The sequence below is a fragment of the Segatella copri genome (assembly GCF_015074785.1).
GTDB lineage: Bacteria > Bacteroidota > Bacteroidia > Bacteroidales > Bacteroidaceae > Prevotella.
The window spans coordinates 3,618,186-3,733,528 of sequence record NZ_CP042464.1; the positions used below are offsets into that span (position 1 = coordinate 3,618,186).

Sequence of the window (115,343 nt, forward strand, 5' to 3'; positions counted from 1 at the left end):
CTGTTCCTGGGTAAGACAGGAATACTTCATAATCAGATTGAGGTCAACGCCATCAGCAAGCATATTTCTGGCAATATCAAGGGCTTTCTGGTTCATGCCTTTCTCCATACCTTCAGCTATACCTTCACGCTTAGCAGTGTCTACGGAATTCTTGATGTCGCGATATGCCATCTTGCTGGTCTCGTACTCCCTCATTTCCTGAGGAGTAAACTTGGCTATCTCGGCTTCCTCGAAGAGACGGTCGAAGCCGAAATCGGTCAGCAAGCTGATGTATCTTTCTTCTACCTGTTTCATACGCTTTATGTTTTTGCCTTGAAGATTATACAGTACTACATGCGAACGGTCGGTTTTAAAGAAAAAATAACGAATATCTGTTAATAAAAGTTTAAGCGTATCCTGTCTTGGAAAAATTATAGTATATTTGTAGCCGAAAAGACGGGTCGGCGTGACTCGTAGTGATCCATGAGATGACAGAATAAAACAGAAACTCAAAATTAGTAATTATTTAACGAGAAAAACAAGATGAAAAGAACCATTTTAACAGCAGTGTCGCTGCTAATCTTATTCGTATTGCCACCTCATCTTTCTGCCGGGCCACAATCCTGGCAACAGACGCAGAAAATAGCGGAAAGAATTGGCTGCTGGGCAAAGAATTCGGTGGCGCCTATGACGCCGGGCAACGTATTCCTGAAAATGGGGGATAAGGAAACGGTGGTGCCGCTAAAACTGACCAACTGGGGTGATACCGAGGTGACCAGCATCAGCTATACCTTTTATTATACAGATAAGCAGGTGAGCGAGGGACCTTTCGTGTTGAACTTCGACCAGCCGCTCAAGGATGGAGAAACGCGAGAGGTAAAAATTCCTATCAAACCGGGCCAGAAACTGGGAAAGGAAGAGTTGCTCTTCAATATCACACAGGTGAACGGACAGTATAACGAGGCTTCGGCGGGATATGCCTATCTTACCTGCTGCACGGTCAACAAGATGCCGCACAAGCGGGTACTGGTAGAAGATTATGCGGGAATGTGGTGCTGGCACTGTCCTATCGGACTGGTGGCTACCGATGCCATAGCGCGTATGTATCCCGACGATGTAGTGGCTGTTTCTGTTCATAAAACTGATGATATCAGCAAGGTTGTATCCCGTTGGGTATATGAAGGCTTGATAGACCGCTATGCCGTAACGGTTCCTGCCGTATGGGTGGCACGTGATAACAAGGCTGCCGGTTTTGACATTACCGATGCTTTCAAGATAGAAAAGAGCAAGGTTACCTACATGAACATGGAGGTGGACGCAGAATGGGATGAGAACGGTAATAATATACGTGTGAAAACCCAGGTAGAACCATGCATGTTGCCTGATCAGGGCGAAACGTTTGCCATAGGCTATGTGATGACTGCCAGCGGACTGAGCGATGACAAATGGCGACAGGAGTCGAATTATGCCGAGTATTCCAGCGACAGTTATAAGGATGCACCCGAAGAGATGAAGTTCTATGCCGATGCAGCCAACTATGTAGAGGGCTGGTCGCAGGTTAAGGGCATGGTGTATAACCATGTAGCGATAGAATCGCAGGGTATGGACAACGGACTGGAGGACTCGAAGATGACCGACTTCCGGGCAGACGAGGTGAAGACGCACTCCACCACTTTTGAGGGTGTAAACAAATACAGCGTGATCCGCGACCGCAGCAAGATAGAGATAGCAGCGGTGCTCTTCAACACCAAGACCGGGAAGATAGAAAATGCTGCCCGCTGCAGTGTGCGCAATCATGGCACTACCGGCATCCGTCCTAACCTTGTTCAGGAGCAGAAAAAACAGGAGGGCATCTACGACATGCAGGGACGCAAGGTGAACGGCAAGCCGACGCCGGGCATCTATATCGTGAACGGCAAGAAAACGGTAATCAGATAATTCTTTTTGACCTGAGATATGATGGATAAGAAATTTTACGCCATAGCCGTATCGGCGATATGTGCTATGAATGTCTCTGCCGGACCGGTAGACGTGAACAAGGCGCAGACAATGGCAAGAAAGTTTATCGGAAATCCTGTGAGTGTGGGTCCGTCGGTGGTGCAAAGCCGCGGAACCCGTACTTCAGAACCATCGCTCCACCTCTTCAACAACCAGGATGGTGAAGGCTTCGTCATCGTGGCGGGTGATGACCGGGTAGGCGGGGTACTGGGATATAGCGACAGGGGAAGACTGGATGCTGAAAATATGTCGGCTCCGATGAAAAAACTCCTGGAGCGATATGCACGGGTGGTGGAGCTGGTGAAGGTAGACAGCATCAGCGTGACGCCGGTTTATGCCAAACCGCCGAAGGCATCGGTAAAACCGCTCGTCAGTGCGGAGTGGAGCCAGGATTATCCTTATAACTACTATACCCCGCGCAGCAGCACCAGCGGCAAGCCTACCTATACGGGCTGTACCATCACGGCGATGGCACAGGTGCTCTATGCCCACCGCTGGCCTAAGATGAGACCCGAGGGGGTAAACCGGGGTAAGGGTGCCATGGCATACGATTATTATGACTGGGACAACATGCTCGATTCCTACAGCGGAGGAGGGTACAGCGAGGCACAGGGGCAGGCAGTGGGCGTGCTGATGCGCGACTTGGGAAAACTGGCTCATGCTACCTACGGTGTGAACGGAACCCTCTGTGATGAGGCAAAGTTATGGCATACCCTTGAACACGATTACAACTGCAATGTGCGCCAGCTGGAGAAGGACAGGCTGCCGGGCGGCGAATTTCTGCAGGCTATCTACCAGGAACTGTCTCTCGGCTGTCCGGTCTTCATGACGGGCGGCGACCATGCCTTTTTATATGATGGCTACGATGAGAACGGACTGGTGCATGTAAACTGGGGATGGGCTGGTCTGGACAATGGCTATTTCGACATCAATACGGCAGCGACGGCGGGCGGAGGTTTCGGCAGCGACGGCTGTTACTACGAAAATCAGATAGCACTCTTCGTGCATCCGAACGACGGAATGATAGAACCGCTGCAGCCTAAACCGGTGGTGCTGTCGGTGAACAATGACCAGGGACTGCAGTTCCAGGCGAGTGAAGGAATGACGGTGAAGTCGGTTATTCCGGCGCAGATCAAAGGTGTGGGAGCCCGCAATCTGTCTCAGAATGCCGGAGGCGCCTATACCGGACAGATAGGCATCGGACTCTTTACGCAGGACGGAAAGTGTATGCATGTCTTCGGACAGTCGGGTGTCTTGACTTGGGCTACCTATTATACCAGCTACAATTTCGAATATGACTGGTGGAGGATGGACCTGAATGAGATAGACGGTCTGGCAGACGGCACCTACACTCTGCGACCTTTGGGCCGCCGACTCCTGGATGCAGACAAGGGCGTTTGGGAAGACTGGAGGCAGATGGTGAATGGCAATTCCGTGCCGATGATTGTAAACCGTGGCGAGGTTACGCTGGTACAGGCAGACAACAAGCCTCACCTGTTGCTTGCGGGAAAGCCAGAGGTGCTGGAGCCAGCCTATCAGTACAGCAGCCAGTTGGCAGGCATTCTGCTGAATGTATCTAACCTGAGCCGCTATCAGGCTCGCGGCGAGTTACAGGTGGAACTGGAGGGCACGGGAAATCTGGCGGGTGAAACCTATCAGGTACCGAATGCCTATCTCGTCCACATGGTGGCGCAGCGCATGGATACTACCCAGTGGCTCGTGAGGTTCATGACATCCTATTCGGGCTCTACCGGCTCTCATGAGCTCAAGGCAGGCAAGTATCGCATGAAGCTCCGCTTCAACCACAATATCGAGACGAAGAATCCTGGCGTCTACGAGATTCCGGTGCCGGAAGATTTCCTGCTCGAGGTATATCCTAACAACTACGAAGGCAGGGTGACCGTTACATCAGTGAAACTCCTGGATGAAACGGGCAGTTATGTGCCTTCCCATTACTTCGACCTGGAGCAGAAGCCGCAGCTGGTGCTGGGTATGTCGGGCTATATGAAGTATCTGACGCAGGGCAGTCTGCAGACCCGCATGCGCTACCGTCTGGTTAATGTGGCTACGGGCGAGACTGCGTATACGAGCAGCATCAGCAGAGTGAGCATTCCGCGCAACAATGATACGGATCTTACGGGTTCTACCCGCCATACCGTGAATCTTTCTGAGTTGGCAGAGGGCACCTACGAGATACATGTAGATATAGAGCGTGACGGCATGTGGCTGGACCGCTGGAATGCCAATACGTTGCGCCGCCGCATTACGCTCTACCGCAAGGCGCCGACTACAGGCATCACGAAGCCGGCTCTATCGCAGGGTACGGGCAGTGCAGCCGCCTCTTCATCTTCTGATGCAGTATACGGATTGGATGGCCGCAAACTTACCAAAGTTACCCAGCCGGGCATCTATATCCGGAATGGAAAGAAGGTGGTAATGCGCAAATAATAATTGACAGAATAAACAGGTAATTGATTCAATAATTTTTAAAATTAGACAACATGAAAAGAAAGTTTTTGACGGCATTTTTGTCGATGGTATTGGCTATGATATCAGTATCTTGCCATAGCAGTGAGGAAAGAATAATCAGTTTTAATGATTTGCCGGTGCATGCACAGCAGTTTGTAAAGAAGTATTTTGCAGAGGTTGCCGTGAGCCATGCGGAGAAGGAAAAGGACAACGGCCGGTGGGAGTATGATGTATTGCTCAGCGACGGAACCCAACTGGAGTTTGATGCGAAAGGCGAGTGGACTTCGGTTAACTGCAAGTTCTCTGTGATGCCTGATGGTATCATTCCAGCCAACATTGCAGCAGATATAGCGAAGCGATATCCTAATCAGAAGCCTTACAAGATAGAGAAAGAGTTAGGAGGATATGAAATCGATATCCCTGGTTATGAACTCTATTACAATAAAGCCGGTGTCTTTATCCGTGTAGAAGCCGATTATCATTAATAACAGAAATCCCCCATCCAGCGAAGGCAGGATGGGGGAATTTATTTTGAAAATAAGACAACGCTACGATTATTTCTGTCTTGGCTTGATTTCGTATGCCGGATTGTTGCGGATATCCCAGCGGTCTAACTTTGCACCATTGGTGAGTATCAGTTTCTCCTTCTGGTAGGCTATGATGGTCTGCGAAGGAAGGAGGACGCGGTCATCGGCGGTGAAACAGCGCAACGGATTGGCAAAGTTTCTTGCCTGGAAATCGGTGAGACTGTATTCTGCCAACTGTATCTTGCCGTCCTTCAACATTGATACGAAGAACTTATCCTTGTCACCGGTCTTTGAAATGGAACGTAGCTTGAACTCCTGAGAACGGGAAACCTTGAGCGGGGCATAATCCTTTTGCTGGATGATGTCTTCTACTTTCCATGAATAGATGGTTCCCGTGCGAGGGATGAAGGCATAGAGCGAATCGCCAATCACCTCCATATCGTAGGATTCTCCCAGCGGCTCATCCTTGCTACCAATGAAATCGCCACCCGTACTGAGCTTGGCAAATACCTTATTGTTGTTTGCTGCCCCCAGGTTCAGCGCCTCGCGGTCGAAGACTCGGATGTTGGTATACTTTGAGTCGCGCACGAAAACAAGACGAGGGGTTGCGCAAACACAGCCCACCTTCGAAACCATGCTGGCTGGCCAGGAACCTGTGCCCAGGCGGCTGAGATATTTGCCCGTTTTCCTGTCGAAGATCTGTACCTCCTGATTTTCACCGGCAGCCACAAAGAGATGGTCGCCTTCTGCATAAACATCGCGTGCCAGCGTGCGGTCGCCGTTGCTCATGCTGCGCTTGAATTCCAACGTTTCGGCATCGAAGACATCGACACACTTGCCTGCAAAATTCGCCACATACAACTCTTCGCCATCGTGAAAGAGGTTGGCTGCATCCAGCGGTCTGCCACCTAAATCTTCGGCTGTGCGGGAAAGATGTCCGTCCAGATAGAAATGATCTGCCACCTTGATGGTATCTACCGGTTGCGGTACCACTCTGTCTTCCGTTATCTCACGTATTTCTGTCTTATCGCAGGAAGCTAAAGCCAGCATCATTCCTGCTCCTATCATGATCATATTTTTTCTCATATCGTTTCCTCCTTTATTTTGCATGATCTTTAATCGGGTTCTCTGTGAAATATTTCACCAGTCTGCTCTTTTTGTAAAAATCCTCTATGGTCTTCTGCAGTTTGGCATCATCCTTGAAGGTATCATTGATGCCACAGTCGCGATACTTAGCATTCTCCTCTTTGTGGAAGCCCAGCAGATTGCGGTCGGTATAAGGGAGATCGCCCTTATGGCTCAACCACATGTGCAGCTGCCAGATAAATTCCGGCCATCCTACGTTGACGCCTTCCGGTGTTTTGGCTGGATACGTCATATTGCTGTCGTGACTATAGTCCATGCAGTGCATGTGCTCGTGGGTAATTGCTTCCCATCCGCTGAACGAACCATAATGGCCATAGAAGTTCCAGTCGGTAACGGTCCAGATGTAGCCGCCGCCCAATCCACCGTATGCCGGACTAGACTGTCCGAGCACGAAGTTTTTCGGTGCCTTGAATCTTTCCATTTCGCTCTGGTATTTCTCGGCAGTGAACGTTACTTTATTGTTGTCGTAGAGATCGCCGCCCATCACCTTCTTGAAGTTTGCCATCACATGCTTATATTCCGGAGTGGTCATCATATAGGTATAGTTGGTGACAATCACCACCCATTCGCGGGCGTAGATAGGTCTCATTTCACGGAAATTGTGTGATTCTCCTACCTCTGGAGTCCACCCGTAGTTGGAGAAACTGCAGGTCCATCTGGCGTCAATCTTCTGGAGCATCTTGAAGTGTTCATCATCGCTCACGAGACGTGTCTTCATCCTGTTAAGGTCGAGATACGGGCAGGTGAAACTCACGAAGTTTCCGTTTTTCTTTTTCCAGATATTCCGTCTGCCAACGAATGATGGCTTGAAGGAGAAGCGGGAGAAGGCGGGAATGGATTTAATGAACGCTACCGGAATGTATTCATCCACTTCCGGGATATACATCTCGAGTGTTACGTTGGAGACTGGTTTTGCCGACCAACTGGTGATGACGAGCGATTCATCCTCAGTAGATTTCTTAACATTGATGAGGTTGTCAGTCTGGAAGGTGTAATCCGGTTTGTCTACGATTTCAGTTGATGGGTCAGATAGATTCAGGATGTGTTTAGCCCGTTCTGCCGGCAACTTTTCGAAAACCACCGTATCCTTTTTGAAATCTTCCTGGAACGGTTTTTCAATGTCGTTGTACACGATCTGGTCTTCATAATCGGTGGAGCAGGATGCCATCAGGGTCATCGCTGCCACGAGTGTGGTTCCAGCAGCCAGTGCCGGAATCTTTCGATGTTTTTTCTGCTTCATCATTTTGAGTTTTAACTGTTAAAATACTTACTATGAAAAATAGGATGCAAAGATAAGAATAAATATTGGTTTGTCCAAATAATCATGCTGTTATATTTTGGAAAAATTTCTTTTTTTTCAAAGAAAAGTTGTATATTTGCAGAAAACTTTCTGGATGATGGCAAAGTGTAGCTAATCTGATATTTCCAGAAGGTGGCGTAATTAACTCAATATCAAATAAAAGACCTGAAGAAATGAAAAAGAAAGAAGAAAGGAAAAAATGGAAGGGACTGAAAAACGGGTTCCTGTTGATGGGATTCATAGCCCTGCTGATAGCCAGTTCGCAAACTGTTCGTGCCGAGGAAATCAATTGGAAGAAGGCGGCGGAGATAGCTAAGAGATATGTCACTCTGCCGCAAGATACCGGTATGAAAGCAAAGGAGAAGGGCAGGAAAAATAAGACCGGTTCACCTTATTATATATATAATGATGCGCGGGGACAGGGATTCGTTATCGTATCTGGTGATGACCAGATGGGTGACGTGCTGGGATACAGCAAAGAAGGTAGTCTCGATACGCTCAATGCCAATCCCTGCGTAAAACTGCTGCTTTCGGGATACCGACAGACTTTCGAGGTGCTGAAAGAAGGAAAGGTGAAGGTGCAAAGCCATACACGCACAGGACTTTACTCTAAAACCGTAGCGCCGATGCTGAAAAGCAAATGGGGACAGTCGTATCCGTTTAATGCTAAAACGGGATATGATTACAGCGGCTGTGTGGCTACGGCTGTGGCTCAGATGATGTATTATCATCAGTGGCCGGCTCAGGGACAGGGAAAAAACGAATATGTGGTAACCTACTACCAGGCCAAGAAGAGTGCGGATTTCAGTCAGTCGCATTACGACTGGGCCCACATGTTGCCCGACTACCGCTATCCGGTTCAGGCTACTCCTGCAGAGATTGATGCCGTAGCCTTACTGATGAACGATGTGGGTGTGGCTTCTTTCATGCAATATACGCCCAGCGCAAGTGGAACCCAGGGAGTCTTCGCCTATCAGGCGCTGCAGAAGCATTTCGATTATTCGGCAGCCTACGTTACGAAAGCTGTAGAAGGACCGGGGAGGTTTGCAGAAATCCTGAGACAGGAACTGCTTAACGGATGTCCGGTTTATCTGGAAGGCAGACCAGCCGGTTCGGCTTCCGGTCATGCCTGGGTAACTGATGGTTTCGATGAAAACGGCCTCTTCCACATGAACTTCGGTTGGGAGGGACAGGGCGATGCCTATTATTCGCTCACCAATCTCAATGTTTCGCAGACCGGAAGTGAGTTCCAGGGCAAACCGCTTGCCTTTAATCGTGCCATTACCGCCATCTTAGCTCATCCCAACAACGGGAAATATCCCGAAATAGAGCGCGGACTGCTGGAAACTTCGCCGCAGCTGATGTTCAACGAGGGTGGTTCTCTCAGCCTGAAAGAGGCGTCGGGAAAGTTATTCGACCCTTCACAGCCTGTAACTGTCGAGATGAATTCCTTCGTCAACAGAGGCAAGCCTTTCAGGGGTGACATCGGTGTTGCCGTTTATGATGAAGCAGGGAATCTCAAGCAGGTGGTTTATTCTGATGATCATCAGCTGGGAGGCTTTACGGAAAGACTTTATGGCGGAGAGCAGAAGGGATGGATGGGAACTGATTATCTTATCAATCAGGCTCAGAAAATCAGTCTCAGTCTTGCCGGTCTTGAAAACGGCTATTACCGTATCATCGCTATATGTGCAGCACGGAAGGATGATGGTTCATGGGATGATTTCCTGCCGATGAAGAAGGCACCTGTTATCGGGGTGGAACTGAAAGACGGTGCCGGCCGCATCTCTGAAATCTGTTCGGAAGATGCCCGCTTCCAACTGATGGGGCAGCCAAGACTTGACGGCAAAGCTGAACAGGGCAGCAAGGTACGTGCCTTCTTCACTATCAAGAACCTCAATGGTGTGCCGCGCGACTGTTACCTGAGAGTGAAACTGCTGGATGAGAACCAGGAGGTTGTGCTGAGTACACGTGTGGACCAGCTGACCGAAATAGATGGTTTCAGCGAGACCGAAATCCCGATTCTCCTTTCGGTTCCTGCCCAGCTTGCTCCGGGATATTATCAGGTGAAACTGGAGATTACTTCGGATGAAGCCGAAACCCAGGATTGTCCGCTTAACGGTATCCACGATCAGGATGCAGCCTATATAGAGGTGGTAAAGGGAGAGGAGAAACCGCTGATGGCAAAAGCTGAAGTTTTTCTAACTGATGATTCGCACGGGAAGATAGAAACCGGAAGCGTCGATGTATCGAAGGTATCTCTCTTCAAGATGGGTGTTTCGCTGCGTACGACAGAAGACCGCAGTTACGAGGGGCATGTTTCCCTCATCTCTGAAGATGTAGATACAAAGGAAGAAATAGAGGTAAATGGACTCAGCGATGATGTAACCGTCTCATCAGCTTTCGACGTGCCGCTTTACAGCTACTGGCTGTGCAAGAATAATCTGCCTTGGACCGATGGTCATACCTATCTGTTCAGGGTGATGGGCGAAATAGGAGGAAAGAAAGTGGAACTGAAGAATCCGCAGGAACCTTCTTATTTTCTCAAGCGAAAGGGCGATATCCTTATCCTCTATCAGGATACAGCTACAGGAATAGAAAATGCTACCATCTCTGATACTGAAACCGAGATCTGTCGCGAGGGACATCAACTCTTGGTTTCGGGCAAGGACGTGAGAAAGATTAAACTGTATAATACGGGAGGAAACCTGCTCAGACAGGCATCTGCTACGGATGGAAAAACAGTCAGTCTCTCTTTACAGGGTATCAGACAAGGCGTTTATCTGTTGCGGGTAGAAACCGGTATGCAAAGCAAGACATATAAACTGTTGCTTTAAACGGATGTTCCTGTTTCGGAAACAGAACAGGTTATCCGATGTACGTATAAAAAGAAAGCTCAGGGCTATCTGCCCTGAGCTTTTTTCATTATCATGATTTCTGTATCATTTACTTCTGGCATTCCTTGCAAGGAGTCCAAGGCTTCAACTGCTTGAAGAAGTCGTTGCCCTTATCATCTACGAGGATGAATGCAGGGAAGTCCTCTACGGTAATCTTCCAGATAGCCTCCATACCGAGCTCTGGGTACTCTACGCACTCGATGCTCTTGATAGAACTCTTAGAGAGAACGGCAGCTACACCACCGATAGTACCGAGGTAGAAACCACCATGCTTCTTGCAAGCCTCTGTAACAACATCGCCACGGTTACCCTTGGCAATCATTACAAGGCTAGCGCCATGATCCTGGAACTCATCTACGTATGGATCCATACGGTTGGCTGTGGTAGGTCCCATAGAGCCACATGGATAACCCTCTGGAGTCTTGGCTGGTCCTGCATAGAGGATAGGGTGGTTCTTGAAGTACTCAGGCATCTCCTCGCCTGCATCCAGACGAGCCTTGAGCTTAGCGTGAGCGATGTCACGAGCCACGATGATGGTACCCTTCAAGTTAACACGGGTGCTTACTGGATACTTGCTCAACTCAGCACGTACTGCGTCGATACCCTTGTCGAGGTCAATCTCGATACCCTTGGTTCCCTCACCTGGGTTGCGGAGCTCCTCAGGAATCAACTCTGTTGGATTCTCATCCATCTTCTCCAACCAGATACCATCCTTGTTGATCTTAGCCTTGATGTTACGGTCGGCAGAGCAGCTTACACCCATACCGATAGGGCAGCTTGCACCATGACGTGGCAAACGGATCACGCGGATATCGTGAGCGAGATACTTACCGCCGAACTGTGCACCCAAGCCAATCTTGTGAGCCTCTTCGAGAAGCTTGTTCTCCAAGTCGATGTCACGGAAAGCACGACCCGTCTCATCACCTGTTGTAGGCAACTCGTCGTAGTACTTGATAGAAGCCAACTTCACGGTGAGGAGGTTCTTCTCAGCTGAAGTACCACCGATAACGAAGGCGATGTGGTAAGGAGGACATGCTGCTGTACCCAGACTCTTCATCTTCTCTACGAGGAATGGGAGCAATGTGCCCTCGTTCTGGATAGTAGCTTTGGTCATTGGGTAGAAGTAGGTCTTGTTGGCAGAGCCACCACCCTTAGCTACCATCACGAAGCGGTACTCGTCGCCCTCTGTAGCCTCGATATCAATCTGAGCAGGAAGGTTGCAACGGGTGTTCACCTCATCATACATGTTGAGAGGAGCGTTCTGAGAATAACGGAGGTTGTCCTGAGTAAAGGTGTTGTAAACACCCAGGCTCAGTGCCTCTTCGTCCTCGAAATCGGTCCATACGCGCTGACCCTTCTCACCGTGGATGATAGCAGTACCTGTATCCTGGCAGAATGGGAGGATGCCCTTCACGGCAGTCTCTGCATTGCGGAGGAACTGGAGTGCTACGTACTTGTCGTTCTCTGAAGCCTCTGGGTCGCTGAGAATCTTAGCTACCTGGAGGTTGTGCTCACGACGGAGCTTGAACTCTACGTCGTGGAAACCCTGCTGCGCCAGCAAAGTAAGAGCTTCCTTAGAAACCTTGAGGATAGTCTTACCCTCGAACTCTGCTGTGCTTACGCCTTCCTTAGAGATAAGGCGATACTCTGTCTTGTCCTCTCCAATCTGGAACATTGGAGCATACTTAAAATCTGGAGTTTTTGCCATAATGTTTTTTGTTATTTTAAACTGTTGAAATATTCAAGTCTAATTAATTCTCGTATTCTATTTCCTGGTCGAGGCTGTCGACGAAGTTGCGGAAAACCTCTTCCTCCACATCGCCCATGGCGAATTCTTTCTCAGCATCCTTCCGGATTTCTGCTATCCATGAGCGGCGTGCCTTGATATAATCTTCGTGTATGCGGTTGGCATCTTCGAGTGTGATGTCACTGATGCCGTAGTAATCGCAGATCATCTGGTAGGTCCATGCCCACTGGTAGTCGCGATAGTTGGCATTGATTTCTTCAAACCGGTCGAGCAACTGTTCTATATTCTCGATAGTTCCTTCCTTCACATCCCTAACGATGCCTTCTTCTTCAGAAACAGGGAGTAGGAGTCCCGAAAGATCATCCCAATCGCCCACGCCGACATGACTGGCTGGAGGGGTGATGGCTGGGTCGCGCTTCAGTACACGCTTCAATACGGCACCCATGTAGATGCGGAGGGCGATATCATAATATTTGATGCCCTTGTGGAGCGATGAAGCCGGTATGATATATTCGTGATAGAGATACTGCGAAACGTTATCGCCCGTTACCTCGCGCAGGTTTTCAAGAATCTTCTTACCCTTCAGAATCTCGCCAACAGAATAAGGCGAAAGCCAGTCGAAGTTGACGATGCTCTTGCGGTTCTCCATAGCACGGAGATCACGCTTAGGCCATTTCTTGATGTCGCGGTACAGACCTACGGTAGTGATGTTTCTGCCCGGGATGAGGAACATCTTGTCGCCATCGGCAATGAGATAGGCGAAAGGCAGGTTGCGGGTGTTAGGGTGGTGCATCAGCTTGCCGAAGCATACTGAGAAGGAACCCAGAGTGGCTGGCATCAGGAGATAAGCACCGCTGGCTGTCTTGGAACCGCGCTCCAGAATGCCCCAGTGCATAGGTCCCATCTTGTAGGCATGGTTGCTGAAGTTGGTGGCAGAACCGGCGTTATAGAAAGAGAACATGCCTCCGATAAGCAGACTGCTCTTATGATGAGAAGCGGTGAAAGGACCGCAGAATGCTGCACAAGCCTCGCCATTGCTCATATAGGAGTTGGCGAAGAATACGGAGGCTGAAGCGGTAAAGCCGTTAGACAACTGGCAGGCTTCGCCTACGAAGCAATCCTGTATCTTTACGCTGTTGATGACGCTGGCGCCTTCAGCGATGATGCTGTTTTCTGTAATAACGCCTGTGCCGATATATACGTTGCCATGAACAGAGCCCAATAGCGTACAGTCGCTCAGACGGGAAGCACCGTTCACTTCGCAGTAATCATTGATTACGCAGTTGGTAATCTCCTTGGTATTGATGATCTTCACATTATTGCCAATCTGGCCCCGATCCGGCATCTTGTTGTCGATGTCGGTCTTGATGAGTTGGCGGATTTTCTCCTTCATTTCCTTGTCAGGGAAATGTTTCACCATGAAGGCTGCCAGCTGGCTGTTCAGATCGCTGAAGAGGATTACGTTGCCTTCGCCCACCTCGTTGAGTACGCTCACAAGATTTCCTTCGCCGTAAGTAGCTCCCTCGGTGGTTTCCATGGTCGAGATGTTTGAGATGTAGCAATCATCGCCAATGGTATAGTTGTTGATGAAATTGCCTACGTTTTCTATCAGACAGTCGTCGCCTATGGTTACATTGCGCAAGGTGGCATTGTTGATGCCCGAATGCTTTACGAAGCCCTGGCTCACCTCCACGTTCTTGTTGAAGGATCCGATGTTTATTTCGCCATAGAGCATCACGCGGTGCATGAAGTTGGGCTTGAAATCTTCTGATACATTGACTGAGGTCCAGTCTTCGGCCCAGCAGTCGTTATGTTTAAGCACCTCGATTTCCTCGGTGGTTAAAGGTCTGTAATCATTCATAACTTACTTGTTATTGATATTTATGTTCTTACTCATAATCCTGGTACAGGAAGTCGTTGTATGGATACTTCTGTACGTGCAACTCTCTTACTTTCTTGTAGAGTATCTCGCGGAATTCGTCGATGTTCTCCTTGTTCTTTGCCGAGATGAAGAGGCAGTCCTCATTGAGTTTTGCCATCCATGTCTTCTTCAGGTCTTCCAGCGGGATGTTCTCTTTCTCCATCGGTGTGAGGTCGTCTTCCTCTTTTTCTACCCATGAGTAGTTGTCTATCTTGTTGAAGATAATCATCGATGGCTTATCGGCGCAATCCAGTTCCTTGAGCGTATTCTCTACTACCTGGATCTGCTCTTCGAAGTCGGGATGTGAGATATCTACTACGTGCAGAAGGAGGTCGGCCTCGCGTGTCTCGTCAAGGGTACTCTTGAAGGAGTCGACCAGGTCGGTTGGCAATTTGCGGATGAATCCTACGGTATCGGCAAGGAGGAACGGCAGGTTGTCTACCACCACCTTGCGTACGGTGGTGTCGAGGGTGGCAAAGAGTTTGTTCTCTGCAAACACCTCGCTCTTGCTGAGCAGATTCATGATGGTAGATTTACCTACGTTGGTATAGCCCACCAGTGCCACGCGCACCATTCTGCCTCTGTTTTTTCGCTGTGTAGTCTTCTGCTTGTCGATTTCTGCCAGTCGTTCTTTGAGGAGACTCATTCTGCCGAGGATGATACGGCGGTCCATCTCGAGCTGGGTCTCACCCGGTCCACGCAGACCAACAGATCCCTTACCGCCACCAGATCCTGAACCACCACCCTGTCGTTCCAGGTGAGTCCAGAGTCTTTGCAGACGAGGGAGCATATAGCGGTATTGCGCCAACTCTACCTGGGTTTTAGCCGCAGCGGTTTGCGCACGCATGGCGAAGATATCGAGGATGAGTGAGGTGCGGTCCAGAATCTTCACCTGCAGTTCCTGTTCGATGTTACGGATCTGTTTGGCAGAAAGCTCATCATCAAAGATGACCATACCTACTTCTCTATCTTCCTCTTCTTCGTTTTTGATATATTCTTTGATTTCTTCGAGTTTTCCCTTACCCACATAGGTGGTCTGGTTAGGAGAAACCACCTTCTGCGTGAATCGCTTTACGGTGACAGCCCCCGCAGTATCGGCAAGAAATTCCAACTCGTCGAGATATTCTTTTGTCTTGGCTTCGTCCTGTGTCTTGGTAATCAGACCCACGAGTACAGCGGTTTCCGCCTTGACTTCTGATATTACAAATTCTTTCATCTATTTTCTTTATATATATAATAATGTGAAAAGATAGTGCAAAGGTAGTGTAAAATACAGAGAAAACAAAATATAGCATCAATATTTTAACTTTTTTATTAATGTAGCAGAAAATAGTCAAAAGACACAAAATGCACAGCTGTATTTTAGCCACAACAGCTCACAAATGGTCTTTTTGGTGCGCAAAAATTGTAAACGTTTACGTGGTTTTTTGCATAAAAAATCGAGATTTATTTGATTTATATCAATATTTGTCTTAATTTTGCACCCAGAAAAAGAATTGATTTTCAAAAACGAACAAATCATAACTACATAAAAAACACAAACTGCTGAAACATTCAAAAACTTCAAAGGCCTCGACGTGATGTCGGGGCTTTTTGTTTTCTTCTCATTCAGAAACGATTTTTGTTGTACGCTACAGTAACAGAAGCTGGAACGTCGGCTATACTGCTGTTGCGTCATAGACAGATAATAATTTCAACCTAACAATAACATGAAAATGAAGCAAAAACTTTTGTATTGCTGGTATTTTGTTGCTCGGCGCGGTTTGTGCGCAAGCCAACAATTATGAAGTAACATCACCTGATGGCAGATTGGCGGTCAAGGTGGAGTGTGTTGATGGAAACAGTGTATAATAAATAAAAAAGGGTGGCAGATTTCTGAATCTGTCACCCTCTTTATTTTATGTTTCAATCCGTTTTTTCCGCGGATTGGTTATCTGCTGGAATTATTGGTTTTTGAAGACCAATCCATCTGCGTCTGTATGATCGATGGTAATTGGCTTCTCTCTGCTAACCTCTTCTGCAAGAATCTTCTTACTCAAGTCGTTCAAGACATAATCCTGGATAGCGCGCTTTACAGGACGGGCACCAAACTCAGGGTCGTATCCTACCTTTGCCAGATACTGGATAGCTGCAGGAGTCCAGCGAAGTTCAAAGCCCTGAGGCTCCAACATCTTCTTTACTCGCTTCATCTGAAGTTCTACAACCTCGACAATCTGCTCCTGGGTCAACGGCTTGAAGGTAATGATATCATCAATACGGTTCAGAAACTCAGGACGGAAGGTCTTGCGCAACATCTCACGGCTTGCGTTGGAAGTCATGATGATGATGGTGTTCTTGAAGTTGACTACACGACCCTTGTTGTCAGTCAGACGGCCATCGTCCAATACCTGCAACAGGGTATTGAATACATCGGGATGCGCCTTCTCAATCTCATCGAAGAGAACCACACTGTATGGTTTGCGGCGTACAGCCTCGGTCAACTGACCACCTTCATCGTATCCTACATACCCTGGAGGCGCACCGATCAGACGGGTTACGCTAAACTTTTCCTGATATTCACTCATATCAATTCGGGTCATCATCGACTCGTCATTGAACAGATACTCAGCCAGCGCCTTGGCAAGTTCCGTCTTACCTACACCGGTAGTACCGAGGAAGATGAAACTGGCGATAGGACGCTTAGGATCCTGCAAACCGGCACGGCTGCGGCGAACGGCATCACTTACAGCGGTGATAGCCTCGTCCTGTCCGATGACTCTCTTGTGGAGTTCTTCCTCCAGGTGGAGCAGTTTTTCACGCTCGCTCTGCATCATACGGCTTACTGGTATTCCGGTCCAGCGGCTTACAACCTCAGCGATATCATCAGCAGTAACTTCCTCTCTTACCATCGCTGCGCCACCCTGTGTACTCTTCAGCTGCTCCTGAATCTTCTTGATGTCATCCTCAAGCGCCTTAAGTTTAGAATAGCGGATTTCAGCTACGCGTTCGTAATTGCCTTCGCGCTCCATGCGTTCAGCCTCAAACTTCAGGTTTTCTATCTCCTGTTTATCCTGCTGAATCTTGTTGACGAGCGCTTTTTCGCCTTCCCATTTAGCACGGAAGTCATGCTCCTGATCCTTCAATTCTGCAATTTCCTTATCCAACTGCTGAATCTTAGGTTGGTCATTCTCGCGCTTGATGGCCTCACGCTCAATCTCCAACTGCTTCAAGTGGCGGGTAATCTCATCCAGTTCTTCTGGTACAGAGTCACGCTCCATTCTCAGTTTGGCTGCTGCCTCATCCATCAGGTCGATAGCCTTATCAGGGAGGAATCTGTCAGAGATGTATCTCTCTGATAACTTGACGGCTGCGATGCAGGCATCATCCTGAATACGTACCTTATGATGGTTCTCGTAGCGCTCCTTGATACCACGGAGGATACTGATGGCGTCTACCTCGTCAGGCTCATTGACCATGACGGTCTGGAAACGGCGTTCCAGCGCCTTATCCTTCTCGAAGTACTTCTGATACTCGTTGAGGGTAGTAGCACCGATGGCTCTCAGTTCACCACGAGCCAGGGCTGGCTTCAGAATGTTAGCTGCATCCATGGCACCCTCGCCACCGCCTGCACCTACCAGCGTGTGAATCTCATCGATGAAGAGGATAATCTGGCCGTTGGCGTTGGTTACCTCTTTAATGACGCTCTTCAGACGCTCCTCGAACTCACCCTTATATTTGGCACCGGCTACCAGCGCACCCATATCGAGAGAATAGAGCTGCTTGTTCTTCAGATTCTCCGGTACATCGCCACGTACGATACGCTCGGCAAGACCTTCTACGATGGCAGTCTTACCTGTACCAGGTTCACCTATCAGAATAGGGTTGTTCTTGGTTCTTCGTGACAGAATCTGGAGTACTCTTCTTATTTCCTCATCACGTCCGATAACTGGGTCCAGCTTGCCGCTTCTTGCCTGTTCTACAAGGTTTTTCGCATATTTCTCCAAGCTCTGATAGTTGTCATCAGCGCTTTGTGATTTTACGTTCTGTCCCTGTCTCAGTGCCTGAATGGCAGCGAGCATATCTTTGGCATTTGCACCAGCATCCTTCAGAATACGTGCAGCAGTAGAGTTGCCCTGAACGATAGCCAACAGGATAGGCTCTACGCTAACGAACTCGTCGCCCATTTTCTTGGCGGTATCTTCGGCATTCATCAGTATCTGGTTAGTCTCGTTGCTGAGGTACGGCTGACCGCCGCCCTGCACACGAGGCAGATGTTGCATCTCCTGACGCAAGAGCATGGCGATTTGCTGTCCGTTCATGCCCAACTTCTGGAAGATGTAGTTGGTCACATCGGTAGCCTTTTCAAGGATACCGCTAAGCAGATGCACCGGTTCGATGGTTTGCTGACCATTTCGCTGCGCAATGTTTACGGCTTCCTGTACCGCCTCCTGCGCCTTGATTGTAAATTTGTCGAATGTCATATTAATATCTCCTTTCTTATATTATATATTCTTATTTGCGTTATTTGGATGAGCGCCGGAAACTTCTCTTTGGAAACCTCCCGGTGCGTTCCTCCCATCCTTTAGCGAAACTTATGCCTATTCGTTGAAAATCAATGATTTACTGACAATCTGTCTTGTTTTTGGTAGGTAAAAGATAGAAATAAGAGATATTTCCGGACAGAATGACAGAAGAAGGTGGTTTGAGTACGGGCTAGGGGCTTTTGCCCTTTCTGGGCGTGTGGGGCTTACATGCCAAACTTGAGTTGCTTATTTCTTGATTTCTCTCAATTATCTTTTAAATATCCTTTAAATAATGCTATTTTATGGGGGGAAATGTTGTGTAATCAAAATAATCTTCGTACCTTTGCACCATCATAAATTATAATTTATAAGTTCAATGGCTGAAACAAAGAAAATCAAGACAGCGTTGGTGTCTGTCTTCCACAAGGATGGCTTGGACGAATTGCTCGCCAAGTTGAATGAAGAGGGTGTTAAGTTCCTGAGTACTGGTGGTACCCAGAAGTTTATCGAATCTTTGGGTTATGAATGCGAGAAAGTTGAGGATGTCACTACCTATCCATCTATCTTGGGTGGTCGCGTAAAGACTCTTCATCCTAAAATATTTGGAGGTATCTTGGCTCGCCGTGACAACGAGGGTGACCAGGAGCAGATGAAGGAATACGAAATCCCTTCTATCGATCTCGTCATCGTAGACTTGTATCCTTTCGAGCAGACTGTAGCTAGCGGTGCTAGCGATGCTGATATCATCGAGAAAATCGATATTGGCGGTATCTCTTTGATTCGTGCAGGTGCCAAAAACTTCAAGGACGTGGTTATCGTTCCTAGCAAGGCAGAATACGGCGTATTGCTCGATATCCTGAAGAAGAAGGGTGCTGAGACTGATATCGAAGACCGCAAGATGTTTGCAGAGCGTGCATTCGGTGTAAGCTCTCACTACGATACTGCAATCCATGCATGGTTTGCTAAGTAAACTCTCGGAAAAATAAAGTAGTTAAGGAGTTAAGAAGTGGAAGAAGTCAGGACAAGTGTCTGCGGGGGATTCCATCCCCGGTATATGACAGACTGTTGCCGTGGCTTCTATGCTCCTTTAACTCCTTAACTCCTTAAATAAAAAGAAAATTTTAAGCTTAAAATAATTTAGAAACGAAATGGGATTTTTTTCATTTATTCAGGAAATCGCAATGGACTTGGGTACAGCCAATACCATCATTATCAGTGATGATAAGATTGTAGTGGATGAACCTTCTGTTGTAGCCCTTGACCGCCGCACCGACAAGATGATTGCTGTGGGCGAGAAGGCTAAGATGATGTACGAGAAGACTCATGATAATATCCGTACTATCAGACCATTGCGTGATGGCGTGATTGCCGACTTTACTGCCTGTGAGCAGATGATGCGTGGATTGATTAAGATGGTTCATACGGGTAGCCGTCTCTTCTCTCCTTCACTCCGTATGGTTATCGGTGTACCTTCTGGTTCTACCGAGGTTGAGCTTCGTGCTGTGCGCGACTCTGCCGAGCATGCCGACGGACGTGATGTATATTTGATTTTTGAGCCAATGGCAGCCGCTATCGGTATCGGTATCGATGTTGAGGCTCCAGAGGGTAATATGATTGTTGATATAGGTGGTGGTTCTACCGAAATCGCTGTCATCTCATTGGGTGGTATCGTATCGAACAACTCAATCCGTACAGCAGGTGACGACCTTACTGCCGATATTCAGGAATATATGAGCCGTCAGCACAACGTGAAGGTTTCTGAGCGTATGGCTGAGCGTATCAAGATTCATGTGGGTTCAGCTCTGACCGATCTGGGTGATGAGGCTCCAGAAGATTTCATCGTACATGGTCCTAACCGTATTACAGCGTTGCCTATGGAGGTACCTGTATGCTACCAGGAGATTGCCCACTGTCTGGATAAGACCGTGGCAAAGATTGAGAACGCTGTGCTCTCAGCATTGGAGAACACACCTCCTGAGCTCTATGCCGATATCGTGAAGAATGGTATCTGGCTCTCTGGTGGTGGTGCTTTGCTCCGCGGTCTCGACAAGCGTTTGCAGGATAAGATCAATATCCCATTCCACATCGCAGAAGATCCATTGCACAGTGTTGCCAAGGGTGCTGGTATTGCGTTGAAGAATGTAGACCGTTTCTCATTCTTGATGAGATAATCAGAACTTATTCTAATAGTAAGAATAAAGTATGCGCAACCTTTTAGAGTTTTTAGCGAAATACAACCATTGGTTTGTCTTCCTGATTCTTGAGGTGGTGAGTATGGTGCTGTTGTTTCAGTATAACAGCTATCAGGGCAGTGCCTGGTTCTCCTCGGCTAATGCCGTAACGGGTAAGTTGTATGAATGGGATGCGAATGTAGAAACATTCTTCTCACTTACCAAGGTGAACCAGGAACTGACACAGCGCAATGCGTATCTCGAACAGGAGGTGCAGAAACTTTCCGACAGTCTCGTGAGCGTGACCAAGGATAGCAGCATCTACCATCGTGACCAGTTTGCATTGCTGAGAAACTATCGTCTGATTCCGGCTAAGGTAGTGGCGAATAGTGTCGATAAACCCGGCAACCTGATGACAATTGACAAGGGTAGCGCGGATGGCATCCACAAGGATATGGGTGTAATCAGCGGTACGGGTGTTGTGGGTATCGTGTATCTGGTGGCAGAACATTATGCTATCGTGATTCCGGTATTGAACACGAAGTCGAACATCAGTTGTATGATTCAGAATAGAGGCTATTTTGGCTATCTGCGCTGGAAGGGTGGTGTGTCTGACCTTGCCTATCTGGAAGAGGTGCCACGTCATGCTCACTTTAAATTGGGTGACTATGTGGTAACGAGTGGCTATTCTGCTGTCTTCCCTCCTGGAGTGAGAGTAGGCAGGATATTGCACGTGTTCAACTCCGCCGATGGACTGTCGTATCGCGTACAACTTCGCCTCTCTACCGATTTTGCCCGTCTGCGTGATGTATGTGTAATTGATGATGCCGCCATGAAAGAGCGGTTGGAGATTATGCGTGCCGCACAGGATAGCATCGAAACAAATGGAGACAATAATCAATAATGACGTATAGTAAGAGGATATAAAAAGCAATGAGTATAGATTTAGTGAAAAGACTAGCTACCTTTGTGGTGCTCGTGCTGGTACAGGGATTGGTGTTTAATCATATTCATCTATTCAATTGTGCCACCCCCTTGCTGTATATCATTATGGTACTGCATTTCCGCCGCAACCATCCTAAATGGGCGGTGTTATTGTGGTGCTTTATGATGGGGCTTTGTGTGGACGTATTTGCCAATACGCCAGGTGTTGCAGCAGCTTCGATGACTGCCGTAGGACTGCTACAACCTTATTTGTTTGAACTTTTCGTACCGCGCGACAGCGCCGACGATCTGGAACCGTCCATGCGTTCTATCGGCGTAGGTGCATATTGCTGGTACGTATTCTTCATCATTCTCGTTTATAATCTATTGTTCTTTACACTCGAAACATTCAATTTCTTTAATTGGGTTCACTGGTTGGAATGTATAGGCGGAAGTACGGTTATCACTTATATATTGGTGATGGCGACAGAAAGTTTCAGAAAGTAAGATTCCGGATAAGTGATGAGAGAGAAAAGAACACGATTTTTAGTTTGCTATATATAATAAGGTATGTTGGATTACAATCTTGAAAAACGTAGATTCGTTATCGGTGGAGTGGCCATAGCTATTGTGGTCATTTACATGATTCGTCTGTTTACGCTTCAGATTATGAGCGACGACTACAAGAAGAATGCCGACAGTAATGCCTTCTTGAAGCATATTGAGTTTCCCGCCCGTGGTGCCATTTACGACCGTAATGGTAAGCTGCTGGTGTATAATCAGCCGTCTTACGATCTGATGGTGGTCATGAACGAGGAGAGCGGCAGACTTGATACGATGGATTTCTGTAATTCGCTGGGTATCACGAAAGAGTTTTTTATCAAGCGAATGAACGATATCAAGGACCGCTCTAAAAACCCGGGCTATTCGCGCTATACCCAGCAGCTTTTTATGGGACAGCTGAGCGACCGGGATTTCAGTGTGTTCCAGGAGAAGATGTTCCGATTCCCCGGTTTCTATGTCCAGAAACGTACCGTCAGAGAATATACCTACCCTTATGCAGCCCATGTGCTGGGTGATGTGGGTGAGGTTTCGCAAAGCGATATTGAAGATGATGACTACTATCAGGCTGGTGACTATATCGGAAAACTGGGTATCGAGAAGTTTTATGAGAAGCAACTGCGTGGTGAGAAGGGTGTGAAGATCATGCTGAGAGATGCCCACGGAAGAATACAGGGTAGCTATCAGAATGGTAAACTCGACCAGAAACCTGTGGCTGGAAAGGACTTGACGCTGGGATTGGATGTCAAGTTGCAAGCCTTGGGCGAACGTCTGCTCCAGGGTAAAATCGGCAGTATCGTTGCCATCGATCCTAGAACGGGCGATGTGCTGGCTATGGTTTCTTCTCCTTCTTACGATCCAAGACGTCTGGTGGGTAGAAACCGTGGTAAGATGCACAAGTGGCTCTCGCGTAATCCTTGGAAACCGCTCCTGAACCGTAGTATTCAGGGTCAGTATCCTCCGGGTTCTACCTTTAAGACCACCCAGGCGCTGACTTATCTTACAGAAGGTATCATCACACCGGGAACAGCTTTCCCATGTAATCATGGTTTCTCTTATAGGGGGCTGCATGTAGGCTGTCATGGTCACCCGTCGCCTATTTCGCTGGTTGATGCCATCAGTACCTCTTGTAACGGTTACTTCTGTTGGGGTCTTTACTATATGATAGGTAACCGCAAGAAGTATGGCAGCGTACAGAATGCGATGACCGTATGGAAAAATTATATGGTGAGCATGGGATTCGGCTATAAGTTGGGCATCGACTTGCCTGGCGAGAAACGCGGTCTGATTCCGAATGCACAGTTCTATGATAAGGCTTACAATGGTTCATGGAACGGACTGACGGTAATCAGTATTTCTATCGGTCAGGGTGAGGTTAACCTCACGCCGTTGCAGATAGCCAACCTGGGTGCTACCATTGCCAACAGGGGATACTATTATGTGCCTCATGTAGTGAGAAAGGTGAAGGGCGAACCGCTTGATACGCTCTATACCCGACGCCATTATACCAAGGCTTCCCGACGGGCTTACGACTATGTGGTAGCCGGTATGAGAAGTTCGGCGCTGAAGGGAACCTGTAAGTTGCTCGGCCGCTACGATTTCGAAGCTTGCGGCAAGACGGGTACGGCACAGAACCGTGGCCATGACCACTCTGTATTCATGGGCTTTGCTCCGATGAACAACCCGAAGATTGCCATTGCCGTGTATGTAGAGAATGGTGGTTGGGGTGCTGACTATGGTGTGCCTATCGGTGGTCTGATGATGGAACAGTATCTCAAGGGTAAGTTATCTCCTGATTCTGAGCATAGGGCTGCAGAGATGCAGGCCCGTAGAATCGCCTACGGATTAAGCAGTAGATAGTTTTCAGTTAATAGTTTATAGTTGATAGTTTATAGATTATGATCGATAATAAACAACCTAGTGTGCTTGCTTCACTTGACTGGTGGACGATAGGTATTTATCTGGCACTCCTCATCTTCGGATGGGTGAGCGTCTGTGGAGCCAGCTATAACTATGGTGACAACGAGATATTCAGTCTGGGTGCCCGTTCGGGTATGCAGATTATATGGATTGGCACATCCATAGCACTGGGATTGGTAATCCTGCTGCTTGATGACCGGTTTTACGATACCTTCTCGTATGTCATCTATGGCGTCCTGATACTCTTGCTCTTTGCTACGATATTCAATCCGCATAGCATCAAGGGTTCCCACTCCTGGCTGGTGTTGGGACCGCTTCGACTGCAACCGGCTGAGTTTGGTAAGTTTGCTACGGCTCTGGCGGTAGCCAAGTTTATGTCAAGCTATGGTTTCAGTATGCAGAACCTGAAGCATTTCATGGCAGCCGTAGGCATTATCGTTCTGCCGATGCTCTGTATCGTAGGTCAGCGCGAAACGGGTTCTGCCTTGGTTTATCTTTCATTCTTCCTCATGCTTTACCGCGAAGGAATGCCGGGTGCCATTCTCTTTACCGGCGTGTCGATGGTGGCTTACTTCGTAGTGGGTGTGAAGTATGAGAACGTGATGATGTGGGATACCTATACTTCTGTGGGTAAGTTTGTTGTGCTTCTGCTGGTGCAGATTTTTACGGCTGGCATGGTGAACTCCTATACGGGCGATAGGAAACAGGCACTGATGATCCTTTCCTATTCGGTAGGCATTACGCTGCTCTTCGTGCTCTTTTCTACCTATGTCATTCCGTTCGACATTGTGTGGATCCAGCTCTTCCTGTGTGCCATGATGATTGGATTCCTGGTTTATCAGGGACTGAGAACCCGGTTCCGGAATTACTTCCTCATCTCAATCTTTTCGTTGGGAAGTATCGCTTTCTTCTATTCTGCCGATTATGTGCTGAATCATGTGATGGAACCTCATCAGAGAGTGCGTATCAACGTACTGCTGGGACTGGATGAAGATTTGGCAGGTGCGGGATATAACGTGCATCAGAGTGAGATTGCCATTGGTTCCGGCGGACTTCAGGGAAAAGGTTTCCTCAATGGAACGCAGACCAAACTGAAGTTCGTTCCTGAGCAGGATACAGACTTTATCTTCTGTACGGTAGGCGAGGAGGAAGGTTTCCTCGGTTCGGCAGGCGTGCTGCTGCTTTTCCTGGCTTTGATATTGCGGTTGATGCATCTGGCTGAGCGGCAACCTTATAAGTTCGGGCGTATCTACGGCTATTGTGTCCTGTCGGTATTCCTCTTCCACCTATTTATTAATGTGGGAATGGTGCTGGGGTTAACACCGGTTATCGGTATTCCGCTGCCGTTCTTCAGTTATGGTGGCAGTTCGTTATGGGGATTTACCATCCTTCTTTTCATCTTCTTGAGAATTGATGCGGGTAGGAACTTAGTGAGAAGTTAAAAAAAAGAGTGAACAGATTCATCAACAATCTGTTCACTCTTTTTTTATTGTATCTTTGAAATCTTGATGCCGATGTCACTCACACCGGGCAGGATTTCTCTTTTCATATCATGTCTGATGGCTACGTGTATGGAATCGCCCTGATGCATCTGATAGATGTTGATAGGGAAGTTATACTGATAGTAGCTGATACCCTGTCCTTTGCTCACGCCGTTTTTGTCAATCAGCTGGCAGTTGACCGTATCTGTCTTGCATTCGCCAGGTATCTTTCTGTTTCGGTGATAAACCGTCTGTTCTACGATGAGCGTAAGTCCCATGAACGGATAGGCACCTGTAATGCGAAGTCCTAAGCTTTGCCTGTAATGCCCTGCCTCGAGTAGAGGTGATACTTCGAATGATAGGGTGTCGTTCTTCTCCCATCCTGCAATCGGTGTATGGGCATACTCATCGTATACGGTCGAACCGCTGCAGGCAGAGAGAATGTGAACGATCGCTGTCAAAACGATGAAATAAACAGTCTTTTTCATCTTTTTCTAGCTCCTATTCTTTATTCTTGTGGGGCGTTATTGCCTTGTGGCTTGTTGCCACCTTGTGGGGCGTTATTGCCCTGTGGCTTGTTGCCATTCTGAGGAGCATTGTTGCCTTGTGGCTTGTTTCCACCCTGTGGTTTGTTGCCATTCTGCGGCTTGTTGCCCTTGTTAGGTCGTCTGTCGTTTCTTGGCTGGCGGTTGTCACCCTTAGGATGATTGCCCTGATTACGGTTGTCGCGGCGCTGGTTGTTTGGTTTGCCTTCATTCTTCTGAGGTTTGTTGTCGCCATTCTGCGCGCGGTTCTCGTTCTTCTGAGGCTTGTTGTCTCCCTCCTGCTGACGAGGTCCCTTATTCTTATTGTTCTTCTTCTTCTTTTTCTTAGCCTTGTCAAAGCGGCTCAAATCTGCTTCGGCAAGCAGGTCGGTTGGCTTGGCTGCAGGCTTAACCTTACCGTCTTCCATCAGGCTCAATGGCTTCTCGCCCTGACGGTTCATTTCGATGATAGCCTTGGCACGCTCGATGCTGATGGTTTCGAGGTTGGAAGCAAGGTTCTTGTCAGAAGAGTAGGTGATAAGACCAGCCAGGATATCCACCTTGAACTGATGGAAATCACCGTCGGCAGTCTGCAGTACGGCATCCTTAGGAGGCAACTTTCTGCTAGCCTCTACATAGCTGTCTACCTCGTAGTTGAGACAGCACTTCAGTTTGGCGCACATACCGGCAAGTTTCTGAGGATTCAGAGAAATGTCCTGATAGCGTGCTGCATTGGTGCTAACGCTGATGAAGTTCTTCATCCAGGTAGCGCAGCAGAGTTCTCTGCCGCAAGGACCCGTTCCACCGATGCGACCTGCTTCCTGTCGCGCACCGATCTGTTTCATCTCAATGCGCACATGGAAGGTATCGGCAAGAACCTTGATGAGCTGGCGGAAGTCCACACGTTCGTCAGCGATGTAATAGAAGATAGCCTTGTTGCCGTCTCCCTGATATTCTACATCACCTATTTTCATCTTCAGTCCGAGATCTTTGGCAATCTGGCGGCTCTGGATCATGGTGCCGTGTTCACGGCTCTTAGCCTCCTTGCATTTGTCAAGATCCACCTGCTTGGCGATACGGTAGATACGCTTGATGTCATCCTGCGACTTGAGGTTTGCCTTCTTAATCTGGAGTTTTACCAGTCTTCCGGTCAGCGTAACCACACCGATGTCGTGACCCGGGTTAGCCTCTACCGCCACTATATCGCCCTTCTTCAGGTCGAGGTTATTCACATTGTGGTAATATCCCTTACGGGTATTCTTGAACTGTACCTCCACGAGGTCAGTACTTTCAGCATTGCCGGGTACATCGGCAAGCCAGTCGTATGTGTTGAGCTGTCTGTCCTGTCTTCCTACGCCCTTAGCGCACAGACCACGGTCGCAGCCGTTCCACATCCTGAATTTCATATTTTTGTAATCCACGATCGTCTAATTTATAATGTCTAATTTATAATGTACAATGAATAATGACCGGCATCTGCCCCGTTATTCATTTGAATTCTTCACTCTTCACTTCCTTAAAAGGAGGACGATGATTTTGAGCGCCATATCGAAGAAAACGATTTTGGCATTGGCATTTTGCGAAATCATGCGCTTGCTGTCTTCGAAGAGGTTGGAGATGTCAATGATGTTTGCCTCGTTGATAAAGCGGGCAAAGTTCTTGGCAAAGTTCTCCTCATCCTGCGTCATGTAGCTCAGTTCCGGATTCCGGAAGTTGTACATGAAACTTTCTCTGAGCATGTGCATGAAGTAGTCGAGCATGCGTTTCTGCTTTTCTCTTCCAAAGGTTGCTATCACATCGGTCCACTTCTTGAGGTCACCTATCTTGCGCATGTAAGCCAGTCGCATCAGCATGATGAACATGTCGAGATGCTGCCGGTTTTCGTTTCCTGCATCCAGTTCTTCGAGTGCGAGGTTCCAGTTGCCGTTGGCGATACGGGCTATGCGGTGTGCCATGTCTGGCTCCAGCGCCCTCCGTTCTATCAGCGCTTTTTCCATCTCAGCGGTTTCTATCTTCTTGAAGTCGATACGCTGTGTACGGCTTCTGATGGTTTCGAGCAGCAGTTCCGGATTCTCGCTTACCAGCAGGAATAGCGTCTGGCGTGGCGGCTCCTCCAGCAGTTTCAGTATCTTGTTGGCACTTTGGATATTCATACGCTCCGGGAGCCATATCAGACTTATCTTATATCCGCCCTGACTCGACATCATCATCAGTTCGTGAGAGATGGCATCGGTTTCTTCGGCAGTGATGATAGCCTGTTTGTTATAGTCGGCATCCGTCTTGCCCATCTTCTGCATCCAGTCGCTGATCTGGATATAGGGACCTTTAGAAAGCAGCAGCTCTCTCCATTCCTTGATGAAGTCGAGGCTCACCGGTTTATGGTCACTGCCCATATTAGCGGTCTTGATGGTAGGAAAGGTGAAGTGGAGGTCCGGATGTTCCCATTTCCTGAGCATCGGTGAATCGCCCAGAAGATAGCTGGCAAAAGCCAGTGCCATCGCCAGTTTGCCGCAGCCCTGCGGACCGCAGAACATCAGCGCATGGGGCAAACGGTTCTCCTGAACCATCTCCATGAGACGGTTCCATACTTCTTGCTGACCTATAACTTCATTTCTTTGCATTTAAAACAGAATTTTTGCTATTTGCTTGACGCTGTCTACAGCCGATACGGTGAAGAAGTGAACATTGTTGTAACCATGTTCGAAGAGATCTTGCACCTGAGCGGTAGTCCACTCGATACCGAGCTGCTTGGCATCATCGTCAGTTTTACATTTCAATACCTCCTGTGCGAGTTCTTCAGGAATATCGCAGTGGAAGGTTTTCGGCACTACAGTGAGCTGGCTCAACTTGGCGAAAGGCTTGATGGCAGGAATGATAGGAATGGTTACGCCTATCTGCCGAGCCTTTTCAACGAAAGCATAGAACTTCTCGTTGTCGTAGAAGAGCTGGGTAACGGCATACGCTGCGCCCAACTGTTGTTTCTCCAGCAGATGCTGCATATCCATTTCGAGGTTTGGCGCCTCTTCATGCTTCTCCGGATAGCAGGCTACACCGCAGCAGAACTTGTCGCCCGGGTGCTTGATGGGAGTGCCGTCAAAGAAGAAACCGTCATTAAACTGATTCACCTGCTTCAGGAGGTCGGTGGCATGGGCATGACCGTTCTCGGTTGGTGTAAACTGCCGGTCTTCTTTCGCCTTGTCTCCTCGCAGAACGAGAATGTTGCTGATGCCCAGAAACTGGAGGTCGAGCAGTTCGTACTCGATGTCTTCTTTCGTAGCACCGCTGCAGATAATATGAGGGATGACAGGTATGTCGTACTTATTCTGTATAGCGCCTGCGATGGCTACGGTGCCCGGGCGGCGGCGCACACGCTGGCGAGTGAGGAGACCGTTTTCCAGTTCCTTGTATACATACTCGCTATGGTGCGTAGTGATGTTGATAAAGCGAGGACCAAACTCGCTCAGCGCATCGATGGTACGGAAGAGTGCAGCTGTTCCGTTACCTTTCAGCGGAGGTAAAACCTCGAACGAAAAGCCTCGCTTATCGCCCTGCTGATGTAGAAAATCTGCTATGTTCATATTACCTAAATTCTATGTTCCTTCTTATTTTGGTGCAAATTTACAAAAAAAATAGGGGAAAACCGCATGTTGAACGTAATATTTATAAAGAAAAAACGTATATTATGAGGTGGAGATTGATTTTTGGCATGAAAAAAGAAGATTTCCTGCCGGTAAATGCTACGCTATTCTACAGAAAATTGATTAAAATTTAAACCTAAAAAATAATGGAACAAAAACAAACAGGCTCTAGAGCCTATCTTATTTCAATTGTGATGGTAGCCGTTTTGGGCGGCTTGCTTTTCGGTTATGATACCGCGGTAATCTCGGGAGCCGAGAAGGGTTTGCAGGCATTCTTCATGGGTGCTGAGGATTTCACCTATACCGATTTCTGGCATGGATTCACTTCTTCCAGTGCCTTGATTGGTTGTATCATCGGTTCGGCGCTTTCGGGTGTGATGGCTTCTAACTGGGGCCGTAAGCGTTCGCTGATCTTTGCGGGTGTGATGTTCTTCATCTCTGCATGGGGATCTATGTGTCCTGAGTCTTTGGTGTTGCCAAAGGGCGAACCTAATCTTACGCTTCTCATCGTGTTCAACCTCTATCGTGTGATTGGCGGTATCGGTGTGGGTCTGGCATCTGCTGTATGTCCGATGTATATCGGTGAGATTGCGCCTAGTAACATCCGTGGTATGTTGGTCAGCTGGAACCAGTTTGCCATCATCTTCGGTCAGCTGGTAGTTTATTTCGTCAACTTCTTCATTCTTGGCGATCATATTGCTCCTGCTATCCAGAGTGTGGGCAATGGTATGAACCAGATTCTGAATGGTGGCGAGGCTGCCTGGGCTATCGAAACCGGATGGCGCTATATGTTTGGGTCTGAGATGATTCCTGCGGGCTTGTTTGCTCTGCTTATCTGCTTCGTACCTGAGACTCCCCGTTATCTTGCCATGGTTGGTCAGGATGCGAAGGCTGAGCGTATTCTGGCTCGCATCAATGGTGCTGAAGAGGCTAAGAAGATTTTGAACGACATCAAGAATACGGTTACTGAGAAGAAGGAAAAACTGCTTACTTACGGTGTGCTCTGTATCTTCGTAGGTGTGATGCTCTCTGTATTCCAGCAGGCTGTAGGTATCAATGCCGTGCTTTATTATGCTCCTCGCATCTATGAGGCTATGGGCTTTGACAATCCGATGGTATTGACCGTATTCAATGGTATCGTGAACCTCGGTTTCACCTGTGTGGCTATCTTTACGGTAGAGAAGTTGGGACGTAAGCCTTTGCTCATTACCGGTTCTCTGGGCATGGCATTGGGTGCCATCGGTGTAGCCATCACCTTCGGTAATCCTAATCTGCAGTTGTTGTGCATGGTATCCATCATGGTTTATTCAGCATCATTCATGTTCTCTTGGGGACCAATCTGCTGGGTACTTATCGCCGAGGTATTCCCTAATACGATTCGTGGTGCTGCCGTAGCGATTGCCGTAGCCTTCCAGTGGATTTTCAACTGGATTGTTTCTACCTCTTTCGTTCCGATGGCTAACAGCCTGGGCTATTGGTTCACCTATGGTCTGTATGGTGTTATCTGTATCCTCGCTGCCATCTTTGTATGGAAGCTCGTTCCTGAGACCAAGGGTAAGACGCTGGAGGATATGACCAAGCTTTGGAAGAAAAACTAAGTTCTTATTCTGTGAAATATCTAGACCGCCAGGCGTAGAAAGAAACGCCTGGCGGTCTTTCTTTATGCCCCCGGCTCGTCAGCTTAATCCATACCATGATATGACGGCGCGCTGTCGCCCCGTCGGTTGTGTCGGGAAAGTAGAGCAGACCCAGCTCGGTCTTGCTGTACATACGTTGGGGATAATTCATAAGCTTTATTTTTTTTATGATGCAAAAGTAATATTTATTTCAGACTTATGCAATTTTTTGAAGAGGAAAAATGCATTTTAATAGCTGATTTGTTGAAAAAAAAATCTTTTTCCTCCCGTATTACGTATAGTGTAAAAGATGTAAATGTATATATATAATATACTTGGTATAGTGTAGGGAAGAAAAAATAGCTCCTAACTATCTGATATTCAATATCTTCTATTTTTAGGATTCGCCCTGGTAGTCATTCGGGCATCTCTGAAGGCATATTTTTCGCCCTGATGGTACCTATTATTGGCTCTGGTAGTCATCAAAAAAGGTTAATTCGCCCTGATAGTCATTGCCCACCCAAATGAGGTGAAAAAATGATGTACTTCCGTTTACCAACTGAAGCGGTTGCGTCGGGTTAAGGATATGGCTGCACTGGGTTACGCAGACGGCTGGACAAGGTTAAGGATTCGACTGCATCGGGTTAAGGATTCGACAACGTAGGCTAACGGAGTCGTATCCGTCGATTTATCGAGACGTCTTGACTCGCTGACAGAACCATCTGGAGTAGCTGACTGAACCACTTGAATATTCTGCTGCATACTCCGATTTTATTTAACAAGTTAGGGCGCATCCAATCCGGATGCGCCCTTTTTCTTTGTATTCTCTAACTTTTTCCGAAACTTTTCCTAGAAAACTCTTGCAGATATGAAAATAAAACCGTAACTTTGCGCTATAGAATTTTAAAACAGATGGTTATGAAGTACTTAGATCCTAAGGCAGACCTTACGTTCAAGAAGATATTCGGCAATCATCCCGATCGATTGAAAACCCTTCTGAATACTCTTCAGTCACTCAATGAAGATGAACTGATACAACAGCAACAATATCTGCCGACAACAGAAGAACTGGAGATTTCCGGTTTTACGGATGCCGAACTCAGAGCCTATGACAAGTTTTGGGATTCGGTAAGTGTTGAAAGAACCCTTCTGGATGACAGATATCAGAAAGGAATGGAAGAAGGTATGGAAAAAGGCATGGAGAAAGGCATGGAGAAAGGTAGAGTTGAAGGCAAGCATGAGGCCAACACAGAAACAGCACAACGTTTGCTGGCAATGGGACTTTCTGCCGAACAGGTTGCCAAAGCTACCCAGCTACCTTTGGAAATCATTAAGAATCTGAGCAATTCATAAAAAATATAATAGCGGAGATGTAGATTACGAATATCTCCATATAATCAAGGGTCTATACGCCACCTGTTCATCGTGGTATATAGACCCTTGTCGTTTTTTATTCATTTTATCCATCGTATTGAATAAAATCAGTACTTTTTTATTCAATACGAATGATTTTCAGCCATTTTCTCCCGCCATTCGGTAGGAGTACAACCAAAAGCGTTCTTTGTATATATGCAACAAGGCGCAACCTTCTCACGAAGACTGCGCCTCTAATAGTTTTCTTTTTTTGTTTAATTTTTAAGAGAGTATTAACATATATATATTTGTAAGTGTAAGTTTCTTACTTGATATATAAGGATTACTGCTCCTTGTGCAACTTAGCTCTTAGATGGGCTTAGAGTTCCATCTCGAGCATAGCGTAGTAAGCCTGTAGATAACCACGGTAAACGTATGACTTGAGAGCATTTGCCTTAGTCTGACCATCTACGAGCACTCTGCCTGGTGTGATATATACACCGAGCTCCTTCTTGTTGTTGGTCTTCTTTGTGCCGATGTAAGCCAAGCTATAGTTGCTCAAGCCGCTATAGAACTGAATCTGCACCTTCTTGCCATCAGCATTGGTGTAAGTGATGTCTTGAGTAGCAGTGATAAACATCTGCTGAGCTGCATTGTAAGGCACCAACTTAATCTTTAAGTCCTGTGCAGGCAACTTCTCTACCTCAGCTTTCAGTGTGGCATCGCTGAAGTACTTTGCAAACTTGCTCACCTCTACCTGCCTAACAGTGAGCATACTGTCGCTAGGAGTTACATAGCAATAAGTGGTAACTGAATCCTTGTCAAACTTCTCTGCATCTGTAGTGCCTACGCTGCCAGGGAAGAGGATTCCACCATTGTGCATACCCTGAATCTGGCTGAAGAGAGCCTGAGACTCCTGAGGCGTTGGCCACTGGAAGCCATCGCTGTCGTCTGTATTACAAGAAGTGAATGCGAAAGCTGCAACGAAGGCAGCTACAATTGAGAATAATTTGATTTTTTTCATTTTGCTATTATGTTTTGATTCTTATTGTCTCATATTTCTCAGCCTAAATGTACCCCGATATGGTTGGTCGAGGCTCTTCAGTCCTTGTATAAAACAAGAAAAGGCGGGAAACTTGCATCACTTTTAGTTAATCTCTGTTAATGCTCTTCACTTGTCCATTTCATAGAGCACTTTTGCCAATGTATCGTAACCTTTGACTTTCAGTTCTTAGACGTTTGAGCTTTTACTGTATTAAGTCTAGGTTTGTCCTACATAGCGATGCAAAGTTAGTGTTTTATTTTGAAATGCGCAAGAAATTTATGATTTTCTTTCTCTTTTTCGCATAAAAATACTACTTTTGTGGAGATTTTAGGGATTATTCACCTAAAAGCGGAATGAATCGTGTAGACTCTGAATTTTACGGAAAATGAATTAATGATGAATATGATATGAAAAAGAAAGTAGGTACATTTAAGATTTGGCTGTTGGCGATTGCCGCAGTAGTGGCGTTTTCTGTCTTGCCGAAGGTTTCTTCGTTGGCAACAGAAGATCAGGCACTTGTTGTAAAGGAAAATAAGCAGGAGGCTGCTGATGCTGCGAGCGATGAATCGTCTGCAGAGAACAAGCAGGAAACTGCTGGAGAGGGTGCGAATCTGGAGGCGCAAGGGCTGGAGATTCCGGTATCTAAGGTAAAGGTATCTGAGACCATCAAGCATCGGTTGGCTTATACGGTATCTTATAATCATGATACGCGACAGCCGAATTGGGTAGCCTGGGTGCTGACGGGGGAGCATGCATCAGGTAAGTTGCCGCGCGGTAAGTTTGCTGATGATGAGAAGATGCCGGCACCCGTGGGTACTTTGGCGGATTATTATAACAGTGGATTGGACAGGGGACACATGTGTCCGGCTGGTGACAACAAATGGAGTCAGCAGGCGATGGATGAGTGTTTCCTGATGACCAATATGTGTCCGCAGAACCACAGTCTGAATGCGGGGGTATGGAACACGATAGAGCAGCAGTGCCGCAACTGGGCAAAGCAGTATGGCAAGGTTTATATTGTCTGCGGACCGATATTTCTGAATAAGGAGCATCGCAAGTTGGGCAAGAACAAGGTGGTAGTGCCTGATGCCTTCTTCAAGGTGGTTCTTCATACGGGCAAGAATCCGCAGGCCATCGGCTTTATCTGCCGTAACCAGTCGCAGAAAGGCAGAAAGAAGACGGAATTCGTAAATTCAGTAGATGAAGTGGAGCGTATCACCGGCTATGATTTCTTCCCTCAGCTTCCGGATGATGTTGAGAAAAGGGTAGAGGCTAAGGCTGAAATGTTTTAAAAAGGAATTTCTGCAGTATCCAGTAATAGGATATAACAAAAAAAGGCTTTCCGTAATGGAAAGCCTTTTTCTTGAAGATCTGTGACTCGCATGGGGCTCGAACCCATGACCCCAACATTAAAAGTGTTGTGCTCTACCAGCTGAGCTAGCGAGTCAATCTTCTGCTTTATGTTTCAAAAGCGAGTGCAAAGGTACGGCAAAAATCTGAAATAACCAAATATTTTGCCATATTTTTAATGATTTTCTTCATTTTTATCCGAAATCGGGACATTTTTGCCCGTTTCTTCATGATATTGCGGCTTCTCCTTCGTTACATACCGCTGCCAGTAGGCTATGATGAGCGTTGTGAGCGGAAGGGCTACAATCAATCCCAGGAAGCCCAGAAGTGCACCCCAAACCGAGAGACTCAAGAGGAGAATGGCTGGGTTCAATCCCATCGCCTTACCCATGATCTTCGGGGTAACTACCATGTCGGTGATGACCTGTACCACACAGAACACCAAAAAAGCCAGACCGAATACCAGCCAGAAGTTCTGACCTGTGTCGGCAGCTTTCAGCATGGCAAGGAATGCCGTAGGGATGAGGGCGAAGGTATGGAGATATGGAACCAGGTCCATGATGCCGATGAGAATGCCCAGACCTATCGCCATCGGGAAACCGATGATGGTAAAACCGATGCAGAACATGATGCCCATACAGAGCGCTACCAGTCCCTGACCACGGATATAGTTGTTGAGCTCGCGCTCCACATCCTTCATCAGCGCACTCCAGAACGGACGGTTCTTCTTAGGGAAGATTCTCACCCAGTTGGCTGTCAGCGTCTCATAATCGAGCAGGATGAAGAACATATATAATAAGGTAATCATCGATGCTACGATACTCATCAGTACCGTTGCCGTCTGGCTGACTACCGAGAAAACCTTAGGCATGGTGGTCTTGATGGCATCGCTGAAGTCCTTGCTTTTCAGAAAATGCTCTATCTGTTCCTGGTTGGCCTGCAGCCAGTCTTTGATCAGTGCTGTCAGGTTGTTGGTATGAGTCGTCTGATGCAGCCATCGTGTCAACACCTCACCGAGTTTGTCAAACTGGTCAATCATCGGAGGGATGATGAGCCACAGCACGCCTCCTATAACAGCGATAGCCGTTCCCATGGCGATGAGGATAGACAGCGCACGTATTCTGACGTGGAGTTTGTTTTCGATAAACTTCACGACCGGATAGAGCAGGTAAGCGAAAAACCATGCAATGAAGAATGGCAGCAGTACGCTGCTCAGATAATTGGTCATGTAGAGCACGGCCAATACGATGAGGGTAACCCCCGCCCATCTTATAAATTTATCAAATGTAATCTCCTTTCCCATAACTGTTCCTTTTGTTATAATTTTTCGTTAAGAATCGCCTTCTGGTAGCATTCTCTGCAGAGTGGCTCGTATTCATCTTTCTCGCCCAGAAGCACCCGTTTGTCGTTATTGACCAACCGGTGGCTCACATAGGCAACCGATCCGCACTTTACGCAGATGGCATGAACCTTGGTCACCTCGTCGGCGATGGCACAGAGAGCAGGAATCGGACCGAAGGGAACTCCCTTGAAGTCCATATCCAGTCCTGCCACGATGACTCTCACGCCACGGTTGGCGAGTTCGTTGCAAACCTCCACGAGCCCATTGTCCAGGAACTGGGCTTCATCGATACCCACCACGTCGATATCAGAAGCCAATAGCAGTATCGATCCAGAGGACTCAATAGGAGTAGACCGGATAGAGTTCTGATCATGGCTCACTACATCTTCCTCGGAGTAACGAGTGTCAAGCGCCGGCTTAAAGATTTCCACCTTCTGCTTGGCGAACTTCGCACGCTTCATTCTTCGGATCAATTCCTCTGTTTTTCCGGAGAACATCGATCCGCACACCACTTCAATTCTTCCGGGACGGTGCGCCTCCCCAATTAGATTTTCTGTCATTTCGGGGGCAAAATTAATAATAAGGTTTTAAAAAATGCAAAGAAACGCGTTTTTTTTTTGCTATGAAAGATTAATTAACTACATTTGCGGTCAGTATGGGCACATTATACATCGTTCCGACTCCAGTTGGTAACATGGAGGACATGACAATGCGAGCCATTCGCATACTGAAAGAAGCGGATTTGGTACTCGCTGAGGACACTCGAACATCGAGTGTTCTGCTGAAGCATTTCGATATCAGAAATCGATTAGTGGCTCACCATAAGTTTAACGAACATGGCACATCTTCTGCCATCGTAGAGCGACTGAAGGGTGGCGAAACCATCGCCTTGATCAGCGATGCCGGAACACCGGGTATCAGCGATCCTGGTTTTTACCTCGCCCGCGAGGCAGCCAAGGCAGGCATCACGGTGCAGACTTTGCCTGGACCTACGGCATGCATTCCTGCCATCGTTTCATCGGGTTTGCCATGCGACCGTTTCTGTTTTGAAGGATTCATTCCGCAGAAAAAGGGCAGACAGACCTATCTTGAATCATTGAAGGATGAGGTACGCACCATGATTTTCTATGAGTCGCCTTATCGTGTGGTGAAAACCTTGCAGCAGTTTGCCGAGGTTTTCGGGGATGACAGACAGGTGAGCTGTTGTCGTGAAATATCCAAACTCCACGAGGAGAGTGTGAGGGGTACGCTTGCCGAGGTTATCGCTCATTTTGAGGAGACAGAACCAAGGGGCGAATTTGTCATCGTATTGGCAGGAAAAGATCCTAAACAGCTCAAGGAGGAGATGAAGGAAAAGAAGCGTGAAGAGCGCCGGCAGAAGAAAAACGGGGCTCGCAGGGATGAAGAAAGTAATGAATAAAGTATAGGAAGCGACGCGTTTTACGCGAAAAAATAATTTTTTAAATCAAACATTAAAAAGGAAAATGATTATGAAAAAGCTATTATTTGCGGCATGTTTAGCTGCTTTTTGCTTGACCAGTTGCAACAACGGCAAGAACAACACCCAGGATTTGGCAAATCAGCAGAATGATTCGCTAAACAGTATCATCGCTCAGAAAGATAGCGAAATTAACGATATGATGGGTACATTGAATGAAATCCAGGACGGTTTGAACCAGATTAGTGAGGCTGAACACAGAGTAACTATTCTGAAGAACGGTGAGGGTGCCAACAAGAGACAGCAGCTCAAGGAGGATGTTCAGTTCATCGCTACCCGCATGCAGCAGAACCGCGAACTCCTGGCTAAACTGCAGAAGCAGATGGCTAACAGCTCTTTGCAGGCTGACCAGTTGAAGAAGGCCATCGCAAACCTTCAGGAGCAGATTGCACAGAAGGATAAGGAACTTCAGGTGCTTCGCGAGGAGTTGGATAAGAAGGATATTCATATTGCAGCGCTCGACGAGACTATCAACAATCTGAATACCAAGACCTCTCGTCTTACTACTGAAAGCAGCCAGAAGACAGAGACAATCAATGCACAGGACAAGCAGCTCAACACTGCCTGGTATGTATTCGGTACCAAGAAGGAGTTGAAGGAGCAGCATATCATGGAAGGTGGTAAGGTAATGACCGGTAATTTCAACAAGAGTTATTTCACCAAGGTTGATATCCGCAACATTTCTGAAATCAAGTTGATGTCAAAGTCGGCTAAGTTGCTCACTACCCACCCATCCAGCTCTTATGCATTGGTACGTGATGCTAACAAGCAGTATACTCTTCGCATCACCAATCCACAGATTTTCTGGAGCACCAGCAAGTATCTTGTAGTGCTCGTTAAGTAATTATCTCTTTCTCTGAAAGAAATCCTGCATGAGTGCGCGGCACTCATCTTCCAATACGCCCGATGTAACTGTCGTCTTAGGATGCAGTGCATCGGGCGCATATTTTGTATACCCCCTTTTCTCGTCGCTGGCACCATATACCACGCGGCTGATCTGTGCCCATCCCAGCGCTCCGGCGCACATCACGCAGGGTTCTACCGTAACGTAGAGGGTACAGTCTTTCAGGTATTTTCCTCCCAGCATGTTGGCTCCCGAAGTGATGGCCTGCATTTCGGCATGAGCCGTAACATCGGTCAGCATCTCCGTAAGATTGTGGGCACGCGATATGATCCGGTCTTTACAAACGATGATGGCGCCTACCGGAATCTCGTCTTCATCGAATGCCGCCTGAGCCTCCATCAGAGCACGGCGCATGTATGCTTCGTCTTTATTCTTAATATCTTCCATTGTTTTTCGTGCAAAATTACATAAAAAAGTTTGAAGTGTGGACTTTTTTTGTTATTTTTGCAAGGTAAAAGCATCTTTTGATGCAAAATAAAGAAAATAGACTATGGCAGAGCATAATGAATTAGGCAAATGGGGAGAAGACGAGGCTACGCTCTATCTCGAGAATGAAGGCTATGTCGTCATCGACAGAGACTGGAAAGCCGGCAAGCGGGATCTGGATATCCTTGCCGTTTCGCCGGATGGTAAGACGCTGGTTGTGGTAGAAGTAAAGACCCGTTCGGGTGAAGAATACCAGCAGCCCGAGGAAGCCGTAGATGTCAGGAAGATGCGCAATCTGGCAATAGCCGCCAATACTTACGTCAAGGAACAGAAGGTGGAAAAAGAACTTCGCTTTGATATTGTTACCGTGGTAGGGGTAGGGCATCAGGTGAAACGCATCGAGCATCTTGTGGATGCCTTCAACCCGTTGCTGATTGGATAACCCGTTGTGATTCGCTATACATTATTATATAGACATGGAAAAGAAGATTATACGATTAAAGGAAGTGGATTCCACGAATGCCTTCCTGAAGAATTTGGATACTTACGATGAAGATGCGCTGACCATTGCTGTTGCTGACTATCAGACAGCAGGCAGGGGACAGGGCGTGCATACCTGGGAGAGTGAGCCGGGCAAGAACCTCCTCTTCAGTATGATGATGTGTCCTAAGTGGGTACCTTTGCGCCAGCAGTTCCTCCTTTCCGAGGCTGGTGCGCTCGCCGTGAAGGACGCTCTTGATTCCTATACGGACGGCATTACGCTGAAATGGCCGAATGATGTGTACTGGTATGACAAGAAAATCAGTGGCACGCTGATAGAGACTGCCATCGACTCCAAGGGCATCAAGCGCTGCATCTTCGGTATCGGCATTGATGTCAATCAGACTGAGTTCCACAGCGATGCGCCCAACCCTATATCTCTGGCTCAGATTCTGGGTCATGAGGTGGATAGGGAAGAGGTGCTGCAGAAGGTGATTGAGGCTTTCTGCAAATACTACGAACTTCTGCGTCGTGCCGATTATATGGATGTGTCGGGCATCTATCATCTTTCTCTCTACCGTCGCAAGGGCTATCACTGGTATGAGGATAAGGACGGTAAGTTCGAGGGCGCCTTCGTAGAGGTGGAGGACGATGGTCATCTCATCCTTCATGACAAGAAGGGAGTAATACGCTCGTATGCGTTCGGAGAAATCAAATTCCTAGTTAATAGTTTATAGTTAATAGTTAATAGTTAATAGTTTATAGGAGGCTACGCCCTGTAAACTGTTAACTGTAAATTGTAAATTAAAATAAAATGGCAAAGTTTAAAAGAATTCTTTTGAAATTGAGCGGCGAGAGTCTGATGGGTAAGCAGAGCTTCGGCATCGACCCAGAGCGCCTGAGTGATTATGCTAAGCAGATAACGGAGGTCCATGAGATGGGCGTTCAGATAGGCATTGTGATTGGTGGTGGTAACATCTTCCGCGGTTTGAGCGGAAGCCAGAAGGGTTTCGACCGTGTCAAGGGCGACCAGATGGGTATGTGTGCTACCGTTATCAATTCCCTGGCATTGAGCAGCGCACTCGGAGCCTTGGGTGTTAAGAACAAGGTTCTTACTGCCATCCGCATGGAGCCTATCGGCGAATTCTACACCAAGTGGAAGGCGATTGAGGCGATGGAGGCAGGCTATATCTGCATCTTCTCTGCAGGTACAGGCAGTCCATACTTCACTACCGATACCGGTTCTTCTCTCCGCGGTATCGAAATCGAGGCTGACGTGATGCTCAAGGGTACCCGTGTAGACGGTATCTATACCGCCGACCCTGAGAAGGATCCTACAGCTACCAAGTTCAAGGACATTACCTATGATGAGATTTACACCAAGGGCTTGAAGGTAATGGATTTGACAGCTACCACCATGTGTAAGGAAAACAACCTTCCTATCTACGTGTTCAATATGGATGTTGTAGGTAACCTCAAGAAGGTGATGGATGGTGAGGAGATTGGTACGCTTGTACACAACTAATCATCTCTCTCAACAGGAAGAAAAAAGCAAATGCGACTGGATTCACATCTAGCCGCATTTTTCAATTAATAATCTACATAAATACCTAAATATCCCAATAAAGGGGATTTCTTCTATTTCGTCTTCTTCAGATAAATAATCGCCGAGATGATGACGTATGCCACGATGACAAGCCACCAGCCAGTGAGGAAACCGGTCAGACCATCGAGTGCTACCGAAGTAGCGAGGATGATGATGGTGAGCGCGGCAAAGCCATATTTCACCTCATTGCCCTTGAAACCCCACTGCTTGAACTTCAAGGCGAAAAGAGGCATCTCGCAAACCAGCAGATAGCTGGTGATGAGAATCAGGGCCAGAATGATGAATACCGACCATGAATATCCTTCGAGCCAGCTTGGATTGAACACAATCAGCGAACCCCAGAACAGGGCGTTGGCTGGTGTAGGAACACCGATGAAAGAGGTAGTCTGGCGCTCATCAAGATTAAACTTAGCCAGTCGCAATGCCGAGAAGGCTGCGATGATGAAGGCTGCGTAAGGCAGCCATGGGCGCAAAGGCTCCAGAAAACCCGGATATTCCATCACAAAGAGTTGTGAGAATACGATGGTGGCAGGAGCCACACCGAAGGTTACGTCATCAGCCAGCGAATCGAGCTCCTTGCCTATTGGCGATGAAACGTGCAGCAGGCGGGCGCTCATGCCGTCAAAGAAGTCGAATACGGCTCCGATGATAATCCATAACAATGCCATCTTTGGGTTTCCGCCGAAGGCAAACGATGTTGCAATGCAGCCCGAAACCAGGTTGCAGCAGGTTATCGTGTTTGGAATATGTTTCTTGATACTCATTTCTTTCCAGTATATTATGATAGAGTGAAAGCCGGAAGTATGTTCCGGCTTGCCCTCTATCTGTCAATATGTTATTTCAATTTAGCGATGATGGTCTGGTCGCCCGTAGTTGACTGTCCCATCTTTACGCATACTTCTGTACCTACAGGCAGGTAGACATCCACGCGTGAACCCAGCTTGATGAATCCCAGGTGCTCGTCGATGAAGCATTCTTCCCCTTCCTTGGCATAGGTTACGATGCGGCGTGCCACCGCACCGGCAATCTGGCGGCACAGTACATCCACTCCCTCAGGTGTGGTAATCATCACGTCGGCATGCTCGTTTTCCTCGCTAGCCTTAGGCAGCCATGCCTTGTGGTAGTTGCCGTCCACATGCTTCACGAATTTCACCTTACCATCCACCGGGAACCAGTTGGCATGAACATTCCAGAGGCTCATGAAGATGGAAATCATCAGGCGGCGGTCACCGAAGTAGGGAGCATTCTCCACCTCTTCTATTACCACAATCTTTCCGTCGGCTGGTGCTACTACCAGTTTCGAAGTATCCTCTACGTTGAGGTATCTGATAGGACAACGGTAGAAGTTGAGCACGATACCATATACCGTACCGAACACAACAACAAAAGCCCAGAACGGAATCTTGTTGTCTAGGGTTGTCCACAATATAGCCGCAATGGCTACTAATGCTATCGCTCCGGTTACCAGCTGATCGGTACCTTCGCGGTGCAATCTTATCTTCTTTAATTTCTTTATTTTCTGTCCCATATACTAGGATTAAGTTTTTATTGGTGCAAAGGTACGTCATTTTTATCACTTTTGCAAATTTTTTGTGGGTTTCTTTTACCTTTTTCAATATTTTCGCATATTTCTTTTGGCTTTTTCAATATTTCGCCGTAACTTTGTTGTCAAAATTCGAATTTTAAACAGATAATGGAAGATTTTGTTCATTTGCATGTACACACCCAATACTCCATCCTCGACGGCCAGTCGAAGATACCGCATCTGGTAGATAAGGCCATCAAGGACGGCATGAAGGGTATGGCGGTAACCGACCACGGTGTGATGTTCGGCATCAAGGAACTCACCGACTATTGCGGCAAGATTAATAAAGACCGCAAGAAGGAGGGACTTGAACCTTTCAAGCCTATCATAGGCTGCGAGATGTATGTGGCACGCCGAACCAAAGCCGACCGAGAGAAGGATAAGGGCGATATGAGCGGTTATCACCTCATTGTACTTGCCAAGAATTATAATGGATACAAGAACCTCATCAAGCTGGTGAGCAATTCGTGGGTAGATGGTTACTACATGCGCCCACGAACCGACCGTGCCGATCTGGAGAAGTATCACGAAGACCTCATCGTCTGTTCGGCATGTATTGCAGGCGAGGTGCCATCCAAGATTCTGCATGGTGACCTGGAAGGAGCCCGCGAGGCTTGCCAGTGGTACCACAACCTCTTTGGCGATGATTACTATCTCGAGCTCCAGCGCCATAAAGTGCCCGATGACCCGAGTCTGCTTGCCAACCGCGAGGCTTACGAGTTGCAGCAGCGTGCCAACAAGGAACTTATCAAGATGGCAAGGGAGTTTAACATCAAACTGGTGTGCACCAACGACTGCCACTTCGAGGATAAGGAGACTGCCGAGGCTCACGACCATCTGCTCTGTATCGCTACCGGCAAGGATCTCGACGACCCTAACCGTATGCGCTATTCCAAGCAGGAATGGTTCAAGACCCGCCAGGAGATGAACGAGGTGTTCTCGGATATTCCCGAAGCGCTTTCCAATACCCTCGAAGTATTAGATAAGGTGGAAATTTACAGCATCGACCATGGTCCTATCATGCCTTTCTTCCCGATTCCGGAGAGTTTCGGTACCGAGGAGCAGTTGCGCCAGAAGGTATCAGAAGAAGACCTCTACAAGGAGTTTACCTCTGATGAGAACGGCAAGAACCCGCTGCCACCAGAGGAAGGTCAGAAGGTAATCGACCGATTGGGCGGTTACGATAAGATATACCGTATCAAGTTTGAGGCAGAATATCTGCGCCATCTTGCCTACGAGGGAGCCAAAAAGCTTTATGGCGACCCGCTGCCCGAGAATGTAGACGAACACGTAAACTTCGAGCTCCACGTGATGAAGACCATGGGTTTCCCGGGCTACTTCCTCATCGTGTCTGACTTCATCAGGGCGGCTCGTGAGGAACTCGGCGTGATGGTGGGACCTGGACGTGGATCTGCGGCAGGTTCGGTGGTGGCATACTGTTTGGGAATCACCAAGATTGACCCATTGAAGTACGACCTCCTGTTTGAGCGTTTCCTGAATCCAGACCGTGTGAACCTTCCGGATATTGATACCGACTTTGATGATGACGGCCGAGGCAAGGTGCTGAGATGGGTAATGGATAAGTACGGTCATGAGAACTGTGCCCATATCATTACCTACGGTTCCATGGCGACGAAGAACTCCATCAAGGATGTGGCGCGTGTAGAGAAGTTGCCGTTGGATAAGGCGAATGCACTCTGCAAGGCTATCCCAGACCGTTTGCCTGACGGTGCCAAGATGAACCTGACCAATGCCATCAAATATACCCCAGAGCTGCGCGAGGCAGAGTTCTCCAACGATCCCCGCGAGAGCAATACCATCAAGTATGCCAAGATGCTCGAGGGAACCATCCGAGGCACGGGTATCCATGCCTGCGGATTCATCATCTGCCGCGACCCTATCAGCAACTGGGTGCCTGTATCTACTGCCGATGACCCTGATTTCCCGGGACTGAAGACGGCGGTAACGCAGTACGACGGCCATGTCATCGAGACCACCGGTCTGATTAAGATGGACTTCCTGGGCTTGAAGACCCTCTCTGAGATGAAGGAGGCATGCAAGGTTATCAAGCAGACTACAGGCGATGTCGTTGACCTCGATACCATCCCTATCGATGACGAGCTGACCTATCAGCTCTATCAGCGCGGTCAGACCATCGGAACCTTCCAGTTCGAGTCGCCGGGTATGCAGAAGTATCTCCGTGAGCTGAAGCCTACGGTATTCGAGGACCTCATCGCCATGAACGCCCTCTACCGTCCGGGACCTATGGATTACATCCCTGATTTCATTGCCCGCAAGAACGGCAAACAGGAGATTACCTACGATATCCCGTGTATGGAGAAGTATCTGAAGGATACCTACGGCATCACGGTCTATCAGGAGCAGGTGATGCTTCTTTCCCGTCAGTTGGCGAGCTTCACCCGAGGCGAGTCAGATGCCCTGCGTAAGGCGATGGGTAAGAAGAAAAAGGCTATCGTAGATGCGATGAAGCCTAAGTTTATCAAGCAGGGACAGGAGAACGGCCACGACCCGAAGGTGCTGGAGAAGATATGGGGCGACTGGGAGAAGTTTGCTTCCTACGCCTTCAACAAGTCTCATGCCACCTGTTATTCGTGGGTAGCCTACCAGACTGCCTATCTCAAGGCGCACTATCCTGCCGAATACATGGCGGCGCTGATGACCCGACGCTTTGCACAGATTACCGAAATCACCAAGCTGATGGAGGAGTGCCAGTCGATGGGCATCAAGACCTTGGGTCCGGATGTGAACGAGAGTTACCGCGTGTTCGGTGTGAACGAGCATGGAGAGATACGTTTCGGTCTTTCAGCCATCAAGGGTATGGGTGCTCCGGCAGCCGATGCCATCGTGGCAGAGCGACTGAAGAACGGACCTTATAAGAGCATCTTCGATTTTGCCGAGCGTGTAGATTACTCCAGCGTGAACCGCAAGGCTTTCGAAACCTTGGCGCTGAGTGGCGGTTTCGACAGTTTCGGCATCCGTCGCGAGCAGTTCTTCGGCAAGAACAACAAGGGCGAAACCTTCCTCGATACGCTGGTGCGCTACGGTCAGCTCTTCCAGCAGGAACAGCACGAGGCTGCCAACTCACTCTTTGGCGGTACCGAGGCGATAGAGATAGCTACGCCGCCTATTCCTGATGCAGAGAGCTGGAGCACCATCGAACGTCTGAACCGTGAGCGTGAGCTTGTGGGCATCTATCTTTCTGCCCATCCGCTCGATGAGTACAGCATCATCCTCAACTCCCTCTGCAATACCCATTGCTCAGAACTGGGCGACAAGCAGGAGCTGGCTAAGAAGGAGGATGTGGTGCTGGGCGGCATCATCACGGGTGTGAAGTCGAAGTTTACCAAGACGGGCAAGCCGTGCGGTTTTGTTACGCTCGAAGACTTTGAGGGTTCAGGCGAGCTGGCTCTCTTTGGCGAAGACTGGGGCAAGTGGCGCGGCATCATGGTTGAAGGCAGCACCATCTACATCACCGCCAAGTGCGTTTCCCGTTACGGCAATGCCAACTATCTCGATTTCCAGATAGGCAATGTAGAGTATCTGCAGACGGTCAAGGAGAACCGCATCGACCGCTTCACCATCAATGTGGAGAGCGATGCGATAGATGAAACGATGGTCAGCGACCTGCAGACCATTCTGGAGAATGACGAGGGCAAGGCGCAGCTCTTTTTCCAGATACATGATGTTGACAGCAATACCTATCTGCTGATGCGTGCCCGTGAGCATACGGTGGGTGTGGGCCATGCCCTCATCCAGTATATCGAGCAGCATCCTAAGATGAGCTATCAGATCAATTAGAAGTAATTTTAGTTTTAATATAAAAAGGTATAGAAAAATGGAAGTAACAATTACAACCGAGAATTTCGAGAGCTACAAGAATGGCGAACTGCCATTGGTAGTAGATTTGTGGGCAACATGGTGCGGTCCTTGCCGCCAGATTGCTCCTATCGTATCAGAACTTGCTGAGGAGTTTGACGGCAAGTTGGTAGTAGGTAAGTGTGATGTAGAGGAGAACGACGACATCGCTATGGAGTTTGGTGTTCGTAATATCCCTACCATCCTCTTCTTCAAGGGTGGCCAGCTGGTAGACAAGTTTGTTGGCGCAGCCTCTAAGGCAACCCTCACCGAGAAGTTCCAGGCTCTCCTGTAATCAGCCCGGATAGGAAATGATAAAAGCATCTGGCTTGAGAAAACATGTTCTCAGCCAGATGCTTTTTTTTGTTCGGGGCTGTCGGTGACTTACCATTCTACGCTTCTTGTTCCGTCTTCTTCGACGGTGATAGTCACTTTGGTGCAGTCTTCCGGCAGCAGTTCTTCTATCAGTTCCGGCCACTCCAGGAAACAGAGGTTGCCGCTGTAGAAATAATCTTCGTAGCCCATATCGTAAACCTCCTCGAGTTTCTTGATGCGGTAGAAATCGAAGTGGTAGACAGGTGAGCCGTCGCCCGCTGTATATTCGTTTACGAGGGCGAAGGTAGGAGATGTGATGACATCTTCTACGCCCAGTTCTTCGCAAATGGCTTTTACAAATGTTGTCTTTCCGGCTCCCATCTTGCCATAGAAGGCAAAGACCTTGCCGTCGCCCATGTTCTGCAGAAATTCCTTGGCTGCTTCATGGATCGTGTCTAATGAGTCAATTTTTATCTTCATATATTTTACTTTGAACTTTGAATTTTGAACTTTGAACTTTATGATTACTATTAATTCTTACCTTTTTCTCGGTGTCAGCGTGATGAGCGGTATGAGCATTTCCTCCATCGAGATGCCGCCGTGCTGGAAGGTATCCTTGTAGTATTGCACATAATAGTTGTAATTATTCGGATAGGCGAAGAAACTGTCGCCCGTGGCAAATACATACGAGGTACTCAGGTTAGGTGCCGGCAACTGGGCACGCTGAGGCTCCTTGATGGTGAAAACTTCCTTGCTCTGGTAAGCCAGATTCTTGCCCAGCTTGTAGCGTAGGTTGGTGTTCGTATTGCGGTCGCCTACAATCTTGATTGGTTTCGATGCCCTGATGCTGCCGTGGTCGGTGGTGAGCACTACCTGGTAATCGCTCTGCGAAAGGAGCTTGAAGAGCTCGGAGAGAACCGAATGGCGGAGCCAGCTCTGCGTGATGCTGCGGTAGGCACTCTCGTTGTTGGCAAGCTCGCGCACCATCTTAGATTCGGTACGCGCGTGAGAGAGCATGTCGATGAAGTTAATCACCAGCACGTTCAGGTCGTTGTTCCGGCACTCGTTGTAATGCTCCAGGAAGCGGTCGGCACCCTGCGAATCGTTCACCTTGTGATAACTGAAGGTATAGTGCTTTCTGAATCGCTCTATCTGGGTCTGTATCAGCGGCGCCTCGTTCAGGTTCTTGCCTTCCTCCTCGTCCTCATCTACCCAGAGGTCAGGGAACATTTCGGCTATCTTGTTCGGCATCAGACCGCTGAAGATGGCGTTGCGTGCATATTGCGTGGCGGTAGGAAGAATGCTCATGTAGAGCTGCTCGTCGATGTCGAACAGGTCGCCGATGTCTTCTGCCAGCATGCGCCACTGGTCATAGCGGAAGTTATCTATCACTATCAGGAACACCTTCTTGCCCTCATCGAGCAGCGGGAATATCTTGCGCTTGAAGATGTCGGGACTCATCAGATGTCGGTCTCTGTTGTCAGGACTCACCCAGTCGAGATAGTTCTTGGCTATGTATTTGGCGAACCCCTGGTTAGCCTCTTCCTTCTGCATGCCCAGCATCTCAGCCATCGGACTTGCCGTATCGCTCAGCTTCAGTTCCCAGCTTACCAGTCGCCTGTAAATCTCCATCCAGTCTTCCGCCGTTCTGCATTCCATCATCTGCATGGCTATCTGCTGGTAGTCTTGCTGGTATCCGCTCTGCGTCACCTCCGCCACGATGTCTTTGCGGTGGATGTTCTTCTTGAGCGAGAGCAGAATCTGGTTCGGGTTTACGGGTTTGATCAGATAGTCGGCTATCTTTGAACCGATTGCCTGGTCCATGATGTTTTCTTCTTCGCTCTTGGTGCACATCACTACCGGTGTGGCAGGCTGGATGTCCTTGATGCGTAGCAGGGTTTCCAGTCCGCTGAGTCCCGGCATCATCTCATCGAGCAGGATGAGGTCGAAGGTCTGCTGGCGGCAAAGTTCAATGGCATCTGGTCCGTTGCTTACCGTCTGCACCTCGTATCCTTTCTTTTCCAGAAAGATGATGTGTGCCTTGAGAAGTTCTATCTCGTCGTCTATCCAAAGTAATAATCCGTTGCTCATATTTTATATCCTTTTTCTTTTCGGGGTGCTAAAGTACAAAGAAAAATGGAATAGGGAACACGACTTTGTGTTAAAGAGAGTTAATGATAAAGATTCTTTGGTACTTTTTATGAAAACGTTTGTATTACCTTGTGACAAAACCTAAAAACATAGGTTAATTTAAACTTTTTGTATAACTAAACGTAAACATTATGATCAGACGCAATTACTTGAAAAGTTTGATGATCTTCATCCTGATATGCCTTCCGCTCTTGGGAGCATCGGCACAGCAGAAAGTAACGGTCAATGTTGTGAATGCCTCTTTGAAGCAGGTGTTCAGTACAATCGAAAACCAGACATCCTACAGGTTTTCTTACAAGAGTGATATCATTGACCATCGCAAGGATATCACCATCAGGAAGAGTGGCGTTCCTGTAACAGCTGTACTCGATGCAGCCTTGAAAGGACGCAACTTGAAATACTCTGTGGTTTCGCAGAAATCTATCGTTGTTTCTGAGAAGCATGCGGCAGCCGCTCCTCAGCAGGGCAACAAGCGCAAGATGCAGGGTGTTGTGAAGGACGACAACGGGGAACCTGTCATTGGTGCTACTGTTTCTGTAGTTGGTACCGACGAACTCGCAGTAACCGATATGGACGGCCGATTCACCATCAATGCAGCCAAGGGCGCTAAGGTGAAGGTTTCTTACCTCGGTTTCGTAGACCGCGAGGTGAAGGCTTCTGAAAACATGAACATCGCCATGAGCGAGGACACACAGGCTTTGAGCGAAGTGGTTGTAGTAGGTTACGGTACCATGAAGCGCAGCGATATGACCGGTGCTCTTTCTTCTGTCAATACCAAGGAGATGGCTAAGCGCACTACTACCAACCCAGCTGAGGCTTTGCAGGGTAAGGTAGCCGGTGTGAACATCCTGAAAAGTGGTGGTAATGCCGGTGCCGGTGTGAGCATCAAGATTCGTGGTATCAAGACATTCGGCGATAACGAACCTCTTTATATTGTGGATGGTTTCCCTGGCGATATCAACAGCGTGAACCCTCAGGACATCGAGTCTATGGAGATTCTGAAGGATGGTGCTGCCGCTGCCATCTATGGTTCTGTAGCTGCCAACGGTGTGGTTCTGATTACAACCAAGAACGGTAAGAAGGGCGATGTAAAGGTGGATTTCAGTACCTATTTGAGCTTCACTCACGTTGCTAAGGACCTTGATATGCTTGATGCTGATGGCTATAAGGCTGTACATAAGATGATGTATGAGAACTATAAGACCCAGTATGGTGAATATCCTGGTGCCGGCTTACCTGCCTATATTACCCATGAAACTGGTGTGAATACCGATTGGCAGGATGCTATCCAGCGCAACGGATTGGCACAGAACTATATGGTCAGCCTCCGCGGAGGTGGTGATAAGGCACAGTATTCTGTATCTTATAACCATGCCGACGAGAAGGGTATCTTTATCGGCAACGAGCATCGTCATGATATCGCACGTATGAAACTCCATGCAACCAAGGGCATCATAGATCTGGATGCCAATATGGATTTCAAATATACCAACAGCCGTCAGCCTCAGTATTCTCTCAAGGAAACTTATATGATTTCTCCTCTCGTACCTATTTATAATGAGAATGAAAAGTATGGTTTCGGTTTGACTAACTTTGATGGTCTGCCAAACAACCGTAACGTTGTTGCAGATAACTACTATAAGAACGAAGTAGATAAGAAGTATCATACTTCTGCCAATGTAGCATTAACCTTCAAGTTCTTCCCTTGGCTCAACTTCAAGACCAGCTATGGTTATCGTGGTGAGCACGAGATAGATTCTTATCATGCACCTGATTATATAGCAGATACGAAGAGTCCTGATAATTATCCGAATAGCAGCGAGACCCGTGCTTACTGGGAGGAGCAGGTGTTCGAGAATGTTCTCTCTTTCAACAAGGAAATCCAGAAGCACAGCATCAATGCCATGCTCGGTACTTCGCTCACCAGCCGCAAGTATAACTGGAGTTCGGTAGGCGTAGAAGGTAAGACCATCGTATATAAGGTAGAAAACGGACAGTTGCAGCAGAGTGAGAAGGCAGCAGGATTTCTGGATTCCAGTTTTGCTACCATCGGTGCAGGAGCAGGCGGAACCTTCAGCGGTGATGGTTCCTGCTGGAAGTACAACCGTGCTTCTTTCTTCGGCCGTCTTAATTATAATTTCAACGACCGCTATCTCTTCCAGTTCACCTTCCGTGAGGATGGATCTTCTAAGTTCGGTGCCGATAGTCGTTGGGGTTTCTTCCCATCTGTAGCTGTAGGTTGGAGAATCAGCGAAGAGCCATTCTTCCCTAAGAATACAGTAATCAGCAACTTGAAGTTCCGTGCCAGCTGGGGACAGCTCGGTAACGAGAATGCTTTGGGCTACTACGATTTCCTGGCGCTCATTTCTACATACAATGATCTCTATCAGGGCTATGTTCAGGGTTCTGGCTCTTCTGCATGGCCAGGCAGTATTGCCCGTGGATTGGAAAACCGCTCTTTGAAATGGGAAACTACTGATACCAAGAACATCGGTTTCGATTTCGGCTTCTTCAATAACCATCTGAGTGGTAATGTAAACTATTATATCAACGAGACACGCGACCTGCTGATTACCCGTAAGCTGGCTCCATCTGCCGGTCTTGCCAACCCAACGCTGAACGTAGGTAAGATGCGCAACCAGGGTTTTGAGCTGGAGTTGAACTGGAACGACAAGGTAAGTGATTTCGAGTATAATGTAGGTTTCAACCTCAGTACGGTATCTAATAAGGTGGTTTCTCTTGCTAATGAAGATCAGACCATTTACGGTATGGGTTTGAAGTATGGCTCAGAGCACTTCCCTACCCAGACCAAGGTAGGCAAGCCAATCGGTGCTTTCTACCTCTATCAGGCAGACGGTATCTTCCAGAATATGGATGAGGTAAATGCTTATAAAAACAAGGATGGCAAACTCCTTCAGCCAAATGCTCAGCCTGGTGATGTACGTTTCAAGGATATGAATGGTGATGGTGTGATTGACGAGGATGATAAGACCTATTCTGGTACAGGTATCGCTAAGGTTGAGGCTAACCTTAACTTGAGCGCCAGTTACAAGGGTTTCGACTTCTCAGCAGTCATCGGTAGTGCATTCGGCAACAAGATTTACAATGGTATCCGCTACTACTATGAGGGAATGAACTCAGCTTCCAACTTCCTCAGCAGCACTTTGGATGCCTGGACTCCTACCCATACCAATACCAGCGTACCACGTGCCATCTATGGTGACCCTAACGACAATACTCGCGAGTCAACCCGCTTCCTGGAGAATGGAGATTTCGTACGCTTGCGTCAGGTGCAGTTGGGTTATACCTTGCCAACATCGCTGGTTAAGAAGATTTATTGCGACCGCATCCGTTTCTACGTGAGTGCAGAAAATGTGTTTACCATTACAGGTTATTCTGGTGCCAACCCAGAATTCTCTATGGGCGTATTGAATAGTGGTATCGACCGCTTTACCTATCCGTTCTCTCGCTCTTACACAGTAGGTGCACAGGTATCATTCTAGTATTAACATAAAAAGGAAAATCTTATGAAAGCATTAAAATATATAGCAGGCATTTGCCTTGCTCTGTCACTCACATCATGTGATGACTATTTGACGCAGACTTCGCCAGATAAACTGACTTCCGATTCTTACTGGCGTGATAAAGCAGACGTAGAGTCGGCAATGTCATCAGCTTATTCCCAACTGTATTTTGCAGAATATTCCGGAGACCAATGGGACTTCTCTGAGGTGAAATGGCCAGTGGAGGCTTATCGTCAGGATGACGTAGATTTGGGTAAGGATGTACAGAACTATCCAAACTGGGTGCAGCTACGTAACTTCAGCTACAACAACGGAAACTCTCAGTTCTCTATCTACTGGAAGAGTTACTATCGCGGAATCAGTTTCTGTAACCAGATTATTGATAAGGTGGCTACCATGAGTGAAGGTCAGCTTGCTGCAGCAGACAGAAAGCAGCTCCTGGCTGAGGCTCATTTCCTTCGTGGCTTCTATCATATGCAACTCTTGCTCAACTGGGAGAAAATCATTATCCGTGATACATATATCACTTCTACCAGCCAGTTGGATAAGGCTCTTTCTGACCGTCCTGAGACTTGGCAGTTTATCGTAGATGACCTGAAAGCCGGTACGGAGATGAGTAACTCTCGCAGCAATGAAGAAGTGGGACGTGTTACCTCAGGCACAGCTTATGCCTACTTAGGCTATGCTTATCTTACGATGGCTTCTGAGCAGGCTGATAAGAAAGCAGAATATCTGAATGCTGCTGTAGAGGCATTCAATAATGTGAAGGGATATAGTCTGGAAAGCAATTATGCCAGCATGTTTAATGGTACAAACAAAAACTGTAAGGAGAGTCTTTTCGAGGTGCAGTTCTCTCTGAGTAGTGCCAATGGTGCCAACTATGCTACCCAGCTGCATCGCTGGATAGGTACAGAGGAGTTTGAAGGATGGGATGAAATTACCCCTTCAGAGACCCTGATGAACGAATTTAAGAAGGAAGGTAAGTTGAACAATGGCTTGTATGATGCCCGTCTTTATGCTTCAGTCTTCTTCCAGGATCCTTACTTTAACGATGGAACCGGTAAGGTTTACGGTTACGACTGGGATGCTTGGATCAAGAGGAATCCGGAGGTAGAAGAGGCTTACGATCGTCCTTCTTTCCGCAAGTTCATGCCTGCAACATATGAAGCCCTGACACAGTCAACTACCGACGTGAACATTCCTCTGATGCGTTATGCCAACGTTCTTCTGATGAAGGCTGAGGCTCTCAATGATTTGGGACGTACCGGAGAGGCCATTCCGCTGATCAACGATGTGAGAAGAGTTCACGGCAATATGCCAGCCATGACCGGTACAACACAGGCTGAGGTTCAGGCTCAGATTGAGCACGAGCGTATGATTGAGTTCCCATTGGAGAACTTGCGTTGGTATGACCTGCGCCGCTGGGGCAAGACTGCTGAGGCGCTGACTGCTGCCGGCCGTACTGGTTTCGACAAGAGCAAGCTGTTCTATCCAACTCCTCTTACAGAGTTGAACTCAAACAGTCTGGCTAAGTAATAGGGGCGAGTAACCATTGAAGATTACTTATAAATATCATCAGGATTCTCGGTCTATTAAGCAATAATACGATCGGGAATCCGTTTTTTATGGTAATGTAATTCATAAAAACGAACAATAAAATAAAGAAGAAAAACAAGAAACAATGCTCAAGATAGTAATGATTATGCTATGCGGAATAGGTACCGGCTATCTGCTCCGCAACAAGAACATGAGTTTTATCGGCCGTATAATCACGGCGCTGATATGGGTACTCCTGTTCCTGCTCGGTATCGAGGTAGGTTCTAACCCTCGTGTCATCAGCGGTCTTCAGACCCTGGGACTTGAGGCGATAGCCCTGACCTTGGGAGGCAGTCTGGGTAGTGCACTCTTTGCTTGGGCATTGTGGAAGTATGTTACAGCAAAGCAGGCTAAATCGTCGGCTCACGCTGAAACCGGGAAAGGAGGCAAGGCATGAAAGGCAGTTTGATTATCGTAAGCTTCTTTGTTCTGGGCATCATCGTAGGCTTGTGTGATGTGATTCCGTCAGGTCTTCTGGACAGCGACGTGAGCTATTATGCGCTCTGCTGTCTGATGTTCTGCGTAGGTATCAGCATCGGTTGCGATACCTCTGTGCTGAAGAGTTTCAAGAAGGTGAATCCCCGTCTGATGATGCTCCCTGTGATGACCATTCTGGGTACGCTGGCAGGTTGTGCCGCCGTATCTCTCATCTTGAGCCACCGCCAGCTTACCGATTGTCTGGCTATAGGTTCAGGATTCGGATATTACTCTCTTTCGAGTATCTTCATCACCGAATACCGGGGCGCCGAACTGGGAACCATCGCCCTTCTTGCCAACATCTGCCGCGAGATTCTCACCCTGTTGTGTGCTCCGCTGCTGGCAAAATACTTCGGCAAACTGGCACCTATCAGTGTAGGTGGAGCCACGACCATGGATACAACGTTGCCTATCATCACCCGATATTCGGGCGAGAGTTTCATCATCGTTTCCATCTTCCATGGCTTCTGTGTCGACTTTTCTGTACCCTTCCTGGTTACCTTCTTCTGTTCTTTGTAGAAATAACTAAAAGCAGTTTTAAACCAAACCCGTATGAGACATATTTTCAGTTCATTCATGATATGTCTGAGCCTGTGCTGTGCCCATACCTCAGTAGCCCTTGCGGCTCAGGATGGCAAGCAGCCAGCAGCTTCAGACCCTTGGCAGGACGCCACCGTGACCCATATCAACCGCATGCCGATGACCGCTCATTACTTGCCTTTTACAAGTGAGAACGGAGCCTTGGCACAGTTGAAGATGGATGACGCCCGCCGTTTCCAGTTGAACACCCAGAATGAGCGCCGCCGCTCGCTGGATGGTGTATGGAAATTCAAACTGGTGAAGAATCCGAGTCTTGCCTTGACCGATTTCTTCAAGACATCCTATAATGTAAGCGATTGGCAGAATATCAATGTGCCTGGCAGCTGGGAGTTGCAGGGCTTCGATGCACCCATCTATACCGATGTAACCTATCCTTTCAAGGCAAATCCTCCTTTCGTGCCACAGGATTACAACCCTGTAGGGCATTATGTACACGAATTTACCGTGCCTGAAAACTGGAAGGGCATGGATGTAATCATGGATTTCGAAGGTGTAGAATCTGCCTTCTATCTCTGGATCAACGGTAAGATGGTGGGTTATAGTGAAGATAGCCGTCTGCCTGCCCACTTCAATATCTCCAAGTTCCTGAAGAAGGGCAAGAACCGCCTTGCCATGAAGGTGTTCCGCTTCAGCGACGGAAGTTATCTGGAAGACCAGGACTACTGGAAGTATAGCGGCATAGAGCGTAATGTGTTTATCCAGGCTCGTCCTAAGAGCAGAATGAACGACTACGTATTGGGAAATAAACTAATCAATCAATATAAGGATGGCAATTTCACACTCGATGTGAATATGCTCAATCCACAGAAGGGTCAGAAGGTTGAGGTGAAAGTGCTTTCGGCAACAGGTAAATCTCTCTTCAAACAAATCCAGAGCATCACCTCACCTGCTGATACCTTGATTCATTTCGAAAAACTGTTGAAGAGCGTGCAGCCTTGGAGTGCCGAGAGCCCTTATCTCTACACACTCGTCATCAATACTACCGACAGGAATGGTAGAGTAGAGGAGAGTGTGGCTCAGCCTTTCGGCTTCCGTACCATCGAAATGAAGAACGGACAGCTTCTGGTAAACGGTGTTGCCATCACCATTAAGGGTGTGAACCGACAGGAGCACAATGCCGTACACGGCAGAACCCTCAGCATCGGTGAGATGGTGAAGGATGTGAAGATGATGAAGCAGTTCAACATCAATGCCGTGCGTACCTCTCACTATCCAAACTATTCGGAGTGGTATCAGCTCTGCGATAAGTATGGTCTCTACATGGTAGGCGAGGCGAACATCGAGTGTCATGGTATTCTGGATACAGAATACAAACAGCTGGCAGACAGAGAAGACTGGTATCCTGCTTTCCACGACCGCATGTACCGCATGATCAAGCGCGACCGCAACCATACCGCCATCATCATCTGGTCTATGGGTAACGAGAGCGGATATGGCAAGAGTTTCGAGAAACTCTACGATATGAGCAAGGCGATGGATCCAACCCGTCCGGTACAGTATGAGGGCGGCGGTTACTACGCCAAGTCGGATATCTACTGTCCGATGTATGCCCGCATCTGGTCTTTGCGCCGCCATGTCAACCAGCGTGATGAGCGTCCGCTGATTCTCTGCGAATACGCCCATGCCATGGGTAACAGCGAGGGTAACCTCAAGGATTACTGGGATCTGATTTACAAATACGACCAGTTGCAGGGTGGTTTCATCTGGGACTGGGTAGACCAGACCATCGCCAAGACCGATGACAAGGGACACAAATACTGGGCTTATGGTGGCGATATGGGATTCGTAGGCGTAGTAAACGATTCCAACTTCTGTGCCAACGGACTTGTAGCAGCCGACCGCTCGCTGCATCCACATATCTGGGAGGTGAAGAAGGTTTACCAGAACATCGCCTTCGAGCCAGTAGCCTTCATGCAGAACCGCATCAAGGTAACCAACCGATTCGACTATACCACGCTTGACAATTATCAACTCTTCTGGGCAGTAGAGGCAAACGGCGAAACCATCAGAAGCGGCAAGATGAACTTCCCAACCCTCCTGCCTCATCAGGCTAAGGAGATGGAGATACCGATGGGCACTCTTCCTGCTGCCGACAACAAGGAATACTTCCTCACCCTGCGCGCCTTCAGCAAGCAGGCTACCGGAGCCGTTCCTGCAGGTCACGAGGTAGCCATCGAGCAGATGCAGCTGCCTGTACGACTGGAAAAGGCTCAGGAACAGGTAAGCGGACAGATAGAGAAGACCGAGACAGAAGATGCCATCACCATCCAGGGAAAGACCCGGGATTTCAGCATCAGCTTCTCTAAGAAGACCGGCGAGATGACCTCACTGAAATATGACGGCAAGGAAATGCTGCTGGCTGGTTTGCAGCCAAACTTCTGGCGCGGTATCACCGACAACGATGTGGCTAACGGCACTCAGGAACGCTGCGCTACCTGGCGTGAGGCAGGAAAGAAGATGGTACTGAAGAGCATCAAGACCCAGGCAGACAACCAGAAGGCTACCGTCACAGCAGACTTCGATATGCCAGAGCAGGAATCTCAGATGCAGATTACCTATCAGATGCTTGCCAATGGAAATGTAGAGGTGAACATGCACTTCATTCCTGGCAACAAGGCGCTGCCGGAGATGCCTCGTCTCGGTATGCGCATGATTCTGAAGGGCGACTACGACCAGATGACCTGGTTGGGTAGAGGTCCGCAGGAGAACTATGCCGACCGTAAGAGCGGTTACCTCATCGGTAAGTATTCTGCCAGCGTATGGGAGCAGTATCATCCATACGTAAGAGCACAGGAAACCGCCAACAAGTGTGATGTACGCTGGTTCACCCTCGCTTCGAAGGCTGGAGCCGGTATCAGGGTGGAAGGTGCTGAGCCATTGAGCGTAAGTGCCTGGAACTTCCCACAGGATGATCTCCTCTATGTTCCTTCTACCATCGAGCACCGTCATGGTGGCTGTGTAGACAAGAAGGACATGGTCTGGGTGAACATCGACCATCTGCAGATGGGTGTTGGTGGCGATAATACCTGGGGCGCTATGGTGCATCCGGAATATACCATCACACCAAAGGAGTGGAGCTATAGCTTTACTATTAAGAACTTAAAATAAACGATATGAAGACTAAGTCTATAGCTATATTGACTATGGGGCTTGCCATGCTGTCTATGGACGGCATGGCACAGACCACCCGTCAGGAGTATAAGGATATTCTTGACATCCAGCTGACACCGGGTGCTCCCCGCCGTCAGAACGGATGCTTCACGGATATGGGTTCATGGATGGGTTTCACCCTCTCAGAGAAGGAGAAACCTACCGCAGGTTTCTGCGGACCATTCAGTATCTATTACCGCAACTGGTATGCCCGTTCGCTGGTATCTCTCATTGATGGTACCGTGCAGGAACAGAGCTATTATCCGGGCGAAATCAGAATGACTCTGAAGAAGGATGGTGCCGATTTCTATGAGAGTCTGCAGTTTGTAGATGCCCGTACGGCACTGCTTACAGTTACCAATCCATCCAAGGTTCCGTTCACGTTTACTGCCGACAGCATCAGTACCCGTGCCAATGTATCACGTTGCAAGAACCGTGTTACCATCGGAGACTTCTACGGTGAACGTGTCATCATCGACTTTCCTCAGGAGGTTAAGGTGACTGATACCGACCACAACTATCTGGCTGCCGTGCCAAGAGGTGTAGAGCAGCTCACCATCGCCATTTCGCTGGTAGAGCAGGATACCGAGGCTTCGGTTCAGCATGTGCATACAGCCAGTCTGCTTGCCAACCCGAAGGTGGCACTCGATGAAAACGAGAAGCGCTGGAACGGTTATCTGAAGAAGGTGATACGTGATGATATGCCTGCAGAATACAACCGGGTGGCTGCGAAATCCATCGTCACCCTGCTTTCCAACTGGCGTGCCAAGCGAGGTGCCCTGTATCATGACGGCATCGTGCCTAGTCATGCTGTAGGCTATTTCGTAGGTTGCTGGGCATGGGACTGCTGGCGTTTCTCTGCCGGTATGGCTTCCTTCTTCCCAGAGTTGGCGAAGGATAACATCCGCGTGATGTTCGACTACCAGCAGCCAGACGGCATGATTATCGACTGCATCTATCCGGATGCTTCTGAGAACAACTACCGCGACAGTAAGCCTCCTCTGGCAGCCTGGGCGGTGAACGAGATTTACGAGCATACCCAGGATCTGGCTTTCGTAAAGGAGATGTATCCGAAGCTTCTGAAATATCACAAATGGTGGTATGAGAAAAGAGATCACGACAAGAACCATATCTGTGAGTTCGGTTCGGTTGATGGCACGCTGGAGGCAGCTGCCTGGGAGAGCGGTATGGATAATGCCATCCGTTTCGACGGTACCAAGATGTTGCAGAACGGCAAGGATGCATGGAGTACTGACCAGGAGAGCGTTGACCTGAATGCTTATCTCTCGCTGGAGTATACCTTGCTCAAGAAATTTGCCGGATTGCTGGGCGAGACTTTCGACTTGCCTGACTATCGTGGACTGGTTGCCGATTATTTCTTTGACCAGAAAGATGGATTCTTCTACGACCGCCGTTTGGATGCCGGCAGAAGTTTTGTACGTGAGGCTGGTTGTGAGGGCTATATTCCTTTCTGGGCGAACATAGCAACGCCTAAGCAGTTTGCCAAGGCAAGAAAGTTGCTCGACAATAAGAAGAAGTTCTCTACCTTCATCCCATTCCCGACGATAGCAGCCGATAATCCGAAGTACAATCCGCAGGGATACTGGCGCGGTCCTATCTGGCTCGACCAGACCTATTATGGCATCAAGGGCTATCGCAACTATGGTGAGAAGAAGAAGGCAGATGCCTATACCGACCAGGTGTTCCGCAATTTGCAGGGCATTTCGGCAGGTACCCCAATCTATGAGAATTATGACACGCATACCGGCAAGCCAATGCAGGCTTCCCACTTCAGCTGGAGTGCCGCTTGCCTGATCATGATGTACAATGATTATGGAAAATAAACGAGATTCTCATGTGTTAAACGTCATGCCAACGGGATTTGGCACATCTTAAGGCCTAAATAAAAAAGCCCCCGATGCGTTATGCACCGAGGGCTTTGCTATGTCGAATCAAAAATTAAAAAACATCTTTTTTTTTACCTTTAAAGAGTGCAGCTGGTAACTCCGAGCGTAGTAGCGATGGCTGTAAGGACGGAGATTGCAATCTGCAAAATCGTTTTCCAAGTATTTGCTTTCATAATCTTTAGTTTTAATGTTAAGTGTTAAACTTGTTTTTAATGTTAAGTGTTAAATGTTAAATGTTAACTTTGTGGGGGATGCGCTAGCTTCCGTCAGGCGTTAGGGAGAGACGCCCTCCCCCATTAGGCGCTCCTGCGGGGCGGCCCTCAGGCGAGGGCTTTATTCAAGCCCGTCGCCTTTATCCTGAGAGCCGCCGCCCTGCGTACCGTCGCCGGTTGTACCGCCACCGGTAGTACCGCCGCCCTGGCTGGTGTCAGAGCCGCCGCCCTGTTCTGTACCGCCACCGGTAGTACCACCGCCTGTGGTGCCCTCCTCGTCGGTACCGATATAGCCGCCGTACTCCTGAATCTTACACTTCTTGCGCAGCTCGGCATTGCTCCAGCTCTTCGTGTTTCTCACAATCAGGTGCACGCCTTCCACGCTGGCAGCTGTCACCTTCTCCTTGGTGTCCTCCGCCTTGGAGCTCATACCGATGGAGAACAGTCCGAGGTCAGAGAGGCGCACGCTCTTGCCGTCGAGAATCAGCTCCTGCAGATGGTCGAGTGCATCCATCAGCACACCGTGGATAGTACCACGAGAGTAAGGCGAGCCGTGGTCGGAGATATGCGATACGAATCCCTCGAAGTCCACTTCGCGGTCGGTTACCGAAGTAGCATACCACTTCTTCTTACCTGCGTTTTCACCAGTCTGAGGTGTGCGCTGTACTTTACGATATTTCAATGTTCCTTTTACTTCCATAATCTTAAATTTTTAAAGGGTTAATAAATTGTTAATTGTTAACTTTGAGGGTTGCGTTTTGTCGAGTGCAACCTTTCTTGAATCACGATGCAAAGATACGCCAAATTCCCGATACCACCAAATTTCAGCGTGTGATAAGGCGCGATTTTCAGCACGCTTTCAATCTGAAACCTGTTAAACAATCTAACTCGCCGTTTTGCGCCCCGCAACTCATACTTTTTCAGAGAGGAAAACATAGAGTTGAGCACTTAAACACTTTATCCACAATAAAATAGAAAGATACAAAATGGCATAAGAAATCTCCCTCAGTTCCCCAGAACTCAGTTCCTCAGTTTTTCTCTGACCCTTCACTCTTATCTTTATTTAGAAGCTTATTATATATATAATTATATATATAATAAAATATAATTACTTACAATTTGTAACCATCAAGTGTACCCCCTAGAACAAAACTGAGGAACTGAGTTCTGAGGAACTGAGTCATTATCGCAGTGGTTTAAGTACGGGCTGAAGGAATGGAGAAGGGCTTGGCTGAAGGAATGGAAAAGGAATGAACCAACGAAACCTTGAGATTGCCAGGAAGATGCTGGCAAATGGTATGGATGCTGCCACGGTGATGGAAATAACAGGATTCAGAAACTGGTTAAACGTTTGGTAGAAGAGGTTATATCACACGTCATGGCAATGGTTGTTGGAGGGTAATAGCGACTTGTATCGTTTGAATCTATGTCGTTAATCCTACCCATACGCCCTGTTTTAGGGCGTATGGGTGTGATGAACAAAGGTATGATCGAGGCAAGTTTCGTATTCATCTTGAATATGATTTAAGTGATTTTTTATTCTTATAGCAAAATATAGCATTATATTGATTTTATTCGGTGACGGCGAATAGAATTATATTATTTTATTCGCCGTCACCGAATAAAGTCAACTTTGACGATGAACGTTTGCAAGGAATGTCGGTAACAGACTTCGATTTCATATTGCAAGCCTATCATAGCATGTATGAAAGCCAACCCATCTTCTTCTTTGATGAGATACAGAATGTTGAAGGGTGGGCGAACTTTGCACGCCGTCTAGCCAACCAAAAATATCGTATCTATATAACTGGCAGCAATGCCAAAATGCTGAGTCGTGACATAGAGACTGTATTGGGAGGAAGATACCTGGATATCAGCGTGTTTCCATATAGCTTTTCTGAATATCTGAAAGCTGTTGGAGTCTTGCTTTCAAAGAATTGGCAATATGGCCGAAAAGCAAATGAACTGCAGCGTCATTTCCGAACTTACTTTGATTGGGGTGGTTTCCCTGAGCTTGTGCATTTTCAAGAAAAGAGAGTATGGCTCAACAGCTTATATAATCGTATTTTCTTTAATGACCTGGTGGTTCGGCACAAAATAAAGAACGAGGATGCCTTACGCCTTTGTGTAAGAAGATTGGCAGAAAGCGTGAAACAACCATGCTCCTTGAATCGTTTGAGCAATCTGATAAAAGCAGCCGGTACCTCATGTAGCCCATCAACGGTAATGGAGTATGTTCGCTATCTGCAAGAATCATGTTTGTTGATTTCTATAGACAATTATGTTTCCAAGTTCGTGGAGAAAGAAACAATTAAAAAACATTATTTTGTAGATAATGGGCTGCTGCATCTCTTCATCAACAATCCGAATACCTCTTTGCTGGAGAACCTTTGCGCAATTACATTATATAAGAAATACGGCAAGGGCTTATACTATTATAATAGAAACATAGAGGTTGATTTCTATGTGCCAGATGAGGGACTAGCCGTACAGGCGAGCTATCAGATGAGCGACGGAGAAACTATAGAGCGAGAAGTGAAAGCATTAGTAGCCTTGCATGGTTTGCATTCTCTGAAGAGAGCTATGATAATTACCTATGAGGATGAAGGGGAATTTGTGCGTGATGGACTCAGGATAGAAATAAGACCTGCATGGAAATGGGTATTGGAAGGCTTGTAGAATGGGTGAAGATACTGAAGAGTTATAAGATGATTGGCAATGCCGTGCCCGTGAATCTGGCTTATCACATGGCAAAGCGGATTAAGTGGACGCTTGAGTCTAGAGGCATTAGGAGCAAGAAGACTTAAGAAAACATTTAGCGACTTGTATCGTTTGAATCTATGTCGTTAATCCTACCCATACGCCCTGTTTTAGGGCACATGGGTAGTTTTTGTCTTTGTAACGTATTGACAATCAATGGCACGTTTCGTAAAAATGACTTTTCCAAGTGGGCTCAGTAAGTAGTATTTTTGCCCCGATATATAAAACTATAGGCTTATGGTACTTGTAAATGAAACAATAGTAATCAAGAGCTCTTCTCCCAAGATGGCAGAATGGGTGAAGAAACTGAAGGCTCATAAAGCTGAGCAACTGGATAAGTTGCACCATATAGAGAAGCTTTTTCGGATTATTTACCTTTTGACTTTGAACTGCTCCATCCATAATAATAATTGGTACTTTTGTTTGGCAACCTACCCTTAACCTTGCCCTTGCGAGTAACCTGCCCATACTTATCTCTATAGACGGTGGTACCTGTATTACCAGAATGTTTGGTGGTGCTAGTACCTATTTTCCTGCCATACTTATCACGATAAGTGGTAGAAGTCGTTCTGGAAGAGAACAATCCATGACTTGTAGTACTGGTGCTGGTGCCCGTTTTTTGCCCATACTTATCCTTGTAAACCGTAGTAGTTTTGCCGAAAGAGTGGGTCTTACTTTCTGATGTTCCAGTAATTTGTCCATACTTGTCTTTATACACAGTTACACGCTTGCCACCTCTTACCGTAGTTTCGGCAGTACCTAGGTTCTCGCCATACTTGCCCCGGACAGTCTCTTTGACTGTCTGAGCATGAATACAGGAACTTAGTCCTGCGAACATAAGGAATACCCAATATTTCTTCATACAATGCATTTTATTAAGTTAGCGGACAATCCTATCCGTATTTTTGTCTGTAAAGATACAAAAAATATAGATATGTTGAATGTTATTTTTAAGATTTCGACTATAAAAGTACAACTTTTTGTGTTTTTCTATCTGTACAGCAACAAAAAGCCTCTATGATGCCTTTCGAAAGTATGTAGCGTACAGCTAAAGGCCAAAGAAAACTAAAAATGTTCCGAAAATTTGTCTGTTAGGCTAATATTCATTTACTTTGCATTTTGAATATTAACAAAATAGATAAGATTATGCCGGATTTTTCAGACACAGAGCGTCGACTTATCGATTTATTGAAGGTCGGAGTGAAATTTAAATTTGATGGTGTGGAGTATACTGTTTCCCAACCATCGTGTAAACCAATTGTAGTTAAGGGTGAGTGTAAAACCGATGTTTATGTGCAGACTTCTAGTGCTAATGGGGATAGAGTTTTCAAGATTTCTGTAAAGCAGCAGAATGCTGATTTTCTTGAAAACAAGATAAGCCATGAAAGAGCAGTGGAGATTTTTGGTTCACATGCTGATGAAATTATTATGCAAGCCACAGAAAGCATTAAAGATAACTTTTTAAAAACTCCTATCATTTATTTTGTACGCAAAGGTCGTACAGATGCAAAATCTATTACTTTGGGATGGAGATTTGAATTTGTGAATAAATCTGGAGGAAAACTTTCTTCTTCAATGCAGCTTAATACTCAACAAATAGTTGATGTCTATAGTGGTACATCTTTGCCTGATGACAAGAAAAATGCAAAAGTCAATGGGGAAAAAGTTATAGATAGCGGCATCGCAGATTTTATTTTGGTTGTTGATCAAGATAAGAATATGACTATTGAAGATTTTGAAAAAGGTCTTATGACAATTGAAAAATTTGTCGAAACAGAAAAGCCAACTATTTATTTCGTCTGCAAGGCTCTAAATTATAGAGTAGAGAAAGACAAGTGGGAAGGTAACCGATATCTGTCTGTCTATGTTGATTGGCATATTAAAAATGCCAAACTGGTGGGAGAGTTGCGTTTTGACGAACCTCTCCACCATAAAGGCAAAGAAGTTGGTAACAAAGTCCGTAATCTCTTGGCAGAACTAGGCATAAATGCTGATAGCTTTTTAAGATTGAGGGATGTTATTGATCCGTCTATTCCTGTTTTCGGATAATAGCACAAAGCCTTGGAAGAGATATGAGTGTGTTACTATATAACAATAGTTCGTTAAAATTTGAGATAATGGCTAAGCAGCTTTACGTTGCCAGCCAAAGAGTTCTTTGATAGTATGACTAATTAACTTTCGGTTCGGTATTCTCCGACACTTGTTGAAAATTAATTTAGCGATGTATGTGCTTGCCATAATCTCCTTGAAAGAAGCCATGGAATACGGCAATTCATTTTCCTTCATCATCACTTTCGCAACATTCTGTGATGCGAATGATGCATTATAGGAAAAGTCCAACTGGTTCTTGTGTCTTGCTTGGCAATGCGTAAGACCAGTATATTGCTTTGCATCGCGAAAACAAAACTCTATTTGGAATCTTGAGCGGTATGTGCGCAACACTTCCTCACCCGACATGGATGTCTTTGTTGAGAAGAAAAGCTTGTGTTTTCCGTTCGGCATAACCCAAATGACAAGGCGCACTTTCTGCTTCAATGCCTTTGAATAGGCTATGAGTGTGTAGGCTGTGCCTTCAAGTCCTTCAATATGCAACTCTGCCATACGTGTGAGGTCAAGTTTCTTGTAGTTGATTTTTCCGTCAAGTGTCTTGGGACGTCCAGGCTTATTGGAACGAGGTCCCGTATACACATAATATAGGCTCGCAGTATCCCTGAAGCGGCTGACAAGATGGAAACCGCACTCTTTGATTCCGTCCACAAACGGACGGATAGAGAAGAAAGCGTCAGCGACAACAATATCGGTGACCTTCAACAAATCCTTCTTATAACGCTTGATGACCGCTATGTAATGTTGCACGAGAGTCATGTTACGCATTTTCAATTCTCCAGTAGATGGAGTCTGATGGGCGCGCAGCATCATGCAACTGTTGGCATGGACATCGACAAGTGCAAGCCCCATGATTTCAAGCCCATGCTTCATGGAACTTGCACAACCGGACCAGAAAGTACCGATATGCGGAGTCTTCTTACCCGACTTGCTGATGTAGCTCGGATCGATGGCTATAGCCAATAGACCATCCATATTCAAGTAACGTCGGCATAGGGCAAGGTTGAACTTCACCCAGTCTATGCATTTAGCACGACCACGGTTGAAGTTCGTTCTGTAGGTCTGCTCACAATGGGTGCCGTAACGCTCCATTTGAGTGAAATTTATCTTTCTTTGTATCGTCATGTACAATAAAAGTATTTCCAAGAGTAGACTCTCGAAAGTTTTGCTTAACTTTGCAGATGAACTTTTGATAGCATCTCTGCATATTTCCGTATATTGGTTGAGTGGTTCTGATGTCATATAACTTTGAGCTTAGAGAACTATAAAGTTACTGATAATCAGCCACTTAACCAAATTTTATTAGTTGTATTACGTTAATTAACTCTCTCATTTTCAATCGATTACATAAGAATTAACAGAGTATTGATATAAACGTAAATAGTTCATTGTAAACTCTTCTGAATCTTGGTTGAAGAATACCCCTAGAGTGCTTAGGCTTGACATACCTGCATGCTTGAGGTATTCTCTTCCAAAGGTTCTTCTCAATGTTGATGTTGTAAACAACACCTCGCCTCTTAGATAATCTTGGCTTACTTGCTTAAGTAAAACATTGATTCTTTGTATGGAGTATACACATTTCTTCTTGGAAATGAAACAGTGTTCCTCCAGAGATGGTTTACCCAACTCTTGATAGATTTTATTCACCTTTTCTTCTGTCTCATCAGAGAAATTAACCTGATAATATCTATCAGTTGATGATTCTTTGTAGAGAATTTCACCAGACATTATATCTTTCCAGTGTAGAGCTAGGATATCGTTAGCTCTCATCCCCGTCATAAAGCCTATTAAGACAAATAGTCCCATCTTGTAATGTTTGTCTTCTATGAGGTGTTCTATTATATTTTCTGCCTCAATCCATTCTAAGTAATCTCGTTGTTTCATTGCGCTAAATATTTTAAATTCGTCTGCAAATGTACAGATAAAACTGCACATAACCAAGAAAATAGTACAGATATATCTGTACATTAACAAAGTTTTGTATATTTATGTCTGTACAGTACCAGTTTTTTAGTTATTTTTGCAATACAAACATTTAAAATTATGAGTTTACGTATAAAAGAAGTTTTAAAAGAAAAGGGTATTTCTGTAATCCAACTTTCGGAAAAGATGGGTGTAACACGAAGTGCTTGCTATCAATACATCAATGGAAATCCTACTGCAGAATGCCTGGAAAGAATTGCTTTGGCATTAGATGTTGAGATAGGAGAATTGTTTGATATCAAAAAAGATAAAAAGGAAAGTTAGATATGAATTTGATAAGTTTATTTTCCGGGGCAGGTGGATTGGACCTCGGTTTTCATAAAGCTGGTTTTAAAACAGTTGCTGCAAATGAGTTTGATGCCAAGATTTGCCCCACCTTCCGTGCCAACTTCCCCGATGTTCATCTCATTGAGGGAGATATCCGGAAGCTGTCGCCTTCGGATTTCCCGGATGATATTGATGGCATCATCGGTGGTCCTCCCTGCCAGTCTTGGAGCGAGGCGGGTTCGCTGAAGGGAATCAATGATGCACGAGGACAGCTCTTTTATGATTACATCCGCATATTGAAGAATAAGCAGCCACTCTTTTTCGTAGCTGAGAATGTGTCTGGGATGCTGGCTGCCCGCAATGCTGAGGCTGTTAAGAACTTCCTGGCTCTCTTCGATGAGGCAGGATATGATGTGAATCTTCAGATGTTGAATGCCAATGATTTTGATGTTCCTGAAGACAGAGACCGAGTGTTCTATGTAGGATTCAGAAAAGATCTGGACATCAAGGAGTTTGTTTATCCTACACCGCAGAGCCATCGCCCTACGCTCCGTGAGGCAATCTGGGACTTGAAGGATTCGGCAATCCCTGCCAAGGAGAAGAATCATAGCAATGGTGATGCCTGCAAGGTGCCAAACCACGAATACTTTATAGGTGCATTCTCACCTATCTTCATGTCGAGAAACAGAGTAAGAGCATGGGATGAACCTGGATTTACGGTACAGGCTAGCGGTCGTCAGTGCCAGCTCCATCCTCAGGCGCCGAAGATGATTAAGGTAGAGAAGAATCTGCAGAAGTTTGTGCCAGGTAAGGAGCATCTCTATCGCCGTATGACGGTAAGAGAAATAGCGAGAGTGCAGACGTTCCCCGATGATTTCAAGTTTATCTATACCGATGTGAATATGGGGTATAAGATGATAGGCAATGCCGTGCCCGTGAATCTGGCTTATCACATGGCTAAGCAGATTAAGAGGACGCTTGAGTCTAGAGGCATCAGGAGCAAGAAGGCTTAAGAAAACATTTCTATAGGAGGTAACAATATGAAAGTAGTTTCATTCTTTTCTGGGTGTGGTGGCTTGGATTTAGGGTTTGAACAAGCTGGTTTTGAGGTTGTTTGGGCAAATGACAACGATCCTGCAGTATCAGAAACCTATCAGTTAAACCATCCTAACACATATCTTTGCAAAAAGGATATGCGTGAACTTACTATGGAAGAAATTCCTGAATGTGACGGCTTTATTGGCGGACCTCCTTGCCAGTCTTGGAGTGAGGGTGGAAAGCAGCTGGGCTTGGATGATGAACGAGGCAAGATGTTCTTGACTTACATTGATTTCATCCAATCCAAGCAGCCCAAGTTCTTTGTAATAGAAAATGTAAAAGGCATTTTGGGTGATAAGCATTTCCAGACTTTTATGAAAATGCTTGACCAGCTGAAAAATGCGGGCTATGTGGTGCATTATCAGTTGATGAATGCGATGGATTATCATGTGCCACAGGAGAGATATCGTGTATTTGTAGTAGGTATAAGAAGGGATATTGATGTTAATTATCAATTCCCTCAACCTGATAATTCTTGTTTTATTGCCTTACGCCAGGCTATTGGCGATATAACAGAAGAGCCAAGGAAATATACTTCTGAACGGGTGGATACAAGATATGACAAATGGTTGAATCATGATGTTTACATGGGACCGTTTGATGAACGTTTTATGGCTAGAAACCGTGTACGTGGCTGGAATGAAGTCTCCTATACAATGCAGGCAAAAGCCCGTAACTGTCCGTTGCATCCCCAAGCACCGAAAATGGTTTATGTATCTCGTGATAAGCAGATTTTCCGTCCTGGTTACGAACATTTATATCGAAGGTTTAGTGTTCGGGAATGTGCCAGAATCCAAACCTTCCCCGATGGTTTCCGATTTATTTATCATGATGTATGCGATGGATATAAAATGGTTGGAAATGCTGTGCCGCCAAGATTAGGTAGGGCTATAGCATTATCTGTAAAAGAGGCTTTCTCACATTATAATCATGAAACGTGCTCTGTTCTTGTTGCGACCTATCGCGATGAGAAACAGCTTCGTATGACCTTGGAAAACAAACTCTATTATGTCAGGGCCGGTATCAGAACTGGTGCCATGCAGTTTTCTCTAGGTATGAAAGCTCCTCGTTATCTCTTTCTGCACAAGAAGGATTCATTTATCTTGTTTTTATTAAAAGAGGTAGAGCCCCGATTGGTATCTGCTTCATATCTGCAAAATTTGGGATTCAATCCCTCTGGCGAACAATATTGGACTTTTGAGTTGCTGGATGTTGAAACTGCAGAAAGAACAGAGTATGTAAGAAAGATAGTAGCTAATCATGGTGGTATGAAAATGAAGCCGTATATTATAAGGTATCGCAAATGAAATAAGGATTGTGCATTATATCATAATCACGTTGGGTTAACAGCATGCTTTTGAGGCATAAATTGGGATTATTAAAAACAAATATATTTAAGAAATTCACTTTTTTATGTGATTTCGTTTTAAAACGAAAGAAAAAATGAGTTTTTCTTAGTATTATTTCAGAAATTCTTTGTAATTCGAAAGAATTATTATACCTTTGTAATCGAAAGATAAATGAATGTCCCGCCTCTGACGAGTTTTCACTTGTTGGAGACGGGCATTTTTTTGTCTAGTTATCAACCAAAAACCGATCTTGCATGGGCAATTTTGGTGTAAGGCCTTATGCGAAACTAACACGCCAAAATCGGTATTTATTTAAATAAATACTAAAATGAAGATGGAAACAACAATCTTGACAGGTATCAATAACCTGAAAGCGCAGTTGGAAAAAGTAATGACCGAGGCTAGTAACTTGGAGGTGATGATAAGAGAGATAGAATCTTCTCTTTATGGTGTTGACGATGATGGGGCTTGTGGGAATGAGCCGTTGTTGCCGATGTCTCTGGACTTTCCAGAGATGAGAAACTTGCTGGATAGGCTTGCAGAAGCTGGTATCCTTGAGGCATCCTATGCCTTGAAGAACCAATCGTGGACTCAGCGTAGCGTGATTGTCGCATTCCTGTCGGGGAAGGTGCAGAGAAAGTGTATGTGGAAGCCTTTTGCTGAGTTGTGGCAGTGTGATAAAGGTGCTTTGCAGAGTGCCTATCAGAAGCACTGTGATACTAAAGCTGCTATGCTTTATTATAAGAAATTAGAGCGAATTGTAGGGTAATACCAGTTGGTAGCCTACCAACCGACTACCAAGTAGAAACCAAAAATTCGCCGTACATTTGCCCCCGGAATTCAGAACCGATATGGTCTGAGTTTCGGGGGCTTTTGTGTATAGGCACATCAACCGTTGTGGGAGCGCCCAACTGTTTAAAAAGGAATTTATAAGATGAAAGCAATGAAACCTTTTTATTTTGCTCATCCGCAGTACGGAAAACTGAGGGTGGTGGTGATTGGAGGCAAAATCTATTACTGCCTGATGGACGTGAAGAACATCTTTAAGAAGTCGGTACAGAAACTCTACGAGACGATTGCTGACTCGGAGGGGGAACTGAAAAATCTGAACATCGTGATGATGAAGAATATGAAAATCAAGTATAACCTCTTCTTCGAGAACCAGGAAATGGGGAAGGAAGAAGCGGAGGCTGAAAACGTGAATGCGGATATCAACTTCTGCGATGAACAGCTGGTGAAGGACCTCGTAGACAGGCATGTTGCTGCCGAGAAGATTGCGGCAAAATGGGTAATAGGGTTTGTCAAGAGCAGACTGAATGATGCCGAGAATGCTTCGCTCTTCGAGGCGAACGGGGTTCAGGAGATTTCTGATAACTCGCTGATTCTGCCTATCAATGTAAGCTATGGCTCAGGGTATATCATGATTAACAGTGAAGTGTTCGATTAATAAAAAGATGGAGGTAAAATGGAGATAGTACATGTAGTGGCAATCAATCCTTATCGCAAGGGAAATAAGGGGAAAGTTTTTTCCTATCGCATGGATACTTATGATAAGGTGATTGAATCGGCTGCCGTTAAAAAGATGATACAGCAGATTCGGGGTGAATTGCCGATTGACGGAGTGGATTTGAACGATGCGCAGGCGGTGAAGAAGGCGCAGGAAAGGCTGAAGAGCGAGCTGCCTTTCTTCTGTCCGCACTACGGCATGTTCAAGAATAATGTGCGCAGACAGGAGAATGCGATGCCGGAAAGCTTTCTCTTCCAGACGATTATCGATGTGGATGATAAGGAGTATGTGGAGAAGGCGATTGAGAAGGCGCGCGAGTTGAACTGCTCTTCGGGGATATGGAACGGCTCGTTGCTGCATCTCTGTTATAGCGCTCGCAAAAAACTGCATATCGGGATTAGAATGCCGATTGGGATGACCATCGAGGAGACGCAGAAGGCGTATTGTGAGGCGCTCGGTGTGCCTTATGATGAGAGCTGCATCACACCCGAGAGAATGATTTTCCTGACGGATAAGGACTCGGAAATCTACCGGTCTAAAATGTGGTGCGCGGTGCTGCCGGAGAGCGAGATACAGGCTCGCAGACAAGCGTTCCTTAATCGTGGGCTTACCGTGGACGGCAAGATAGTTAATAGTTTACAGTTTACAGTTAATAGCAATAGTAATGACAACGTTCAAAACAATAGACTTTCGGGCAATCGTGGCGATTATGCTGCTTCTGCTGGCACTGCTCTTCAGCCTGCCCAATCTGGTAATAGCAATCATGCTGATGATTCTCATCTCGGGAATCCTGGAGGCAATCATGGCACTGGTGAACTGGGAGAGGCCAGTGAGAAGAATCTGATAGCCTTTGATCTGTTCGTTCAGTCGGCTGGGCTTGAGGGGATGGCGATTGATACCGTCGGGTCTCGGCACTCTTCGCTGCTCGCTATCATGAGTGCCGGCGCTTCGAGGGTGATGAGCGAGGAGGAACTGAAGAAGGTGGTGAGGACGAAAATGCCAAGCTACTATCAGGAGGATGACTGCCATCAGCTGATTCATGATTTCTATGCGAAATATGCTGACAGCTCCAAGCCGATGTCGAGAGACGTTATCCGCATCAATGCCACCGCAGAACAGGCCAGCCGGCAAGTTAATAGTTTACAGTTAAAAGTTGAAAGGACTGAGCAAGTTAATAGTTTACAGTTAACAGTTAATAGTACCGAGGAGGATTATCCGGAACCGCCGGAGATGCCGGAGAAACTGCCGAAGCTGGTGGAACTGCTGATATCTCGGACACCGGAGATTTATAAGCCGGCAGTGGCGCACGCTATCTTTCCTCCGCTCGCGACTCACCTCTGGCAGACGAGCTTCCGATATATTGATAATGTAGTACATGAGGCTACGCTTTCTACTTGCTTGCTTGCCGGTACGGGCGCAGGTAAATCGTCTGTGGATAAGCCGATTAAGTATATTATGGAGGATATCCGAAAGCGGGATGCGGAGAATCTGAAACGTGAAAAGGAATGGAAGGAGGAGGTGACGCGCAAGGGTGCCAACAAGGATAAGCGTAAACGACCGGATAATCTTGTTATCCAGGAGATTGATGCTGATATGACCAGTCCGGCATTCGTGATGCGAACCGCAGAGGCGCAGGGGCGTTTCCTCTATACTTCGCTTAACGAGCTGGACCAGTTTGATGCACTCCGAGGCAGCGGCAACCAGCAGTTCCGCATCATGTGCCTCGCCTTTGACCCATTCAACCTCTTTGGCCAACAGCGCGTTGGCGTTCAAAGTGTGACAGAAAGGGTAACGATCAGGTTCAACTGGAATGCATCTACCACTATCCAGAAAGGTCAGCGTTACTTCTCAAAAGTTTTGACAGACGGTCCGATAAGCCGTATCAATTTCTGTACCATTCCGGAGCGTGAAATCGGTGACGAAATGCCTGTTTACGGCGATTACGATGATGCTTACCGTGAGGCGCTGAAGCCTTATATCGAGAATCTGAACAACGCCAGGGGACTGATTGACTGCCCTGAGGCATTCCAGCTTGCCCTCAAACTGAAGGATGAGAATGCTGAGTTCTCGCGCTTGTCGCAGGACAGGGTTTACGAGAACCTTTCTTTCCGTGCCAACGTCATCGCCTACCTGAAGGCGTGTGTGCTGTATGTGGCGAACGGTTGCAAATGGGAGCCGGAGATTGACGAGTTTATCCGCTGGAGCGAGCGTTACGACCTCTACTGTAAGATGCGTTTCTTCGGTGATGCCATCAAGAGGGCGAATGATACAGGCGAGAAGTCGAGCAAGCGAGGACCTTCCAACATGCTGATGCAGTTGCCGGATGAGTTTACTTACCAGCAGGTGATAGACTTGCGTGTAGCACGAGGTATGGATAAGAAGGGAACTTCAAGAATGTTAGGTAACTGGAAGGAGCGTCATTACATCAAGGTTAAGGATAGTGACTCGGTTCCTCAGAAATTCAGTTCCTCAGTTTTTATTAAGCTTAAATTCCGAAAAGGAGAACAGTAGTATTATGGAAATAGTAGTAAAAAGAATAGCAAAAAAGAAGACTTATACGATAGGTCATCTTTATATCTTGAGCGATAAGGATGTGAAGCGTACCTGGCGTTCGGGGGTAAAAATAGGCGACAAGCGTATCTTTGAGCATAGCTTCGATAAGGCGAAGTTGGACAAGGAGCATTACTTCTGTGATACCTTGGAGCCTACGTGGAGAAACCTCCTGGGTGTCGAACTGAAACCGGAAGAGGAGGATGGACGGTACAGTAGGGTATCGGGTAAGAAAGCCCGCAAGATACCGGGTCATACGGCGATTCCGGAGGGTTCGTATCCTGTAGTTATCTCGAAATCGCCAAGGTTTAAGAAGTGGCTTCCGCTGGTGCAGGGTGTTCCTGATTTTGAGGGCATCCGCATTCATGCCGGTAATTATCCCGATGATACGCAGGGCTGCATTCTGGTAGGTGAAAATAAATTACAGGGTGCCGTCTTCAATTCTCGCATCTGGCTGCATCGGCTCATGAATGCCATTACCGCAGCGAGAGAAAGAGAGGAGAGCGTTTGGATTACGATTTTGTAATGTTGAATGTTGAGTGTTGAATGTTGAATTTTTAGTGATTAATTTTTAAAAACAAATTATTATGGTAAAGTCAGTTAATACAAATAAAGTAGAAATGGATAAGAAGGCAGCTGCTGCTGTCGTGTTTGAAAACCCTGAATTCGGTAAGATTCGTACCTTGACCGATGAGAACGGAGAACCTTTGTTCTGCGCAAAGGATGTCTGTGATGTGCTGGGGTATAAAAAATCAAGAAACGCTGTAAACCAGTTGGTTAACCCACTTGACGCCCTAAAACAGGGCGCATGGGTAGTGACAGGCATCAAGAAGGATGGAACTGATGCGAAACGTTTCCAGCAGATGATTTACGTTTCGGAGAGCGGTTTCTATGCTTTGGTTCTCGGCTCTAAGCTTTCTACTGCCGTGAAGTTCAAGAACTGGGTTACGGCTGATGTGCTGCCACAGATTCGCAAGACGGGTGGTTATATCCCGGTGCAGCAGGGAGAGAGTGATGAGGAGACAATCCGACATGCAGAAGAAATTCTTCGTGCTACGCTCAAGGAGAAGGAGAATCTGCTGAAGAAACAGCGCCTGCAGATTGAACAGCAGAAGAAGCTTATCGGCGAACAGGATACCGAAATCCGCCGCTTGAATGATGTGGTGGATGAGCAGGTGGTTCGCAACGCCAAGAATGGTGAGAACATCATACAGTTGGAGAATCAGGTGGGTAATCTTCTGCCTAAAGCGCTTTACAGCGATAACGTGCTCGATTCCGTTTCCTGCTTCACTACTACGCAGATTGCGAAGGAACTCGGCATCACAGCCCAGGAGCTGAACCGCTCGCTCTGCGCTCTGCATATCCAGTATTACCAGAGCGGTCAGTATCTTCTCTATGCCGATTACGCCCACATGGGTTTAGCCAAGAGCCGTACCCGCTACAGCGCCTTCCTCGACCCGAAGAGCGATGGCAGACAGGAGAAGATGGGCAGAGCCTACACCCATACCTATCTTGTATGGACCGAGCGAGGACGAAAGTTCATCCATGACCTTGCCCATCGATACTGGGAACTGAGTGAAAAGGTAAAAGGGTAAAAAAGTAAAAAGGTAAAAAGAGCCTAGCGGAATGTTAAGCTAGGGTGCTCTTTTTACCTTTTTTTAGGGGACCAGCGATGGAATCGCTGGGGACGGGGACGAACGGGGGGTAGGCCTTTTTTACCTTTTTACTTTTTTACCTTTAAAAGCCTTTTTACTTTTTGGAAAGCGTGTGGGGTATATTATCTCAAAACATACTTTCCGGCTGGTGTCTTGCTGAACTTCACCTGATAGGCTTCAGAGACAATCTGCAGCGCCTCGGTGAGGCTGTTGTTCGGCAAGGTTCCTGTGAAAGGTTCGATGGTATCCATTTCTACAGCAATCTCTACTCCGTAATTCTTCTCCAGGCTTCTGATGACTCTGCCCAGCGATGCATCACGGAATACCAGCTGCTTCTTCTGCCATGCACAGGCATCCTCGATATGCGATGTTTCGCGGATATCCATCTTTCCAGTCTGTTTGTTCACCACTACGATTTCGTTTGGCTTCATCGTATAGGTACTGCCGTTGGCAAGGGAAGTGAGCATCACGCTACCGTTGAGCAGCGCAACTTCTGCTGTCTGTTCTTTCTTGCGGTTGATGACGTTAAACTCAGTACCCAACACTTTGATTTCCATTCCCTGCATGTGGATGATGAATGGATGTCGGGCGTCTTTGGCTACCTTGTAGTGAGCTTCGCCTTCAAATTCAATCTCGCGATTGTCCTTGCAGAAATCCTGTGGTGCATACTTGATGCTGGAGAGCGAATTGAGCGCTACCACACTCTTGTCGGGCAGGGTGATGCTCACCTGTTCGCCTTCCTGGGTGGTGATTTCTGTCAGCGGAATCGCCGCATATTGCCTGTTTTCCTTATACATCATTCCCATAATCACCATGCAGATAGGCAGGGCAATAGCTGCCGCTATCTGGGTCCACTTGAGGACGCGCTTCAGGGTGAATTGCTTACGGGTTCCTATCTGTTCATGAATTTCGGCCTTGATACGTGCCAAATCTTCGTCGGAGATACCGCTATCCGGGATGATGCCGTGCAGCCATTCCTCTTCCATGGCTGCTGCTAATTCTTCATCTGAACAGTTGTTGATCCGTTCCTTCAGATTAGCTAAGTCTGTACTATTCTTGATGTCGTCTAACATAAAACAATCCTTTTTTAGATTATACACGGTTCGGTAGATAATGTACCGTTAAATTATACTAAAAACAAGAGCCACATCAGGTTGGTGCGGTTGCTGATAAGCTGTCGAAGCTGTTTCAAACCCATCGACAACTGGTTCTTAACGGTCTGTTCACTATAGTTGAGTCTCTCGGCAATCTCCTGATTGTTGAGCATCTCCAACTTGGAGAGTCGGATGATTTCCTGCTGCGTCTTGGGCAGCTTGGCAAGCATCTGGTTGAGCTGTCTGACGAAATCATCATACTCCAGCTGACTGTCTGCAGCGGTACTGTTGTGATGGTCAAGATAATCCATGTAGTCTTCATACACGGGCGAATTGATGACCTTCCTGTAGGCGTTGATGAGGTAATGCTTGGCTCTGAGGAAGAGCAGCGGCTTTACGCTTTCTGCCTCTTCCAGCGTGCTTCTGTTGTTCCAGAGCCATACGAAGGTATCTTCCATGATTTCTTCGGCATTCTCCTTCGACTTGGTGTATTTCAGGCAAAAGGCAAAGAGTCTGCGGGCATATAGCCCGTAGATCTCATCGAATGCCTTCATAGATCCTTTTTTGAGTTGAAGGATAAGTTCTGTTTCTGTCTTTTTAAACATGATAACTATTCACTAAAATCCATCTAAATCATATTCTTCGCTGTCCAAATCCAGACTGTCGTCGTTGTCGTAAGTTGTCTTTGGCGCTTTTTCTTCCTTTATATCCGCATCGGTTCCCTGGGTTCCGGTCGTTCCGTTTTCGGATGTTCCGGTAGTTCCGTTACTGAAAGTTCCGGTAGTACCATTATCGAAAGTTGCGGTAGTTCCGGTTTCTATTTCACCGGTTGTCCCGCTTTCGGCAGTTCCGGTTTCTTCTTCATTTTCTTCTGAATCATCCGTCTTTTCCTGCTGGATGATTTCCTCCGGTTCTTCAAGCAGTGGGTCCTTGCTGATTTTCAGCGGTGCCAGATGCTGGGTATAGAAGAGGGTATAGTCGTCGTAGCTCAGACTGGTGCCCAGCAGCAGGAGGTTTGGTTCGCTGATTACGATGCCGCGGGCTCCCTTTGAGAGGAGCTGGGTGATGGCCTGATGCTGGTAGATGTCGTTGGCATACTGGCGTGCTTCGTCGTAATTGCGGAAGCCCTTTACCTGCATGCGGTGCAGACCATTCTGCTCATCGATGACGAGGTCGAAATTACGCACGAGATAGGAGGTGAAATTATATTTCGCCATCTCGAAGAGCAACTGGTTCTCGTTTACAGAATCGGGAACGTAGGCGAGCATGAAGACGAATGGCTCGTTGCGCTCGATGCTGAATACTTTTGCTTTGGATTTGACATCATCATTGAGTACGGCGTTGCGGCGCGACCATACATTGCTCAGGTCGAATGTGCCGCCCTTGAGCTGTCTGCCGGCTTTCACTCCGTTGAGAATCATTCCTGCCATCTCGCTGAGTCGGCTGTTCGGATATTTCTCTACCACCTGCTGCATATCATCAAGACAAGCCTGGATATTACCCTCGTGGAGCTGGGTGAGTCCGCCGATAAAGAGGAACTTGTCGCGGTTGGCTCCTTCAGGATAGCGCTTGTCTGAGATAGTCCTGTTGTGTACCACCTTATTATATAGGTTAGCCTTGAAGGCATCGTAGGTGGCTGCATAGAGCGAATCTTCGAGATGAATGCCCATCTTCGCATCTTCCTCATAATAAGGAGAGGTGAGCAGGGCGGTCCATTGACTCTCCGGATAATTCGCTTTCAACAGGTCGAGATAGCGGCTGGCGATGGCTGGCTGCTTCCTGATGTTGTAGAGCAGGTAGAGGTGATAGTAGGCATCATCGAGATGTTCGTATGCAGCGTTCTTCTTCACCAGTCGCTGCAGCATGCGTTCGCTTTCGTCCAGATCATTGAGTTTGTCTTTCAGAATGATGCCGGCATGCAGCAGGCCGTCGTCCAGAATCTGATTGCTTTCTGCCATCTTCTCTTCGGTGAGCGGAATCTGAGCGAGATAGTAGGCACGCTGATGCGGATCTTCTTCTGCATTCAGGTTCTTCTCTTTCTCCTTCTCAAGGTCTTTCTTCTGTGCCTCGTTGAGGAGTGAATCGCGCTGTTCGTCGGTCATTTCTTCTACACCTTTGGCATCGGCCACTACGGTCTGGTTGCTCCGTCGCCAGTTGTCTATGTTCTTTCTCTTACCCCAGAGGCGCTCAAACTGCTGTTTGCCTTGGGCTACGGCAGATTGGGAGTAGAAATACCAGTTATTGCTGTTGCCGAAACCGCCGTTGCCCATGGCTCCGTTTCCGAAGCCGGATGAGGCATTGCTGTTTCCCTGATTCCTGTTGTTTCTGCTGTTATTACCATTACCGTTGTTTCTGCCGGCACTTTGGTTGTCTTGTTTTTCTGCCAATTCCTGGTCGGCAAGTCTTCTCTTTTCTTCCTTTTCCTGCTTTTTCAGGGCTTCTATCACCTTGTCAATGGCGACATTCCGTTCTGTTTCGCTCATGCGGGCGAGTGATTGTAGGGAGTCCTGCAGATGGATGGCGTCGGTATAAGGCACCAGTTCATCGAGAACCTTCGAGCGGTCGGAGAGCTGTTTGTAGTCTTTGCGGTCCTGGTCTAGGAGTCCGATGGCAGCATCATAGCATCGCTTGGCATCGCCATAACGGTGGCATTGCCAGTATACATTGCCCAGATGCAGCAGCAATACACCTTTCTCTATTCCGTTGCGGCTTGATTTCGCGGCACCCTTTTCGTATGCAGCAATAGCCTGAAGGGTATCGCCCTGGTTGAGATGTATGTTGCCGATGGCATAATAAACCTGGTCGAGATATTCCTGATTCTTGTCGCTCGCAGCCATTCGCTTCAATTTGGATACCATCTTCCGGGAGTTGTTGGTTGCCAGCACCTCGGTCATGGAGATGCGGGCATTGAACTCCAGTTCGTAAGGCGGATTGAGGCGGATGACATGCTTGAAGGCACGGTAGGCATTCTGGGCATGTCCCTGTTGTGCTTCTACCTGTCCCATCAGATACCAGAGGCGGGCTTTCTGCTTGCGTCGCATCTCATAGCCGATGGCTTTGCGGAGATACGGAACGGCCTCCTGATAGCGTCTGGTCTTCAGATAGTAGAGGGCATAGGTCTTGTCCCATTCCTTCTGGGCACGCCAGTGGATGGAATCGCGCTCGATATTACGGATTACATCTTCGGCATCGTATATCCATCCCGATTCGAGATAACTCTTGGCGAGCCAGGCACGTGCCTTGCCGTAAATGCCGGGTTGGGTGGCGTAGAGACGGCTCATATAGGCGAAAGTAGCTGCTGCCGACTGGAAATCGCCTTCAAAAAACTGGGAACGGCCCATCAGCATCCATGCCTTCCAGAGGAACGGATTATATTCACGGCGATGCAGCCATTCCAGGTCTTTGGCAGTCTTGCGGCGTTTCTTGTCCCATACCGGGCGGCGCTTGATGCTATGCTGGTGAATGGCTTTCTCACATTTCTCGATGGCGCGGTCGTAGTTCGACTTGCCCAGTTCGCGGCTGTTCTTGTTGCCAACCGTATAATAAGGAATCATTTCAGAGTAATTGTCCTTATTTCCGTTTTCCTTTTCGAGCGAGCCTTCTATATAGGCTACGGTACCATTATAATAGGTGTTGTATCGGGCGTTGAAGGCATGCCACCATCTGCTCTTCGCCGTATTCTTCTGCGTAGAGCATCCTGCTATGGTCATTGCGAAGGCAAGGATAACCATAGCTGGCAAGAGGTTTCTGAATGGGAAATGCTTCAACATAAGTTTCTTCTTTATTTTAAATTATACTTTCTGAGCGTGTGAAAGCCTTAGTGCTTTCTGGCTGCCAGTATCCTTGCTGCTGCAAACAGGATGATGCTGACGAAGATGATGGTTGCACCTGATGGCACATTGAGCAGATAACTGGCATAGAGGCCCACGATGCAGTCGATGCAGCCTATCACGATGCTGGCTCCTATCATGCGCTTGTAGCTGTAGGTGAAGAGGTTGGCTGTCATCTGTGGTATGGTGAGCAGACTGATGGCAAGTACGATGCCCACCATCTTGATGGTTGCCACGATGGTCATGGCGATGAGCGTCATCATCATATATTCTATCGCTGTAACCGGCAGATGTTGCGATTTTGCAAAGGTGCTGTCGAATGCGATGGCCTGGATAGGACGCAGCAGAAAGGTGAACAGCAATGCTACAAACAGGGTAAGACCTGCCAGTAGCCAGAGGTCTGTGCTGTCGATGGCAAGTATGCTTCCGAAGAGGAAAGAGGGCAGGTCAGGCATGAATCCAGGAGTAAGGAAACAGCAGATGATGCCCACGCTCATGCCTAGGGTCCAGAACATGGCGATGGCAGAGTCTTTGCGCACATCTTTCTTCCGTGATACCCATTGCACGCCGAAGGCACTCAAGATGGCGAATACCATGGCAGAGAGTATAGGGTTGATGCCTGCAAATACGCCGATACCGATGCCGCCAAAAGAGGCATGCGTAATGCCACCGCTGATGAAAACCAGCCGGCGGGTGACGATGTAGGTGCCTACAAAGCCGCACAGGATGCTTGCCAGTAGGGCGCCAATCAGCGCGTTCTGAAAAAATGTATATTGCAGTATATCCATGTCTTTACTTTGAACTTTAAACTTTGAACTTTGCGCATTGCATGTTTAACTTAGAAAACTGATGACTTCGTCCTTAATCTGGTTGGGCAGGTTGATGCCTCTCAGTATCAGACTTCGGTTCCATCCCGCCACTTCGTCTGGCTGCATCGTATAGAGCACTTCCGAGAATTCCTCTACCTCCTCATCGGTATAGTCATCGGCAGCTCTTCCTGCAAACCGGTCTAGTTCCTCGTCATCGTAGTATTCTATTTCCTTGGTGGCGGCTTCCATCATGCATTCCTGTTCGCATTTGGAGTTCTCTCCGTTGCAGGTATTGCATGATACGCCTTCCTGCAGCGGTTCTTCATCCTCTCCCTTGCGATGAGAGATGATGCCGAAGACTGCGGAAATCAATCCTAGTGCCACCAGGGCCAAAATCAGGTACAACATTTACTTTGAACTTTGAATATTGAACTTTGAACTTTATGATTAGCAAAGGCTGTTGAATTCTTCACTCTTCACTTTTCACTCTTCACTTATTTCAAATCCCACCTTTTTCAGGTCTTCCCAATAATGAGGATAGGATTTGCTCACTACCTCAGGATTGTTGATTTCAATCTGAGGGAACTTGAAGGCAAGAGGGGCGAAGGCAAGTGCCATGCGATGGTCCTCGTAGGTATCGATAGGCTCGAAACTAGGCTCGCAAGTCTCGCCATCCCAAATCAGCGTGTTATCGTTCTCGTCATAAATCACGTAACCCACCTTCTTCAGCTCCTTCTTCAAAGCCTCGATGCGGTCGGTCTCCTTGATCTTAAGACTGGCAAGACCGGTGAACTTAAACTTTACGCCCAGGGCACAGCAGGCTACAACGATGGTCTGTGCTAGGTCTGGAGAACCGCTGAAATCGTAGTCGAAACGAGGCAAGAGACAGCGCTGGACTTTCAACTTGACAGGAGAAAGAACATCACGGTTCTCAAATTCTGATTTCACGCCCAGCAGACTGAAGATGTATTTCACGACAGAATCGCCCTGCTTGGAACTGTCGAACAGACCTTCGAGTCTTACCTCAGAATCAGGGTTTCCGTTCAGCGCCATCATTTCATACCAGTAAGAAGAAGCGCTCCAGTCATTCTCGATGGTGTAGTCGGCTAGGCAGCTGTAAGGTTGTGGCTTAACGGTGATGGTATCCACATCGGTCCATTCTGCACAGGCTCCGAAGTTCTGCATTGTCCACAGCGTGAGGTCGATGTAAGGACGTGATGCTATCTCGCCCGTCAGTTTCAGTTCCAGACCGTTTTTCAGGATAGGACCAATCATCAGCAGCGCCGAGATATACTGCGAACTGATGTTTCCCACCACTTCGAGATGTCCACCTTCCAATGGCTTACCAACGATGTGGAGTGGAGGATAGCCCTCTTTCTTTTCATACTGTATATCAGCTCCGAGGTAGCGCAGGGCATCTACCAGGATAGCAATAGGGCGGTTCTGCATGCGCTCGGTACCTGTGATGGTATGCTCGCCCGGTGTAGCAGAAAGATAGGCGGTCATAAAGCGCATGGCAGTACCGGCAGCCTTGATGTTGATGACATCAGGCATATCGCGCAGTGCCGCAATGATGACTTCTGTATCATCGCAATCGCTCAGGTTGTGGGGCTGCAACTTGCATCCCGCCATGGCATTGATTACCAATGCACGGTTGCTGATACTCTTGGAAGCTGGCAAGTTGATACTTGCATTGAGTTGGCGTGGAGCCTTGATTGTATATTTCATTTTCTTCTTGTTTCTCTTTTTTTTATACTCTTCTGATTTTGCTATTTCTCAGCCTTCAGTATCCGGATGTCCTTGATGCTGACAGCCTTTTCCTTGGCATATCGGATAGGGAGGTCATCTTCCGTTTCCGGCATCTCATCCCATGCACGGGTTCTCGGACGAATCTTCTTCGGACCCGGTATCAGGGGCGAATAATACAGAACCTGACGGATGCGGTTTGCCTGTTCTGGGGTGAAACGCATGCTGTAACAGATGCTGTAGTCCATCAGATTGTCTGACTGCCATTCCCCATTCTTGCTGTTGGTGCGTTTGGCAAGCTCTCGCATGCTGAGCGTGGTATCCTTTTTGATGGCTTGTGCTTTACTGACATAGTCTGTCAGCCATTTGCCGTATGCTATTCGGTTGTAGCTTGGTGTATCATCGCAATAGTCTGAGTCGTCATCATCATCGGCAGCCTCTGATTTGTCTTTCACAGTCTTTTCTGAGAAACTGTGGAAGAGACCCAGATAATGCCCCAGTTCGTGAGCCAGCGTAGCATTCGGGTCGGCTGTATTGTAGGTATATCCCTTATGATTCTTATCTGTGGTATACCGGGTTCCTTCTTGATCCCTTCCCACATAGATAGAATTGAGCGAAACGCAATATGGAAATTTGCCCGGTTTGCTCAGCGGGTAGTTCTTGCCGTTGCTCAAACCATCTATCTGTGGATAGCCGCCTACCTGATAAGGCAGATGACTGATGCCCAGCGTGGTGCTGTTTTTATCGGTCTTCTTGAAGGCATATACCATCACATTGATGTAGTTGTTCTGGTCCCAGCAGTACTTTACATAATTCTTGTCCTTCATGAAACTCTCGCAGTCGAACTCCGATTCTGAAACCTTGATATATTCCACACCCGGTGTACTGAGTCTCTTGCCGCTCTCATTCTTCTCAGCCAGTTCGAACAGGATATGCAGGTTCTCGCTCGGGATGGTATCCATCTGATAGTTGTAGACATCACCCTGATAAAGTTCGTTCACATTGGAGAGAATCTCCTTGAGACGGGTATACTCGATGTATTGCGTGGTGTTACTGTAGAAGACATGGAAGATGACAGGCAGATGATAAACATAATCATCGCCTGTAATGATATCTGTGTCACGGTCTTGCCCGTTGGATCTGATAGGGTCGCCGATAGAGCCTTCGGTATCCTTGCATGATGCAAAGCTGAGGACGGTGAGGGCGATCATGAAATAAAGAATTTTTCTCATGCGCGTACCTTATATTATATATTTTCGTGCAAAAATACAAAAATAAAAGAAGATAGGCGAGAAATATCCTGAAAAAGTTTCTCAAAATGCCAAAAAACTTGTGCTTTCATCTTCTTGATGTATGTCAATTCAGTTACATTTTGTAAACTTGGCTCCATGAAAATAGCGTTTTGTAAGGTATGTCTTCGTGCAATATGCGAAATTTTAGGCTATGAAATTGCAAATTGTAAGATTGTGTGCGTTCTAAAGCAAAAAGTATAACTTGACCAAAAAATAAGATAAAATAGCGTTAAGGAATTATGAACTTTTCGAAAATCGTTGTATCTTTGCACCAGAAAAAGAAACAATGACAATAAAAATAACATCCTAAAAATAAACGATATGAAACGAATGATATTATTCTCATTGATGGCTTTGATGACCATAGCAGCTTTCGGTCGTAAGCACGTAGAGAATGCAACAGTTGTAGCTGACACTATTTTCTATGCAGAAAATATGAGCAATGTAACCAGTGCAGATCAGGCTAGTTATTACAGACTGCTGATGACTACTGGTTCAGGCCTTAACAAGAAGGACGTTTTCCAGGACTTCTATATGAACGGTAATCTCCGTGCTGAAGGTGGTTATAGTTTTATCGACCTCGGCAACGATCGCAATACTATCTTTAATGGTGAGGTTACTACCTATTATAAGAATGGTAAGGAGAAGTGGCATGGCAAGTATGTCAATGGCAAGCGCGAAGGCTACTTCACACTCCAGCTCCGTGAAGGCGGTGTAGCTGTCGTTCAGTTCAAGAATGGCAAGTCAATTCACGATTACTTCATGGTAACTTACAAGGACGGTACTTCTGAGAAGAGAAATCTCTCTGAGTTGAAGCAGTTCATGTAATCAGAAATAAGCAACTATGTAGTTTTTGTTACTTCATTGAATTAGAAGAAAATCTCTCTTATATAAATTAAAATTTTATGTTGATATGACCAATATGGGGATGGCTTCCGTGAGGAAGGTGCATCCCCTTTTTTTGTTGGGGGTGTGCCATAAGTCTGGACAATAGTTGGTGCATAACAGTTGGGCAACGCATGCACAACAGCTGTTGTGCATGCGCATATCAGCTGTTATGCAAGCGCACAACAGCTGTTGTGCGGCCGAAGATACTGACTGTCTCAACAACATATCCTATCTCTTCCAGCAACTTATCCTATCTCTTTCAACAACTTATCTTATCTCTTCCAGCAACAGATTCTATCTCTTTCAACAACATGACCTATATTTACCAACAACAAGAAGGAGGGTGTGTCATAAATCAATAGCTCGCATACTTCTGGGCTGCATTGAACTTGATGACAGAGAAGAAACTTTACAATCACTGCGTTCAGAAAGGCGGCAGAAGATCGTCCGTGAGAAGTTGGATGAATGGTGTGCTACCAAGGGTTATAGGGATACGTCGCTGAATATGATTACCCTGTCACGTTCGTTGGATATCAGCAGATACGAGTTGTCGCGCTACCTCTCATCCTGTCTCAATACCACCTTCCGCCCCTGGCTTGCCGAGGTGCGTTTTGAGGCTGCCAAGAAGATGATGTTGGATAACCCCGACTTCGGTAATGACATCATTTCTGCCGAGTGCGGCTTCTCTTCCCGTACCCATCTCTACCGTATGTTCAAAGAGAAAGAAGGCTGCTCTCCTACGGCTTGGAGAGAGAAAAACTGTTAAAAAGTATGTATTAGGTGTCGCATTCCCCACGAATGAGACACCTTTTTTGTAGGAATGCGACACCTATGTGGGGGAATGCGACACCTTGTTTCAAAGAAAAACACTATATTTGCACCATGAAAAGTATAATAGAATCATTAGCCAAAGAAGAACAGGCTATCCTGATAGTAGCTCTGTTTCTCCTCATTTATGTTGGCATCATGATTAATGTCATGGTGAGGGAATATAGGACCTATCTTGATGATTACCCGATGTGTCATTTCAGCCTGGGTGATTTCATCAGGAGAGGGCGTTTCTATATCTGCCTCATTCTCGGCGTAGTGTTTATCACGTTCGTGTGTCTGGTAGTCAGTCTGATGGCAATCAGTATTCAGTAATTTCTTGATAAAAAATAATAACAAATATAATATTTAATTATGAAACATTTTTCAAATCAATCCAATGGGTCGCACGTCGGCCGTATGAACAATGGGGGGGTAATCCGTAGATTCGCTCTGTTCCCATTGATGTTGCTCATGTTGTTGCTTCTGCCAGCCAATATGGTGGCGGAGACTGATTACGACACGTCTGTAACGCTTAAAGAGTTAGCAGGTAACCCTGTGGGCTACAAGGGTGAGACTTACGCTAATCTCTTTGATGGCAAAAAGGAAGACGGCAATTTCTCTAAGTGGTGCTGCGAGTTTAGCGGCAGCGCCTATGTCATCTTAGAAGCCAGCAAGGCAGGAATTCCTGTGGGCTACATCATCACTACGGGTAATGACAATGCAAATCCTAAATGTGGAGGTCGCAATCCGTTGTCATGGAAACTCTATGGCAACAACGAAGGCAAAGAAGGCGCTTGGACGCTTATCGATAAGGTAGAAAATGACAAGGTGCTCCAGGATAAGAACTATGCTTCGTACAACTTCGACTGCAAATGTTCTACCTCTTATCAATATTTTAAATGGGAAATCTCGGCTATTCATAGTGGAAGCCTATTGCAGGTAGGCGAGTTTGAACTCAAACTCAAAACCTGTACTCACCTGAAAGCCGATGGCTCGTCTGCTCTTGGCGCAGCAATCAAAACCGTAGAACCTACTTGCACAGAGCATGGCTATACCACAAAAGAATGCTCTCTCTGTCATTTAATTGTGAATGAATATTTGAATCTTAAGCCACACACTCTCACTCATCATGCACTGAAAGCTGCTACATGTACAGAGGCTGGTAACATAGAATACTGGCAGTGCAGTGTATGCAACAAACTCTTCAGCAATGAAGCCGCAACTCAAGAGATTACTGATGCTGCCAGCCTTGAGATTCAAGCAAAAGGTCATCAATACAACAGTGAAGGCACTTGTACAAAATGTAACGCAAAAGGACCTCGCTATACTTTGTTCGATGGTTTGGATGGTATAACCGATGTTACCTTTACTTGCAATGGTGATTATCCTTGGAAGATGCTGGACTTGGGAGACGAAGGAATGTCTGAGGTCTCTTCCTATATTACAGATGAAAGCATAGGACTGATGTCAAATAATTATGAGATGGATTACAGTACATCTGAAATTGTAATCAAATTCAATGTAGAAAAGCCTATATTATTTTCATTTAAATATCTAATTTCGGCAGAGTATTTTGACAAATTCATTATTACTTTAAATGGCAAAATGCTTGATGAAATTAGAGAAACAAACCAAAAAGTGTATAAAAGCATTTTAAATAAGGGTGAATATTCTTTGACATTATCTTACGAAAAAGACGGGGATATAAGTGATGGTGCTGACCGCGCAATCATATACGATCTGAACACGGCAACCACTATTGATGACTATATCGCAGATTATGAATCGTCTAACAATACAATTACATTCAAAAAAATCAATTCTGACAATCTGGGAGCTCTTGATTCAAACCATACAGTTATAGTGTGTAATGAACCGACGGTGAATGATGTGTGCTCTTTTTTAGGGATAAAGTACTCAGATATCAAGAGTGTCGTTTTCGATGAGAGTTTCATTACATACACTCCAACATCGTTGAATAGTTTCTTTAGAGAACTCAATAGCTTGCAAACTATTACAGGTCTTAAATATTTGAATACAGCGAATGTGACGGATATGGGATGTATGTTCTATAATTGTCAAAATCTCAATTCGCTCGACCTTACTAGCTTCAACACTCCGAAGGTGGAGCATATGTCCTATATGTTCCTTAACTGCTACGCTCTCACAACCATCTACGCCAGCGACAATTTTGTTACGGGAAAGGTTACTGATGGTTCTAGAATGTTCTCGGGCTGCACAAACCTCAAAGGTTTTATACATTATATGAGTAACCCAGACAAAATCGACCAAACCTACGCCAACTACAAGACTGGCTATTTCACCAAGCTGGTAGGCAAGAATGGCGATGAGAAGATAGGAGCAACGGGAGAAACTCTTGCTACGGATAATCTCGTTCTTGACGATGGCAAGGACTTCGTGGCTTACGAGCCATTCGCAGCCAAGGCTGCATCTTACAGCCGCACTGTAGAAGGTACTACCTGGGCAACGCTCTGCCTGCCTTTCGAGGTATCTCTCGATGGTCAGAACTTCCGTGCCTTCAAACTCCTTTCGGCTGATGAGGGTACAGAAACCGTAGAACTCGAAGAGATAGAGACAAGCATCGAGGCTGGTACTCCTGTTATTATCAAGATGAAGGATGGAGAAACAAAGCTCGACTTCACTGTAGCCAACAAGGAGATTGCAAATGAAGTAAAGACAGCAGAAACAGATAATGGCAACTATCAGCTCCAGGGACTCTATACCCAGAAGGAGTTCAGCAAGGATACTGATAACAACTGCTACATCGTGAAGGGCGACAAGCTGATGAACCCAGCCAAACTGTTGGGTACATCAACAAAGTCTGTGGGCAGCAAGCCTTTCCGTGCTTACATGGTAGATAACTCTTCTGCTCCTGCAGCTGGTGCCAGAATGTTCAGCATCAGCGTCGGCGGCAGCACCACAGCCATCGAGCAGTTGGAGTCTACAGCAGATAGCAAGGCAGAATACTACGACCTCCAGGGCCGTCGCCTACAGAATTTGCAGAAGGGTGTGAACATCGTGAAGCGTGGCGGCAAGACCATGAAGGTTATCATCAAGTAATAAAAAATAGTAATAAAAATAGATATGAAAAAGAAAAGATATATCAAGCCAGTGGTTAGCGTCATGGAAATGGAAACCACAGCCATCCTCGCCGGCTCTGTTATCCAGAAGGCGTCAGAAGCGGATTACAGCGACGAAAAAGTGAAGGATTTCTGGGATAATGAAACTAATAAGGGAATTTGGGCAGACTAGCCCCAGATTCTCTATCGTACCCCCAGGCTTCACATCTGATGCCTGGGGGCAACATAAAAAGAGGGTGTGTCATAAACCACATCCCATACGCCCTGTTTTACTCTAATTGAGCAAGCTTTGAGCGTATTTTTTAACGTTAATTATATTTAACGACCCTTGGGTCTTGCCTAATGAAGTTTGCGTCATAGTATTCACCTTTTTCCACGAGGGTGAATATGATCCTTAGCAACTTGTTTGCTATGGCATTTAGTACATAATGACGCGGCTTTTTATCTATTAAAGTACGTCTCTCGTAATACAGTTTAATCTCCTTGTTGTGCAATCTGGCGCTTTCTGCGCAGATGTACAACAAGGTCTTTGACCGTCTATTACCAATCTTGGATATATGTGCTCCCTTGTCCATTTTCCCCGATGATTTTTCGTATGGCGCAGTTCCTGCATAAGCAGCATATTGGCGCGCTGTAGTTATTTTTGTGAAATTCTCTGTTTTTACCAATAGTTCTACTGCGGTAATCAGCCCAACTCCATCGACACTTTTAACAAGCTCATAGTTGTGGCGAATGCTCTCATGTCCATTTATGACTTTCAACATTTCTTTTTCCGTCTCTGCAATTTCCGTGTCCAACATCTCTTTGATGCGGTCCATGCTTCGCTTGACGGTAAGACTTCTGATAGGACGACAATCCTCGCTCTTGTCGGCTGTTATTAGCTGCTTACGCTGTTCTACAAGCATTTCCCGGTGGCGTGCCAATTGACGAAGCTCATATAGAGCCTCTTCTGGAAACGTCTTGTATTTCAGCTTATCAGGATATCTCTCTCCAAAATCTCTGAGCAGTGCACAATCCAGGACATCCGTCTTGGCACGGTCAGGGGTAGCTCTGTATCTATGGATGACATATCCACCCACAAAGGCAATCTTCACATTGCTATCCATGCAGCACTTCAAGAGAGTATCACCATAAACTCCGGTATGCTCAGCAACCAATACAGCATCGCTTGGAAGGGTTTCTAAAAACCTTCCGATACTCTTAAAATTGTTCTTTACAACCTTATGTGAAGGGTGGTTTGATACTTTTTTTGATGTCAAGTCGAAAAAACTTACGTCAAATTTCTCTTTTGCCAAATCTATTCCGTATATTTGCATATTGAATAAAGTTTTTAATAAGAAGGGTGCTCCGTTCTGAGCGGCTACAACTATACTACGAGTCCTGTCTTGTTCTACACAAGCAGGCTAATTTACTCTCAAGCTTCTGCTCAGAAAATATCCAGTTCCCCAAACAGGGCTAAGCCTTTACTATGCTAGAAAGGGCACAGGGTTAACGCTGGATATGGAGTATTCTTCTTTTTTTATTGTACTTATCTAATTTTCTGCAAAGTTAACAAAAGTTTGCAGATATAAAGATTTTTACCTCTTTATTTTTCCAAGTGCAAATATAATAGAAAGGGCAGAAGCTCCTAGCCCAGGGCATCGCCCTGGGTTTTAATACAAATACAAAAAAATCGCCCTGAAAGGGCAAAAGCTTTCAATATCAAAGCTTTTGCCCTTTCAGGGCGACTTTGCTTTTGGTCAACATTACCCAGGGCGATGCACTGGGCTAGGAGCTTTTGGGCTTTCAGCCCGACCTTGCTGCCATTATCTGGACTTATGACACACCCTCTTCTGATTATTCTTATTGCTGTTGGATGAAAGGTTGGATTAGAACGTTAAATCTACTTCTACCGGACAATGGTCGCTGCCCATGATTTCTGTATGGATTTTAGCTTCTGTAATCTGTTCCTTGATACGGTCGGAGACAAGGAAGTAGTCGATACGCCAACCGGCATTCTTCTCGCGCGCCTTGAAACGGTATGACCACCACGAATAGGTTACCTCATCAGGGTGGAGATAACGGAAGCTGTCGGTGAAGCCATCATTCAGAAGAACGGTCATCTTTTCGCGCTCCTCATCGGTGAAACCGGCATTTCGGCGGTTGGTCTTCGGATTCTTGATATCTATCTCTTCGTGTGCTACATTCAGATCGCCGCAGATGATAACAGGTTTCTTGGCATCAAGAGATTTCAGAAACTTGCGGAAATCGTCTTCCCAAGTCATGCGATAATCCAGGCGCTTGAGTTCTGTCTGAGAATTTGGGGTGTAGCAGGTAACGAGATAGAACTGGTCATATTCCAGCGTGATGATTCTGCCTTCATGATCATGTTCCTCTATGCCCATGCCATAGCTTACGCTCAAAGGCTTGTGCTTGGTATAAATGGCTGTACCAGAGTATCCTTTTTTCTCAGCGTAGTTCCAATAACTCTCGTAGCCCTCAAACAGAAGGTCGAGCTGTCCCTCCTGCATCTTTGTTTCCTGCAGGCAGAAGAAGTCGGCATCGAGTTCCTTAAACTGGTTCTCGAAGTCCTTGCCTACGCAAGCGCGCAGGCCATTTACATTCCATGATATAAACCTTAACATTGTGTTTATTGATTATTTAGTAGTGATTATTGATTATTTAGTATTGATTATTTAGTAGTGATTAGTGATTACTTATGGACTCTAACGATTATCACTAATAACTAATAACTAATCATTATATTTAAATTCTCTTCGTTTCTCCTCTCAGCAGACTCATAAACTCCTGGCGGGTGTTCAGTGAATTGAAAACTCCGCTGTAGTCGCTGGTGGTGGTAATAGAATTCTGTTTCTCTACACCTCGCATTTGCATGCACATGTGCTTGGCTTCTATCACAACCATCACACCCTGAGGATTCAATGTTTCCTGAATGCAGTCTTTAATCTGCTGGGTAAGACGCTCCTGTACCTGGAGACGGTGGCTATAGATATCAACCACACGGGCTATCTTGCTCAGACCGGTAATCTTTCCGTTTGGGATATAAGCTACATGCACCTTGCCATAGAAAGGAAGCATGTGGTGCTCGCACATCGAGAAGAAATCAATATCTTTCACGATGACCATCTGGTTGTATTTCTCTTCGAAGAGGGCATCGGTCAATACCTTGTGTGCATCCTGTGTATAGCCACGAGTCAGTATCTGCATAGCCTTGGCTACTCGCATCGGCGTTTTTACAAGTCCTTCACGTTCAGGGTCTTCTCCCAAGAGCTTTAATACTTCAGTATAGTGTTCTGCGAGTTCGTCCAATCCCTCGCGAAATTCTGTTTCTGTATTCATCTTATTTATTTTATAATTCTTAATAAATAGTCAATAATTTACAATTAATAGTTTATAGTTAGACCTACGGCATCAATGCTGTAAACTGTTAACTATCACTATAAACTATTAACTAGTACTGTACCGTAATCAGTCCCTTTACAAGGCATGCCTGTCTGTATCCCAGGGAGCGAACCTTGGCGAGTATCTTCTGGGCTTCAGCTAAGCTGCGGAAGTTGCCCATTCGGCAAATCCATCTTGGTGAGTAGAAATGAACATAAACCGGCTGTTCTGGGAAATGAACTTTTAGCTGGTTGCCTGTCCGTTCTGCTTTCAGACGGTCGTTACGTGAATTGCCGCCAGCAAAAGCCTGTACTCTATATCCTGTAACCTTATAGCTTTTGCGCATCACTTTCTTGCGCATATCCACTACAGGTGTCTCTTTTTCTTCGTTTTTGTTCTCTGCCTTTTGGGCATTGTTCACGTGGGCATTCTCTCGGGTTGCCTCACGATGCTGTGGCTCAGCCTTTTTCAGGGAATCAGGACCCTGCTTGTGCTGAGTTTCAGGCTCTTTTTCTTTTTTCTGTGGGGTAGTCTTAGTCTTGTCGTCTTGTGGAATCACTTGTTTGCCGTTTACCAGTTCATCAATCGCCTTACTTTGGTTCACGGTTACAACACCCTTTCCCGGTTCCTTCTTTTTGAGATGGTCCAGGTAGTTCTGCGCATTAGCTGTGAATGTTGAGCAGAGGATCATAATCAATAATGTGACGAATTGTTTCATGACTATTCCTTTTATTTTTTTGTCATCTTGTTTTAAAACAGCACCTTATTTTTGGATCTCTATATATAATAAGGTGTAATGAAGAATGAAGGGATGCGCTTCACGAGAAGGCATCCCTTCGGGAAATGTAATATCCTTATGAGATTACTTCTTCCAAGCGTCGATGATACCCTTGAAGTCAGCAGCCTTCAAAGAAGCACCACCGATCAAACCACCGTCGATGTTTGGCTTAGCGAAGAGCTCAGGAGCGTTGCTAGCCTTGCAGCTACCACCGTAGAGGATTGAAGTCTCCTCAGCAGCCTCGTTGCCATACTTCTCTGCTACGATAGAGCGGATGTATGCCAACATCTCTTCAGCCTGGTCAGAAGTAGCAGTCTTACCTGTACCGATAGCCCAGATTGGCTCGTAAGCAAGGATGATGTTCTTCCAAGCGTCAGCGCTCAAGTGGAATACTGAACCTTCCAACTCAGCCTTTACTACCTCGTTCTGCTTCTCAGCCTCACGCTCCTCGAGAGTCTCACCGCAGCAGAAGATAACCTTCAAACCGTTAGCCAAAGCCAACTCTACCTTCTCCTTCAAGATCTCTGCTGTCTCGCCATAGTACTGACGACGCTCTGAGTGGCCGAGGATAACATACTGAGCACCTGTGCTCTTTACCATCTCTGCTGAAACCTCACCAGTGAAAGCACCCTTAGCCTTGTCTGCGCAGTTCTCTGCACCAAGACCTACAATCTCTGAATCCAAAACCTGAGCTACTGAAGCCAAGTGGATGAATGGAGTACAGATTACTACGTCGCAGTTTGGTTTGTCTGCTACCAATGCCTCGTTGATCTCCTTGGCGAGAGCAACACCGTCCTGCAGGTTCATGTTCATTTTCCAGTTACCTGCTACAATTTTCTTTCTCATTTTTCTTTTCTTTTTAAAAGTTGATAATATTCTGTTCGAATTCTCTTTCTTTCTGATCCAGGCGCCCCAAGCCCAGAGCCGGTCGGCAATGGTGAGGAGTACCAGTGGAATGATGAACCAGGAGATGATGCCGGCTATCTTCTTGGCGGCACTTACTTCCGGCATCTTGCCTATCTCGGTCTTCTCCAGTGGCTTGTCACCAATCTCTGCCATGTCAGGCAAATCGTTGTGGCTCCATTTCTGGATGATGGTTCCGTTCTTCAGCAGAAGAAGACCTGGGTTGCTGCGGATTACCGTTTTCAGCGTAGTCTCGTCTGTGACATAGAAGGGATATTCCGCTCCTGTTATGTCCTGCCAGTGCTTGATGGCTTTCTCCGTACTTGCCGTGAGGCAGAGAAAACGGTAGTCATGGTCATTGGCATATTCGTAAATCTCATCGATATTGCCGAAGTTGCTGTCATCGGCAAATTCAAGATGTGGCGAAACCAGGAGGAAGGTATAGCCTTTATCGTGAATCACTTCCTGGGTAATGTCTTCTCCCGTCTTGGCATCAGCTATGCTGAAGTCGTGGATTGGAGGTACGTAACCTTCTTCGGTCTGAACCGTCTTGCTGTCGATGAAGGTCCAGGTAGAGTCGGGATAGTTGTCTATCGTAAACTCCTTCCGCTCTCCGTTCTTCTCCAGGATGAAGGTGGTATCAAACTTGGGTTGCTTGGCTCCTTTCGGTATCTCCATGCCCTTGGCGATGTTGACACCTATATGATAAGGACGGAAGTCGAATTGCGGAAGATACCACAGACTCCAGATACTCATCACGATGGAGAAGAGGAAGGTGTAGTTGATCACCACCCACTGGGTCTGTCTCGAGATGAGTCTCTGCATCTCCAGCGGCTTTCTCCAAAGCAGGACGGCGAATATCAGGAGGATGATGTTCTTGATGAATGTCTCCATATTGGTGAGCACTACGGCATCACCGAAGCATCCGCAATCCTTTACTGGGTCTGCGATAACGATCCACAGGGTAATCAGCGTCATCACGCTCATCACGGCAAGGGTGATCTTGCTCATCAGTCTCCGTCGGATGGCGAAGAGGAGGAAGATACCGATGGCAAACTCTGCAGTGGCTAGTAATACCGACATCACCAGGGTGCTCCATGAAGGGAACATCCAGTCGATGTGCAGCGCCTCCAGATAGTCGGTTATCTTGTATTGCGTGCCTAATGGGTCAATTCCCTTCACAAATCCTGAGAAAATGAAGGTTATTGCCATCAGCAGTCGCCCGATATTGACCGCTATCTTTGTTAATATGTGAGTTGCCTTATTCTTCATCATTTTATATTTTTACTTCTCGCTCATTTTGATGGCACCGAAGACGGCATAGTTGATGATGTCCATATAGTTGGCATCAATACCTTCAGAAACGAGGGTAGCGCCTGCGATGTCTTCAATTTCCTTTACGCGCTGAATCTTGGTCAGGATGAAGTCTGTATAACTGCTGACTCTCATCGAGCGCCATGCTTCATCATAGTCATGGTTCTTCTTGAGCATCAGTTCCAGTGCCTCCTTTGCATGGAGGTCGTATAGTTTCATAGCCTCTTCGGGTGTCATATCCACCTCATCCACGAAAGGCTTTTCTAGCTGGATGAGTCCTATGATACCATAATTGATAAGGGCAATGAACTCCGGACGGATACCTTCGCCAACCAGAGATTCTTTCTTGATTTCGAGCGAGCGGATGCGCTTCGCCTTGATATAGAGCTGGTCTGTCAGAGAAGAAGGGCGCAAGATTCTCCAAGAGGCTCCATAATCATGAAGCTTCTTCTCAAATAATGTCCTGCATTCACTCATGACATCCTTAAACTGCTGTTCTGTTTTCAATAAATCTGCCATAATAATTTCGAAATTCGGTGCAAATTTACGCATTTATTATGAAATAGCCAAATAATTATTTTGTTTTTCGCTTAAAATACAGTAACTTTGCACCCCGAAAGTAAAAAGAGTATGAGAAATTTGACCAATGCCGAACTGGCACAGATACTGGATAAGGATATATTTCATAAGATTTCAGAGGCAGCAGATGGGCTGTCTGTGGAGTGTTATGTAGTAGGTGGATATGTGCGTGACCTCTTCCTGGAGCGACCTTCCAATGATATTGATGTCGTTGTGGTTGGTAGCGGTATAGAGGTAGCTTCTGCCTTGAAGAAGATGCTCGGGAGAAAGGCGCATCTCTCTGTGTTCCGTAATTTCGGAACAGCACAAGTGAAATATCAGGATACAGAAGTGGAGTTTGTTGGCGCCCGTAAGGAGAGCTATCATCGCGATTCCAGAAAGCCTATTGTGGAAGATGGAACGCTGGAGGATGACCAGAATCGCCGCGACTTTACCATCAATGCGATGGCTATCTGCCTGAACAAAGACCGTTTTGGAGAACTCGTAGATCCTTTTGATGGTGTCTACGATATGGAAGATGGCATTATTGCCACTCCGCTCGACCCGGATATCACTTTTTCTGATGACCCGCTGCGTATGATGCGTTGCGTGCGTTTTGCTACCCAACTCAATTTCCAGATAGAGGAGGAGACCTATGATGCGCTCTCCCGTAATGCCGAGCGCCTGAAGATTATCAGTGCTGAGCGAATCTGCGACGAGATGAACAAGATTATGCTCTCCAAGCACCCAAGCAGCGGTTTCTATTACCTGAAAGATACAGGTCTGCTCGATCTCATTCTGCCAGAACTGGTTGCGATGGACAAGGTGGAAACCCGTAACGGTAGGGCACATAAGAATAATTACGACCATACGATGGAGGTGCTCGAGAATGTGTGTAAGCATTCAGATAACCTCTGGCTCCGCTGGGCTGCTCTCTTCCACGACATCGGTAAACCGAAGAGCAAGCGCTGGGACAACAATATCGGCTGGACATTTCACAGTCATAATATAATAGGTGCAAAGATGATTTCGGGTATCTTCCGCCGTATGAAACTTCCGATGGATGCGAAGATGAAGTATGTGCAGAAACTGGTAGAACTCCACATGCGTCCGATTGTGATTGCTGATGAGGAGGTTACCGACAGTGCCGTTCGCCGCCTGCTGAATGATGCCGGCGATGACATCAACGACCTGATGACGCTCTGCGAGGCTGATATCACCAGCAAGAACCAGGTGCGCAAGCAGCGCTTTCTGGATAATTTCAAGATGGTGCGCGAGAAACTGGTTGATTTGCAGGAACGTGATTACAAGCGACTTCTCCAGCCATGCATCGATGGTAATGAGATTATGGAGATATTCCATCTTACACCTTGCCGTGAGGTAGGCACCCTGAAGCAGTATCTCAAGGATGCTGTATTGGACAATAAGGTGGCTAATGAGCGTGAACCGTTGATGGAGCTTCTGATGAAGAAGGCTCAGGAGATGGGATTGGTAAATGCAGAAAACTCAAAATAGAGAATAATTTTTGTTAAATAACGGCTCCTTGCGAGCCGTTATTCATTTATTATTAGTACTTTTGCAACGCTTTTAAAACTTAAAGGCGTATGAAAGTTTTCGTTAGAGGACGGAAAGAACTTTTGAATAAGAGAAGATAAAAGATTAAATAATAAATTATAATATAAAATAGGTATGAAAATTAAAAGCGTTTTGTTTGTTGCAGCAGTTTGTGTTCTTGCTGCGTTGACATCATGTGGTGGAAGTAAGAAGGGCGGTCTGCCTGACTTCAGCGACGATGAGTTCGCTGTGGCTACTATCGGTACTTCCAGCGCCGCATTGCAGACTACCTATCCTGCTACCATCAAGGGTATTCAGGATGTAGAGGTACGTCCTAAGGTTTCTGGTTTTATCACTAAGGTTTTTGTACACGAGGGACAAACTGTATCAGCAGGTCAGGCTTTGTTCTCTATTGATAGCGAGACCTATCAGGCTGCTGTCCGTTCTGCAGCTGCCGCTGTAAATACAGCTAAGGCACAGGCTAATACAGCCAAGTTGACCTATCAGAACAATAAAAAATTGTATGATAGCAAGATTATCGGTGAATTTGAACTCTCTACAGCAGCTAACAGCTATGCAACAGCTAAGGCTCAGGTAGCTCAGGCAGAGGCAGCATTGGCTTCAGCCCGCGAGCAGTTGGCTTGGTGTACCGTTACCAGCCCTTCTGCTGGTGTAGTAGGTAGCCTTCCTTTCAAGGTTGGTGCTTTGGTCAGCGCTTCTGGTCAGGCTTTGACTACTGTTTCCAATATCAGCACCATGGAGGTATTCTTCTCACTCTCTGAGTCTCAGATTTTGAGCATGTCTAAGACCAATGGTAGCGTTCAGGCTGCTATCGCAGCGTTCCCAGCTGTTAAGTTGCAGTTGGCAGACGGTTCTATCTATAATCACCCAGGTAAGGTGGTTAAGATGAGTGGTGTCATCGATGCTACTTCCGGTTCTATCTCTCTCATCGCTCACTTCGCTAACCCAGAGAAGTTGCTGAAGAGTGGTGGTGCAGGTTCTATCGTCGTTCCTAACGATCATAACAGCGCTATCGTTATCCCTCAGGAGGCTTGCTCTCAGGTTCAGGATAAGATCTTCGTTTATATCGTAACCAAGGATAACAAGGTGAAGTATTCTGAGATCAAGGTCAATCCACAGGATGATGGCAAGAACTATATCGTAACTGCAGGTCTTCATGTAGGCGATCGTATTGTTTTGAAGGGTATTACCAAGTTGACCGATGGTCAGCAGATCAAGCCTATCACTCTGGAGCGCTACAATCAGAAGATTGCTGAGGCTGCCAAGTTGGCTGAGTCTCAGGATAACGCTCATGCCTTCGCTACTGCTATGGGCGGAAAGAAGTAATATATAATAAGGTATAAAGAAAAATAGTAAATTATGTCATTTACAAACTTTATAAAGCGCCCGGTACTTTCGACGGTGGTTTCCATCTTCTTCGTCTTGCTGGGTATTATCGGCTTGGTATCGCTGCCTATCGAGCAGTATCCGAATATCGCGCCGCCTACCATCACGGTAACTGCTACCTATACGGGTGCAGATGCCCAGACGGTGTTGAACTCTGTCGTTGCTCCGCTGGAGGAGAATATCAACGGTGTGGAGAACATGACTTATATGACCTCTTCTGCGTCTAACTCTGGTTTTGCTCAGATTACCGTTTACTTCAAGCAGGGTTCCGACCCAGATATGGCTGCGGTCAACGTACAGAACCGTGTGTCTCAGGCGCAGTCTCTGCTGCCTGCCGAGGTTACCAGGGTGGGTGTCACTGTAACCAAGCGTCAGAGTTCCAACGTTATCATGTTCGCTCTGACTACAGACGATGGCCGTTACGACGACCAGTTTGTTACCAACTATGCCCTGATTAACGTCATTCCTCAGTTGAAGCGTATCAGTGGTGTGGGTGATGTGCAGAGCCCTTCTACCCGTAACTACTCTATGCGTATCTGGTTGAAGCCAGAGAAGATGAAGGAGTTCGGACTGGTTCCTTCTGATGTTTCTCAGGCTTTGGCAGAGCAGAATATCGAGGCTGCCCCTGGTAGCTTTGGTGAGAGCTCTGATATGCAGTATGAATATACCTTGCGTTACAAGGGGCGTTTGAAGACTCCAATGGAGTATGAGAACATCCTTATCAAGAGCAATACTTCCGGTCAGACGCTCCGTTTGGGCGAAATTGCCAAGGTTGAGTTGGGTGGTTTGCAGTATAATGTAAACCTGCTCAATGATGGTCAGCCTGCCGTGCTGGGTATGGTTCAGCAGATTGCCGGATCCAACGCTACCCAGATTGCAAGCGACGTAAAGAAGACGTTGGATGAACTGGAGAAGAGTTATCCTCCTGGGTTGAAGAATGTCATCCTGATGGATGTTACCGAATTCTTGTTCGCATCTATCGAGGAGGTTATCTTCACCTTGATCATTACCCTGGTACTGGTGTTCATCGTAGTGTATATCTTCTTGCAGGACTTCCGTTCTACGCTGATTCCTATGATTGCCGTACCTGTGGCTCTGGTCGGTACGTTCCTCTTCCTTTGGATCTTCGGATTCTCCATCAACCTGCTTACGCTGTCAGCCCTGCTGCTGGCTATTGCGATTGTGGTCGATGATGCCATTGTGGTGGTCGAGGCGGTTCACGCCAAGCTCGACCAGGGTTACAAGAGTGCCCTTACTGCATCTATCGATGCGATGAACGAAATTTCAAGCGCCATCATCTCTATAACATTGGTGATGTCTGCCGTGTTCGTTCCTGTATCATTCATCGGTGGTACTTCCGGTTACTTCTACCGTGAGTTCGGTGTAACCATGGCGGTATCTATCGTTATTTCGGCTATCAACGCGTTGACTTTGTCTCCTGCGCTCTGTGCCGTATTGCTGAAGCCACACGAGGAGGGTCACGAGAAGAAGATGTCTTTCGTAGACCGTTTCCACGCTGGATTCAACTATCAGTTTGATAAGATTACCAATAAGTATAAGGGTGGTGTCAAGTGGGTTATCAATCATGGCGTCATCGCTGGTAGCCTCGTGGCTGTCAGCATCGTAGGTCTGGTTGCCCTGATGGGTACTACCAAGACGGGTCTGGTGCCTGATGAGGATACCGGTACTATCTTCGCTTGTATCTCTACAGCTCCTGGTACTTCTCAGGAACGCACAGCCGAGGTCGTTAAGCAGGTAGATAAGATGCTGGCTAGCAACCCAGCCATCGCAACCCGTAATGCCATCATGGGTTATAGCTTTATCGGTGGTGCCGGTTCTAACCAGGGTACCATCATCGTGAAGCTGAAGCCATTCGAGGAGCGTCCGGGTGGATTCTTCCACCGTATCAAGGAGGCTTGTACAGGTGGCGGTATCGAGGCGCTGTTTGTCAACCCAATGGAATATACTTCTGTATTGGGTATGATCTACAAGCAGACTGCTACGATCAAGGATGCACAGGTTCTTGCCTTTGCTCCACCTATGATTTCCGGTTTCTCTATGCAGAATGGTATCACCATGACCATGCAGGATAAGACTGGTGGCGACTTGAACAAGTTCTTTGATAATGTGAAGAAGTTCCTGGCTGAGTTGAACAAGCGCCCTGAGATTCAGACCGCTCAGACTCAGTATAACCCTAACTATCCTCAGTATATGGTGGATGTAGATGTTGCCAAGACCAAGCAGGCAGGTATCTCTCCATCTTCTGTATTGGCTGTGATGCAGGGTTATCTCGGTGGTCTCTACGCATCTAACTTCAATGCTTATGGTAAGCTCTACCGTGTGATGATTCAGGCTGGTCCTGAGAGTCGTATGCGTCCAGACGATCTGAGCAAGATTTATGTGCGTTGTGCTGATGGCACCATGTCTCCTGTAAGCGAGTTCGTGAACTTGAAGAAGATTTATGGTCCTGCTAACATCACCCGATTCAACCTGTTTACCTCTATGGATGTATCTGTAACTCCTAACAGTGGTTACTCTACCGGTGACGGTATGAAGGCGATTGCTGAGGTTGCCAAGGAGACATTGCCAGAGGGTTACGGCTATGAGTACTCTGGCTTGACCCGTTCTGAGGCTGAATCCAGCAACTCTACAGGTTTGATCTTTGCACTCTGTATCGTATTCGTTTACCTGATCTTGAGTGCCCAGTACGAGAGTTACATCTTGCCATTGTCTGTAGTGCTGTCTATCCCATTCGGTTTGGCAGGTGCGTTCATCTTCACCAACCTCTTCGGTCACTCTAACGATATCTACATGCAGATTTCGTTGATTATGTTGATTGGTCTGTTGGCTAAGAACGCCATCCTTATCGTACAGTTTGCCCTCGAGCGTCGTCGTACGGGTATGGCTATCAAGTACTCAGCTATCCTGGGTGCCGGTGCCCGTCTCCGTCCTATCCTGATGACCTCTCTGGCGATGGTTATCGGTCTGTTGCCTCTGATGTTCGCATCAGGTGTAGGTAAGAATGGTAACCAGACCTTGGGTGCTGCCGCCGTAGGTGGTATGTTGATCGGTACTATCTGTCAGATCTTCGTGGTTCCTGCTCTCTTTGCAGTCTTCCAGTGGTTGCAGGAGAAGTTGACCCCAATGAAGTTCGAGGACGAGATGAACGAGGAGGTAGCTGCCGAATTGGAGCAGTATGCCAACGCCGCTCACGAAATGAAGGGTATCGAGAAGAAGTAATAACGCAATGTAACTTCAAAGGAAACAATGAAAAAGAATTTAAATATCATCATATTGGGTCTCGCAGCGCTCTCCCTGAGCAGCTGCAAGACACTCTACGGAAAGTATGAGCGTCCGGAGGTGAAGACCAGCGGTATCGTTCGCGATGTAGCTTCTGATACAGATACATTGGCTGTAAAGGATACTACTACCTTCGCCAATATCCCTTGGCGCAGTGTCTTTACCGATCCTCAGCTCCAGTCAATCATTGAGAAGGGATTGAACAACAATGTCAACCTCCTCAATGCGGCTTTGAACGTGAAGATAGCAGAAGAGCAGCTGAAGTGTGCCAAGTTGGCATTCGTGCCTTCTCTGGCTTTCACTCCTCAGGGAACCATCGCTTCCTGGGATGGTCAGGCTGCCACCAAGACTTACACGATGCCTGTTACAGCCAGCTGGATGGTAGACCTTTTCGGCAACCTGCTCTCTCAGAAGCGCAGTGCCCAGATGGCGCTGCTCCAGTTGCAGGATTATCAGGTATCTGTCAAGACCAACCTCATCGCCAACATCGCCAACATGTATTATACTCTGTTGATGCTCGACAAGCAGGTGGAGTTGGTTAACAATATGGAAGGATTGACCAAGGATACTTGGGAGACTATGCAGAAGATGCACGATCTCAGATTGGGTTACCGTACACCAGCCATCCAGTCAGCTGAGTCTAACTACTATTCTGTGTTGACCCAGAAGACCGATCTGTTGCGCCAGATTCGTGAGACAGAGAACTCTCTGAGTCTGCTCATCGGCGACCAGGCACATAGCATCGCCCGTGGCAAGTTGGATAACCAGAGTCTTCCATCTAATTTCTCAACCGGTGTAGGCATCCAGTTGCTCAACAACCGTGCTGATGTCCACGCAGCCGAGATGAATCTTGCCCAGTGCTTCTATGGTGTAGAGACCGCCCGCAGCAAGTTCTATCCATCTATCACAATTTCCGGTACAGGTGCCTTCACCAATTCAGGTGGTATGGGCATCGTGAACCCAGGTAAGTGGTTGCTCTCAGCTGTAGGTTCTCTTACCCAGCCAATTTTCCAGAACGGCCGTATCATTGCCGGTTTAAAGGTGGCTAAGATGCAGTATGAGCAGGCTTACAACACCTGGCAGAATACCGTGCTGAAGGCTGGTAGCGAGGTGAGCAATGCGCTTGTTCTCTACAACTACTCTGATGAGAAGAGCAAGATAGAGCAGAAGCGAATAGAAGTACTCGAGAAGAATGTAGAATCTACCAAGGAATTGATGGGTATTGCAGGCAGCTCTTACCTTGAAATCATCCAGGCACAGTCTTCACTCCTCAACGTACAGCTTTCTAAGGTAGCTGATGACTTCTACAAGATGCAGGCAGTAGTAAATCTCTACTATGCATTGGGTGGAGGAGCTAAGTAGTTTATAGTTAATAATTAATAGTTTATAGTTATGGCTAGTATAATAAGTCCAAAGGCAGAGGTTTCTCCAAAGGCTAAGATTGGAGACAACTGCAAGATATATCCATTCGCCTATATTGAGGACGATGTGGTCATCGGCGACAACTGTACCATCTATCCATTCGTGAGCATTATGAACGGTACTCGCATGGGTAATAATAATAAGGTGTTCCAGGCAGCCGTTATCGCTGCGCTCCCACAGGACTTCCACTTTACAGGTGAGGAGAGTGAGGTAGTCATCGGCGATAACAATACCATCCGTGAGAACGTGGTTATCAACCGTGGTACCCATAAGGGCGGCAAGACCGTTCTGGGCAACAACAACTTCCTGATGGAAGGTGCCCATGTCTCTCACGATACCGTAATCGGCAACGGTTGCGTATTCGGTTATGGTACCAAGATTGCGGGCGACTGTGTGATTGGTAACGGTGTCATCTACTCAACATCTGTAGTAGAGAACGCCAAGACTAGAGTAGGCGACTTGGCGATGATTCAGGCAGGTACTGCCTTCTCTAAGGATATTCCTCCTTATATCATTGCCGGTGGAAAGCCTGTGAAGTATGCAGGTCCTAACACCATCATCATGGAAGCAGCTGAGCTTACCGAGAAGGTTCGCAAGCATATTGCTAATGCCTACCGACTGGTATTCCATGGTCAGACATCCCTCTTCGATGCCATTAACCAGATCAAGGATCAGGTGCCAGATGGACCGGAGATTCAGAACATCATCCAGTTCCTGGAGAGTTCAAAGAAGGGTGTCATCACTAAGATGTAAAGATTGTGTAGATGTTGGGATTTTTTCATCCCTAATATTGTATTTGTAAATTAGTAAATTCAAGTCATACCTATTTGAATTTTACTTAGTATGTGAAGGGCTGGCCGTGAGGTTGGCCCTTTTCCTTTTTCAATTGAACTTAACTTTTGCCTGTGGTTCGATTAATTAATTGAATAAATGTAAATAAATGCTATTTTATTTTGTAATTTCTTCGTTTATGCGTATCTTTGCAGACAATTTGGGTCATTGTGCCCTTTTGGTTTTAAGTTAGTAAAGATTTTTAAAAATGAGAAAGAAACAATATAAGCCTAGCAATCATCGTGGATTGCAGGTCATTACTTTGTGTATCAGTACCGCTATGGTGCTCATTTTGTTGGGATTAGTTATCTTCTCTGTCCTCATGGGACGTAATCTATCTTCCTATGTGAAGGAGAATCTCGTGGTACAGGTGATGCTCGAACAGGATATGACTAACCCGGAGGGATTGCAGATGTGTAAACGCCTGAATGCAAGACCTTATGTCAATACGCTGACTTATATCACCAAGGAAGAGGCACTGAAAGAAGCTACCCGCGATTTGGGTGCCGACCCGAGCGAGTTTGCCGGTGTCAACCCTTTCCAGCCTTCCATAGAGATTACGACGAAGGCAGATTACGCGAACAATGATTCATTGAAGTGGATTGCCAAGGAACTGAAGGCATATCCGCGTGTTACCGAGGTTACTTATCAGCACGACCTGATAGAACAGGTGAACAATTCGTTGGCAAAGATCAGTATCGGATTACTGATTGTAGCAGCCCTGCTCACCTTCATCTCGTTCTCGCTGATTAACAATACGGTGCGTCTGGGCATCTATGCCCGCCGTTTCTCCATCCATACGATGAAGTTGGTAGGTGCATCCTGGGGCTTTATCCGCCGTCCGTTCTTGCGCAAGGCTGTGCTTGTGGGTGTTGTTTCAGCCCTGCTGGCAGATGGTTTTCTGGGCGGTTGTCTCTATGCATGGTCGCTCCACGAACCGGAACTGATGAATGTTTTGGGCTGGCAGGAACTTGCCATCACCGGCGGCTCCGTCTTCCTATTCGGTATCATCATCACCGCCTTCTGCGCCTGCATCTCAGTCAATAAGTTCCTGAAGATGAAGGCGGGAGACTTGTATAAAATATAAGGGAAGAGTGAAGAATTCTCTTGCTTTATTAAACATTAAACATTACACATTAAACATTAAAAATAATGGATAAGAAGAATTTAGCATTCGACAAGATGAACTTTATCTTGTTAGGCATCGGAATGGCGATTATCATCATCGGTTTTCTGCTGATGAGTGGCGCCGGTTCTAACGAGCATACCTTCGATACTGATATTTTCAGTACCCGTCGCATCGTTGTAGCACCAACTGTAACATTGATAGGTTTCCTTTCAATCATCTATGCGGTGATTCACAAACCGAAAGACAATGAATAATTTATAATTAATATACATATTATTATTAGATGGATTTTATTCAGACTATCATTATCTCTATCGTAGAGGGACTGACCGAGTTCTTGCCTGTATCCAGTACGGGCCACATGATTATAGTAGAAAATTTGCTGGGTGTAGATATCCAGGATAAGTTTGTCAACGCCTTTACTGTCATCATCCAGTTTGGCGCCATCCTTTCTGTCATCTGTCTGTATTGGAAGAGATTCTTCTATCCAGAGGCTGTGAAGACCGGTGAGAAGACCTATTGGAAGGCGATGTTCGATTTCTATGCCCGTCTGCTTGTAGGTACCGTGCCTGCCGTGGTATTGGGTCTTGCCTTCAATGATTTCATAGAGTCAAACCTTGGCAATGTACAACTGGTGGGCTGGATGCTTGTCATCGGCGGTATTTTCATGCTCTTCTGCGATAAGATATTCAATAAAGGCAGCGAACAGACCAAGCTTACTTACAAGCGTGCCCTGATTATCGGTTTCATCCAGTGTATAGCGATGATTCCTGGTGTATCGCGCTCCATGTCAACCATCGTGGGTGGTATGTCCCAGCGTCTTACCCGCAAGGCAGCAGCCGAGTTCTCATTCTTCCTGGCAGTGCCAACCATGTTTGGCGCCACCTGTCTCGAGGTTTATAAGCTCATCAGCCATGGCGGCGGCTCATTGCTCACCCAGGGCAACAACCTGTTCACATTGATATTAGGCTCAGTGGTGGCATTCATCGTTGCCATTCTCGCCATCAAGTTTTTCATCAATTATGTCACCAAGTACGGTTTTGCAGCTTTCGGCTGGTACCGTATCGTAGTAGGACTTATCATTATCATCTGCGGCCTTTGCGGTGTAGATATGCAGATGGTTGACTAAACATATACTATGGATTTCAGAAAAGGAGAAATTATTGCCATCGACAAGCCTTATCGCATGTCGAGTTTCGGAGCCCTGGCACATGTTCGCTATCTGCTCAGCAAGAAGCTCGGTTTTAAGGTGAAGATAGGACATGCCGGTACGCTCGATCCCCTTGCCACTGGCGTGCTGGTGCTCTGCACCGGTAAATGTACCAAGCAGATAGAACAGCTGCAGACCCATACTAAGGAGTATACAGCTACCCTGCAGCTCGGTGCTACTACCGCCAGCTACGATAAGGAACACAGCGTGAATCACACCTATCCTACGAAGCATATCACCCGCCAGCTGGTGGAGGAAACGCTTAAGCAGTTTGTGGGCGAGATTCAGCAGGTTCCGCCTACCTACAGCGCCGTAAAGGTGAATGGCGACCGCTCTTATGCCTTGCGCCGGGCAGGCGAAGAGGTTCAGCTCAAGCCGAAGACCGTGCGTGTAGACGAGATAGAACTCACCGATTATAACGATGAGGAGAAGACCGCCAGCATCCGTGTGGTTTGCGGCAAAGGCACTTACATCCGCTCCCTCGCCCGTGATATCGGCAGGGCTCTCGATAGTGGCGCCTACCTTACCGCCCTCCGCCGTACCAAGGCAGGAAGTTTCGCAGTAGAAAACTGCATCAGTTTTGATCATTTCCAGGAATGGCTTGATGAGCAGCCTCTCGAAGACAGCCTTCAGCCATCCAAGTAATAAAAAATATAACATGAAGCTATCACAATTTAACTTTAAGTTGCCAAAAGATCAGGTGGCACTTTATCCACATAAGGCAAAGCACGTGGTAAAAACGGCTAGTGGTGAACGTACATTCGAGATTACTCGCCGCGATGAGTCCCGACTCATGGTTCTCCACAAGAAGTCAGAAACCATCGAGATGTACAAGAAAGATGAAAACGGCAAGGATATGGTTGATGCCGATGGCAATCCAGTATTCCTGCAGTTCAAGGATATCGTGAATTACTTCGAAGAGGGCGATACCTTCATCTTCAACAATACCAAGGTTTTCCCAGCCCGTCTTTATGGTACCAAGGAGAAGACCGATGCCAAGATTGAGGTGTTCCTGCTCCGTGAGCTCAATCCTGAGATGCGCCTTTGGGACGTATTGGTAGAGCCTGCCCGCAAGATCCGTATCGGCAACAAGCTTTTCTTCGATGATGTCAACGAGATGGTTGCCGAGGTTATCGACAATACCACCAGCCGTGGACGTACCCTCCGTTTCCTCTATGATGAGGATGGCAATCATGATGTCTTCAAGCGTTCGCTCTTCGCTCTAGGCGAGGCTCCGCTTCCTCGCTACGTTATCGATGCACGTGAGGATCATCACGCTACAGAGGATGATATGGACGATTTCCAATGTGTTTTCGCTGAGGTAGAGGGTGCTGTTACTGCACCTGCTACCGGTCTTCACTTCTCACGCGAGCTGATGAAGCGTATGGAGATCAACGGTATCAACGAGGCTTATATCACCCTGCATTGCGGTCTGGGCAATTTCCACGATATTGAGGTGGAGGACCTTACCAAGCACAAGATGGATTCAGAGCAGATGATGATCAGCCAGGAGGCATGTGATCTGGTTAACAAGACCAAACTTGCCGGCCATCGCGTCTGCGCTATCGGTACCAGTGTGATGAAGGCAACAGAAACGGCTGTAGGCACCGATGGTATGATGAAGGCTTTCGATGGATGGACCAACAAGTTCATCTTCCCTCCATACGATTTTGGTCTTGCTGACTGTGCCGTAGTCAATTTCTATCATCCGGAGTCAACCCTGATGATGAGTACTGCAGCCTTTGGCGGTTACGAGTTGGTTTACGAGGCATACAAGATGGCTGTGAAGAATGGCTATATGTTTGGCTGCTATGGTGATTCATTGTTGATGCTTCCAGATTAAACAGTGGTATAAACAGTTTTTCTACACATAGAAGTTGTTGATATTCTAGGTTTTAGCTTAGTTATCCACAATTTTATGAAAGTGTGAATAAGTATGTATCAGGTATATTTAAGTCTCGGTACGAATTTGGGCAACCGAAAGCGCAACATTCGCGAGGTAATAGAAAAGATAGGAGAGCAGATTGGTGTGGTAGAGCGCCAGTCTGCTCTTTACGAAACCAAGCCTTGGGGCTATTCATCTCCCAACGACTATATCAATGCCTGTGTGCTGGTTCTCACCACGATGGCCCCGCGCCAGGTGCTGGAGGCTACGCAGCGCATAGAGCGCGAAATGGGGCGTACCATGAAGTCGGTGGATAGCGAATACCATGACCGCATCATCGACATTGATATCCTGATGATAGATGACTTGGTGATAGATGAGCCCGATTTCAAGGTTCCTCATCCGTTGATGGAGGAGCGTGAATTCGTGATGAAACCGCTGAAGGAGATACTCAGGTAATTTAAATTTAGTAAGTATGCAAAAACGGGCTAGGAGTTTTTGGTAGAGCAACAGGATGGTTGCCAGCGTCAGATAGATGATGCTGGTTTGTGGTTACAAGTTCTACAAAGTGCTGTTCTAAGAAATGAATCATATTCTTTTTTTATGCAAGAAAAATCCCACCGCTCTTGCGAACGATGGGATTCTGTTCTGTTAAGCAATGTGTCTGCCTAAGCTGATTACTTACGAAGACCGAGGGCCTTGATGATAGCACGATAGCGATTGATGTCGCGATCATACAAGTAATCGAGCAATGCACGACGCTTTCCTACAAGCTGTGTCAACGCACGTGTTGTAGTATAATCTTTACGGTTCTTCTTAACATGTTCCGTCAAATGAGCAATACGGTATGAGAACAATGCTATCTGGCTCTCAGCTGAACCAGTATCAGAGTTAGACTTTCCGTACTTGCTAAAGATCTCTTCTTTTTTTGCTTTGTCTAAATACATAGCTGTAAAAACTTAATTTAATAAAATATGAATATGTTTAATTTTGTGCATCTGATGACCTTCCTCACGGTGGTTTCATTAAAAATGCGGTGCAAAGATACAACTTTTTGCCGAATTATGCAAACATTTCGGGATTTTTTTGTAATTTTGCACCCAAATTTAAGTATTTAAGGTAAAAATTAAAATGCAAGACATTAGAAACATTGCAGTTATTGCACACGTTGACCATGGTAAGACTACATTGGTCGACAAGATGATGCTCGCCGGTAAGCTGTTCCGCGACGGCCAGGATAACAGCGGCGAAGTGCTCGATTCCAACGACTTGGAGCGCGAGCGTGGTATCACCATTCTCTCAAAGAATGTATCTATCAATTGGAAAGGTACTAAGATTAATATCCTCGATACTCCTGGACACTCTGACTTCGGTGGTGAGGTTGAGCGCGTGCTCAACATGGCAGACGGATGCCTCCTCCTCGTCGATGCTTTCGAGGGTCCGATGCCTCAGACCCGTTTCGTGCTCCAGAAGGCATTGCAGCTCGGACTGAAGCCTATCGTCGTTGTTAATAAGGTAGATAAGCCTAACTGTCGCCCTGAAGAGGTGTACGAGATGGTATTCGACCTGATGTGCGACCTCGATGCTACAGAAGAGCAGCTCGACTTCTCAGTAGTTTACGGTTCTGCCAAGAACGGCTGGATGGGCGAGGACTATAATCATCCAACAGACAATATCGATTATCTGCTCGATAAGATTATTGAGGTTATCCCAGCTCCTAAGCAGCTCGAGGGTACTCCACAGCTCCTTATCACATCACTCGATTACAGCTCTTATACTGGTCGTATCGCCGTAGGTCGTGTACACCGCGGTACATTGAAGGATGGAATGAATGTTACCATCTGCCACCGCGACGGAACCCAGGAGAAGACCAAGATCAAGGAGCTCCACACCTTCGAGGGTATGGGCCACAAGAAGACCGATCATGTAGATTCAGGCGATATCTGTGCCGTTATCGGCTTGGAGAAGTTCGAGATTGGTGATACCATCTGCGATTTCGAGAATCCGGAGCCACTGCCTCCAATCGCTGTCGATGAGCCTACCATGAGCATGCTCTTCACCATCAACGATTCACCATTCTTCGGTAAGGAAGGCAAGTTCTGTACATCACGCCACATCCAGGAGCGCTTGAACAAGGAGCTCGAGAAGAACCTCGCTCTCCGCGTACAGCCTTACGAGGATTCTACCGATAAGTGGATTGTATCAGGCCGTGGTGTGCTCCATCTCTCTGTACTCATCGAGACCATGCGCCGCGAGGGCTATGAGCTCCAGGTAGGTCAGCCTCAGGTTATTTATAAGGAGATTGACGGTGTGAAGTGCGAGCCTGTAGAGGAGTTGACCATCAACGTACCAGAGGAGTTTGCTTCTAAGATGATTGATATGGTAACCCGCCGCAAGGGTGATATGACCTCTATGCTGAACATGGGCGAGCGTGTAGACATCGAGTTCGATATCCCTTCACGTGGTATCATCGGTCTGCGTACCAACGTGCTTACCGCTTCTCAGGGCGAGGCTATCATGGCTCACCGCTTCAAGGAGTATCAGCCATACAAGGGTGAAATCAGCCGCCGTTCTAACGGTAGCATGATTGCGCTCGAAACCGGTACTGCCTTTGCTTACGCTATCGATAAGCTGCAGGATCGTGGTAAGTTCTTCATCGATCCGGGTGAGGAGGTTTACGGAGGCGAGGTTGTAGGTGAGCATGTTCACGACAACGACCTGGTAGTCAACGTAACCAAGGCTAAGCAGCTTACCAACGTACGTGCTTCCGGTTCTGACGATAAGGCTCGCGTCATCCCTAAGACCGTGATGAGTCTTGAGGAGTGCCTGGAGTATATCCGTGAGGACGAGTACGTAGAGGTAACTCCAAAGAACATGCGTATGCGCAAGATTGAGCTCGATCACCTGAAGCGCAAGCGCAGCAACAAAGACTAAGCAGAAATGTTTTTGTGGAGATTTTTTAGAAAATTTTCATTGCCCTGCTCCCTGGTTATGGGAGCATTGGGCTACCTGATATTCGCCAATGTGCCCTTCCTGGTGCCCATTGGCGATTATTGTGGTCCGAGGTTGGTAAGTCTGATGCCGGTAGTGCTGTTCTCCCTGCTCTATGTTACTTTCTGTAAGATAGAAATCAAGGAGATGAAGCCTAAGGCGTGGCATTTCATCCTCCAGCTCATCCGTACCTCGCTGTCATTGATGATGGTGGTGCTTATCTTTGAGTTCGGCTCCGATTACAGCACCAAACTGATTCTCGAGGGTGCCTTCATCTGCTTCATCTGTCCTACGGCAGCCGCCGTGGCTGTGGTTACGGAGAAGTTGGGCGGCAGTATCGGTTCGCTGACCACTTATACGGTCATCGCCAACATTTTTACGATGGTCATCATTCCGAGTCTTTTCCCGATGGTAGAGAAAGGGGCAGACGTATCGTTCCTCATGATGAGTGCGATGGTGTTCCGCAATGTCACTACCGTGCTGGTGGTGCCTCTGCTGCTTGCCTTGCTGAGCCGCAGGTTCCTGCCAAAATGGGTGGATAAGGTGAAGAATGTAAAGGATTTAGGCTTTTATATGTGGTGTTTCAACCTCACGATACTGATGGGCGAAACGGTTCGCAACATGCTCCATGCCGAGGTATCGGGCGTAACGATGCTTCTGCTGCTCTTTGTACCGCTGCTGGTATGTCTCCTCCAGTTTGCCATCGGCAAGGCGGTAGGCAGGCATTTCGGTGCGAGTATCAGTGCCGGTCAGGCGTTGGGACAGAAGAATACGGTAGTGGGCATCTGGCTCACCCTCACCTTCCTGAATCCTCTTGCTGCCGTAGCACCGGGTGCCTATGTAGTATGGCAGAATCTGGTCAATGGCTGGCAACTTTGGTATAAAGAAAAATATGGCAAGCTTAAGTGGTAAGCTTGCCATATTTTTTGTTTCTAATCCTGGGTAGGGTAGATGAGGTTTTCTTCCCTGATGCAGCAGAGCACCTCATCCAGATATTTTCTGGCTTCATATTTCGCCATAGGCAGGTCGTGGAGCAGGTAGTTGCCGCAGTCCTTTGCCGCCTGTCCCGGAATCTCGCCCTCGAAATCGGCGATAAACTTAAAGGTGCGCTTCATCAGTTCCACGATGTCCTTGCTCTCCAGGTCGCCCTTGATAAGGAGATAGTTGCCCGTGAGGCATCCCATCGGTCCCCAGTAGATGATGCGGTCCTTCCACTCCTCGTCGTTGCGCAGATAGGTGGCAGCCAGGTGTTCGATGGTATGGATGGCACCGTTGTGCAGACAAGGCTCCTGGTTAGGCACCTTCATGCGGATATCAAATGTTGTGATGACTTCTCCGCCTACTTCGTCCTTACGGCTCACGTAGATGCCGCGGAGCAGCTTATTGTGATTGATTGTAAAACTTGGAATCTTATTCATCTTGATAATTAATAATTTACAGTTTACAGACTTTCGAGGAAAGCCTTGGTAACATTGAAAGAGCCTTCAGCCATTTTAGCCCAGAAGTCGAAATACTGCTGTGCCTTGGTATCTTTCAGCGGTACATCGCTGATGATGCGGAAGGAGATGAAAGGCGTCTTGTAGATGTGGCAGGTCTGGGCGATAGAGCAGCTCTCCATATCCACCGCCATCGCCTGAGGGAAGTGTTCCAGGATAGAGCGCATCTTCTCCTTGTAGTCTACAAACCATTCGCCGCTCACAATCTGTCCGGCGTGGATCTTCGGGTGCCTGTTGCCCGGCAGGTTGTTGATGGCGAGTGCCTTCTCCACATATTCCTTAGGTGTTTTGAAGAAAGCAGGCATGCCTAGAATCTGTCCGAATTCGCATTCCTCGCCGCAGTAGGCATCGTGGTAAACGCAGTTGGTTGCCACCACCACCTCAGTCACGTTGAGGTTGATATCAGCGCCTCCAGCCACGCCTGAAGAGATAACAAGGTCTGGGTGATAGTTGTCAATCATTTCTACGGCACCTATGGTACTGTTCACCTTACCGATGCCGCATTGTTGCATCACCACCTCGTTATTGCCTATCTTTCCGATAACGAAGTCCTTATAGTTTTTTCTCTCAACCTGCGATTCGGTCAATAATGTTTTGAGTTGCGCAAACTCCTTGTCCATCGCAACGATAATTCCTATTTTCATATTGTATACTAACTTTTGGGTGCAAAGTTACTAAAAATATTGCAGAGAGTAGCAAAGTTTAAGGAGTTTTTAAGGAAAAAGGCTTTTAAAGGTAAAAAGGTAAAAAAGTAAAAAGAGCCTTAACCCTTTATAACCCCATTCCCTCGTAAATTTATATAGCCCCTGGTGTGTTCTTACATCAGGGGCTTTTAACATTACGGGGGACCAGCGATGGAATCGCTGGGAACGGGGACGAACGGGGGTAGGCTCTTTTTACCTTTTTACTTTTTTACCTTTTTACCTTTAAAAGTTTCTAGAAGTTAACTCCGAAATTGAGCTGGAGGGCTCCATTGCGCGATTTGTCGAAACTGTCGTGGCAGATGTTGGCAAGACCGATGTCGTAGGTGAGATCGGCATAGAACATGTCGTAGCCGATGCCGCAGCCGATGCGGATACCACCATCAAGGCGGCGGAAGTTTGCATCCTTGAACGAACTCTCTGCTTCACGCTCGGCAAAGTTCTTGATCTTGCCTCCTACACCAACGGCAAAATAGCCGCCTACCTGAGGCTGGATGGAGAAGTGGTCGTCTACTTCGTACTTGTACTTCAGTACGGCTGGAATCTCAAGATAATTGAGATCGTAGGTCATCTTCTTGCCTTCAGGAAGTTCCTTCTTGCCACCTTTCTCTATATATGAAAGTCCGGTCTCGAGATAGAGTGGGGCGCTGTCGGTCAATGGGATGCCGGCTACTACGCCCACATTCAGTCCGGTCTGCCAGTCGCCACCATCCAGACGGGAATCGTCGGAATTGACAAAGGTGAAGGCAGGACCGATGCGGAATCCGTAATATGGGCTGCCGTAGTTGTGGTTGTAACGGTAGTCGAGATGCCCCGTCTGCTTGTTATAATATCTGCTGTCACGATAATTCTGTGCTGTTGCCGGCATCAGAGCCAGAAGCAATGCCATCATGATGAATGCTAATCTTTTCATAATTCTT

At 46.9% G+C, this 115,343-nt stretch carries 97 protein-coding genes and 1 tRNA gene (1 of these 98 only partly in view); 55 read left to right on the forward strand and 43 right to left on the reverse strand.

From position 1 onward, the window contains the following. Positions 1–294 carry the 5' portion of an Rpn family recombination-promoting nuclease/putative transposase gene (locus tag FO447_RS16135; protein ID WP_234699019.1) on the reverse strand. 18 nt of this gene lie to the left of the window's left edge, so 294 of the gene's 312 nt are visible here — the first part of the coding sequence; the start codon lies at positions 292–294; its stop codon lies off the left edge, out of view. A gap of 228 nt (positions 295–522) precedes the next feature. On the opposite strand from FO447_RS16135, the gene FO447_RS14825 reads away from it, so the two are divergent. The 3 genes from FO447_RS14825 to FO447_RS14835 are packed head-to-tail and all read left to right on the forward strand — an operon-like array spanning position 523 to position 4,931. After that, positions 523–1,917 carry a hypothetical protein gene (locus tag FO447_RS14825; RefSeq protein ID WP_200757025.1) on the forward strand — a complete coding sequence of 465 codons (1,395 nt, stop codon included), beginning with the start codon at positions 523–525 and terminating at the stop codon, positions 1,915–1,917. Positions 1,918–1,935: 18 nt separating this feature from the next. Next, entirely contained in the window at positions 1,936–4,425 is a 2,490-nt protein-coding gene (locus tag FO447_RS14830) for a C10 family peptidase (RefSeq protein ID WP_200757027.1), read from the forward strand. 53 nt (positions 4,426–4,478) lie between these two features. Next, on the forward strand, positions 4,479–4,931 hold the full coding sequence (locus FO447_RS14835) for a PepSY-like domain-containing protein (RefSeq protein WP_234699020.1): 453 nt from the start codon (positions 4,479–4,481) through the stop codon (positions 4,929–4,931). 69 nt (positions 4,932–5,000) lie between these two features. On the opposite strand, the gene FO447_RS14840 is transcribed toward FO447_RS14835, so the two are convergent. Both FO447_RS14840 and FO447_RS14845 read right to left on the reverse strand, forming a co-directional pair. Beyond that, positions 5,001–6,059 carry a YncE family protein gene (locus FO447_RS14840; RefSeq protein ID WP_200757029.1) on the reverse strand — a complete coding sequence of 353 codons (1,059 nt, stop codon included), beginning with the start codon at positions 6,057–6,059 and terminating at the stop codon, positions 5,001–5,003. A gap of 13 nt (positions 6,060–6,072) precedes the next feature. Next, entirely contained in the window at positions 6,073–7,362 is a 1,290-nt protein-coding gene (locus FO447_RS14845) for a hypothetical protein (RefSeq protein WP_234699021.1), read from the reverse strand. Positions 7,363–7,592: 230 nt separating this feature from the next. On the opposite strand from FO447_RS14845, the gene FO447_RS14850 reads away from it, so the two are divergent. After that, positions 7,593–10,256: a thiol protease/hemagglutinin PrtT gene (locus FO447_RS14850; RefSeq protein WP_200757031.1), complete on the forward strand. Its 2,664-nt coding sequence runs from the start codon at positions 7,593–7,595 to the stop codon at positions 10,254–10,256. Between the two features lie 109 nt (positions 10,257–10,365). On the opposite strand, the gene FO447_RS14855 is transcribed toward FO447_RS14850, so the two are convergent. The 4 genes from FO447_RS14855 to clpB all read right to left on the reverse strand — a co-directional run bounded on the left by FO447_RS14855 (position 10,366) and on the right by clpB (position 18,444). Then, positions 10,366–12,024, reverse strand: a complete 1,659-nt coding sequence (locus FO447_RS14855; protein WP_089544783.1) for a fumarate hydratase — start codon at positions 12,022–12,024, stop codon at positions 10,366–10,368. A 43-nt stretch (positions 12,025–12,067) separates the two neighbouring features. Then, positions 12,068–13,924, reverse strand: a complete 1,857-nt coding sequence (locus FO447_RS14860; protein WP_117587997.1) for a DUF4954 family protein — start codon at positions 13,922–13,924, stop codon at positions 12,068–12,070. 28 nt (positions 13,925–13,952) lie between these two features. Beyond that, positions 13,953–15,200 (reverse strand): GTPase HflX, encoded by a 1,248-nt coding sequence (gene hflX, locus FO447_RS14865; RefSeq protein ID WP_022120421.1) that lies wholly within the window; start codon positions 15,198–15,200, stop codon positions 13,953–13,955. A gap of 727 nt (positions 15,201–15,927) precedes the next feature. Beyond that, positions 15,928–18,444: an ATP-dependent chaperone ClpB gene (gene clpB, locus FO447_RS14870; RefSeq protein WP_200757032.1), complete on the reverse strand. Its 2,517-nt coding sequence runs from the start codon at positions 18,442–18,444 to the stop codon at positions 15,928–15,930. 418 nt (positions 18,445–18,862) lie between these two features. On the opposite strand from clpB, the gene FO447_RS14875 reads away from it, so the two are divergent. The 6 genes from FO447_RS14875 to rodA all read left to right on the forward strand — a co-directional run bounded on the left by FO447_RS14875 (position 18,863) and on the right by rodA (position 25,504). After that, complete coding sequence (locus FO447_RS14875; RefSeq protein WP_117727834.1) at positions 18,863–19,456, forward strand: IMP cyclohydrolase; 594 nt, start codon at positions 18,863–18,865, stop codon at positions 19,454–19,456. Between the two features lie 178 nt (positions 19,457–19,634). Further along, complete coding sequence (locus FO447_RS14880; RefSeq protein WP_006847875.1) at positions 19,635–20,657, forward strand: rod shape-determining protein; 1,023 nt, start codon at positions 19,635–19,637, stop codon at positions 20,655–20,657. Between the two features lie 31 nt (positions 20,658–20,688). After that, positions 20,689–21,561 carry a rod shape-determining protein MreC gene (gene mreC, locus FO447_RS14885; protein ID WP_117694018.1) on the forward strand — a complete coding sequence of 291 codons (873 nt, stop codon included), beginning with the start codon at positions 20,689–20,691 and terminating at the stop codon, positions 21,559–21,561. A gap of 29 nt (positions 21,562–21,590) precedes the next feature. Then, the gene (gene mreD, locus FO447_RS14890) at positions 21,591–22,088 is read left to right on the forward strand and encodes a rod shape-determining protein MreD (RefSeq protein ID WP_022120425.1); all 498 of its coding nucleotides are present in this window, start codon (positions 21,591–21,593) and stop codon (positions 22,086–22,088) included. A gap of 63 nt (positions 22,089–22,151) precedes the next feature. Continuing rightward, positions 22,152–24,002 carry a penicillin-binding protein 2 gene (mrdA, locus tag FO447_RS14895; protein ID WP_117694016.1) on the forward strand — a complete coding sequence of 617 codons (1,851 nt, stop codon included), beginning with the start codon at positions 22,152–22,154 and terminating at the stop codon, positions 24,000–24,002. A gap of 38 nt (positions 24,003–24,040) precedes the next feature. Then, on the forward strand, positions 24,041–25,504 hold the full coding sequence (gene rodA, locus FO447_RS14900; RefSeq protein ID WP_117694013.1) for a rod shape-determining protein RodA: 1,464 nt from the start codon (positions 24,041–24,043) through the stop codon (positions 25,502–25,504). A 44-nt stretch (positions 25,505–25,548) separates the two neighbouring features. Here the strand turns inward: rodA and FO447_RS14905 are convergent, their stop codons facing one another. From FO447_RS14905 to FO447_RS14920, 4 genes are all read right to left on the reverse strand, one after another. Continuing rightward, the gene (locus tag FO447_RS14905; RefSeq protein WP_200757033.1) at positions 25,549–26,031 is read right to left on the reverse strand and encodes a gliding motility lipoprotein GldH; all 483 of its coding nucleotides are present in this window, start codon (positions 26,029–26,031) and stop codon (positions 25,549–25,551) included. Positions 26,032–26,051: 20 nt separating this feature from the next. Then, complete coding sequence (gene ricT / locus FO447_RS14910; RefSeq protein ID WP_200757034.1) at positions 26,052–27,473, reverse strand: PSP1 domain-containing protein; 1,422 nt, start codon at positions 27,471–27,473, stop codon at positions 26,052–26,054. A 102-nt stretch (positions 27,474–27,575) separates the two neighbouring features. Beyond that, a complete protein-coding gene (locus tag FO447_RS14915; protein WP_200757035.1) occupies positions 27,576–28,688 on the reverse strand; it encodes an ATP-binding protein in 1,113 nt (370 codons plus the stop codon). Next, a complete protein-coding gene (locus FO447_RS14920) occupies positions 28,689–29,645 on the reverse strand; it encodes a methylenetetrahydrofolate reductase (RefSeq protein ID WP_117727839.1) in 957 nt (318 codons plus the stop codon). Between the two features lie 206 nt (positions 29,646–29,851). Between FO447_RS14920 and xylE the strand changes: the two genes are divergently transcribed. After that, positions 29,852–31,303: a D-xylose transporter XylE gene (gene xylE, locus FO447_RS14925; RefSeq protein ID WP_200757036.1), complete on the forward strand. Its 1,452-nt coding sequence runs from the start codon at positions 29,852–29,854 to the stop codon at positions 31,301–31,303. A gap of 4 nt (positions 31,304–31,307) precedes the next feature. Here the strand turns inward: xylE and FO447_RS16140 are convergent, their stop codons facing one another. Next, positions 31,308–31,493 carry a DUF4248 domain-containing protein gene (locus FO447_RS16140; RefSeq protein ID WP_367397236.1) on the reverse strand — a complete coding sequence of 62 codons (186 nt, stop codon included), beginning with the start codon at positions 31,491–31,493 and terminating at the stop codon, positions 31,308–31,310. A 746-nt stretch (positions 31,494–32,239) separates the two neighbouring features. On the opposite strand from FO447_RS16140, the gene FO447_RS14935 reads away from it, so the two are divergent. Then, positions 32,240–32,674 carry a hypothetical protein gene (locus FO447_RS14935; RefSeq protein ID WP_234699022.1) on the forward strand — a complete coding sequence of 145 codons (435 nt, stop codon included), beginning with the start codon at positions 32,240–32,242 and terminating at the stop codon, positions 32,672–32,674. Positions 32,675–33,053: 379 nt separating this feature from the next. On the opposite strand, the gene FO447_RS14940 is transcribed toward FO447_RS14935, so the two are convergent. Beyond that, positions 33,054–33,698: a DUF4840 domain-containing protein gene (locus FO447_RS14940; protein WP_200757040.1), complete on the reverse strand. Its 645-nt coding sequence runs from the start codon at positions 33,696–33,698 to the stop codon at positions 33,054–33,056. Positions 33,699–34,126: 428 nt separating this feature from the next. On the opposite strand from FO447_RS14940, the gene FO447_RS14945 reads away from it, so the two are divergent. After that, on the forward strand, positions 34,127–35,011 hold the full coding sequence (locus FO447_RS14945; protein WP_200757042.1) for a DNA/RNA non-specific endonuclease: 885 nt from the start codon (positions 34,127–34,129) through the stop codon (positions 35,009–35,011). 82 nt (positions 35,012–35,093) lie between these two features. Here the strand turns inward: FO447_RS14945 and FO447_RS14950 are convergent. The 3 genes from FO447_RS14950 to FO447_RS14960 form a co-directional block, all read right to left on the reverse strand. After that, a tRNA-Lys gene (locus FO447_RS14950) sits at positions 35,094–35,166 on the reverse strand. Between the two features lie 78 nt (positions 35,167–35,244). Next, the gene (locus tag FO447_RS14955; RefSeq protein WP_118415685.1) at positions 35,245–36,372 is read right to left on the reverse strand and encodes an AI-2E family transporter; all 1,128 of its coding nucleotides are present in this window, start codon (positions 36,370–36,372) and stop codon (positions 35,245–35,247) included. A gap of 14 nt (positions 36,373–36,386) precedes the next feature. Further along, positions 36,387–36,971: a thymidine kinase gene (locus FO447_RS14960; RefSeq protein WP_006847860.1), complete on the reverse strand. Its 585-nt coding sequence runs from the start codon at positions 36,969–36,971 to the stop codon at positions 36,387–36,389. Positions 36,972–37,066: 95 nt separating this feature from the next. On the opposite strand from FO447_RS14960, the gene rsmI reads away from it, so the two are divergent. Continuing rightward, positions 37,067–37,831, forward strand: a complete 765-nt coding sequence (rsmI, locus tag FO447_RS14965) for a 16S rRNA (cytidine(1402)-2'-O)-methyltransferase (RefSeq protein WP_022122104.1) — start codon at positions 37,067–37,069, stop codon at positions 37,829–37,831. 70 nt (positions 37,832–37,901) lie between these two features. Continuing rightward, on the forward strand, positions 37,902–38,753 hold the full coding sequence (locus tag FO447_RS14970; protein ID WP_200757044.1) for a hypothetical protein: 852 nt from the start codon (positions 37,902–37,904) through the stop codon (positions 38,751–38,753). On the opposite strand, the gene FO447_RS14975 is transcribed toward FO447_RS14970, so the two are convergent. Beyond that, positions 38,754–39,200, reverse strand: a complete 447-nt coding sequence (locus FO447_RS14975) for a nucleoside deaminase (protein WP_117587405.1) — start codon at positions 39,198–39,200, stop codon at positions 38,754–38,756. A 103-nt stretch (positions 39,201–39,303) separates the two neighbouring features. Between FO447_RS14975 and FO447_RS14980 the strand changes: the two genes are divergently transcribed. From FO447_RS14980 to pyrH, 3 genes are all read left to right on the forward strand, one after another. Next, complete coding sequence (locus FO447_RS14980; RefSeq protein ID WP_006847856.1) at positions 39,304–39,681, forward strand: YraN family protein; 378 nt, start codon at positions 39,304–39,306, stop codon at positions 39,679–39,681. 34 nt (positions 39,682–39,715) lie between these two features. Beyond that, positions 39,716–40,456, forward strand: a complete 741-nt coding sequence (locus FO447_RS14985; RefSeq protein ID WP_200757046.1) for a biotin--[acetyl-CoA-carboxylase] ligase — start codon at positions 39,716–39,718, stop codon at positions 40,454–40,456. Positions 40,457–40,533: 77 nt separating this feature from the next. After that, complete coding sequence (gene pyrH / locus FO447_RS14990) at positions 40,534–41,244, forward strand: UMP kinase (RefSeq protein WP_200757048.1); 711 nt, start codon at positions 40,534–40,536, stop codon at positions 41,242–41,244. A gap of 113 nt (positions 41,245–41,357) precedes the next feature. On the opposite strand, the gene pssA is transcribed toward pyrH, so the two are convergent. Both pssA and FO447_RS15000 read right to left on the reverse strand, forming a co-directional pair. Continuing rightward, positions 41,358–42,089, reverse strand: a complete 732-nt coding sequence (gene pssA, locus FO447_RS14995; protein WP_119238358.1) for a CDP-diacylglycerol--serine O-phosphatidyltransferase — start codon at positions 42,087–42,089, stop codon at positions 41,358–41,360. Between the two features lie 71 nt (positions 42,090–42,160). Continuing rightward, the gene (locus FO447_RS15000; protein ID WP_117727847.1) at positions 42,161–42,853 is read right to left on the reverse strand and encodes a phosphatidylserine decarboxylase family protein; all 693 of its coding nucleotides are present in this window, start codon (positions 42,851–42,853) and stop codon (positions 42,161–42,163) included. A gap of 165 nt (positions 42,854–43,018) precedes the next feature. Between FO447_RS15000 and dnaE the strand changes: the two genes are divergently transcribed. Continuing rightward, positions 43,019–46,729, forward strand: a complete 3,711-nt coding sequence (gene dnaE, locus FO447_RS15005; RefSeq protein ID WP_153095186.1) for a DNA polymerase III subunit alpha — start codon at positions 43,019–43,021, stop codon at positions 46,727–46,729. 37 nt (positions 46,730–46,766) lie between these two features. Then, positions 46,767–47,081, forward strand: a complete 315-nt coding sequence (gene trxA, locus FO447_RS15010) for a thioredoxin (protein ID WP_118066009.1) — start codon at positions 46,767–46,769, stop codon at positions 47,079–47,081. 89 nt (positions 47,082–47,170) lie between these two features. On the opposite strand, the gene tsaE is transcribed toward trxA, so the two are convergent. Beyond that, the gene (tsaE, locus tag FO447_RS15015) at positions 47,171–47,581 is read right to left on the reverse strand and encodes a tRNA (adenosine(37)-N6)-threonylcarbamoyltransferase complex ATPase subunit type 1 TsaE (RefSeq protein ID WP_118066007.1); all 411 of its coding nucleotides are present in this window, start codon (positions 47,579–47,581) and stop codon (positions 47,171–47,173) included. Between the two features lie 57 nt (positions 47,582–47,638). Beyond that, the gene (locus FO447_RS15020) at positions 47,639–49,192 is read right to left on the reverse strand and encodes a bifunctional response regulator/alkaline phosphatase family protein (RefSeq protein ID WP_022122094.1); all 1,554 of its coding nucleotides are present in this window, start codon (positions 49,190–49,192) and stop codon (positions 47,639–47,641) included. A 191-nt stretch (positions 49,193–49,383) separates the two neighbouring features. On the opposite strand from FO447_RS15020, the gene FO447_RS15025 reads away from it, so the two are divergent. The 6 genes from FO447_RS15025 (at position 49,384) to FO447_RS15050 (ending at position 60,443) form a co-directional block, all read left to right on the forward strand. After that, entirely contained in the window at positions 49,384–52,755 is a 3,372-nt protein-coding gene (locus FO447_RS15025; protein ID WP_200757052.1) for a SusC/RagA family TonB-linked outer membrane protein, read from the forward strand. A 24-nt stretch (positions 52,756–52,779) separates the two neighbouring features. Further along, positions 52,780–54,312, forward strand: a complete 1,533-nt coding sequence (locus FO447_RS15030; RefSeq protein WP_118139323.1) for a RagB/SusD family nutrient uptake outer membrane protein — start codon at positions 52,780–52,782, stop codon at positions 54,310–54,312. Between the two features lie 145 nt (positions 54,313–54,457). Further along, positions 54,458–54,769, forward strand: coding sequence for a LysO family transporter (locus FO447_RS15035; RefSeq protein ID WP_200757054.1), 312 nt, complete (start codon positions 54,458–54,460; stop codon positions 54,767–54,769). Then, positions 54,766–55,368: a lysine exporter LysO family protein gene (locus FO447_RS15040; protein WP_200757056.1), complete on the forward strand. Its 603-nt coding sequence runs from the start codon at positions 54,766–54,768 to the stop codon at positions 55,366–55,368. The genes FO447_RS15035 and FO447_RS15040 overlap by 4 nt, the downstream gene beginning before the upstream one ends. A 33-nt stretch (positions 55,369–55,401) precedes the next feature. Then, positions 55,402–58,557, forward strand: a complete 3,156-nt coding sequence (locus tag FO447_RS15045; RefSeq protein ID WP_200757058.1) for a glycoside hydrolase family 2 TIM barrel-domain containing protein — start codon at positions 55,402–55,404, stop codon at positions 58,555–58,557. A gap of 5 nt (positions 58,558–58,562) precedes the next feature. Then, a complete protein-coding gene (locus FO447_RS15050; RefSeq protein WP_200757060.1) occupies positions 58,563–60,443 on the forward strand; it encodes an MGH1-like glycoside hydrolase domain-containing protein in 1,881 nt (626 codons plus the stop codon). A gap of 140 nt (positions 60,444–60,583) precedes the next feature. On the opposite strand, the gene FO447_RS15055 is transcribed toward FO447_RS15050, so the two are convergent. Together FO447_RS15055 and FO447_RS15060 are read right to left on the reverse strand one after the other, a co-directional pair. Further along, complete coding sequence (locus tag FO447_RS15055; protein WP_153083965.1) at positions 60,584–60,679, reverse strand: smalltalk protein; 96 nt, start codon at positions 60,677–60,679, stop codon at positions 60,584–60,586. A 160-nt stretch (positions 60,680–60,839) separates the two neighbouring features. Continuing rightward, a complete protein-coding gene (locus FO447_RS15060; RefSeq protein WP_200757062.1) occupies positions 60,840–61,418 on the reverse strand; it encodes an HU family DNA-binding protein in 579 nt (192 codons plus the stop codon). A gap of 878 nt (positions 61,419–62,296) precedes the next feature. Between FO447_RS15060 and FO447_RS15065 the strand changes: the two genes are divergently transcribed. Both FO447_RS15065 and FO447_RS15070 read left to right on the forward strand, forming a co-directional pair. Beyond that, a complete protein-coding gene (locus FO447_RS15065; protein WP_262893219.1) occupies positions 62,297–63,397 on the forward strand; it encodes an ATP-binding protein in 1,101 nt (366 codons plus the stop codon). Next, positions 63,370–63,525, forward strand: a complete 156-nt coding sequence (locus tag FO447_RS15070) for a hypothetical protein (RefSeq protein ID WP_200757064.1) — start codon at positions 63,370–63,372, stop codon at positions 63,523–63,525. Before FO447_RS15065 ends, FO447_RS15070 begins: the two co-directional genes overlap by 28 nt. Before the next feature lie 320 nt (positions 63,526–63,845). Here FO447_RS15070 and FO447_RS15075 read toward each other — a convergent pair whose 3' ends face one another. Continuing rightward, positions 63,846–64,340, reverse strand: coding sequence for a hypothetical protein (locus FO447_RS15075; RefSeq protein WP_200757066.1), 495 nt, complete (start codon positions 64,338–64,340; stop codon positions 63,846–63,848). Between the two features lie 284 nt (positions 64,341–64,624). Between FO447_RS15075 and FO447_RS15080 the strand changes: the two genes are divergently transcribed. Continuing rightward, complete coding sequence (locus FO447_RS15080; protein ID WP_153119376.1) at positions 64,625–65,527, forward strand: hypothetical protein; 903 nt, start codon at positions 64,625–64,627, stop codon at positions 65,525–65,527. 72 nt (positions 65,528–65,599) lie between these two features. Here FO447_RS15080 and FO447_RS15085 read toward each other — a convergent pair whose 3' ends face one another. Together FO447_RS15085 and FO447_RS15090 are read right to left on the reverse strand one after the other, a co-directional pair. Beyond that, a complete protein-coding gene (locus tag FO447_RS15085) occupies positions 65,600–66,826 on the reverse strand; it encodes a transposase (RefSeq protein ID WP_117664388.1) in 1,227 nt (408 codons plus the stop codon). 93 nt (positions 66,827–66,919) lie between these two features. Then, positions 66,920–67,468, reverse strand: a complete 549-nt coding sequence (locus FO447_RS15090) for a tyrosine-type recombinase/integrase (RefSeq protein WP_200757068.1) — start codon at positions 67,466–67,468, stop codon at positions 66,920–66,922. 159 nt (positions 67,469–67,627) lie between these two features. Between FO447_RS15090 and FO447_RS15095 the strand changes: the two genes are divergently transcribed. The 8 genes from FO447_RS15095 (at position 67,628) to FO447_RS15130 (ending at position 75,933) form a co-directional block, all read left to right on the forward strand. Further along, a complete protein-coding gene (locus FO447_RS15095; protein WP_153119374.1) occupies positions 67,628–67,831 on the forward strand; it encodes a helix-turn-helix domain-containing protein in 204 nt (67 codons plus the stop codon). Positions 67,832–67,833: 2 nt separating this feature from the next. Beyond that, positions 67,834–68,847: a DNA cytosine methyltransferase gene (locus FO447_RS15100; protein ID WP_200757070.1), complete on the forward strand. Its 1,014-nt coding sequence runs from the start codon at positions 67,834–67,836 to the stop codon at positions 68,845–68,847. Between the two features lie 27 nt (positions 68,848–68,874). Beyond that, the gene (locus FO447_RS15105; RefSeq protein WP_200757072.1) at positions 68,875–70,239 is read left to right on the forward strand and encodes a DNA cytosine methyltransferase; all 1,365 of its coding nucleotides are present in this window, start codon (positions 68,875–68,877) and stop codon (positions 70,237–70,239) included. Positions 70,240–70,615: 376 nt separating this feature from the next. Continuing rightward, a complete protein-coding gene (locus FO447_RS15110; protein WP_200757074.1) occupies positions 70,616–71,050 on the forward strand; it encodes a hypothetical protein in 435 nt (144 codons plus the stop codon). A gap of 165 nt (positions 71,051–71,215) precedes the next feature. Next, entirely contained in the window at positions 71,216–71,728 is a 513-nt protein-coding gene (locus FO447_RS15115; protein WP_200757076.1) for a spore coat protein, read from the forward strand. A gap of 18 nt (positions 71,729–71,746) precedes the next feature. Next, positions 71,747–74,299: a hypothetical protein gene (locus FO447_RS15120; RefSeq protein WP_200757078.1), complete on the forward strand. Its 2,553-nt coding sequence runs from the start codon at positions 71,747–71,749 to the stop codon at positions 74,297–74,299. Positions 74,300–74,303: 4 nt separating this feature from the next. After that, positions 74,304–74,864 (forward strand): DUF5675 family protein, encoded by a 561-nt coding sequence (locus FO447_RS15125; RefSeq protein ID WP_200757080.1) that lies wholly within the window; start codon positions 74,304–74,306, stop codon positions 74,862–74,864. Positions 74,865–74,925: 61 nt separating this feature from the next. Then, positions 74,926–75,933 (forward strand): phage antirepressor, encoded by a 1,008-nt coding sequence (locus FO447_RS15130; RefSeq protein WP_200757087.1) that lies wholly within the window; start codon positions 74,926–74,928, stop codon positions 75,931–75,933. A gap of 182 nt (positions 75,934–76,115) precedes the next feature. Here the strand turns inward: FO447_RS15130 and FO447_RS15135 are convergent, their stop codons facing one another. The 7 genes from FO447_RS15135 to FO447_RS15165 form a co-directional block, all read right to left on the reverse strand. Beyond that, complete coding sequence (locus FO447_RS15135; protein ID WP_117727323.1) at positions 76,116–77,066, reverse strand: FecR family protein; 951 nt, start codon at positions 77,064–77,066, stop codon at positions 76,116–76,118. Positions 77,067–77,119: 53 nt separating this feature from the next. Next, positions 77,120–77,641: an RNA polymerase sigma-70 factor gene (locus FO447_RS15140; RefSeq protein ID WP_234699024.1), complete on the reverse strand. Its 522-nt coding sequence runs from the start codon at positions 77,639–77,641 to the stop codon at positions 77,120–77,122. Between the two features lie 63 nt (positions 77,642–77,704). Further along, on the reverse strand, positions 77,705–80,857 hold the full coding sequence (locus FO447_RS15145; protein ID WP_200757091.1) for a tetratricopeptide repeat protein: 3,153 nt from the start codon (positions 80,855–80,857) through the stop codon (positions 77,705–77,707). A gap of 47 nt (positions 80,858–80,904) precedes the next feature. Then, complete coding sequence (locus FO447_RS15150) at positions 80,905–81,705, reverse strand: metal ABC transporter permease (RefSeq protein ID WP_200757093.1); 801 nt, start codon at positions 81,703–81,705, stop codon at positions 80,905–80,907. 45 nt (positions 81,706–81,750) lie between these two features. After that, positions 81,751–82,134 (reverse strand): hypothetical protein, encoded by a 384-nt coding sequence (locus tag FO447_RS15155; RefSeq protein WP_200757095.1) that lies wholly within the window; start codon positions 82,132–82,134, stop codon positions 81,751–81,753. A gap of 75 nt (positions 82,135–82,209) precedes the next feature. Continuing rightward, entirely contained in the window at positions 82,210–83,454 is a 1,245-nt protein-coding gene (locus tag FO447_RS15160; protein ID WP_200757097.1) for a 3-phosphoshikimate 1-carboxyvinyltransferase, read from the reverse strand. 41 nt (positions 83,455–83,495) lie between these two features. After that, positions 83,496–84,704: a zinc-dependent metalloproteinase lipoprotein gene (locus FO447_RS15165; RefSeq protein WP_200757099.1), complete on the reverse strand. Its 1,209-nt coding sequence runs from the start codon at positions 84,702–84,704 to the stop codon at positions 83,496–83,498. A gap of 381 nt (positions 84,705–85,085) precedes the next feature. On the opposite strand from FO447_RS15165, the gene FO447_RS15170 reads away from it, so the two are divergent. The 5 genes from FO447_RS15170 (at position 85,086) to FO447_RS15190 (ending at position 89,735) form a co-directional block, all read left to right on the forward strand. Next, the gene (locus FO447_RS15170; protein WP_117695525.1) at positions 85,086–85,592 is read left to right on the forward strand and encodes a VCBS domain-containing protein; all 507 of its coding nucleotides are present in this window, start codon (positions 85,086–85,088) and stop codon (positions 85,590–85,592) included. A gap of 403 nt (positions 85,593–85,995) precedes the next feature. Beyond that, positions 85,996–86,418, forward strand: coding sequence for a helix-turn-helix domain-containing protein (locus FO447_RS15175; RefSeq protein WP_234699025.1), 423 nt, complete (start codon positions 85,996–85,998; stop codon positions 86,416–86,418). Positions 86,419–86,534: 116 nt separating this feature from the next. Further along, complete coding sequence (locus FO447_RS15180) at positions 86,535–86,795, forward strand: hypothetical protein (RefSeq protein WP_147329681.1); 261 nt, start codon at positions 86,535–86,537, stop codon at positions 86,793–86,795. Between the two features lie 39 nt (positions 86,796–86,834). Further along, on the forward strand, positions 86,835–89,543 hold the full coding sequence (locus FO447_RS15185) for a BspA family leucine-rich repeat surface protein (RefSeq protein WP_200757103.1): 2,709 nt from the start codon (positions 86,835–86,837) through the stop codon (positions 89,541–89,543). Between the two features lie 24 nt (positions 89,544–89,567). Then, the gene (locus tag FO447_RS15190; RefSeq protein WP_181975261.1) at positions 89,568–89,735 is read left to right on the forward strand and encodes a hypothetical protein; all 168 of its coding nucleotides are present in this window, start codon (positions 89,568–89,570) and stop codon (positions 89,733–89,735) included. A gap of 136 nt (positions 89,736–89,871) precedes the next feature. Here the strand turns inward: FO447_RS15190 and FO447_RS15195 are convergent, their stop codons facing one another. The 6 genes from FO447_RS15195 to FO447_RS15220 all read right to left on the reverse strand — a co-directional run bounded on the left by FO447_RS15195 (position 89,872) and on the right by FO447_RS15220 (position 96,458). Further along, a complete protein-coding gene (locus tag FO447_RS15195; protein ID WP_200756378.1) occupies positions 89,872–90,879 on the reverse strand; it encodes an IS110 family transposase in 1,008 nt (335 codons plus the stop codon). Positions 90,880–91,431: 552 nt separating this feature from the next. Further along, on the reverse strand, positions 91,432–92,187 hold the full coding sequence (locus tag FO447_RS15200; RefSeq protein WP_200757105.1) for an exodeoxyribonuclease III: 756 nt from the start codon (positions 92,185–92,187) through the stop codon (positions 91,432–91,434). Between the two features lie 121 nt (positions 92,188–92,308). Beyond that, complete coding sequence (gene folE / locus FO447_RS15205; RefSeq protein WP_119227323.1) at positions 92,309–92,902, reverse strand: GTP cyclohydrolase I FolE; 594 nt, start codon at positions 92,900–92,902, stop codon at positions 92,309–92,311. A gap of 112 nt (positions 92,903–93,014) precedes the next feature. Further along, on the reverse strand, positions 93,015–93,662 hold the full coding sequence (locus FO447_RS15210) for an SPOR domain-containing protein (protein ID WP_153072366.1): 648 nt from the start codon (positions 93,660–93,662) through the stop codon (positions 93,015–93,017). A gap of 144 nt (positions 93,663–93,806) precedes the next feature. Further along, positions 93,807–95,900 carry a BT_3928 family protein gene (locus FO447_RS15215; protein WP_153089014.1) on the reverse strand — a complete coding sequence of 698 codons (2,094 nt, stop codon included), beginning with the start codon at positions 95,898–95,900 and terminating at the stop codon, positions 93,807–93,809. Between the two features lie 9 nt (positions 95,901–95,909). Beyond that, positions 95,910–96,458 (reverse strand): DUF1599 domain-containing protein, encoded by a 549-nt coding sequence (locus tag FO447_RS15220; protein ID WP_228112452.1) that lies wholly within the window; start codon positions 96,456–96,458, stop codon positions 95,910–95,912. 111 nt (positions 96,459–96,569) lie between these two features. Between FO447_RS15220 and FO447_RS15225 the strand changes: the two genes are divergently transcribed. The 11 genes from FO447_RS15225 to folK all read left to right on the forward strand — a co-directional run bounded on the left by FO447_RS15225 (position 96,570) and on the right by folK (position 109,694). After that, positions 96,570–98,012 (forward strand): CCA tRNA nucleotidyltransferase, encoded by a 1,443-nt coding sequence (locus FO447_RS15225; RefSeq protein ID WP_118255015.1) that lies wholly within the window; start codon positions 96,570–96,572, stop codon positions 98,010–98,012. 174 nt (positions 98,013–98,186) lie between these two features. Further along, entirely contained in the window at positions 98,187–99,398 is a 1,212-nt protein-coding gene (locus FO447_RS15230) for an efflux RND transporter periplasmic adaptor subunit (RefSeq protein ID WP_154480208.1), read from the forward strand. Between the two features lie 33 nt (positions 99,399–99,431). Then, entirely contained in the window at positions 99,432–102,698 is a 3,267-nt protein-coding gene (locus FO447_RS15235) for an efflux RND transporter permease subunit (RefSeq protein WP_153086893.1), read from the forward strand. A 27-nt stretch (positions 102,699–102,725) separates the two neighbouring features. Further along, complete coding sequence (locus FO447_RS15240) at positions 102,726–104,120, forward strand: efflux transporter outer membrane subunit (RefSeq protein ID WP_200757106.1); 1,395 nt, start codon at positions 102,726–102,728, stop codon at positions 104,118–104,120. Positions 104,121–104,150: 30 nt separating this feature from the next. Further along, positions 104,151–104,933: an acyl-ACP--UDP-N-acetylglucosamine O-acyltransferase gene (lpxA, locus tag FO447_RS15245; RefSeq protein ID WP_153079711.1), complete on the forward strand. Its 783-nt coding sequence runs from the start codon at positions 104,151–104,153 to the stop codon at positions 104,931–104,933. 286 nt (positions 104,934–105,219) lie between these two features. Then, entirely contained in the window at positions 105,220–106,098 is an 879-nt protein-coding gene (locus FO447_RS15250; RefSeq protein ID WP_117695516.1) for a cell division protein FtsX, read from the forward strand. A 65-nt stretch (positions 106,099–106,163) separates the two neighbouring features. Further along, positions 106,164–106,394 carry a DUF3098 domain-containing protein gene (locus FO447_RS15255; protein WP_006849068.1) on the forward strand — a complete coding sequence of 77 codons (231 nt, stop codon included), beginning with the start codon at positions 106,164–106,166 and terminating at the stop codon, positions 106,392–106,394. Between the two features lie 29 nt (positions 106,395–106,423). Beyond that, the gene (locus FO447_RS15260; RefSeq protein WP_118151656.1) at positions 106,424–107,269 is read left to right on the forward strand and encodes an undecaprenyl-diphosphate phosphatase; all 846 of its coding nucleotides are present in this window, start codon (positions 106,424–106,426) and stop codon (positions 107,267–107,269) included. 9 nt (positions 107,270–107,278) lie between these two features. Beyond that, positions 107,279–107,995: a tRNA pseudouridine(55) synthase TruB gene (gene truB / locus FO447_RS15265; RefSeq protein ID WP_117695514.1), complete on the forward strand. Its 717-nt coding sequence runs from the start codon at positions 107,279–107,281 to the stop codon at positions 107,993–107,995. 13 nt (positions 107,996–108,008) lie between these two features. Then, the gene (queA, locus tag FO447_RS15270) at positions 108,009–109,193 is read left to right on the forward strand and encodes a tRNA preQ1(34) S-adenosylmethionine ribosyltransferase-isomerase QueA (protein WP_117587517.1); all 1,185 of its coding nucleotides are present in this window, start codon (positions 108,009–108,011) and stop codon (positions 109,191–109,193) included. A 93-nt stretch (positions 109,194–109,286) separates the two neighbouring features. Then, positions 109,287–109,694 carry a 2-amino-4-hydroxy-6-hydroxymethyldihydropteridine diphosphokinase gene (gene folK, locus FO447_RS15275; protein WP_117587514.1) on the forward strand — a complete coding sequence of 136 codons (408 nt, stop codon included), beginning with the start codon at positions 109,287–109,289 and terminating at the stop codon, positions 109,692–109,694. Positions 109,695–109,912: 218 nt separating this feature from the next. Here the strand turns inward: folK and rpsO are convergent, their stop codons facing one another. Continuing rightward, the gene (gene rpsO, locus FO447_RS15280; RefSeq protein ID WP_022122065.1) at positions 109,913–110,182 is read right to left on the reverse strand and encodes a 30S ribosomal protein S15; all 270 of its coding nucleotides are present in this window, start codon (positions 110,180–110,182) and stop codon (positions 109,913–109,915) included. Between the two features lie 184 nt (positions 110,183–110,366). Between rpsO and typA the strand changes: the two genes are divergently transcribed. Beyond that, positions 110,367–112,169 carry a translational GTPase TypA gene (gene typA, locus FO447_RS15285; protein WP_117695513.1) on the forward strand — a complete coding sequence of 601 codons (1,803 nt, stop codon included), beginning with the start codon at positions 110,367–110,369 and terminating at the stop codon, positions 112,167–112,169. 57 nt (positions 112,170–112,226) lie between these two features. After that, a complete protein-coding gene (locus FO447_RS15290; RefSeq protein ID WP_418323604.1) occupies positions 112,227–113,138 on the forward strand; it encodes a bile acid:sodium symporter in 912 nt (303 codons plus the stop codon). Between the two features lie 20 nt (positions 113,139–113,158). On the opposite strand, the gene FO447_RS15295 is transcribed toward FO447_RS15290, so the two are convergent. The 3 genes from FO447_RS15295 to FO447_RS15305 all read right to left on the reverse strand — a co-directional run bounded on the left by FO447_RS15295 (position 113,159) and on the right by FO447_RS15305 (position 115,336). Next, entirely contained in the window at positions 113,159–113,644 is a 486-nt protein-coding gene (locus FO447_RS15295) for an S-ribosylhomocysteine lyase (RefSeq protein ID WP_117587516.1), read from the reverse strand. Positions 113,645–113,667: 23 nt separating this feature from the next. Then, positions 113,668–114,366, reverse strand: a complete 699-nt coding sequence (locus FO447_RS15300; protein ID WP_200757108.1) for a 5'-methylthioadenosine/adenosylhomocysteine nucleosidase — start codon at positions 114,364–114,366, stop codon at positions 113,668–113,670. A 292-nt stretch (positions 114,367–114,658) separates the two neighbouring features. Continuing rightward, complete coding sequence (locus FO447_RS15305; protein WP_234699026.1) at positions 114,659–115,336, reverse strand: outer membrane beta-barrel protein; 678 nt, start codon at positions 115,334–115,336, stop codon at positions 114,659–114,661. Positions 115,337–115,343: the final 7 nt, after the last annotated feature.

Bases quoted from the DNA above. Each gene is read 5' to 3' on its own strand.
- FO447_RS14840 (WP_200757029.1), bottom strand. From the start codon at position 6,059: ATGAGAAAAAATATGATCATGATAGGAGCAGGAATGATGCTGGCTTTA.
- FO447_RS15300 (WP_200757108.1), bottom strand. From the start codon at position 114,366: ATGAAAATAGGAATTATCGTTGCGATGGACAAGGAGTTTGCGCAACTC.
- FO447_RS15135 (WP_117727323.1), bottom strand. From the start codon at position 77,066: ATGTTAGACGACATCAAGAATAGTACAGACTTAGCTAATCTGAAGGAA.
- FO447_RS14835 (WP_234699020.1), top strand. From the start codon at position 4,479: ATGAAAAGAAAGTTTTTGACGGCATTTTTGTCGATGGTATTGGCTATG.
- FO447_RS15115 (WP_200757076.1), top strand. From the start codon at position 71,216: ATGAAAGCAATGAAACCTTTTTATTTTGCTCATCCGCAGTACGGAAAA.
- FO447_RS14960 (WP_006847860.1), bottom strand. From the start codon at position 36,971: ATGACAGAAAATCTAATTGGGGAGGCGCACCGTCCCGGAAGAATTGAA.
- FO447_RS15260 (WP_118151656.1), top strand. From the start codon at position 106,424: ATGGATTTTATTCAGACTATCATTATCTCTATCGTAGAGGGACTGACC.
- FO447_RS15150 (WP_200757093.1), bottom strand. From the start codon at position 81,705: ATGGATATACTGCAATATACATTTTTTCAGAACGCGCTGATTGGCGCC.
- mreC (WP_117694018.1), top strand. From the start codon at position 20,689: ATGCGCAACCTTTTAGAGTTTTTAGCGAAATACAACCATTGGTTTGTC.
- FO447_RS15170 (WP_117695525.1), top strand. From the start codon at position 85,086: ATGAAACGAATGATATTATTCTCATTGATGGCTTTGATGACCATAGCA.
- FO447_RS15160 (WP_200757097.1), bottom strand. From the start codon at position 83,454: ATGAAATATACAATCAAGGCTCCACGCCAACTCAATGCAAGTATCAAC.
- FO447_RS15140 (WP_234699024.1), bottom strand. From the start codon at position 77,641: ATGAAGGCATTCGATGAGATCTACGGGCTATATGCCCGCAGACTCTTT.
- clpB (WP_200757032.1), bottom strand. From the start codon at position 18,444: ATGACATTCGACAAATTTACAATCAAGGCGCAGGAGGCGGTACAGGAA.
- mrdA (WP_117694016.1), top strand. From the start codon at position 22,152: ATGTTGGATTACAATCTTGAAAAACGTAGATTCGTTATCGGTGGAGTG.
- pyrH (WP_200757048.1), top strand. From the start codon at position 40,534: ATGGCAAAGTTTAAAAGAATTCTTTTGAAATTGAGCGGCGAGAGTCTG.
- FO447_RS15130 (WP_200757087.1), top strand. From the start codon at position 74,926: ATGGTAAAGTCAGTTAATACAAATAAAGTAGAAATGGATAAGAAGGCA.
- FO447_RS14985 (WP_200757046.1), top strand. From the start codon at position 39,716: ATGGAAAAGAAGATTATACGATTAAAGGAAGTGGATTCCACGAATGCC.
- FO447_RS15180 (WP_147329681.1), top strand. From the start codon at position 86,535: ATGAAAAGTATAATAGAATCATTAGCCAAAGAAGAACAGGCTATCCTG.
- FO447_RS16140 (WP_367397236.1), bottom strand. From the start codon at position 31,493: ATGAATTATCCCCAACGTATGTACAGCAAGACCGAGCTGGGTCTGCTC.
- FO447_RS15200 (WP_200757105.1), bottom strand. From the start codon at position 92,187: ATGTTAAGGTTTATATCATGGAATGTAAATGGCCTGCGCGCTTGCGTA.
- FO447_RS14825 (WP_200757025.1), top strand. From the start codon at position 523: ATGAAAAGAACCATTTTAACAGCAGTGTCGCTGCTAATCTTATTCGTA.
- FO447_RS15195 (WP_200756378.1), bottom strand. From the start codon at position 90,879: ATGCAAATATACGGAATAGATTTGGCAAAAGAGAAATTTGACGTAAGT.
- FO447_RS15110 (WP_200757074.1), top strand. From the start codon at position 70,616: ATGGAAACAACAATCTTGACAGGTATCAATAACCTGAAAGCGCAGTTG.
- FO447_RS15215 (WP_153089014.1), bottom strand. From the start codon at position 95,900: ATGATGAAGAATAAGGCAACTCACATATTAACAAAGATAGCGGTCAAT.
- FO447_RS14935 (WP_234699022.1), top strand. From the start codon at position 32,240: ATGAAGTACTTAGATCCTAAGGCAGACCTTACGTTCAAGAAGATATTC.
- queA (WP_117587517.1), top strand. From the start codon at position 108,009: ATGAAGCTATCACAATTTAACTTTAAGTTGCCAAAAGATCAGGTGGCA.
- FO447_RS15290 (WP_418323604.1), top strand. From the start codon at position 112,227: ATGGGAGCATTGGGCTACCTGATATTCGCCAATGTGCCCTTCCTGGTG.
- FO447_RS15235 (WP_153086893.1), top strand. From the start codon at position 99,432: ATGTCATTTACAAACTTTATAAAGCGCCCGGTACTTTCGACGGTGGTT.
- rpsO (WP_022122065.1), bottom strand. From the start codon at position 110,182: ATGTATTTAGACAAAGCAAAAAAAGAAGAGATCTTTAGCAAGTACGGA.
- FO447_RS15155 (WP_200757095.1), bottom strand. From the start codon at position 82,134: ATGTTGTACCTGATTTTGGCCCTGGTGGCACTAGGATTGATTTCCGCA.
- FO447_RS14915 (WP_200757035.1), bottom strand. From the start codon at position 28,688: ATGCAAAGAAATGAAGTTATAGGTCAGCAAGAAGTATGGAACCGTCTC.
- FO447_RS15070 (WP_200757064.1), top strand. From the start codon at position 63,370: ATGGAAATGGGTATTGGAAGGCTTGTAGAATGGGTGAAGATACTGAAG.
- ricT (WP_200757034.1), bottom strand. From the start codon at position 27,473: ATGAAATTCAGGATGTGGAACGGCTGCGACCGTGGTCTGTGCGCTAAG.
- FO447_RS15095 (WP_153119374.1), top strand. From the start codon at position 67,628: ATGAGTTTACGTATAAAAGAAGTTTTAAAAGAAAAGGGTATTTCTGTA.
- FO447_RS15125 (WP_200757080.1), top strand. From the start codon at position 74,304: ATGGAAATAGTAGTAAAAAGAATAGCAAAAAAGAAGACTTATACGATA.
- trxA (WP_118066009.1), top strand. From the start codon at position 46,767: ATGGAAGTAACAATTACAACCGAGAATTTCGAGAGCTACAAGAATGGC.
- FO447_RS15190 (WP_181975261.1), top strand. From the start codon at position 89,568: ATGAAAAAGAAAAGATATATCAAGCCAGTGGTTAGCGTCATGGAAATG.
- FO447_RS15255 (WP_006849068.1), top strand. From the start codon at position 106,164: ATGGATAAGAAGAATTTAGCATTCGACAAGATGAACTTTATCTTGTTA.
- FO447_RS15105 (WP_200757072.1), top strand. From the start codon at position 68,875: ATGAAAGTAGTTTCATTCTTTTCTGGGTGTGGTGGCTTGGATTTAGGG.
- FO447_RS15080 (WP_153119376.1), top strand. From the start codon at position 64,625: ATGCCGGATTTTTCAGACACAGAGCGTCGACTTATCGATTTATTGAAG.
- FO447_RS14975 (WP_117587405.1), bottom strand. From the start codon at position 39,200: ATGGAAGATATTAAGAATAAAGACGAAGCATACATGCGCCGTGCTCTG.
- truB (WP_117695514.1), top strand. From the start codon at position 107,279: ATGGATTTCAGAAAAGGAGAAATTATTGCCATCGACAAGCCTTATCGC.
- FO447_RS14920 (WP_117727839.1), bottom strand. From the start codon at position 29,645: ATGAACATAGCAGATTTTCTACATCAGCAGGGCGATAAGCGAGGCTTT.
- FO447_RS15060 (WP_200757062.1), bottom strand. From the start codon at position 61,418: ATGGAAGTAAAAGGAACATTGAAATATCGTAAAGTACAGCGCACACCT.
- rodA (WP_117694013.1), top strand. From the start codon at position 24,041: ATGATCGATAATAAACAACCTAGTGTGCTTGCTTCACTTGACTGGTGG.
- FO447_RS14880 (WP_006847875.1), top strand. From the start codon at position 19,635: ATGGGATTTTTTTCATTTATTCAGGAAATCGCAATGGACTTGGGTACA.
- FO447_RS15035 (WP_200757054.1), top strand. From the start codon at position 54,458: ATGCTCAAGATAGTAATGATTATGCTATGCGGAATAGGTACCGGCTAT.
- FO447_RS15100 (WP_200757070.1), top strand. From the start codon at position 67,834: ATGAATTTGATAAGTTTATTTTCCGGGGCAGGTGGATTGGACCTCGGT.
- FO447_RS15040 (WP_200757056.1), top strand. From the start codon at position 54,766: ATGAAAGGCAGTTTGATTATCGTAAGCTTCTTTGTTCTGGGCATCATC.
- typA (WP_117695513.1), top strand. From the start codon at position 110,367: ATGCAAGACATTAGAAACATTGCAGTTATTGCACACGTTGACCATGGT.
- rsmI (WP_022122104.1), top strand. From the start codon at position 37,067: ATGGGCACATTATACATCGTTCCGACTCCAGTTGGTAACATGGAGGAC.
- FO447_RS14845 (WP_234699021.1), bottom strand. From the start codon at position 7,362: ATGATGAAGCAGAAAAAACATCGAAAGATTCCGGCACTGGCTGCTGGA.
- tsaE (WP_118066007.1), bottom strand. From the start codon at position 47,581: ATGAAGATAAAAATTGACTCATTAGACACGATCCATGAAGCAGCCAAG.
- FO447_RS14860 (WP_117587997.1), bottom strand. From the start codon at position 13,924: ATGAATGATTACAGACCTTTAACCACCGAGGAAATCGAGGTGCTTAAA.
- FO447_RS15295 (WP_117587516.1), bottom strand. From the start codon at position 113,644: ATGAATAAGATTCCAAGTTTTACAATCAATCACAATAAGCTGCTCCGC.
- lpxA (WP_153079711.1), top strand. From the start codon at position 104,151: ATGGCTAGTATAATAAGTCCAAAGGCAGAGGTTTCTCCAAAGGCTAAG.
- FO447_RS15220 (WP_228112452.1), bottom strand. From the start codon at position 96,458: ATGGCAGATTTATTGAAAACAGAACAGCAGTTTAAGGATGTCATGAGT.
- dnaE (WP_153095186.1), top strand. From the start codon at position 43,019: ATGGAAGATTTTGTTCATTTGCATGTACACACCCAATACTCCATCCTC.
- hflX (WP_022120421.1), bottom strand. From the start codon at position 15,200: ATGAAAGAATTTGTAATATCAGAAGTCAAGGCGGAAACCGCTGTACTC.
- folK (WP_117587514.1), top strand. From the start codon at position 109,287: ATGTATCAGGTATATTTAAGTCTCGGTACGAATTTGGGCAACCGAAAG.
- FO447_RS15230 (WP_154480208.1), top strand. From the start codon at position 98,187: ATGAAAATTAAAAGCGTTTTGTTTGTTGCAGCAGTTTGTGTTCTTGCT.
- FO447_RS14905 (WP_200757033.1), bottom strand. From the start codon at position 26,031: ATGAAAAAGACTGTTTATTTCATCGTTTTGACAGCGATCGTTCACATT.
- folE (WP_119227323.1), bottom strand. From the start codon at position 92,902: ATGAATACAGAAACAGAATTTCGCGAGGGATTGGACGAACTCGCAGAA.
- FO447_RS14980 (WP_006847856.1), top strand. From the start codon at position 39,304: ATGGCAGAGCATAATGAATTAGGCAAATGGGGAGAAGACGAGGCTACG.
- FO447_RS14850 (WP_200757031.1), top strand. From the start codon at position 7,593: ATGAAAAAGAAAGAAGAAAGGAAAAAATGGAAGGGACTGAAAAACGGG.
- pssA (WP_119238358.1), bottom strand. From the start codon at position 42,089: ATGAGTATCAAGAAACATATTCCAAACACGATAACCTGCTGCAACCTG.
- FO447_RS15090 (WP_200757068.1), bottom strand. From the start codon at position 67,468: ATGAAACAACGAGATTACTTAGAATGGATTGAGGCAGAAAATATAATA.
- FO447_RS14855 (WP_089544783.1), bottom strand. From the start codon at position 12,024: ATGGCAAAAACTCCAGATTTTAAGTATGCTCCAATGTTCCAGATTGGA.
- FO447_RS15020 (WP_022122094.1), bottom strand. From the start codon at position 49,192: ATGAGCAACGGATTATTACTTTGGATAGACGACGAGATAGAACTTCTC.
- FO447_RS15030 (WP_118139323.1), top strand. From the start codon at position 52,780: ATGAAAGCATTAAAATATATAGCAGGCATTTGCCTTGCTCTGTCACTC.
- FO447_RS14945 (WP_200757042.1), top strand. From the start codon at position 34,127: ATGAAAAAGAAAGTAGGTACATTTAAGATTTGGCTGTTGGCGATTGCC.
- FO447_RS15305 (WP_234699026.1), bottom strand. From the start codon at position 115,336: ATGAAAAGATTAGCATTCATCATGATGGCATTGCTTCTGGCTCTGATG.
- FO447_RS15075 (WP_200757066.1), bottom strand. From the start codon at position 64,340: ATGAAGAAATATTGGGTATTCCTTATGTTCGCAGGACTAAGTTCCTGT.
- FO447_RS15185 (WP_200757103.1), top strand. From the start codon at position 86,835: ATGAAACATTTTTCAAATCAATCCAATGGGTCGCACGTCGGCCGTATG.
- FO447_RS14830 (WP_200757027.1), top strand. From the start codon at position 1,936: ATGATGGATAAGAAATTTTACGCCATAGCCGTATCGGCGATATGTGCT.
- FO447_RS15250 (WP_117695516.1), top strand. From the start codon at position 105,220: ATGAGAAAGAAACAATATAAGCCTAGCAATCATCGTGGATTGCAGGTC.
- FO447_RS15225 (WP_118255015.1), top strand. From the start codon at position 96,570: ATGAGAAATTTGACCAATGCCGAACTGGCACAGATACTGGATAAGGAT.
- FO447_RS15210 (WP_153072366.1), bottom strand. From the start codon at position 93,662: ATGAAACAATTCGTCACATTATTGATTATGATCCTCTGCTCAACATTC.
- FO447_RS15120 (WP_200757078.1), top strand. From the start codon at position 71,747: ATGGAGATAGTACATGTAGTGGCAATCAATCCTTATCGCAAGGGAAAT.
- FO447_RS15240 (WP_200757106.1), top strand. From the start codon at position 102,726: ATGAAAAAGAATTTAAATATCATCATATTGGGTCTCGCAGCGCTCTCC.
- FO447_RS15165 (WP_200757099.1), bottom strand. From the start codon at position 84,704: ATGAGAAAAATTCTTTATTTCATGATCGCCCTCACCGTCCTCAGCTTT.
- FO447_RS15045 (WP_200757058.1), top strand. From the start codon at position 55,402: ATGAGACATATTTTCAGTTCATTCATGATATGTCTGAGCCTGTGCTGT.
- xylE (WP_200757036.1), top strand. From the start codon at position 29,852: ATGGAACAAAAACAAACAGGCTCTAGAGCCTATCTTATTTCAATTGTG.
- FO447_RS14940 (WP_200757040.1), bottom strand. From the start codon at position 33,698: ATGAAAAAAATCAAATTATTCTCAATTGTAGCTGCCTTCGTTGCAGCT.
- FO447_RS15055 (WP_153083965.1), bottom strand. From the start codon at position 60,679: ATGAAAGCAAATACTTGGAAAACGATTTTGCAGATTGCAATCTCCGTC.
- FO447_RS15000 (WP_117727847.1), bottom strand. From the start codon at position 42,853: ATGGGACAGAAAATAAAGAAATTAAAGAAGATAAGATTGCACCGCGAA.
- FO447_RS14970 (WP_200757044.1), top strand. From the start codon at position 37,902: ATGAAAAAGCTATTATTTGCGGCATGTTTAGCTGCTTTTTGCTTGACC.
- FO447_RS15085 (WP_117664388.1), bottom strand. From the start codon at position 66,826: ATGACATCAGAACCACTCAACCAATATACGGAAATATGCAGAGATGCT.
- FO447_RS15050 (WP_200757060.1), top strand. From the start codon at position 58,563: ATGAAGACTAAGTCTATAGCTATATTGACTATGGGGCTTGCCATGCTG.
- mreD (WP_022120425.1), top strand. From the start codon at position 21,591: ATGAGTATAGATTTAGTGAAAAGACTAGCTACCTTTGTGGTGCTCGTG.
- FO447_RS14875 (WP_117727834.1), top strand. From the start codon at position 18,863: ATGGCTGAAACAAAGAAAATCAAGACAGCGTTGGTGTCTGTCTTCCAC.
- FO447_RS15025 (WP_200757052.1), top strand. From the start codon at position 49,384: ATGATCAGACGCAATTACTTGAAAAGTTTGATGATCTTCATCCTGATA.
- FO447_RS15145 (WP_200757091.1), bottom strand. From the start codon at position 80,857: ATGTTGAAGCATTTCCCATTCAGAAACCTCTTGCCAGCTATGGTTATC.
- FO447_RS14955 (WP_118415685.1), bottom strand. From the start codon at position 36,372: ATGGGAAAGGAGATTACATTTGATAAATTTATAAGATGGGCGGGGGTT.